Genomic DNA, 115,343 nt, shown 5'->3' with positions numbered 1-115,343 from the left:
GAATTCCGGAATACTCCGGTACGGCCAGCGCATTCTGCTGCCCACATCTGACCTTCCGCCGATGACCGACATAAGCTTGTCACAGGCTGCATTACAATAGCCTTGCTCCGTGATGAAAGGAGCGATATAATCCGCCATGAACCCTCGAATCCTCATCTCAATCTCAAGTGCGCGAGGAAGGTCAGAGGTCATTAGGTCGTACCAGCGCTGTGCCCCGAGCGGGTTGAGACAACCAACATTTGAGTAGGCTCCATGAGCACCCTGTGAATAGCCGGTGGCGAGGTAATGGCCCGGAACGAAGATAGAAATACCTTGTGCATACAGCTTCATGGCTTCATACCACGCCGAGTCGCCTCCGGCCAGCTTGATGCCGACTAGACTCGGTACCGCCTGCTTCAGCTTGCCGTATACCTCTGGGACTAATACCCGCTTGGCGTGTGGCGGATTGTACAGCACAAGTCCGATGCCGTCAGCCGCCTCCGCCATCCGCTTCAAACAGTCGATTACTTCGTCGTCTTTAAGTGGAAACCAGTCGGACAGGATCACCTGAATGGCGCCCGGCCGGTACGTCACCGCACGCTTAATCCGTTCCAGGGAGAGCTGCGGGCTCATATGGCTCGCACCGATTTGAAACGGCAAGCCATTACGCTCACATCGGTCTGCCACAAGCTCGCTGATACGGATGTACTCCTCCTCGCTTTGAGTGTAAAACTCTCCAGCCGTTCCGTTTGTGTAAATCCCATTCAGCCCGAGTCCCGCCAAGTAATCGACGACTTGCTCCAATCGGATAAAGTCAATTCGATCATCCTCGTTTACGGGAAGCATCAGAGTTCCCCAGTTTCCTACAATTTCATGTCCAGCCATTGGTTTCATAGGTTTACGCTCCTTCTCTTTGAGAAAAGGCCAACAGCCCATTATGGATGGGCATATTGGCCTTTCCTATTATTCCGCTGCCAGTAAAAAGTCGTCTTCTCGGAGGCTGTACCCCCGGATTTGCCCCTTCGGCGCGTCGTCAACAATGTACTGCACAACGTAGATTTCCCCATCCTCAAACTGCACCCATCCGGAGTAGCCGAGATCGGCCACCGGACTGCGGTCAAAATCGACCGGCAAGATCCGTGTCCACTGATCGCGCCGGTCCTGCGCCTTGGCTGATTCCTGATCCGTCAAAGCAGCAAAGAAATTTTGCGTCCATGTGCCGAGCCATCCCTTACCGCCCTGCATGAACCGATATGTGATAAGCACGCGTCCGCTCTGCAACAAACCGGATATTGGTCGATGGCATCCTGGCAGCGGCATTCGAAACAGACCTATCCAGCTTTCTCCCTGGTCGTAGGATATCGATTTATAACAATCCCAGCCTTCACCGGAGTTTTCCCGCAAAAAGGCCACCAGCGTACCGTCCTCAAGCGGAAGGATACTTACCTCACAAAGCTTCAAACCTTCCTGATACGCAACGAGAACTGGTTCCGACCAATCCTTCCCTTGATTATCGGAATACCGGAGCCGTTGACCGTCGGAGGAGTGGGCCGACAGCAGCCATCAACCCGACGGGAGCTCACAGAGCTTTTCGGGGACTATCCCCTCAAGCGGAGTCTAGATCGGTCCCGTCCAGTTCGTTCCTTCGGCGTTACCGATCCATAAGTCAGGCGTGTAGCGGACCTATTCCCGTGGTGGGTGCATTGTGAGAATACACAAACGAGCTTTCCGCCAACCGTCAACGTCACATCTGGCCATGCCTCATACCAAACATCATCGCGGCTTACTGCAAATTTTAGTATCATTTCTTCTCCATCTTTTCTTGATAACATTAAGGCTTGACTCATTGCTCATTAATAGGATTGGTCATGTTTCACCGATACAACGGCAGTCTTGCTTGTCACATGTCCAGCTTGGTCCGTAACCGTATATTCAATCGTATAGATACGTCCTGTACCGTTCCCATTACGTTCGGCTCGCAGCAAGAAAGTTCGATCATCTGTTCCGTACTCCACATTCTGGATATCACTTTCTTGATCCAACTTTCCTTTCTTGTCGTCCGTTTCGTTACTTGTGATAGAGACAAGCTTAATTTCAGCTACGCCGGATCGTTCATCGATCGCTTGGATGTCCACCTGAATTGGAACCAATTCACCGTTTGGCGGCCATAACTCCGTTTTATCCAGCACCATGTTTAGTCTTGGAGCAATCTTGTCGATACGGAGCGTCATGCTCTTGGAATCTTCGATATTACCCGCCCGGTCCACACTGCGGTACTCCAACAGCTGCGTTCCTTCCTCCGAAACAGTAAACGCTCCCTCGTAAGCTTTCCAGTCCCCGCTGTTCAGCCGATATTCTGTTCGAGCAACTCCGGAAAAATCATCATACACGGAAAGCGTCACTGTTGCATCAGTGGTATACCAGCCGTTCGTACCGTTCGGTTCGCCGGGTTCTACAGCAGCCTGAGTTACCGGTTTCAACTTGTCGATATGCCAATAATGCTTTCGGACGTCCGCTTCATTCATGGCGTATTTGTAAATCTTCAACTCATCCATGTACCCTTTCCAATCACGGTTGGCAACCGTCCCTTTGTCATACCCAACCAACGGGGGAGCACTTGGGTTTGTAACATTCATCGTGGGACTGTCGTATTTGGCGGAAGTGGCAGCCCATTCGCCGTTGACGTAAATTTTATTCACGGATCCGTCTCGGACAACCGTAATGTTCGTCCATACGCCAGTCTTGACGAGTCCGGCTGCTGTGGCAATGCCCACTTCACGCCCGGATGGCAGACCCGCCATATTCATACGGACTGCTCCGGTATTATGCACAGCAAACCACCATTGCGGAACTTTACTGCCTGCCTTGCCATACCAATACAAAACGTGCATGGGCTGAAACAACGCCTCGGGGTTGACCCATACCGAGAATGTAAAGTCATCCGTTCCGGGATGCAAATCCTCCTCGTTCGTAATCTCTACATTGGCCCGGGTACCGTTCAAGTACAACGCATTTCCGTCCAAGCCGGGACGAAGTTCAGCACCGTTATGCATGACCCCGCTATGTCCCTTACCGGTCAAATCCACGATGCCGTTCGCATCCGTTTGATCGAAATCCCAATGCACCAGCGGGTCTGGCGTTGGTCTTGTTCGATCGAGGTGAAGGGTATACTGCCGGACTCTCTGACCGAGCTTCGCCTCGATCGAAATAGCTTGCAAATCACCTAAAAGGATTGATACCGGCTGTCCAGCCGCTACTGGATTACCGTTTACTGTAATGTCGATGTTGGTACCCGACGTTACTGGAGTTAAAGTCAATTGTTCGGTTCCACTGTACAAAGCTAGAGAATATTCCGAGATATCGCCTCGGAACACGGGAGTAAGGCTGCCGTCGGAAAACAGCAAGTTGTCGAGATCCGGTTCTTCCACTTGGAACCATTCGAGATTGAATGTTGCAAACATGATTTTGTCATAGGGTGTGTACTCGCCTCCCTCGAAGAGTAAGGAGACTTTTCCATCCGGCAAAATCGCCAGTGAGGAATAAGCCGAAGGCCCTTTGTAAGCCATCTTGGACGTCGACCACGTTTGCCCATCGTCATTGCTGATTCGAACAGTCATTTTATCCCTACTCACCGTATCTGCTGGGTTCGCGAAAAGTAACATGCGGTTACCCACCCCGTTATCAGCGGGCATATATCGGATGATGCTCGCCTCGCAGATCGGATCAATCAGTGAGTCATCGTAATATATCGGGGACCATGTAGCTCCTTGATCGGGACTGATCGATATTCCCCGCCTTCTTATCTCCTGGTGGCTGGACAATCGGTCGTTGCGCATCAGGGTCCCGTCCGTCAATTCCACGACGGTTGGTTCACCCAAGCCGGGCGGCAGCTTTCCGCTCTCGTACCATGTCACGCCATGATCATCGCTTTGAATGTTTCGATCAATGGCCGGAATCACTAGTCTTCCCTTAGCCGCACCTTGTTGAAGCTGGATACCGATCCCCGGTCCCGTTCCGTCCCATCGGGTGTTCGGAGCCTGCACTTCGCTAAAGCGATTGACCGGCTGCGTCCATGTCGCTCCATCGTCGTCACTGTAGGTGCTCCATATCGTGCGCACGCCACGACTCGTTCCATTCACGATTGTACCGTATGTATCCGGAGCGTAGTTTTGGGTAACGAACAACCATATTCGGCCCGTGCTCTCATCCTGCACCGGCGTTGGGTTGCCGCACGTATCAACCCCAGCGTCGCAAATGATCTGCAGCGGCAGCCACGTTCTGCCTTGATCGAAGCTGCGTTTCAGCACCAGGTCAATATTTCCATTATCAGCAGCGCTGTTTTTGCGTCCTTCGGCAAATGCCAACAGCGTCCCGGTCTGAGTTGTTAAGAGCGAAGGAATGCGAAACGTGTTGTACCCTTCCGTACCCGCTACGTACAAATCCATGTTTTGAAAATAAGGGTCCTTTGCTGGGGAAGCTTCCGCTACTTGACTTTCGCCGATCAATGAGAGCGGAATTTGGACAAGAGCAAACACGAGGATGAAAACGAATAAGTACGATTTTCTCAACATTATTACAAACCCCTTCCTTATAATGTTTAATGGTTGGAATTATCAATTTTTGGAAAAGCGGGCTATCGTGATACGCTCGTATGGTCTCTCTTCGCCACATTCATAGAAACACAACACCGTTCCGTCTTTAGCGATCGCCAAGTCAGAATAAGCAGCAGGTCCTTCGTGAAGCATCCTCTCAATCGTCCAAGAACGACCGCCATCCACACTAGTCTTAACCGTCATGTTGTTTCGCTTTAAGCTGGCCGGATTAGAGAAAAGGATGCCCCCTCGCCCATCTTCGACCACGCTGCCTTGGCATACTGACTCAATCAACGCTTCGTCGAGAGTGATCTCCGACCAAGTAAGGCCTCCGTCGAGACTCCAAGCTGAAGCGCGCCGGTTTTGGCCGTGATAGCTGCGCATGTTCATATATACCGACCCGTCTGGCAATTCCGCGAGTGTGCATTCATTCGTGTTTGGACCAACGATACCGCCAATTTGCCAATTAGCTCCGTGATCGTCACTGTAGATGACATGTGCGGTGTACGGAGCCGACGTACCTGTCTCTGGGTTCAATACAGCGTGATTGCACGGCACAATTAACCGACCGCTTTGCAGCTGCACCGCGTGACACGGACCAGTTGCGTACCATGTCCATTCCGCCCGTTTGACGTCCGCTGTAATATCCTTCGGCTGCGTCCATGTCGCTCCGTCATCGTCACTTTTCATCACAAGCACATCCCTAGCCCTTTTCCCCGCCAAAATATCTTTCTCATGACCATCTCCCGCATTCCGGCAAAGCAGCAGCCAGATCGTGCCCGACTCCCGATCCTGAACCGGGCAAGGATTGCCAATCGTACTCGTGCCGTCGCCCGCGATGACCTGAAACTTCTCCCAAGTATCCCCATTATCTAAACTTCTTCGAAGTGCTACATCGATTTCACCGGCATCGCCAGCCCCGTTTTTTCGTGCCTCGCAGAAGGCTAGCACCGTTCCCTCCCGTGTCACAAGTAAGGACGGAATGCGGAATGTGTGATAACCGTGCTCTCCCGATGTGAATAGGTTTTGTTTATCAAGCACCGAATGCTCTCCTCTCAAAATTAACCTTTAATGGAACCGACCATCATGCCTTTGACGAAATATTTTTGGATAAACGGATACACAAACAAGATGGGAAGTGTACTTATCATCACAACCGCCGATTTTAAAGATGCGGCAGGAGGCGGATCTCGAATGTATTCCACCTGCGTTTCATCTTGTAAGAGTCCAGTTAACAAAATATTGCGCATGATCACTTGAATCGGAAGCAAGCTTTGACTATTAATGTAAATGGAGGCACCGAACCAATCATTCCAATGATGTACGGTGTAAAAGAGTCCAATTGTGGCAATAGCCGGCATGGAGAGCGGAATAATGATTTTCCATAGAATCACCGCCGGAGTTGCGCCGTCTATGATCGCCGATTCCTCCAATTCTTCCGGTAAAGCTAAGAAGAAGTTCCGCATAATAAACAAATTCCACGCGCTGATTAATCCAGGAATAACTAGCACCCACAGTGTATCCTTCAAACCTATTTTATCGATCAGCATATAGGTCGGAATCAGGCCGCCATGAAAAATCATCGTGATAAAAATAATCAGCACAAAAGTGTTGCGGCCAGGAAGCGTTCTTCTCGACAATCCGTATGCCAAAGTCGCAGTAAAAAGCAAATTGAGGAACGTACCGACAGTAATCCGAAAAAACGTCACTTTATAAGCGTTGTAGATGATCATTCCACGGTTCAACAGCATGTCGTAGGCGCCGAAATCGATCTTTTCCGGAATGAGGACGAACGCTCCCCTTCTCATCGATTCTTCGGCACTTATGAACGAAGTCGAAAACACCGCCAAGAAAGGAATCAGAAACAGCAGAGATAATACAGCTAGGATTAAGATATTAAACACATCGAATGTGTGTTCGCCAACGGTAGGTTTGATTGCGCTCATCGACCCGTCACCCCCTACCAGATTCCTGTCTGGTTCATTTTTTTAGCGATATAGTTGGCTCCCAGAATGAGGAACATGGCCAGGACGTTTTTGAACAATCCGACCGCCGTCGCGAAGGAGTAGTCTAACTTCGACAACCCTTCCCGATACACATAGGTGTCGATAATATCCGCCACTTCGTAAACCGCTGGAGAATACAACAGCAGTACCTTCTCGAACCCGGCATTCAGCAAACCGCCGATCGACAGAATGAGTAAGAGAACCATCACTGGAGCAATTCCTGGCAGCGTAATATGCCACGCTTGCCGCGTACGGCCAGCGCCGTCCATCTTCGCCGCCTCATAAAGTCCGGGATCGATCCCTGTCATGGCTGCCAAATACAAAATGCTTCCCCATCCGATCGTCTGCCACACATGTGAAATAATCAAAACACTTCTGAAGTAAATGGGATCCCCTAGAAAATGAATCGGTTCACCGCCGAATTGAACGATGATGGCATTCACCATACCTCCGTCAGTGGACAACACCATCATCGCCAATCCAGCAACGACGACAGTGGAGATGAAGTGCGGCAAATAAGAAATCGTCTGCACGATTCTTTTGTACACCGCATGTCTCAATTCATTCAGAAGCAGTGCTAGAAGGACAGAAGCAGGAAAACCGAACAGCAGCTTATAACCGCTGATCAATAAAGTATTCCGCATCACATTCCAAAAATAATAGGAGTTCCAAAAACGGATGAAATGTTTAAACCCAACCCATTCACTTGTGAAAATTGCGCTTACACCCTCGAATGGGGATATATCCTTAAAAGCGACAATGATACCAAACATAGGGATATAGTCGAAAATCAAAAAATAAAGCATGCCGGGTATGATCAAATAATAATAAAATCGATGCATCTTGATAGCCGACCATAACCTCTTCTTGGCAGCCTGCGGGCGGCTAGAGGATTTTAAAATCGCCGCATTCGTTGATGTCAAAAGCGTTTCCTCCTTTCAGAACGTTCCACGGCAGCCTACACAGGAAACCAATTAGCCGCAAGCCGCCGTATAACGATCTCTTCAGCCGTCTTACTTCTTCTTTTCGTTAAACTGCCGCGTATATTCAGTGATCCACTTGTCAAGCCCTGCCTTATTCAGCTGGTCGATGAATTTATCAAACTCACCGAGTGGTCTTGCCCCCGTCACGAATTTTACCAACTCTTCGTTTCTCAACCGTTCAATATCCCCAAGCGTCGGAATATTTTCCTGCAGCTTTTTCTTGTCGTACATAATCGTGGCGTCTACCGCTATTTTTGCAACATCAAGCTTTAATGCTTCTTTCGTTAAATAATCGGCATGCATTTTCTTTACTGGATCCTGGAACGCATATTTCAACTCCGTCGCCGTGCCCAGAGATACGAAATATTCACCTGCATACTGAAGGTCTTTGCTTTTCAATTCGATATCAAACTTGCTGTCTCCGATATAGCTCCAGTTCGTGCCGAATGCGGCCGTAAGTGAATTAGTTGGAATATCTTGATATTGATGATTAATAAATTTCATGACTGCTTCTGGATTCTTTGCCTTTTTCGTAATCACCATGGAAGCGGTGTTACCCGAGGAAGCTGTCATCAGCTTGCCCTTAGGACCTTGAATTCCCCTGATCATTTCAAAGTTGGCGTCGGCCGGCAGATTCGGTTTAATTTGCGGGAACAACAGCGTAATCCGCGAATACCACATGGACGAAGTGCCTACTCGATTCGTTTTCAGCAATTCCATGGGATCGAACTTGGCGAACGCTTCTTTATAGATATAGCCCTTCTGATACCAATCAGCCAGCTTCGCGACAAAATCTTTGAAACCGGGAGCGAGCTCCACCGGCTTTAGCTTTTGATCCGCGGGATCAACCCAGTTGCTGTTTCCGTGCTCGACGAATCCACCCATGAGAGCGTTCCTAATACCGGCCAAATCCGTCATCATCGGAATCGTATCGTCTTTCCCGTTCCCATCAGGATCCTTTTCTTTAAACGCTTTCAAAACGGCTTCCAATTCATCGATCGTTTGCGGCATTTTCAGATCCAGCTTCTTCAACCAATCCGAACGGATCCAGATCGGATAGTGCACAGCTGGTTCTCCCCTCGGAATGCCCCATATTTTCCCGTCTTTGTCTTTCATATACTCCCAGGCTTTCTCGCCCCATGCCTTCTTGATGTCCTGTCCGTATTTATCCAATAAATCATTAAGCGGAATGATCGCACCTTTCGAGGCATAATCGTCCCAATTTGCTTGGAAAGTATCGACTTCATCGCTGGAACCGCCTAAGAGCAGGTTTAGCTTTTCCTTTGATGCATCCCCACCTTGGGGAGGAATGATGGCAATGGGCTCGATACCCAGCTTTTCCATATACATTTTTTTCATTTCTTCAAGCTTTTCCGGTACACTCCCTTCCGGCTTCTGGTTTAATGCCCCCGTGTTTTGGTAAATGTAGATTTTGGGTATTACCTTCGGTGTGTTCCCTTTTGGAGATTCATTTGCAGTACCCTTAGGGTCAGTGGTGGTGCCACTAGAGCATGCCGCTAGTGTGAATGCGGATAGCAGCACGATTGCGGTAGCGCTGACAACTTTTCTAACCATTCCTGTTCCTCCCTTGTTTTCCTACGATCCCCAGATCCATTCATCCGAACCTTGAGTCTGAGCCAACAATAGCAATGTATGTAAGCGTTTTAAATAGTAATGTTTCTACATTCATACAACAATTTATACATGTCAAAAATTTATAATGTGAATACCGTCCAGCCACCGCAGAACTTGCACAGTAACTGCGGTCGCTCAGGGGCCATATATTTTTTTGTACTCACCGGGCGTTAAACCCATCATATCTTTAAACACTTTGATAAAATAATACGAATTACTGTAGCCGACCTGTTTACTGATCTCGTTGATTTTCAAATCACTTTGGACTAAAAGCTCTTTGCTTCTTTCGATCCTCACTTTTTTTAGAACATCAACAAAAGGTTGACCGGTTATTTGTTTGAAAAGCCGGCTGATGTAGGCCGGGTTCAAATTCAATTCTTCCGCTACTGAATTCAAGGAAATGTCTTGGCTGTAATTCCGTTCGATGATATCAATCACTCTGGTAATATGATGGTTACCTTTTGAGCTCATTTCCCGTTCGATATAAACCGTTGTTAAAAGAATGAGCCTGTGAAACCACTCCCCAATTTTATCCATGGAATCTTGATCAAGAAGCTCCCGGTAAGGGTCCGTTTCGCCACCCAAAACAGCCCTCATATCTGCTCCCAACTGGTTGTATGCATGCATGATTCCCGTTAATAGCTGCATGAAAAGCGGCCTAATCTGATTGTAGTGCAGCTTATTTTTATGCTCATTGATTTTGGAGACAAAGTCGTCGAACGCTTGGAGAGCTTCTTCCGTGCGAGCCGTTTTAAGATGGCCTAGCAGAAGTTCTTCCTTTTGTTTCGGGTAATGAAACCCAGTTTTATTGTCGATACGGATATCGTCGATGGAAATGACATATCCATTCCCATACAAGATCCGATATTTCAATGCTTCTAGTGCATCCTCATAGCCTTGCGGTAAATCCAGAATAGAGCTGCAGACTCTGCCAATTCCGATTGTGCAATAACTCTGCAGCTCCAAATTCACTTCGTCAAGAAGCTGCTGCCCAAGCAGGAATACCTGCTGCTGGTCCATCCCTCCGCGACCCAGCACGATTACGATGATATCTTTTTCGGCATCAACGAGATAAAAGGGGGTTAGGATAACTGGGCTTTGTATGATTTTGTCCATGATCCGGAGCTTGAAGAGCTCATTTGTAATATTCGTAATCATCCCCCTCTCCATCTCTCTGTTACTGTGGCCGTCCAATGAAAGTGCCAGCACAACAAGATCGTCCACATCGATTTCCAAGTCCAAATAGGCTTTCTTACTCCTGATTTCTTCCAAATTCATGGAATGCCGGCGCAGAAGCGAATACTTGAATTGCTCCCGTTGAAAAGGCAGACTTTCTTCAAGCTTTTCCTTGTAGTAGTCTCGGTCATGGATGGCTGACTGCATGAAGATACCTATCGTGCCGATTTCGTCTGTTTGACCCGTTTTCCGCTCCGATTCACCGCCAATCATCGCCTTGAGCCGGGATATCGGTCTGTATAAGCTTCTCGAGGACAAGTAAGCCAATGTTAGTGTAAGAAGAACCAGAACCAAGGCGGATAGAACGATCGTTTGCTTGATCGAAGCTGTCCCTTTGGATAGTGCCTCCATATCCGAAATGTTCACGAAGGTCCACCCCAATAAAGGAGATGCGGAATGGCTGATCAGCTTTTTAGCACCCTTCAGATCTTTCACAAATGAACCTGATTTCCCAACAATATCTTTTTCCTCCAGTAAAATAAGGCTCAGTTTCTGATGCATGCTAGCTGGATTGCTGTGAAATAGAATTTTCCCAGATGATGAAACAACGTAAATATCATCCTGATGGTTCAGCTTGTTAATAATTTCATTATAAATAACAGAAGCATCCAGATTGATGATAAAGGCATTGTTGTCTTTATTCGTTTTATAGATAATGGATAGCAAGTTTTTTTCTTTTGAAGCATACGCTTTGGTGATTCGGGTATCCATAAACACGTAATATTCTTTCGATTCAATTAACGTGTTGTACCAGTCCCTATCATAGAAATCATCAAGATCAAATTGCCGGTTGGAGCCGCTATTGTCCGAAGTGATAACAAGGCTTTTACTGCTGTCATAGTAATAGACGGAATCCACAAATTCATTGGATATTCGGAAGGTATTAATCGTAGAGATGGAATTGGTTTTGGCTGCCAAATATCCGTACAGGGAAGGCAGGTCCTCTTTGCCAAGCTCTCCCTGCAGGTCTTCGTAATAGCTGCCGTTCGGAAACTTTTCAAACTCTACGAAGGATTGGTTCAGTGCAAGCAGATTGGAATTCTCCTTGATTCGTTTCAATACAATTTCGATGGCATTGCGTGTTTGGTTCAAATATTGCTGCTTCGTTTTCCCTGTTTCTTCTTCGAAGGTTTTGGAAACTTTGTAATACGCGACTACGTCGGAGAGCAGATTTGGAATGATGGCAATCAAAGCCGTAGTCATAATCAATTTGATGAAAAATGTGTTTCTCATCCTCTTGTTCAACCAAGCAAAACGGCTGTTAGTATAGAACATGTCGTTTCTGCCCCCTTTAACTATTTAACGTATGCAATCGCTTGCAATTTCGGATGTAGCACAACGATTGTGCTGTAACTGCCATATTCAAACACAACCTTGCGGTCAGCAGCGATCAAATGTCATTATCTTGGATAGGATCTCTTGACAATAATGGTCAACATTACGTAATTTTCTCATTCATGAATTTGAAATTCGAAAGAGCCAGACAATTGTCCAGCTCTTATTATTTCTATAAATGGAATTATTGATTATACAACCTCTGAATTTCCTTGGAGCTTAAAGCCCTGTCATACACACGTACTTCATCCAGCATACCATCCCAGTAACGTGTGGTTCCATTTTTGTCCTTACCGATGGCAAGACCATTTGATGTACTAGATACATCTGGTACGTTGCTGGTATATATACCCTTATTTTCTACGCCATTCACATAGATCCTAATGATCAGATCTTCACGGGTCACAGCAATGTGCGTCCAAGTTCCAACCGACAGTGCGGCAGTATCCGTTACCACATAATTTCCGGTAGGCGCTGATGTGCCATCAAGTTGGAAAGCAACTTTACCCGATTCCATGCGTACCCACCATGAAGGTACTGCAGTACCCACATCACCATACCAGAAAATGAACCTGTTTCCAGATATGGTATCGGTTTTCACCCACGCAGACGCAGTAAAATCACCTTTACCAAACTGCAGACTATTTTTGTTGCCTGCATCTACATAATCATTGGTTGCATCAAATGTTAGCCCGTTGTTTAGCTTACCCACAGTCCAAACCGAGCCATTGTACACGGTTCCCGTATTTCCATTACCTGATGAATCTGACGCCGAGGTGCCGCTTGTTTCATCGAATTTCCAGTATCCAACAGGACCTGATCCAGGCAATTCTGTGTAAAGCTTTGTGGATTCTATGTGAGCATTTACGGCATCCGTACTTGTGCCTAAAACCCAGTACTGCAGTGTATCACTATAGATGCCGGACTGCATAGCGAATTTGCTCTGGAATACACCGTCCATAAATACTTCGGCATAACCGTTATTCACCCTTACTTTCCATAAATGCCAATTACTATTCAATGTCACAGCTTTTACTCGCGTCCAAACACCGTAATTCGTTATTGCATAGATACCATCTGACCTGAAGTCCAGCATCAGCCTGTATTTCCCATCACCAATCTTAGTCCCTAAGGATGCAGGATACGGACTCCCCCCTATAGCTCCATTGCTGAAATCATCTACTTTCGCCTTGAATTCAAGCGTATACGACCCCGGAATACTGATATCCGTCCTGTTCACAGACGTATTGGTACTTGTATTGCTAGACAATTTCAGCTGTCCCGCAGGGCTGATTATAGCGCTGCCAGCTGTAGTCCAGCCGGACATGCTGTTCCACTGCTCATCGAGATTTACCGTGGCGACATCCCATGTAACAGGCACATCTGTATACAGTTTTGAGTATTCGACATGTGCATTTACTGCATCCGTGCTAGTACCTAGAACCCAGTGCTGCAAAACATCGCTATAGTTGCCAGACTGCATGGCGAATTTACCCTGAGATACTCCGTCCATGAATACTTCGGCGACACCATGATTCACAATTACTTTCCATGTATACCAGCTGTTATTTAGCGTCACTGCTTTTATTTGCGTCCAGACACCATAATTGGTTATTGCGTAGATTCCGTCCGTCCTGAAATCCAGCATCAGCCTATATTTCCCATCCCCTATCTTGGTCGCCAAGGATGCAGGAAATGGGCTGACCCCTATGGCTCCATTGCTGAAATCATCTACTTTAGCCTTGAATTCAAGCGTATAGGACCCCGGAATACTGATATCCGTCCTATTAACAGAAGAAGTGGTACTACTATTACTAGACAAGCTCAGCTGCCCCACTGGGCTGATTGCAGCGTTTCCAGCTGTTGTCCAGGCCGAAAGGCTGCTCCATTGCTCATCCACATTCACTGTAGGTATTGGAGGATACAGTGGAGAAGGTCCTGATAACGGATCAAGACTCTGTTCGCCGTCGGTTAGCCATTCCAAGTTAAACCTTGCTAAAACCATATAATGATATTTGAGAGTGCCATTCCATTTTTCATAATAGCAATAGATCGTCTGTTTATCATTGCTGACTGCAAGATCTGAATAGGCAGCACCTGTCGGGCTTATTACTTTGGAATAGGTCCAGTTATCTCCCTCATCCATGGACATCTTAACCGTCAAATTGGATCTATCGCTAGGGTTATTTGTATTGGTAAATAAAAGCCTGTTGTTATAGTATTCGTGTTGATCTGTAAAACGTAAAATGCTTCCATAATCATTCGGGTCATTCAATTCATTGTCCAAAACGGGAGTAGACCACCCGCTGTTCCCGTTTAGACTTGTTGCAACAGATCGCAACGGGGAGACCTTTGTACTATTTCTCATATTGAGCATAACTGAACCGTTATAAAGCTGTACGGATGTTGTCTCATTGGGACTAGGTATATCCGGAGTGTCCCAGATGATTTCACCTCTATTCCATGTAACCCCACCGTCATCGCTGTAAATAGTGGAAACAACTCCGGGTGCATGGGATGTGTTTAAAGTAAGCCAGACAGGTACAAGCAACCTTCCATTATTTAGTTGAATCCCATGTCCGGGACCCGTGGCGAATGCTGCCCAATTTAGCTCTGATTTAAACTGGTTGAATACAGAGGTTATTTCCACAGGACTCGACCATGTGGCACCGTTATCCGTACTCTTCCTGTAATAGGCCTGATTATATTCCTTGCAGTATAGGAAGTGCACCGTGCCGCTGTTCTTTTCTGCGATCATGACAGGATTGTTGATTGTATTAGCTGTAGACACACCATCCACCAGCTTGACTCTGGACTGCCAGGTATTTCCGCCATCAACACTTCTTCTCATGTAAATGTCAATATCTGCCCAGTCCGATGTCGTCTTCCTTGCTTCCGTGTAAGTGATAACGGTACCATTACCGGTAACAACTACACCTGGTATTCTGTACTGGGCATATCCATCAACTGTCGATTCAAATAGAATGGTTTCATCATAAAAGGGTGCTGCAGCCTTTGCCACATTTCCCGAATGGAAGGGGACAACGGATGCTAATAGGAAAAATGCACATAACAGTGTAAGAATTTTAACTGTTTTTCCTTTTAATATACGTATATGACGGTTCGTCATATCATCACTCTCCTGTTTAGGCTCAACTTCAAAATCAATTCTTAAAACCCACCCCCTTTCTTATTCAGCTTAATCGACCGGAAAATGTGATTATTCACCCTTCACAAATATCAATGTTTAACAACAGCAGTTGCTATAGCTGTGGATTGATTCCCAGCTGCATCGCTTATGGTATAAGTAATTGTATAGATTCTCCCATTCCCTTTGCCTGAACGTTCTGCGCGAAGCTCAAAATCGGTATCTAACGTACCAAAATCAGCTCCTAGGATATCGTGTGGAGTATCCCCATCACCTAATCCATTGTCTGGCTCATTACTAGTAATGGATTGAAGAATAATAAATAGCGTTCCCGGATTATTATCTTCAGATGTTAGTGCGGCATGGATCGGCACCAATTTATGATTAGGTAGATTTAGCTCATTTTGATCCAGTGTAATCTTTAAAGTTGGAGCAATACGATCAATGTTACTCACGGAAGTTGTAACTGAACCTGTGTTACCCGCTGCATCCATAAATTCAAATGTGAAGCTTCCGTTCTCGCTAAACACATAGCTGTCAGATCCACCGTTGTTTATAATGGTTACCGGCTCGCTAGGGGTAATGGTTGCCACAACGTCTTGGTTTGTTGGATTGACATTGCTATAGCTTACAGAAGCCGTTGGAGCAACGATATCAATCAGGACCAACGCCGTAATTGCAGCCTGCAGATCCAATTGAGCCTGATCCATCCCTCCTTGTGTAATTCCATCGCTGTCCAATTGAGCTTCTGCTGCTGTCAGGGCAGCTTGCAAGTTTGCCCAGCTTTGAGAGGTATAAATGGCTTCATTTAAAGCTTTTGCTTCCGTTATTTTTGCATCTAAAGCGATCGAATCTACAGACAACTGTGATGCAAGCGCCTGTATTTCGGCTGCACTCAGTCCGTAGTTGTACATACGGATTTCATCCATTTTACCGTGCCATCCGCGATCACCGGACTTTGCTCTGCCAATATACAAGTTAGTCTCGGGCCCTCTTGAAATATTAAGCGGAGTTGAGCCTTTTCTGGTTTTCCTAACCCCATCTACATAAATCTCCATTACTCCATTTTTCCTTTGGGTTACTATATGCTGCCACACGCCAGCTTTTATGGGAGCATCAGATGTTGCTGCGTTAATTTCACTACCGATGCCATTAGGTTTATTGCCGGTTGAAAACTCTAGATTTGCTGTTCCTGTAGCAGCATTTAACTTTGTGCGGACCCACCATTGGCTGATATCGCTTGCGCTGCGCCCATACCAAAAAAGTACATGCTGCCCATTCCCACTGTTTACATCATCTGCATGTATCCAAGTGGATACAGAAAAATCTCCTGTACCAAACTTGGTAGCATCTATACCTGCAATATCAAGAAGCTCTTTATTCTGAATGGTTGTTCCCGTTGGCGAGTCATCAAATTTAAGAGCTTTGCCTATATACCCTTGTTCGTATTCAACACCCCTGAATGTAGTAGCAGTACTATTTCCAAATCCGGATGAATCATATATACCGTTGCTGACAGACTTCTCGAACTTCCAGTTGGTTACCAATCGTTTCTTAGCAACCCTTAGCGTATAGGTGTTCGATTGACCATTTGCAGTAACTGTAACCAAAATTTCTGCAGAATCCCCTGGGAGGGGAACTTCAAAAGCTTCACCGCTGTTAGCAGGTTGACCGTTAATGGTGATCGTCGAGCTGCTGTTCGGGAAAGCAATAGGATTAATCAGGATACTAGAAAGGCTCGCATCCACCCTGACATCATAGGCGTATATTTCACTTATAAAAGAGGGTGCAAAATCAGCTCCAGATATCGCTATATGATTCAGCTGCGCCATTGGCGGTGGGGATGTAAGCCAATCCAATCCGAACTTTTTGACAGTCAAATACTTGTACGGTTCTCTCTCATAAAAAACATAGATGGATTTATCAGGTCCCACAGCAATATCCGAATATGCCGCTCCTCCCAGTTGAAGAAGCCTTGAGTATTTCCATGTCTGCCCTTCATCTTCACTCATGCGAAGGGTGAGATGCTCTCTGGCTGTTTCACTGTTATCATTTACAAACAGGATACGATTCTTATCACCGGCCTCGCCTGCTTCACCAGCCTTAGAGTAACGAACAATGCTGCCAAAGCATAACGGGTCAACTAACTCATCATCAAAGACCGGCGTAGACCAATTGCTGATTCCATCCGGACTTATCGAAACCGCTCTCCGATTACCGGAATCGTTATTTCGCATGTTGATCATCACGCTTCCGTCAGCAAGCTGAACGAGCGCTGATTCATTCGGATTCGATAATTCAGGGCTATTCGCAGCCACTATTTCACCTATATGCCATGAAACACCATAATCGTCACTATAAATGGTAGAAACCACGGAAGGGCTATGAGTTGTAGGGTTTGCCGCCCCTCCGTTTGCCATCCAAACTGAAGCCAGCAGCCGTCCATTATCAAGTTGTATGCCATGTCCGGGACCGACTGCAATGACCCGCCAATCATAGGTTGATTCATGAAAAGCACCGGTGATCTCAACCGGAGCAGATGATCCTGGATCCAATGGATTGGTCCAGGTTAAGCCGCCATCGGTACTTTTCAGATGGTACGTCTGTGCATATTCTTTGCTGAATAGGAAATGCACCGTATTACTATTTCTTTCTGCAATCATGACTGGATTATTCATTGTGTTCTGGGTAGATATACCATCAACAAGCTTGGATGGTGCACTCCAGGTTTGGCCATTATCCGTACTTCTGACCATAAGGATGTCAATATCCGCCCAGTCAGAAGTCGTCTTTCTTGCCTCGCAGTAAGCAATTAGCGTTCCGTCTTGTGTGACAACAATTCCCGGAATTCTAAAAATTTCATAATACTGTCCGCCAATCGTCGTTTTCTGAGTAAACAAATCTGCCATGGTTGCCTCATTTTCAGTGTTCACCGAAGCATCAACCTTTGTTGGAACAACAAACATGATTTGCGTAAAAAGCATACACATCATTACAATCATGCAGACACTCTTATTCAAAGTAATTTTACGCATTTTTTCCTCCTTTTACTTTCCTATTATTCCGCTGCCAGCAAAAAGTCGTCCTCACGGAGGCTGTATCCCCGGATTTGCCCCTTAGGCGCATCATCCACAATATATTGCACGATATAGATTTCCCCATCCTCAAACTGTACCCATCCGGAGTAGCCGAGATCAGCCACCGGACTGCGGTCAAAATCAACCGGCAAGATCCGTGTCCATTGATCGCGCCGTTCCTGTGCCTTGGCCGATTCCTGATCCGACAAAGCAGCAAAGAAATTTTGCGTCCATGTACCAAGCCACCCCTTCCCGCCCTGCATGAACCGGTAGGTGATTAGGACGCGTCCGCTCTGCAATAGACCGGATACAGGGCGATGGCATCCCGGCAGCGGCATCCGAAATAGCCCGCTCCAACTTTCTCCCTGATCGTAGGATATCGATTTATAACAATCCCAGCCTTCACCGGAGTTTTCCCGTAAAAAGGCTACTAATGTACCGTCTTCTAGTGGAAGGATACTCACTTCACACAACTTCAGTCCATCCTGTGCAGCAACCAGCACTGGCTCCGACCAATCCTTCCCTTGATTATCGGAATACCGGAGCCATTGTCCGTCAGAGGAGTGGGCCGACAATAGCCATCGACCCGACGGGAGCTCACAGAGCTTGTCGGGAACGATGCCCTCGAGCGGGGTTTCGATTGGTCCCGTCCAATTCATCCCTTCAGCGTCGCCGATCCATAAGTAATTACGGCCGCCTCCTTCCCGTTCCTTCGTTATTTGGTCCGCGACAATGATAAGCCGTCCATCACGGAGCCGTGATATGCGGGCACAGTTCCAATACGGCCGGCCGTTTGTCAGTTCGGTGAATGGCCTCTTGTTCCCCCAGGTTCTTCCCCGATCCGTGCTCTCTGTGATCATCAAGCGTGTGGCCGACCGGTTCCCATGGTGGGTGCATTGCGAGAATACGCAAACAAGCTTTCCGCCAACTGTCAATGTCACATCCGGCCATGCCTCATACCACTCATCATCGCGGCTTACTGCAAATTTTTGTATCACCGTTTCTCCATCCTCTCTTTGTTAAAGAAGAAGCCAGACCTGCATCTGGCTTCTTCTATTAAGAATTTGAGTTATGTTATTTGTTTTTCTTATAAAATTCCTGTCCATTGGTGATAACCTCTTGACCGCCTGCTGCCAGCCACTTTTTCTGAAGTTCTGTCCAAGCGCCGTCAAAGTCGTCGCCCATGATAGCCTTCAGCCAACCTTCTCCAAAGGTTGATCTTAGTTTGGTTTGGTCACCAAGAATTTTGTCATCAAAAACGTTCATTAACGGTGGAGCCATTGTATACTTAGCGTTCGTAGCAAACCAGTCTGTGAAAGCGCCTTCTGCCATTTCGGTAGGAATCCATGGCTGCAGCTTCTTAAACGCCTCGTCATAATTAAAATTGTTCTCTTTGATCGGGATGTAAGCATATTCAAAGTAATTCATTGCACCCCATGCTAATGGATACAGATAGCCATTCTTTTTGGTGTCCCAGTCTTTATCGGCTTCAGCCTTGTTTACTGTAAAAACTCTTCGGCCGCTTTCTTCTTTAACATCTGTAAAGTGGGTTCCCTTAATTCCGAACAGAGTTAGTTCTCTGCCTTCCTTTGTTAAGGTATATTCGATTAATTCCAAAGCCTTTTCAGGGTTTTTAGAAGTCTTTGGAATAATATTCCCTCTCCAGAAACCGCCTGAATGTCCTAAGTTAGCAGGTACGCCATTCACACCTTTAAGTGGTGGAAGATAGGCAATTTTAGCATTAGGATTTACAGACTTGGCCTTTTGCAAGAATAAATCAGGCTTCGTTGTAGAAGCTATACCATATTTCCCTGCTCCAAAATCATCGGACTCAGGACCTTGGGCACCATCGGGTTTTAAGCTAAGCCAATCCTTGTTAATCAAATCTTCTTTTAATAGCTTTCTATAGAAAGCAGCCGAATCTTTTGCATTTTGTGATACTTCATATCTTGTAATGCTACCATCTGGCTGGGTCACCCAGTTGTCTGTCCTGCCTGCTATGGCATGTGCTCTTGATATAAACTGTCCAAGCTGGGTAATGGATGGATCAGACATACCGCTTGCCCTCGTATAAACGCCATAGGTGTCAGGTTTGCCATTCTTATCCGGATCTTTTTCTTTGAAAGCTTTTGCAACGTTATAAAATTCCTCGAGCGTAGTAGGCATACTTAAGCCTAAATTCTCCAGCCAATCTGTACGGATAACCCAGCCCCACTGCATAGGAGCAAGTCCCAGCGGCTTGTAATAAGACTTTCCATTAATCTTAAAGCCTTTGTAAACTTCAGCGTTAACAACAGCATTGATGTGTGGGTACTTACCGCTTTTTAAATAGTCATCATACGACAAAATCAAGTCATTCTTAGCCCATTCGTTTAATGTTTTGCCGGAGTCAACCGTAGCGATGTCAAAACTTTCTCCCGAAGCCATCATGAGGTTAATTTTGTTAGCAAATTGATCACTTGGAATGCTTACAATTTCAATCTTCGTATTCGTTCTTTTTTGCAGTTCCAGAAGGATACGATCCTTTTGAGGGTCCTGCTCATTTGCTGCACGCACCCAGCGGATTGGAACTGGTTCACTCGCTTTTTGCTCTTTTGCCTGGCTGCTTCCTGTTGCTGTTGCTGCTGGCTGCTCTTGCTTTGCACAACCGCTTAATACGGTAGCTGCAAGCAGCACGGACATAGACAAAGGCATGATCATGTTAAGCTTTTTCATCTTTTTACCTCTCCCTTTTTAATTTTTCCGTTTGCAAAATGTCTTATTTATGTCATCCACCAAGTGGGGGATTGCCATTATTCCTTAACTGCACCCATCATGATTCCTTTTGTAAAATATCTCTGTATGAATGGATAAACGATGAGTACAGGAATCATCCCAACGATTATGGCGGCCATTTTAAATTGCTCCATATTAGATCCCGACGTCATGACACCTACCTCCGCCGTAACCATATCCTGAATAATCATCTGCCGCAATAAAACCTGCAGCGGAAACATATCATTGGAATTTATAAATAATGTAGCCAAAAAGTAATCATTCCATAAAGCTACACCGTAAAATAAACTAATAGCAGCAAATACAGGCTTAGATATTGGAATAATAATTTTAAACAATATTTGTATATCATTATATCCATCGATTTTTGCGGCTTCTTCTAGACTTGGCGGAATACTGGCAAAATAATTTTTCATAATAATCAAATTATAGGTTGAGATCGCCGTTGGTAAAACCAATGCCCAAATGGTATCGATGAGGTTTAGATTTTTAACTAGCACATAAAATGGAACCAATCCACCGCTGAAAAACATGGTAAATACGATTAGACGAAATAAAATCCCTCTACCTGGAAGATCCTTCTTGGATAGTGCATACGCACCACAACTGGTGAGGATCATACTTATTGTTGTTCCAAGCGCCGTTATTTCTACGGATCGTAATAAGGCTTTTACTATTCCTCCAATGCTGCCTAGCGCTCTCTTATACTCTGTAAGACTGAAGCTCTTGGGAATTAGGTGATAGGGGTCTGTTAAATATACTTCCTGCGTGGATAACGAAATAATCAAGATTCTCCACAGTGGCAGTATGATGATAAGGGCTGATAGACCGAGCATTAAATATATGATTATATCAGTCAAGGAAAATCTTTTTTGTACATACATGATTTAAACTCCTCCTGTTGTTAGTAGACACCCTCTTGACCGAATGCCTTTACAATCCGATTTGAAACGATAAGTAATACTGCGCATATCACAGACTTCAGTATACCTGCTGCTGCTGCGAAGCTAAATTTGTTATCTCCTAAAGCGGTTCTGAAAATGTAGGTATCCAGAATATCACCCGTTGAATAAACCATTGGATTGTAGAAGTTATATACTTGGTCAAAGCCCCAAGTCAAAACCCTTCCGATAATTAAAATAAACATGATTAGAATAACATTACGTATGCCAGGTATTGTCACATTCCACATAAGGGACCATCTTCCGGCACCATCCATGACACCGGCTTCATAATGTTCGGTATTAATGCTTGCCATAGCCGCAACATAGATGACAGTGGCAAATCCAGCTTCTTTCCAGATATCTGTTAAAATCAAGACAGGCCTAAAGGCAGCTGGATTTGTCAGCAGATCTGTAGCTCCGTCTTTAAAAAAGGCTGCTAAAATCCCTGTCTCTGGACTGAAAAAAGTGATAAAAATGGAAGCAACGATAACCCACGAAATAAAATGTGGTAAATAGATAATCGTTTGAACGGCCTTACGGAATTTATGATGCCTCACTTCGTTTAGAAGCAATGCAATAACGATAGGAATGGGAAACTGTGTAAGAATACGGTATACCGCAATAATACAGGTATTCCAAAATGCCCTCCAGAAATCTTCTTCACCAAATAATTCTTTGAAATGCTTCAATCCAACAAACGGGCTGTTAAAAAATCCTTTACTCATGGTATAGTCCTGAAAAGCCATGGTGATCCCATACATGGGAACATAACAGAAGATCACATACCATATGAGCAGAGGGATAAGCATCATATACATATACTTATATTTCAATATAAGTTTCAAATTTTTTTTATAACGATGCTCCTTTGAGTCTTTCTTAATATACAGTTTGGAGGTTTGTATTACGTCAGTATCCATGTCTCTTCTCCTTAACGTTTTCGTATTGGACATCCAGTAGCGGTACTCCTTGTGTTAATTATAAAGCGTTTACAGAGATGAATAGTATGACTCTAACTAAACATTTGTTACGTTTTTTTAACCTGATTCTAGCTTTGTTAAGAAAAATAAGCAGCATGGCTACTTAAAAAAGTAACCCTGCTGCTCTAACTTAGGAAAATAGATGATGACCGTGGTGCCTTTTCCTAAAGTACTTTCTACCTCAATCCCATATTCATCTCCAAAATATAATTTGATTCGTTCATGAACATTAATGATCCCAATACTTTCTCCTTTTGTTTTCCCCTCAAGCCTCTCCTTGATTTCCTTCAGCTTATCCTCTGTCATCCCTGCACCATTGTCACAGATGGATATCTTCAGCTTATCCGTCATTTTTTGAACCTCTATGACGATGGTTCCTCCATGTTCCGTTACCTCCAGACCATGATAAATAGCATTTTCCACGATCGGCTGGAGCGTCAGCTTCAGAACCGGAATTTCTAACATATCGTTACTTACATCATAGATGACCTTAATTTTGTCCCCAAACCGCATTTGCTGTATATCGATGTAGGTTTTCACATGATCGATTTCCTCACTAACCTTCACCACTTTTTCTCCCCGGGTGATGCTGGTTTTAAACAAGGCAATAAGCAGTTTGATCATTTTCTCTGTTCTGGGATCCTTAGCAAAAGCCATATATTGTGCTGTTTTTAAGGTGTTGTAAAGAAAATGAGGGTTAATTTGTGACTGCAGCAGATTTAATTCATATTCCTTGGCCTTAAGTTCAGCGTCTTTTACCTTAACCTCGGATATATATTTTTCTTCAATTAGTAGACTTATACGCTCAAGCATCTCATTGAAGCTATTCCCTAATTCAAATATTTCATCCTCAGTGGTGCTCTTAAACCGAGTTTGCAGGTTTCCTCTTTTCACGTTTCTTACTGTTTTCATTAATGTTGATATGTTCAATGAAAGGATAGAAGAGAATCCATAGGAGAAACCAAAGCTTAGTATGATCAGCCCTAATAGAACCACTATGCTGTAAAAAAGGATGTATTCATTCTCATTAAAGTCCTTTAAAAGGAATACTAAACTCCACCCATTTTCAGCAAAGTACTTAGAAATCATCAGGTAATTATTTCCCCCTTCCCGGAAGGATACCCTTTCATTCTGTTCCAAGGAAGGTTTATTGTTCTGTAATACCTCTAACAAGCTTTTCTTTTGACTTCGGCCGTTATCACTGAAGATATCTTTACCTGAACGGTCCACAAGGTATAAATCCAGATAGCTGATCTTAGAAAACACATTTAGCATCTTCTCAATATCTTCCCCATTGAAATCAACTAAAATAAACCCTAGTAGTTTCCCAGCTTCAATACCATCTGCAACACCTCTTATTTGCATGCCTATACGTATGCCTTTCTTATTAAAGGGTGAATCCGTATAGCTTCGCCATAATAAAGTACTAAAATGATCTTTTACATAATCTAAATCAGTTTTGGCATCGGGACGCATCATGAATGGCCTTCCGTAGGTAGAGGAATATACCAGACGCTTATCTGCGTCATAAATGGTTATATTCGATATTCCTTTATCAAATAAATTTCTGGAAAGAATGATATTATTCATCTCATCCCGAATCTCTTTATCCACATTATTAGAAGGTTTACTGACATCCAGAAGCTTTTGAACCTTCTCATTGAACGAGGAAGTCTCAATTGTCATCCTCCGATAATTATTATAAACAAACTCCATCTGTTGATAGAGAATTTGAGCACTGTATTCAAAGACAGACCCTACCTTGCTTTCAACCGTGTGCTTGGCGGATACATAAGCGCTGCCTGTTATTAATACAACGGGAACAGTTACTACAGTCGAATACAAAATTAGCAAAGTCAATTTGAAACTGATTCTTCGCTTCGACAATACTATTGGCTTATTTTCAATGTAGCTGTGATTGAGTGAACTTATCTGAACTTCCATATTTTTAATTGGCTTAACAATTTTCTTGCTTGTAATAGCTAGTACAATGATGGATAACACCAGACATAATAACCCAATCTGAATATTGGAAGTAAGATTTTTATTAATGGATTTTTGAAGCTTGTCAAAAGTGAACGTATTTGTTATCGTCCATCCTTCATAGTTTAAATAATTTTTAAATGAAAATTTTTGTTCAGCCAATTCGCCTGCCTGTTGATTGTTGGAAACTTCAGCCGTGTTCCCTGCATGATCCGTAATAAAAATGCCATTCCCTGCAAATTGCATCTCCTCAATAAGTTTTGTACTCAACACCACAACCATATAGGCCTTTATTTCATTGGTATACGGCTCAGATATAGGACTTATGATAGCTAACCTTTCATAGATTCCTTCTCTATATCTATCAAGGAAAAACTGACTTTCAGAGTTTTGCAGCAAGGGTTTCTTTAATTGGTTATAAAATTCTGAAGATCCGTATTTGTCATAGCTTTTTCCCACTGAATTACTGGCCTTAATAAAAATATTTCTATTATAATCAACAACAAGAACAGAATCTACCTTATCATTACTTAGAATAAGATTATTTAGAAACTCCTCATAGTCCTTTTGTGCTTTTATGAGTACATAAGGATCTGATTCATTGGAACTGGTAATCCTGTCAAAGTACTCATTTTTCATAGACAAACTAACGATATTGGCAATTTCGCCCAAATAGGTGTTGGCCTTTTCAACTGCAGCATCTGTAGCTATTTCATTTACGCGTTCGAACTGAAACAAAATAAATCGATTCGTGACCATATAGCACGTTAAGGTCGTTAATGCGATAGACATCACGGAGAAAACAATACCGAATATAATTATTTTCTTTTCCAGAGACTTTTTGAAGTTAAATTTAATCATGCGAACTCCCCATAAGTTTTATGGTTACCCTTTGTATTTTTCTCTGTATTCCAATGGCGTAAGTCCTGTGACGTTTCTGAAAAGCTCACTAAAATAACGGGGCTTCTCATAACCAACCATACATGATATCTCATAGACTCTATAGTTGATATCCTTTAGAAGCCTTTTTGCTTCTTCAATTCGCACTTCCGTGAGTAGATACTTAAATGTTTTTCCTACATCCTTACTGAAAAGCCTAGAAAGATGAACAGGATGAACATTGACATACCTGGCTAATTCCTCAAGGCTGATTTGACCGGAATAATTTCCCCTTATATAGTCCAGCGCTTCATCAACAATTCTTCTATTTTTCAACTTGTTCTCTTCATGAAGTAAATCAAATGCCTCTACGATAAACGCTTCCAACTTTTTGAAAATCATCACAATCGTCTCACAATATCCGATTTCCTTAATGATATAGTTTGATTTGTCCAAGAAAACATCTGTTTTTTTTCCCATTTCGCCCAATTCGCCCACCATAGCTAAAACTAGTTTAACAGCAAAACCTGAAATCATATCGATATCGGTTACTTTAGAATCTATGAATTGATTTTTCAGCGTATCGAGATATTCCATTAATTTTTCATAAGCCTTGCTGCTAACAAGAAACATGATTTCTTTCATCCATCGTTCTTCTTCCGTGAAGGTATATATGCGCTTGCTGTTCTGATTTAGTTCCCTATTATCATTAATCATGCAATTGCCAATATAAGCTTTGTGCAGGAAGGCCTCTTTTAAACGTGTATACGAATTACAAAGCTCTTGTATATTAGCTGCCCTATTTCCAATAACACAAGAAATATCAAGACATTCTTCTTCATTTTTTTTATACATGCCTAGCTCTACCTTCAAATTCTCATATACTTCAGATACAGTTCGCATAAAATCTTCATCAGGAAGAGTCCATAAGACACAGAATAACTCACTTAACGAAATAACCGTCCCTTTATTTTGAATTTCGATATGTTCAAATAAATACCCCCGGATTAATTCATGGATACTACGTACTCTGTCTGCCCCGGAATAAAAGGTCATATGCTTATATTCATCAATTCGAAACAAAGTCACCCGGTAATCTTTATTTTTAGTGAAAATACTTGCTTTTTGAATCATTGCAACCGCTTTCTCATCCATATCTGAATGACTTTCCAACATTTCTTTAAAGAGTATTTCCCGCTTTCTCCAAATATCTTCACTATCCATACTGATTTGATTTTCTTTATGTAAAACTCCTTTAAGCTTTGTAAAATGATTAACAATCTCATCTTCCCCATCAGATTTTAAAATATATCCGTAAACCCCACACTCAATACCTTTCTTTGCATAGTCAAATTCGTTGAAAGCACTAAATAACGTTACCTTCGTTTTTGGAAACCTGCTCTTCACTTCCATAGCCAATTCAAGACCATTTAATACGGGCATCCGTATATCTGTCAGAATTGCATCTACTTCTGTTTTATCTAAAAACTCCAGAGCCTTGTTTCCATTTTCACATACCCCTGCTACTTCAAAACCAATGGTATTCCAATCAATAATTGTTGGCAGAACTCTTCTAAAAATCTCTTCATCTTCAACAATAAGCAGCTTGTACAATCCCATTCACCTCCTGAATTTTTTCCCCTTTACACCTTAAAACTCATGTAACCGTTTGCAATTCCACCCCACAATGCCCAACAAGATTCTCCTTGCCATTATGGAGCTGGAACTGCTTCTTGAAGTTCAAACTTCAAACTATAAGGAACTTTCTCTGATGATTAATTCCGGCTGTAAAACAACGATAGTACGATCACTTACAGCTCCGTTCAGAAGCAGCCTAGCCGCTTGAGTGCCTATCTCAAAGGTTTGAAATTTAACGGATGTCAGCTTAGTGGGGAGAGTTTCACAGATATTGGTGTTGTCGCAGCCTACGATTCCAATATCAATCCCAACCGTTAATCCCAATTTGGCAGCTGCTTCATAGGTCCCTTTGGCGATCCGGTCGTTAAAGCAAAAGATACCATCAGGCCTCTCATCATGCTGCATCATCCTAAGGGCACTATCATAACCCTCTCCATCGGACTCAAAGGCCGATTCGAACACAACCCACTCTTGTCTTACTGGAATGTTCGCTTCCGTCAGAGCGCTAACAAAGCCCTGGTATCTATCGGACGATGCTGAATAGACCGGTCTAGATATGAAAGCAATCCTCGTGCGCCCAGTAGTAATCAAATGTTTAGCAGCTATGTAACCCGCATGAAAATTGTTGGAAATGACCCTAGGTGCTTGTATACCCTCAAGCATTCGATGGCAAAGAACAAAAGGGATACTAGCTTCCTTAAGCTTAAAAAAGGGGGTTAAATCCGCTATGCCGTCTATCGCCGGGACGATCATGACCCCATGCACCCTGCTATCTATTAACTTTTGTATGTGTCTTGTTTGCTTTTCATAACTATTATCTGTATTACAGATCATTAAATTGATATCATTCTCACTTGCCACATCACTAGCTCCCCGTACAATATCGGGGTAATTGTAATGAAGGATATCGGGAATCAGCAGTCCCCAGTTTTTGATTTCCCTGCCATCATGGCTATTTCGGCCATTTATAGGTTCAGAGACATATGTTCCGCTCCCATCCCGTGCATAAAGCAGCCCTTCTCCAATTAATTCCGAAATGGCTCTTTCGATGGTTGTGCGCGCAGCTTGATAGGTTTCAGATAAAACGGTTCTTGAGGGCAAACGATCGTGTGGTTTCAAGGATGAAATATTCCGGATCAGTTGATCCTTTATTTGCATATATCGAAGTGAATTGAAACTCATTAGACCAGCCTCCGCCTATAATCTGTATGACTGATTAATCCATGCATACTGATTATACGTTAGCTTGATAGCGTTTTCCATACTTTCTTACAAGCAGTGCAACTAGTTAAAAAAAGGCCACTGATCTACCGGCAGCCTTGTTCAGGTCGATTATTGAGCTAAGGTTTTCTGTTAGTTTAAAGTCCAAATCGTCTTTATGCACCGAAAGCGATGCAGTAACCGTTATTATCACGGATGGCCATTTCAATCCCACTGGACTCGTATAGTCCGCCTTCAACGGACGAATTTGGTCGAACATCGCTTATCTGTTTTGCCTCGTGCATGAATCCTTAATCCTTATACCTTATAACAGTCCCCGCGATAGAGTCGTAAACAGTTTGTTTATTTTTGCTCCATAATGGACTTATCAAGTAAATAAGTGCCAGACCGTAGACCGTCCCCAATAATGAATAAATTAAATAATTGGGGTACTCAGAAGGGATCACCATGTGCCAAATGGTGAAATGGGCTAGCTCCCAAGGGATGAATTTAAGGGCAGAACGAATAAGCGAGGATCCGAATCCGATTGGTTGACCGTAAACGCCAGCCACCACAATCCCCATTTTTCGTTTACCCCATGTTGCATGCGATTTCGACCCCTCACACACGGCAAAATAAAGATATACAGGAAGTGTGATGAATAGAAACCCAGTGATCTCCGCCAACAAGGGATTTGTCGTAAACAGCGGAATCACCTGCGGCCGTGCAAGAAAAGATACTCCGATTAACAGGATGATGTAGCCCAAAATAATAAGATAATCCCAAAAAAAGGCGATAATGCGGATACCAAACGATACGCACTTTAGATTTTCAAGTATCCGTTCATCCACTGATTTTCAGCTCCCTCGTTTAGATATCATAAAAATATATCAGAACCTATGCATCCAAAAGCGATTATAAACGTATACGATGAAGAAAGGAGTTGTGAATTGCATGAATAACCCTGGACAAGATCACCTTCCGGAAACAAGAACTGAGCTGCTTCAAGAACTTCATGAGATAGAATCATGGGAAGCTGAACAGAAAGATCTTTGGTTTTGGGAAAAAATCGGAAGGCTTCCTTTTCAAGTATTGGACCGATTAACGCCGAAGTTTTTGAATAAGAAAATAGGTGAAGCATTGGACGAGCTTGGGAATTATTTGCAGGCAGGGGGCCGCTATCTGATTTCTGAAAAAGGAACATTACGGTACATTGAAGATATGCATCTTCGCAATAGAGTCGAGGGAAACTTAACAGATCATACAGAGGGTCTTACGATAGAAAAAGTGGGAACATTACCTCTTCAAGTGATGGATCAAACGGCAAATGAAATTGTCCAAAATCGATCAAATCTGGCTACTATTCAAGGTGCAACAACTGGTATAGGCGGGATTCTGACACTCGCCATCGATATTCCGGCCATTCTTGGCCTGTCTTTGAAAACTATTCAAGAAATTGCGATCTGCTATGGATATGATCCCAAAGACAAACAGGAGCGGATATTCACGATCAAATGCCTGCAATTCTCGTCCTCCGACATTGTCGGTAAAAAGGCCATTCTCGAAGAGCTGGCGGAATACACTTCCCCGGATAAGAAGAATGTACAAATCATCTCTCAGCTTCAGGGGTGGCGCGAGGTATTCGCCACTTACCGCGATAATTGGGGTTGGAAAAAGCTGTTCCAACTCATTCCTATTGCCGGAATCCTCTTTGGCGCTTGGATCAATCGCGGAACGCTGAAGGATGTTGGCGAAGCTGCGAGAATGCTGTATCGCAAACGACGTATTCTTGAACGTTTACACGCCCAAATGGATGACTAGCTGAAACCATTGGAATACCTTTTCGTATTAATAAGAAAAAGCCAAAGGAGGAATGAAAGTTGCTCAAATATTTGTTTCGCAAACTACTAGGATCTTTTTTTCATTCCAAACGACGCAGACATTATCGACATAGTAGCTCTAATTACAAAACCTATAATAATCGCCGATACTCCTCTAGTGACCATGCGGGGTATGGACACAACTCTCAAGGACATCGTTACTATAAAAATAGTCATCGAAGTTCCAGCTAATCCAAAGCCGCGAAAGTGGCTTTTTTGTTTTTTTAATCCTTTAATAGCGCGTCCAGATCCTCGATACATAACTGCGCGTTAACGTACGGCGGATCGATTTGCAGTAATTTACGAATCACTTGCTTCGTCTGCCTCGTTACCGACAGCTCCTCCTCCCATCCAATTGTGGAGTCCTCCTGACCATCGATCGATTCATATGTCGAATAGAGCATAAATAGTAAAAAGTGACCGATTGCATATAGATCTGAAGTGACAGCTACGGTTCTTCTCCGTATGAGCTCTTCATCAGGTCCAATTTCTAACAGAGCTGGCTCTCCTAAGCGAGCGGCTAAACCAAAATCAATCAGGGTCATACGTTCCCCGTATAAAAGGACATTAGGAATTCGTATATCCAAATGAACGATGCCTTTCTCGTGGATGAAGCGCACGATATCCAGTAAACTGCGTATTAGGCAAATCGCATCCCTTTCTCCAAATCGAGCTCCCCGTTCAAATATTAAATCCTCCACTGTCCGACCTTTTATATATTCGGTTATCATGTACAATCGATTAGATTCTTTAAAAGATGTGTAGCACCTTGGAATAGAGGGATGTTCTAACTGACTCATGATCTCTATTTCCCGGCGCAAAAGGCTTTGACCCAAGCGCCCTTTACTCGGTTTAGCTTGCTTAGCAACGACTTCCTGACCGGACTTCCTATCCTGACATAAGTATGTTAATCCATAGCTTCCCATCCCCAGGAAACGTTCAATCTGATATTGATCTCGAATCACCTTACCTAAGCTCAAAGGATAGTCGATCCATGCTTCATATACTCGTTTCAAATATGCCAACATGGTTAAGAACCCTCCTTCCTGCTACCTTAAAAAATACCATAGGAGGGCCCGGTTTAGCTAATCAATCATTCGGTTGAAAAATTTGTTTTTTTTCATCTATCGTTTACCATATGGTAAAACAAGATGATGACAACATCGACGCAACGGTTGCCGAGCGGGCGCTTATCTGCTCCCTTGATCGGCAAGTGCTCACCGCGGCAAGCAAATGGTTGAACGCGAGCTGGCAAAGAAAACCAGTTTATTCTCTTAACAAATTCTTGGATGAACTGCAATGGAAAATCACCAGGCATCGTGGATTAAAACAACTGTGTACAACATCCGTAAGTTCTTCTGCATCGTTCTTCCTCTGAATACACTGGGTATCAAAAGGTGTTTAAGAGGAGGTCTTCTTCGTGCAGACGTTCTATACCGTGAAACCCGGCGATTCGGTGTCAGCGATCGCTAAGAGGTGGGAAGTGCCCATCGCTGCTTTAATCGCCGCAAACAACCTCGAGTCTCCCAATACTATCTATCCCGGGCAGCAACTTTCGGTGCCGTCCGGCGTTGTAACCGTTCAGGTCAAACCCGGGAACTCCGTCTACTCCCTTGCCCAAATGTATGGCATCCCTATGGCAGCTATTATTCAAGTCAATCGATTGCTACCGCCATACACGATATATGTCGATCAATGGCTGATGGTCCCGCCAGGTGTCCCGTACTATGTGGTACAACCCGGGGACACATTATACGCAATCGCCAGCAGATATAATGTAATGACGGGCGGAGTTCGAAGACCTGGGCTGATCCGCCAAGTGAATCAACTGCCTTCTGACTTGATCACCGTGGGCATGCGCCTCATCGTCCCTTATGCTCCTCCAGGCGGAATTGGTCAGCTTGCCTACGTTTCTAACTTTGGCGGCGCATATGATCTATGGCTGTACGATCCGTTAAGCGGTCAATCCACAGCTGTTGGCAAAAAGCAGGCCGATGCTCATTCCGTTCCCTATTGGTCACCGGATAATCGCCGGATCGCGTATATCGGAATGCAGGGCGTTCTCTTTGTCTTAGACGTTCGGCTGGGAACCTTGACGCAGATTGATCAACTAGAGCCCTATACCACTCTCACTTGGTCCCCTGACAGCACGCGGATCGGCTATACGAAGCAGAACCGGATCGTGCTCTATGAGCTGACCACCTTCTCCGCCAGAACGTTACCCTTATCCGGCGCTAAGCATGTGCAGTGGTTTCCCTCCGGCGATAAACTATTATTTGCGGCCCAGGACACCTCGGGGAACGATCAGCTTTATGAAATTCGAGTCGACGGTACCGGCCAGCGCCAAATAACGCGCAATACAATCGGTCCTATGAACGAGGTAAAACTCTCCCCGAACGGTGCCTATGCCCTCTTCACCTCTCCAGGCGCAAGCATCTCCATCATCTATGTTGTCGAAATCACAACAGGAAACGTGTCCGAACTCAAAGGTGGGCCATTAGCGAAAAATTATAACCCGGCTTGGGCTCCAAATAGTGCCGCCATCGCATACAGCACAACCGAATTTGTCGAACGTAAAGGCTACTTCTCCACGATACGGACTGAACATTCCCAAGGCGGCGTCCAACAAATCCATGCCGTCTCCGATTGCTTTGCGACTCCTGTCGCGTGGTCCCCTGATGGTGAAGCCATCGCATACCTGTCAGGCTGTAGAGGACAGGGGCTTTCTAGCGAGCTATGGGTCATCAATATCCATCATCCGGCACCGATCCGCGTTGTTACAGAGGCAGGGTCCATCACAGCCGTTCAATGGTCACACGGAGCCGTTCCAACGGAAGTTTACACCCAGTTCAGCAGCTCGACGTACGAGGTCAGCTTCCCCTACCCCGTGGACTGGCGACCGGTGAGTGAGACCAGGTTCGAAGGTGCGAGCGGTTTCGTCGGAATCTCAGCCCTGGCCAGCGACCTGCCGTTTCATGAGCTTTGCCGCTCGGAAGCTCATCATCAGCTGATGCCGTATGGCTCTTCACCGCGAATTGTTCCAGGACGAGTACAGGGTCAGGAAGCCTGCTATATTTTCCCCTCCGCGGACCAAGCGCCTGAGTTTCGTCGGCAGTCCGCACTCATCGCTATATATCCAAAGCCTGTAGTTATTAACGGCAATACGTATCCTTACTTCATCCTTTGGGCGGATCTAGATCATATTCACGTGATAGTAAACGGATTGCGTTTTCTTTAATAGTCAGCATTTCACAAACTGAAGGAGCCTTCCCTATAAAACAGCGGCAGGCTCCATCTGATTCATCTAGACTCCTACTTGACCAAATAACTGACGATCTGAACATTATTCTCATGCTTCTGTCGAAAGACAAGGTATACTCGGCAAACCGTATATCCAACCAACGAATGATCCGGTTCTCGTTACCCAAAATTGCATGTATGTAGTTTTAATGCCAAAACGGCGAAATATGACAGACATTTCGGGACTGTTAGTTTATGATTGATACGTTGTGTATCACGTAAACTACCAAGGAGGAAACTATGTTTAAATCTACAGTAAAATTGGCTTTATCTTTTGTATTATGTTTTGTGATTATGGTACCGACAGCGTTTGCACAAGAACAAAAATCTCTTGTTGCTCTCGGAGATTCCATCACTTTTGGGTATAACTTAGACACAAAAAACAATCACCCGTCAAAAGACGCATTTCCAGAGTTAGTAGTGGAAGGCGAAAAGTACCGTGTACGAAATCTTGGAGTTCCGGGAGATACGTCATCTGACCTCCTAACTCTTCTTAAAACTGAAAAGTATCGTCAAGCAGTTCGTCATGCCGATGTGATCACACTTAATATCGGAAGTGCCGACTTTTTAAAGGGTGCAAGTCCGATTATTGCCAAGATAATAACGATTCCCAATTATCAACCTACACTCGAGGATGTATCTTTAATGCAAAATATCACGACAAATCTTGTTACAAATCTACAGCAACTTGTTTTTGAAATTCGCACTTTGACAGATAAACCGATTATATTATATACGATTTATAATCCTTTTTACGGTAAAGATGCACAAGCCGGTGCATTGTTATATGGAGCAAACCTAGCGATCCGTTCTTTTGGGGCAGATTCAAGCATCGAAATTGCTGATGCATTCACAGCGTTTATCGGGAAACAAAATCTCCTTATTCTTCATGAAGATGTTCATCCTAATTTGGAAGGGCAACAACTGCTCGCCGACTTAGCTGGTAATGCAATCCAAGAAGTCAACTAACAAGCAAAATGGATGAATAAATGTTATAAAAAGCTGGTAGATGTTCAGGCATGCAAATGTGCTCATGAAATGTACCAGCTTTTTTAACGTTCATGTTTATACGCATAGCCGAGTAAAGAAAGTAATCAACTATTTATTTTGATTTAGTTCACTTTCAAGTATCTTTAGAAACTGATCAATTTTAGTGAAAACAAAATCTGGCTCAATTTCAAAATGGGTGCTTTGATAGGTAGATAGCCACTGTACTCCAAAAGTCCGCAAGCCTGCTGCTTTGCCCGCCTTTATATCAGCATTGCTGTCTCCAATAAAAACAGCTTCATCTTTTGAAACTCCAAGAAACTCCAATACTGTAAAAATACCTTCTGGATTAGGTTTGGGTTTCTGTACATCATCTCCAGTAATCACAATATCAAAGAAATGTGATAAGTTCAGTGAGTCTGAGGATATTTGAAATGCCGCTCTACTTTTCCCTGTGATTACTCCCATTTTTATGTTATTCGATTTTATATACATTAAAAGCTTTTGTATTTCGTCAATCATATGTACTTGAGAGGCATGGTCCTTTTTATAAATTTGATAATACTCAGAGATTGCTTCTGCAACATATTCTTTTCTTAAAAGGTTAATAGAAATTATATCGTCTTCAGTTGGCCCAAACATAGAGATTAGTTCTTCTGTAGTTACATCCCTATTATCGTACTTTTTAAAGATAAATTTAAAAGCATAAAAAGACAGCGGCAACGTATCGGCCAGAGTCCCATCAAAGTCGAATAATACTGCTTTAATAGTCACATGTTCACTCCCTTAGGTATATTTCTATTTAATTGTTCCTACTGGTGTCTATCAATAATAGACCGCAGTGCATTCGTTAAATCATGGTCCAGTTCCATCAGTAATCACACGATAACCTAACCAATTTTTCTTCACCCAAATAAATGCTTCCTTACAGCTAATTCAGCCGTTGGATAGGGAAAGATAAACAAATAAATCAACAACAATGACGTGATGGATATAATCCAAATCTGCTTTCTCTTCGACATTTTATCATCCTCACGCACATTAGAAAGCTAATTTAGAGTTAAAACACCCATACTCAGATGGAGCTCCGTCAGAGAATGAATACCTCGCTCCTTTAAAGTGGGTTTCCCCCTTAACTTCATCACCATCTGGAGCAATTGAGCCTAATAAAATACGAGCTCTATCTGCGATTTTTAGTTCCGATGCAACGCGGTCTGCAATTATCAAATGCATTAAACGCGAACCCATTCAACCACTCTTCCCCTCTTGAATATTACCAAAATAATACACAATTCGTTGAATTATGAACAAATCCTTTTTCAGCATTAGATTTTTAACTAATCGTTTCTCATTAGTGGAAAGACCCATGAAAACTTTCCTACTAATATTTCAAAAATGTGTGCCTTACTCATTTCATTGAAGTCGGATTCTACATATTGTAGAAATAGATGGACAGCCTGGTTTTGGGAGGGGATCCAGTGTTAAGCCCGGAAGATGCCAATAAAATCATCGAGACCTTTTTAAGCCCGATGTGGTATTTCGTCACCTCGCAAGAGGACAAGGATGAAATTCACCGGCTTGCCAATGAGTTAAGGAAAGCTTCGGGTCAGTCCCAGGATTAAACTTATTGTTAAGGGGGAGGTAGCGGTTGCTTAGTGTGAAAGATACTGTCAAAATTATAGAATCTTTTCTTCGGCCGCGCTGGAATCTCGTCAGATCCCAAAAGGAAAAAGATGAGATCAACCGTCTAGCTGACGAGCTGAGAAAAGCTTCAGGCCAATCTCCTCATTTAAGCTTTTCCGTCGTCAGCGATATTCATGTTCAGTACTGGGATACGCAAGCTCAGGGTAAATTCAGCGCAGCGTTAGAAGATTTATATCGGTTGAACCCTAATCTGGACGCCTTAGTGATTAACGGTGACCTTGGGGACGGGCGTCCTGATGATTATGCTATGTTAAACTCTATTCTACAGAAGTATCCGCTACCGAAGGCAGTCTACTATACGTTAGGCAACCACGAATTTTACAAAGCTTATTACAAATCTAATGCGGACTGGTCGCCAAGTACTTTTCCCAACGGTGAATCGGATCGAGCGTCCATAGCACGGTTTCTGTCACACACAGGAATCTCTAACGTTTATTACAACAGTTGGATTCAAGGATATCATTTCATTTTTCTAGGTTCCGAACAGTATAGACAATCCGATCCGTCTAACTACGAAGATGCCTGGTTATCCTCTGCTCAGTTAAGCTGGCTGCAGAAGAAGCTTCAAGAAAACTATTCCCCGCACAGGCCTATGTTCGTGTTTCTTCATCAGCCGCTTCAAGGCACAGTATCAGGCAGCGTAGAGCGTGGCGTTGTGCAGCAAATAGAATTGAAACAGCTATTATCCGTATATCCGGAAGTAATTTTCCTTTCAGGGCATACTCATTGGGAACTGCGTCTACCCACCACGATTGTCAGGGATGTGTTCACGATGGTAAACAGTTCTTCCGTTAGTTATCCCTACGATAGCAACGACCGGCCGATTCAAGAAACCCGTTCGGAGGGCTTGGTTATCGATGTATACGAGGATCGTGTTCATATACGTGGAAGAGATTTTCATACTCAAACCTGGATCCCGGAAGCTGATTATACCGTAAGCCTGTGAGTAATCTGGAACCCAATAGATCAGCCACCTAACGCGACTGGTCTATTTGGGTTTGTCCACAATACTCCGACTTTGGCAGCGTTTTTTAGTAGTCTCTAAAGCAGTTATGTCATAATTTAAAAAGATTACGAGATAACATTACTTACGCGCTCTAATATGATTATCATACCATTCCCTCCCAGAAGCCCACTTTTTAAAAGCAGGATTCTCTTTTAATATTTCAGAACAGGCGATTGCCATAATATATTCTTCTAATCCATTATTATCACTATTAGCAAATTTATTGAGCATATAATTTAAAGACTTTTCTCCTTGCAAAACAATGTATTGGTAATCCTTATTACTATCTAAACCTTTCATATAGTCATACGGATTAGAGGATAGTGATACTGTATAATCTTTTGGTTTAGTAATATTGTTAAGTTTTCCATCGATTGTTTGCTCAAAGGTTACATCCGTTGAAACTTTCTTTACAGTATTACTGCAACCAATCAAACTAAATACAAATAAAAAAGTAAGACATATAACCATCACGTTCATTAATCTTTTTCTCATAAATTTCTCCTTTCTTCATTCGTCGTAACATCTACAAGTGTTTACCTGTTAGCAGAGAAGGCTGCCGATCCATTGTTGTCGGCAGCCTTCTCTTGATGTCTATTCAGCTATTTAGCTTATTTATTGATTAACATAAAATCATCATAATGAAACCCCGGCGCTACAACACAGGAGACAAAAACAGGCTCGTTTCCAAGCGGTTTTGCCGTCTGCCAAACGTTGGCCGGAACTAAGGCTTGTGGACACTGTCCATTGATGACATCTGGTCCGAGAATGATCTCTTGTGTTTCCTCAGGCTTGTCCTTTGTACCTCCAAGTGTAAGCAACAGCGGACTACCTGAATGCCAGAGCCAAAGTTCATCCGATAATACCTTATGCCACTCTGAAAACTCTTCTGGATGAAGCACGAAATAAATGGAAGTAGCCGCGTATCGGGAACCTGAGTACGCTTCACTAAGCACCTCTTTTGGAATTTCGAAGGAAGCTTTCCAAATCTCCTTGTACCAGCCGCCTTCACGATGTGGCTTTAAGTCTAGTGCTGCAACTAAGGGGGATAAGGATTTTGTAATCATATGGTTTCTCACTCTCTCTCTATTTCTTTCTCTATAAAATTTCTATTATATTATACACTTATAACAGGTGGGTAGCGCCAGCAAAAAAGTGGAACCGAAAGTTCATTTGAACTCAGTTCTTTATCCTACAATCAAATGGAAGCGATGATTTTATGGCATTTGATGGAATCAACCAAGCGGTTCAACGATCTGGAAAAGCTAATACCTAATGTCTCTCAAAAAATGCTGACACAGCATCTTCGAGACTTGGAACAAGAAGGCGTGATCGAAAGAACGGTATACCCTACCATCCCTCCAAAAGTAGAATATTCGCTTAGTGAATATGGCAAAATATTGATTCCTGTAGCAGAAGTCATGTGTGCATGGGGAGAAATTCACAATGAGCGAAAACAAGAAGAACCAGCGTCTTAAATCCGGGTTTTTTTCTACCTTTTTTACGTAACAAAAAAAGCGCCACCGGATCTATCCAGTGACACTTCGGTATAATTCAGTGCATGTATAAAGGAGGCGGTCACCCGCCTCCTTTCCTTAGGTCAATCTGTTTTTTATCCGCTCAAGAATGTTGCTGTTTCTTGCCCTGTAAACGCCATAAATAACCGATCCCATGACTGCTGCCGCGGTTGCTGTTGATGCAACGATCATTGTTTTGTTTACCTGACGCATTACGAACACCTCCACATTTTTTTGAGCGAACAATGCTTAGTTTGCCTTAGAATATGGATAAAAATTCATGGTCTGACTTTTTTAAATCTACCTATTCAAATCAATAAGAATGCTTCTACTTTGACTGAATGTACCCTTCCGCTTTAAGCAGTTCGGCGATCAGCACAGCACCGCCCGCTGCTCCGCGTAAAGTATTATGTGATAGTCCTACAAATTTAAAATCGTATATGGAATCCTCGCGCAATCTCCCCGCCGAAACACCCATTCCGCGCTCAATTTCACGATCAAGTTTAGTCTGTGGCCTGTTCTCTTCTTCAAAATAAGTAATGAACTGTTTTGGTGCGCTTGGCAGACCAAGCTCCTGTGGTCGTCCTTTGAATTGCAGCCAGCGTTCTAGAATTTCTTCCTTCGAAGGTTTTTTCTCAAATGATACAAATACGGTTGCCAAATGTCCATCCGTTACTGGAACGCGAATACACTGCGTTGTAATCAAAGGGGCACTTGCTTTAATAATTTCATCATTTACAATGCTGCCCCATATACGCAATGGCTCCTGCTCGCTTTTTTCTTCCTCGCCGCCAATATAAGGAATGACATTATCTAACATGTCAGGCCAATCGGTAAAGTTTTTACCGGCTCCGGAAATCGCCTGATACGTCGATGCAACCACTATATTAGGTTTATAATCTAGCAGTGCATGAAGGGCCGGCACATAGCTCTGGATTGAACAATTGGGCTTAACGGCAATAAAGCCGGTGGAGGTTCTAAGCCGCTTTCTCTGAGCAGCAATCACTTCAATATGCCCTGGATTAACTTCCGGAATGACCATCGGGATGTCAGGCGTCCAGCGGTGAGCTGAATTGTTGGAAATAACGGGTGTGCCCGTTTTTGCGTATGCCTCTTCCAACGCTTGAATTTCATTCTTTTTCATATCCACTGCACAAAAAATAAAATCGACCTGAGCGGCAACCTCCTCCACTTTCGATGCATCCTGAATGACGATATTTTTCACTTCCTCAGGAATTGGGGTAGACAACTTCCATCTTCCTTGCACAGATTCTTCATATGTTTTACCTGCCGAACTGCTACTAGCGGCGATGGCCGTTACTTTAAACCAAGGATGCTGATCCAGCAACTGAACAAACCGCTGACCAACCATACCTGTTCCTCCGACAATACCAACCTTTAGTTTTTCTGACATAAGATATTCAAATCCTTTCAATTTAGCATGATGAAGGGGAACCCCTAAATATATATTCAAACAGTCTGATTCGGTGTACCGCATATTGCACGTAAGCTTTACTTCCTATGCACCAATAAAAAAAATCCCACCCCCAAGACTATAATCAGTCTTAGGGACGAGATTGTATATACTCGTGGTACCACCCCAAATTTGCTAATATGTCGCCATATCAGCCTCTTCAAGTACGGCATTACCATGTAATGCGTATACTTTAGCTCTGTAACAGGAGCTCCTGACACACCATCACCCTTTTCAAAAGGATCCGATGTGCTGCTCTGAGGCTTTTTTCAATAACGTACCCTTTACTCCTTTTCAGCAATCCGGAGCTCTCTGTGAAAGAATTCATTTATTTACTCTTCTCTTCATCGCATTTGATTATTGCGATTATATTATCAAATATTCCTTGTAAGGTAAACATAATTTTTGAAAATTCGAAAACATAGAAAAATCATGGCCTTTTCAGTGCCCTCAAACCAAATAAATGGAATTACTTATTGCCTGATCGGTCATGCGGCACGGTGACCGTTACAGAGGTCAACTTTTTATTGCCTGCATGGTCTGTTGCCATGTAAGTTATGGTATAGACACGTCCCGTTCCACTGCCTAGTCTTTCAGCACGTAGACTAAACTCGCCGTAATCGGTATAAAAATTTCATATGGTGGAAAACTATTCCTTGTTGTTATTTTAATAAAAGGAGGTGTCATATGCCCAATCAAGATAATCAAGCAACAAAGGCAGAAGTACAGTCTACGGAGTTAAACAAAATGCCTGTCCCAGGTAAAGATGATACAGAATTTTCCGCAGAGGAAGCAGCAGAGGCATTTAAAGAAAATCAATCCTCCAGCAGCAATTCACAAAATCAATAATCATCTTATGATGCGAAAAAGCCCGGCTCCATTTGGACCGGGCTTTTCGTTTTTCTATTAGATTAATGACCAACCATAATTGGAATTTCTGCACCGTCCGTGGACTCGCCTTCCGCCCTCTTGGGCTTTTGAAGCATAAGACCAAGCAATCCGCCGACAACCGCGATACCCAGCAGAATCAAGAAAGTGTACCCAAAGGAAGATGCATACAAGTCTAAATCCGGCTTTTGCTTACCTGATTCAACCATTAGATTTTTCATCTTTGTTGTAAAGATCGTCATCAAAATAGCGATAGCAAAGGACATCATAACTTGCTGTGCAGCGTTCGTGAGCGACGTTACACGTCCAACCAAATTCTGTGGAGCGGATTGGATCAAGTGATTATTGAGAGGCATCATAAACAGTCCCATTCCCGCGCCAAGCAGTGCAAGCGGAAGCATCACAGTACCTACCCCTGAATCGCCAGACATATTGGACAATAACAAGGCTGAAATCGTTGTAAGTGCCATACCCGCCAAGACGAGCGGACGCGCTCCGAAGCGATCTGACAGTTTACCGCCAATTGGCATAAATAAACCGGAAGCCAGAGCTTGCGGAAGCATGATGAGCCCTGTTTTCAATGGACTATAGCCATGGGCCTGTTGTAAATAAAGGGGTACCAGGAACATGGTTCCGAACATCGCAATCTGTGAAATCCATTGTACAATGATCCCTTTTGTAAAATTACCAGAGCGGAAAACGCGAAGCTCAAGCAGCGGATTCTCACGTCTTAATTCCACAATAACGAATAAAATAAGCGCCACAATACCGATACCTGAGCCTATCAGCGTATCCGCATCCGTCCACGTGGATTTCCCGGTGACCGGGTCAATACCACCATTAGAAACGCCATACACTAGCGCTGCAAAGGCAATTGGCCCTAACAGCATGCCAAGTAAATCCAAGGATGCAACTGACTGCCGTTGTATATTCGGTAATGTACGGATTCCGAGGAGAATACCGATTACACCGATAGGAAGGTTAATCAGGAATATCCATTGCCAGCTGTGATATTCAACTAACCAGCCTGCAACGACAGGTCCTAGCGCCGGACCCAGCAAGATCGGAATCCCCATCATGCCCATGACTGCCCCTACTTTTCCCGGGGGCGACAGACGATAGATGAACGCCATGGCAATCGGTACAACAACACCGCCACCCAGGCCTTGGATGATACGGAAAGTAATCAGCATTTCAACCGTATTAGCCAACGCACATAGACCAGAACCAATAGTGAATAGACCTACCGAGATCAAGAATATTTTCTTGGCGCCAAATCTGTCCGATAGCCAGCCCGCTAAAGGAATGACCGCTGCTTGTGCCAGCGCATATCCAATCACGGTCCATTGTACTAAGGACAAGTTCAATAGTTTGAATTCTTCCTGCAGCTTGGGGAGAGCAACGTTTACCGCCGTTCCATCCAAAATTACCATGAAAATCCCGACAACAATTGCAACCAACGGCCCTAATATACTCCGCATTGAAAACGGAGCTTCTGTTTCTGCACTAGCTTTATTTGAAGACATGTCTTCCCTCCATCCGATTCGAGCCTTCTACTGGCTCTCTCTTGTCTAATGCCAAAATTAACGGACAATTGTCCGATTCACAATGATGCTAACGAAATATTGTTTATTTGTCAATAGGCTGGAAGATGTTCATGATTCATGCAGTTAGATTATTTGTTTCATTCCGTTATTGTCTTTAAATCACTTACTTGTAATAGGGCTTCTCTATTCGTATCATGATATACAACCCTAACTTCTAGTTCATAATCCTTATTTAACTCGAAAGAAAGGATTGTGCATTTCCTACCACGATTCTTCGTCTTTCTTGGATTGTCTGGAGCAAAAACATAGGAGCCTCCAATAGTAAGATTAACCGTATCATTCATTACATCTGCAATCCTCTCATGTTGTATTTACGTACTAAAGCGTCACTTCTCTTATCTCATAAAATAACTTGTTGTGTTAGAATTTTAGTTCTGCAATCGCCTTCTTGTACTTATCAATCCTTGCATAGTCTTTATCAGTTGGGTTAGGAATACGACCAATATCACTATTATCCTCTAGATCCAGAAGCTTTACTTTCGTCGCTAGGGGGTTTAATTTGATCCTCTTGATAAAGCTTTCATATGATTCATCTGCTCTTTTAGTAAGGCAATCAAGAGCTTCTATAATATCTTCGTTAAAACCTGCATTCTTTAAATCAAACAGAGTAATATCTGAATCTTCTACAACATCATGTAAAATTGCTACAATTGATTCTTCTTCGCTGTTGGCTTTTGTTGCTAATCTCGCAGGATGCAATATGTATGGATTTCCACCTTTATCTGTTTGACCATCATGAGCTTTCGCGGCTATTAGTATTGCTTTCGTTAAAGTACTCATTTTCACAACTCCTTAATTAGTTCTGCTATATTCTAGAATCCAGACATCTACTTAATTCGTTTGAAAATTGGATGATCTTCTCTCAGCTCTAGCAAATCCCATAGGTTCCCATATAAATCCTTAAATACTGCGACCGTTCCATACGATTGATCTGTTGGTTCTCTCACAAATTCTATTCCTCTTGAGATCATTTCATTATAATCTCTCCAAAATTCATCCGTGTTTAAAAACAGGAAAACTCTACCGCCTGATTGGTTACCTATAAACGGCTCTTGTTCAGGTTTAGATGCTCTTGCAAGTAATATCGTGGTGCCAACTGAACCAGGTGGAGAGATGACTACCCACCGTTTATCTTGTTCTGGCTGATAAGTATCTTCAACTAAAGTGAAATTTAGCTTTTTAGTATAAAACTCTATGGCCTCGTCGTAATCTTTTACAACTAGAGCGATATGTACGATTGATTGAACCATTTTCATAACCCCCCAGATTTTGGACTTTCTGAATCATTTAACCTATATTTTATCATAAATTTCTGTATTCAACAGCAATCATCCTCCGTCAAGCAATGCAAGTTTCTATTTAATTATCCTGAATATCAGCAATAACCTTACCATGTTCGATTGGTGAAGACAGAATAATCAACGTCGTCGAGTCTCCGTGCTTACCCATTTCATTAATAACGGTTTGGATGGATTGCAGCGATTCGCTAACCACCTTTACCAAGAAATTGTACTGACCGCTTATACGGTGAAGTTCGAGAACATCAGGCGAATTTTTGCAATGATCAACAAAATTCTCGCAGCCCTTCGTGTGAAATAATAAGTAGGCAACAATCGATTTGTTCAATTTCTCAAGAGAGACAACCGCACGGTAATGATCAATAATCCCTTTTTCCTCCATCCTCCGTACTCTTTCTGTCACTGCTGGCTGTGATAGCGCAACGGCTTTCCCTAACTCCGTCATAGAAATTCTGGCCTAATCTTGAAGAATCATAATAATATTTTCATGAAAGAGCTTCTAACTGCAGTCGTGACAGAAATAGGCGCAGAGAGGACGGTCGTTCGTTTTTCAGAAATGAAGGATGACATTCCAGACTTTACGTGGGATAATCCTGAACAAACACTAGCCGCCTATATTCATATTTTTAAAGATATAGGTCTTACGATCCTTCACCCATCAACCAATCAGTTCACAAAGGTCTTCACCAACGGAATGACATTCCATCAAACTGTGCGGAAATATTGGAGTGGAATAATAATTGGAGTAGGGAATTTAGATACTGGTTCTGCTTCCGCCCAGTAACTGAGGGAACGATTGACTTAGCTGCAATCGGGCGTCCGCTCCTCGCAAACCCGGATTTTATTCAACGTTTACAATCCGGAATTAGCATGACTCCCTATGAGCCTGCACTTCATCTAAAGCATTTGATTTGATTCGTTTCTAAAATATCGTTAGATTCAGAGTTTTACGGAAAATGGGAGCTTCAGGTCGTGTAACTTTTCTCATTTTAATACGTATGAATGTTAGATTTATAGATTTCGCCTAAAAGTACGACGAACGCGATAATCGCCATTAAAAACTACGGAGGAATCAGAATGACATTTACAATTAGTAATTTAACGGATAACAGCAACGTCGAGATAAAAGAGAAATTGGGGCCGTTTAGTGTGCTTGAGTATAAGCAGGATTTGAGCAGTACAACGATTGCTGACGCACAGTCCAACTTCTACATGAGCAAAAGCAATATGAAAAAAAGGCAAGTCATGATTGAGTTGAACGGTGAGATCATGATGAGCGCCGGTGCAATGCAATATTATGTTGGCAGTATCGAAATGACGACAGGGGTTAAAGGAGCGGGAGGCTTATTCCGAAATCTTGTTTCAGGCGCTGTAACCGGGGAGAGCGCAGTCAAGCCCGTTTATAAAGGGAAAGGCACCATCATGATGGAGCCGACCTTCAAATATTTGTGGCTGATCGATGTCGACAACGATCATATTGTCCTGGATGATGGGCTGTTTTTAGCCTGCGAGACGACGCTGCAAACACAAGTGGTATCCCGCAAGAACTTGTCGTCAGCCGCTTTGGGGGGAGAAGGATTATTTAATCTTAGCGCTAAAGGCAAGGGAGTGCTCGTATTGGAAGCGCCGATCCCGTCGGAAGAAGCGGTAATTGTGGAGCTGACGAATGATGTCTTGAAAGTGGACGGAAATTTTGCGATGATGTGGTCGCATTCGTTGGACTTTACGGTTGAAAGGTCTGGCAAAACACTGCTCGGATCAGCCGCATCTGGTGAGGGGCTTGTCAACGTGTACCGGGGGACGGGTCTCGTTTGGCTAGCGCCGTTGTCTACCTACAAATAAGTCCGACCATCTTTCACTGCAGCCGTCCGTAGAATGCTGCCCGATAGCGAAGAAGGCTGCCGATTCATTGCTGTCGGCAGCCTTCTTATGATGTCATTGTGCTCGTTACGATCGATATTTCTGTACTTGCTTTTTCAACAGCATCATCTGCCCAATATGGTATGCGTTATGGATACATAAATTTGATATCACGCCCCACCACTGAGCATTGAAATAGGTCGGTATTGTTTTAATTCCAGTTTAGAATCGTCACAGTTCTTAATAACTTCTCGCCAGTGTACAAATCCATCACTTAATCTCCGAATGGTCTCATTCCAACTTGCTTCATTCTGCTTCAGGTGATCCAATTCAAAAGTTTCATCGTTCAATGTATTACTTTCAAGCACATCATCGTTAATAAACCGATTTAACCACATTTCATTCCAGAAAATGAGATGGTTCGCAATCTCCCAGATGGAATGCGGATGGTCATCTGCTTTCCAGACTGCATCATTTACAGATAAATCATTTAGAATCGTTACAGATGGTTTAAACCAACTTTCATCATCATGACAAGCGGCTAATTGATCTAGTAATACTTCCTTCACACTAGTGAGCACTACCACACCTCCAAAGTTATAATGTACTGCAGTTTACGCTATAGTTTTTTTCGTTAGTTTAGGCGATTCAGTTTGGTTATTTCCTGGCGGCAATTACGAACTAACATTAGAGTTCAATGATCTTTGTTGCAACATTTTCGCAAAATTCCCTGTCGTGCTCCACAAAAAGAATGGTTGGTGAGTATTCAAGCAGTAACTCCTCAATTTGCATGCGGGAAATAATATCAATAAAATTAAGCGGTTCATCCCAAATATGCAAATGAACTTTCTCACTAAGACTTTTTGCTATCAGCACTTTCTTCTTTTGCCCTCCGCTAAAAGCTGAAATATCCTTTTCAAATTGAACTCTGGAAAAATCGAGCTTTCTTAAAATCGATTTAAAAAGGCTTTCATCAATCCCGTTATTTGCAGCATAGTCTGATAAATTACCTTGAAGATGGGATGTATCCTGCGAAACGTAGGATATTTTCAACTGACTATCCTTCCTGAAGGTGCCTGTATAGTTTATATCCTCACCGCAAATAAGTTTCATGATACTTGATTTGCCGGAGCCGTTTTTACCCGAAAGAGCGATTCGTTCGCCTTGCTCAATAGTAAAACTGATATCTGCACAAACCATCTTCTCACCGTAAGAAATCGAAACATGATCAAGTTCAGCAAGTTGGTTTTTATGAAAAGCAAGTTGCGAAATCTCTAAGCTGTCAGAGTTTTCGATATTTTTAAGGAGTTTAGACTTTTCATCAATAGCAGATTGCTGTCTGTTCTCAATGGCTTTAGAGCGTTTCATCATTTTAGCTGCCTTATGGCCAATATATCCTTTATCTACCTTGGAACCGGAATTTCTTGTTCCGTTTTTTGTGCTTTCCACTTCGTGTGACCAGTTGCCCGTCCGTTTAGCAGAATCCGACAAGCGCTTAATGTCTTTTCTAAGTTTTTCGTTCTCTGCAAGCTCAAAATTATCTTGTCTTTTTTTATTTTCCCACCAACCGGAGAAATTGCCTCTTTGAATTTCTATGTTGGTCTTATTGATGGAAAGTATGTGGTCTATACAGTTATCAAGAAATGATCTGTCGTGAGATACCAAAATAAATCCACTTTTTGTTTTGAGATAATCACTGACAAGTTTTCTTCCTTTCATGTCAAGATGATTGGTGGGTTCATCAATTAACAGAAAACTATTTTCCTTAATAAATAGTGTAGCCAGTAACACTTTCGTTTGCTCTCCGTTAGACAAAGAATCAAATGGCCGATATAAAACATCTTCAGAAACCTTTAGCAATGAAAGTTCACGCAATAATTTCCAGTGAAGATAATCTGGATAAATGTCGCTGATGATATCAAGCGTATTATTTTCCTTATTTTCGACATGAAAAGGGAAATATTCAAAACTGACATTAGCAGAAATATTTCCGCTGTATTCATATTTACCAAGCAAAAGGTTCAGAAATGTTGTCTTACCTCTACCGTTTCTTCCCGTAAATCCTAATTTCCAATCGGAATCGATTTGAAAACTTACGTTTTCAAATATATTATCGTAACTGCCATCGTAGGCATACGTCAGGTTTGTAACATTTATTAATGACATGAAAGCATCCTCCTGTATAAAAAATATAAAAAGCTACAAGAAAGTTACTTTTCTTGTAGCTCAAATAAATACAGTTAATCCAACCCCATTATGGTGTTAGATAAGGATATATTGATTGAGTGAAAAGATATAGTAACTTTCTTGCATATAAATAATAAAAACATGCGAAAAATACCGCTTTTATTGTTTTATTATTTTATATTGTTAGCAAGAAATATTACATTATGCTTTTCAACTCCATTCGTTTAATTAAGTATATCATAGCATGCCTATTTTTTAATTTCAACAAATCAGCTAAATCAAACAATGCTTCCCTATGAGTCCGAGGGAGAATTAGGATTTGTTTTTATGTTCCACACTAATGACGACTTTCCCCTTGGGGTGTCCTTCACCAAAATACCGGAGAGCTTCAGCAACCTCACTTAACGGGTAACATCTATCTATAACTGGAGCTACTTTGCCAGCCTCAAAAAGCTCCTTCATGAAATTTTGATCATTTTTGTTTGGCTTGTGCATGAGGATACCCATTTTCTTATTTCCGGTCATTGAAATCCATGGTCCTAGGAACATGACTTGGAAGATTCGAGACATGGAACCCCCTACCATGACATAAGTGCCCTTGGGAGTTAATGCACGCTTATAATCAAAAATCGATCGATATCCCGCAACATCAAGAATCAGGTCATAACGCTGCCCATTTTGGGTGAAATCAACTTGCGTGTAATCAATAACCTGGTCTGCACCAATCGATTTCAGCATATCCAATTTCTTCGTGCTGTCCACTCCAATTACTTCAGCCCCGAATGATTTGGCTATCTGCACCGCAAAGGTACCCACTCCTCCACCCGCACCATTAATTAAAACCTTTTGTCCTTTCTGAATCTGTCCTTTATCTCGAAGTCCCTGCAAGGCGAGGACTGCTGCTTGTGGTATGGCCGCTGCTTTCTCGAATGTCATACTGGTTGATTTCAGCGTTAATGCATTCTCACGAGCACACACATACTCCGCAAACCCGCCCCAACTACACCCGGAAATGTCCCCGAATACCTCATCACCTGGAAGATACTGCTTTACGTCTTTACCAACCGCTTCCACCCGCCCCGCTATGTCAGCTCCGAGTATTTTGTATTTTGGTTTAAGAAGCCCCTCGAGACGGACCATAAACGGTACACCTCTCAGGAGATCCCAGTCCCATGAATTTACGGATGCAGCATGAACTTTTATCAGCACTTCATTGTCCTTAGGAGTAGGTTTTTCTACTTCTTTGAGTTTAAGAACGTCAGCAGTTCCGTATTTTGTGTATACAATCGCCTTCATGAAGATTGCTCCTTATCACCTATTTGTGTTCTGGTTTTCTTTATTGATTGGACTTGATTGCAAATGAGTTAAATCCTTTAACTATCAGCCATATCGGTAGTATGATTTCAAAGAAGGCTCCTGGAAGAAATAAAAAGATTCCTGGACTATAGCCGAAAATCTCTAATAAGGCACTTGTTAACAACGATGCATAGCCAATAAGCCCAAAGATTGATATTAAACGTGGAATGAGTTTTGATTGGTATAATAAATAACAAAACAACAGGCTATATAGACTAAGAACGATCATGGCTACCTGAAAGGCCAAATATTTCCCTTTTATTGCTAACGCGCCTATCGTTTGAAAATAGGAAGCGTCTGGAGCTCCTGCTTCTATATATTCCTGACTTAATGTTATTAGTAATAATGGGCTGATAGCGCCAACAATAAGGATTATGGCCTCAATAACCCTGAAAGCTACGTAACCAAGAGCTATAGTTTCATTATGCTTTTTCAAGATTGGAAACAGCATGATTGCAATACCAACAACGGCAGCGGAATTTATGAACTCAAGGAGCATTCCTATGATCACTTGGGTTTTATTTGGATAAACATGAATAAGATAATCCGGAACATTTACAATAGAAGCAATAAGTCCATTACCTAGTATATACGCAGCCGTTGCAACTAGAAATAATACGCCCACATTTCTTGCGATTTTTTTGTTTGAAATCACTTTTTCCCTCCAACTATAATTTAATGTTTTCGTGCTTCACAAATATCGCCAATTTGGATTAAACTTGAACAGCTTTGCAGGTCTATGCCCTGCATCCTTGGTAAATTGATTGGTTTCCATAACCATATCCGCTATCTTTCTTCTAAACGCAGCAGAAAGCAGCTCTTTTCCCAAAGTAACCTCATAGACCTGTTGGAGCTCTGATAATGTAAAAAGTTCCGGCATCAGATTGAAAGCTATATCTGTGTACTCAATCTTATTCCTAAGTCTCTCAACGGCATATTGGATCATTTCCGCATGATCAAAGGCAATTCCATTCGAAACAATAACCTCTCTTTCTACCATTGCTGTTTTTCCAGAATACTTTTCAATAACTTTAATAATAGCTTCCAGGATGTCCTTATCGTTTGAAAGAGTAATCTTTACGACTTTTTCAAATACAAAGTCCTTCTCCAGTATGGTCTTCTTCTCTTCAAGCACACTGTACCTAACGTCGAACCACCTTGCATCATCCGCATCATCCCCAGCCTTCACCTCGAGTGATCTGCAATCAACAAGTGCCATATACGAACAGCTGATAACTCGTGTACGAGGGTCCCTATTTACATCTCCCCATGTATAAAGCTGTTCCATATAAACATCATCAATATTAGTTTCGGTTTTTAGCTCTCGCAAAGCAGCTTCATCGATACTCTCGTCCTCTGTTACAAAGCCTCCGGGTAAAGCCCATTGACCTATATAAGGATGAACCCCCCTTTTAACCATCAGCAGTTTCAGTGACTTTTCCGGCAGCTTTCTATAGTTTTCTTTTTCTTCATCAACTACAGTGAAGATTAACATATCTACTGTAACAGATGGTCTTTCGTAAATACTGGCATCATACTTCTGTAAAAACTCGACTTCAGTAAGCCCCTGCTTATCTCTTAGTTGCTCATTATCCATGTAGATCACCCATTCTTTGATTTAAACATTGTGTTATAAACAAAATGTTATTATCATTTCGTTGATATCATTTAATCTTTAATTCCAATCATTGTCAATACCTTTTTTACCTTTTCTGGAAATTAGTTCTGAATTCGTGACGGCCAGTTCCGCTTTGCATGTCATTTGAAGATCGTTCGCGTTAAGGAGCATGCAAAAAGAAGCCGCTGTAACACGGCTTCTCATAGTTCTTGAAATCCAAAATGTTGTTTTGCTAGCTCTTTGAATTTATCGTTGTCAATCTGTTCCTTTTTCGAATTACCATTCATCCATTGTGTGAAAGAAGCATCGGTTAACGTTATATTTCCATCGCTTGTAAGTTGGGTAATGAGTGGGGTTTTGTTGAATCGTGACTCTTTATGCTGGACGATGATTCCTTGAACTTCGTTCAATTCAGATAATTTCTCTAATGGTCTTTTTGTATCAAAAGCATACCCTATTTTCCAATCGGTATCTTTATATTTTAGTTTCATTTCAAGTATATAGTCGCCATAATCACTTTCCATTGCCTTGACTCGAAATTCTCCATTCACAGAGGTGGTAGTTTCTCCATTTAGCGGCACAGGTTTTAGTGGTAGGTTTCCACCAAAACCGGTATCAACCAAGTACGTTTGATTTTTGTGCTTCAAAAGTATAGCAACATGAGTTCTACCAAGTCTGGACCAGTCCTTCGTTGCATAATTGTATACTTCTCCGCGAACTAACACGGCATTAAACCCATTTTCAACTAAGAAAAAATATAGCAAAGGATTCAATTGATAGCATAGACCACCTTCATTTTTCACGAGCATTTTGGTAATCAAACTCTCTTTTGTTATAGCACTTGTTTTATTTGAAATGATGCTTAAATTTTCAAAAGGAAGAGATATTGCTGTTTTCCTAAGAATGTTATCTAATGTTTCAAATGTAAGTTTTTGATTTTCTGGAATACCCATTCTTTTACGAAATAATCCATTCAACTCATCCAAAAAATTTCCCTCCATGTTTTTATTCAAAGATTAATGATCTTAGCGAATGTAGGTCAACAATTGCTTGGCGTGGCGCTTCATATCCTCTGGACGTTGCCTGAAGGCGCTGTAGGCGATATGGTCGAGGCTGATGTGGATGAGACAGCTGAGAAGACGCTCCTCTAGTTGTGTGGGCCGTCCTCCATGTTTGTCCCAATGATTATCTAGAATTTCCTGCAAGTCAATCTCTTGCCATTTCGGAAACCAAGACCACCAATAAAGAAACAAAGCGTTATCGTAAAGAGGATCACCATAGAACGCATTTCCCCAGTCGATTACTCCTGTTAACCTCCCTCCGTCCACCAGCACGTTTCGGTTCAAAAGGTCGTTATGGACGATTCCACGGAAATCTGAAAGCTGTGTTACGATCTGACGTAGTCTTTCTACTCCAGCATCGAAGACCCGTGCCTCCTGAGGAGAAGCGTCAAGTCGCTCGCGCCAGCCCGCTAGTCGATCCCGAGGCTCATCAACAGAGAGAAGCTCCTCCCCCCAACTCGGAGCAGCCCCATCTGGACGCCAAAGGCCAACCTCTTTTGTGTCAGTAAGGTCAAGTTTCTGAAGTTCGTAGAGCGCGTCGAACAATTGCGGCAGGACAAGTCGTATCTCAGGCCCGTTCAGCTCATCGAGATGCTTTCCAGAAACTCGCTTGGATACGGCGTAGAAGCCGCTCTCCGTCTCGCCAACCTCAAGAACCTTCGGAATCGGAAGTATGTCCGAGGAAAGTTTACCCATCACACGATCCTTTTTAAAGTCGTCCAGATAGGTGCCGAAGCGGATAACCATTGCATGCCCGTCGAGCATGAAGGAATAGGCCTTCGACCAATCACCAGCAGCGAGGGGCACAAGATTTTGGGCACGGTCACCGAAATGCGCCTTCACAAAACGATTCGCCATTTGATTGAAATCCTCCATAGGTTCCTCCTTGGTCAGTTAAGTTGATTTGGAAATGTAACGTTAATAAGATCAAGGTCTTCTTTCTGTAACTCCCATCCTAAAGCATCTATATTATCAATAATATGTTTCGTATTCATTGCTTTAGGATTGGTCATACTTGAAATTAAAAAAACCGCAATATACGCGGCTTGTAATATTAATTTAATTCAAATAAGGTGTTGCAAGCTTCCTTACACGCTCAATGCCTTCCCACATATCGCCAGGTCCGTCATAAACAAGAGTTATAGGACCTTCATACCCAGCTTGCTTGGCAATTTCCATACAGCGATTAAACTCAGCTTCATCCGGATATCCATCCGCATTCGTTTGTGCTTTGGCATGGATCGACTCACTGTGCGGAATCGTTTTGACAAGTTCACCATATTTCTCGCTACCTTTAAAATTGCCAAAATCCGAGGTTAGCCCAAGGAGCTCCCCGCATCCTTCCAATAAGGCAAGGCAATTATCCGCGATTGATGTTAGTGAGTGAAAGTTTTCTGTAACAACGCGTACTCCTTGCTCAGCAGCATAACAACTTAGTTCTCGAAATGCATCAACTGATCTCTTCAAAGCTTCTAGATCCATAGGTTCCGCATCACCGGCTATCACGCGTACCCTCTCAGCTCCTGCTCGTGCAGCAATATCGATCCATCCTTTGATCCACGCGATGTCCGATTGTCTGCGCAATTCATCCGAACTGGAAATATCACCGTATTCAATTAGCAGCGTGTAAAACTGGAGATCTGCTTCCGTGAATGCCTGTTTCAATCCTTGTAGATATTCTTCACTTGTATTCGGAAAATGGAAATGACATACTTCCAGTGATCTAAAACCTTTCTTCGAGAGAACTGCCGGTAATTCAAGCAGAGAGTTGAGTTCAGGTTGGTCTTGGATATCCGTTATTTGAGTACGCGTGTTTTCATCCCAGCGGGTCCACCGCAAAGGTCCAAGATTCCGATGTAAACTCCAACTCGTTAATGATAAAAATGGCATACCATCCACCCTTTCGGCGCTACTGTTGGTAGTATCTTATCAGAGCATTGCGGAGATCACAATATACGAAATCACAGATATATCTCTTATTATGCTGCTTTTGTACAGACTGAAACTTTATATTCTAAAGATGCAAAAAACCATCTTATCAAAGATATGATGGTTTGGATCAATTATTTTACCATAAAATCTCACTTGATCTGATATATAAAGAAGGCTATTACAACATATGGGGAAACAAATAATAACAACCTGGTTATTAATCTGTTTCTCTCATTTCTGTCATTGGCATTTTCTGTATGATAATTTGCTCTTATTCTATCCCCACTAAGTAAAGCCCCAGATAATATTGCAGATAAGATTAACGCGCCCAATACGATATACATTAATAATGTAAATAGCTTATCTAGGTCAAGTATTCTCCAAGTTATTAAACTGATTATTGTGGCGGAGATACCACCCCATAGAAGTGCATTTTTCATTATTACCCTCCAAAATTTATCTTGGAATACGGTCAATAAACAATTCGAGCGATCCATCGAAGGGAAACGTTTTTGTTCTAATAAGTTCCTTTAAGCCCAGTAACTCTTGCCTAGCTTTATGAATGAGAGCTACTGGATAAGCAAATTTAATTGCATTGCTCTCAAACTCATCTTCGTCAACAACCTTCCATTCACCATTTCTTTGTAAATAATCCAGGTCTAAATCTACAAAAGAGACAATGTTTCCTTCCATCTTCGCAGGTTGATTTATATTGCAATAGAATTGTTGAATTTTACCGCCCACTACATCAGCACTAACCGTAAACCATGAATGAAATGAGAAATATTCAATAGTCCAAGCTTCAATAGTAAATACCTTTTGCTTCGTGTAATGATTTAATTTTCTTCCGTACTCGCCTAAGACAAAAATGTGTGAATCTGTCTTATCTAATAAAGTTGTCTTCCACTCGTAATGAAGTAAATCTCCATATTTTAATGCCTGAATTGTTATGTGATTATCCATTGTATCATCCTTATGGTTCGAATATTCATAACTCTTTTGTCATAAATACACTATTTGGGTCCTCTATGTAATCCGAAAACGGCTCGCAATTTTGAAAACCAAAACTTGCATACAATCGTCTAGCTGGCTCGAAAGCATCCATTGAGCCCGTTTCCAAACTTAACCGTTGATAGCCACGTCGCTTGGCTTCTTCAATGATGTGTTCAAGGATTCGTCTTGCAACGCCTTTTCTAAGGTGTGATGAAGAAGTTCGCATTGATTTTATCTCTCCATGTTGACTATCAAGTTCCTTAATTGCCCCGCAACCAACTAATTCATCTTGTTCCCATCCGCTCCAGAAGGTAATTTCTGGTTTTTTCAAATTATCAAGATTTAGGGCATGTGTACTTTCTGGCGGAGATAAAAGTGCCATATTCTGAAGATGTTCCCCGATTAATGCAATCACTTTAGAACCAGTTAAATCATCTACTTTAATATCCAAAAAAATCACTCCATTATCTCTATTTTTTATCATTATAATAGATGATCATTGTTAGATAATCAACACGTTTTGATTGCTCTACAAATATCTCACCCGTTTAATAGAAAAGAGGAGCTGCTGAAGCAAGCTCCTTCACTATCGGTGCATGTTAGCTTAATTTAGAACACTTAAAATTTGCTTTTTGTGATGATCATCGTGCTCAGTAAACTCTTGAATTATGTATAGAAGTGAGTATGGCATACCTGTTTTAGGGCAATTTGATACACCGTTTGCTGTTACTTCTAGCAGTAAATCCTCGGATTTCATGCTCTTTAATAGATCAATCAGTTTCATTCTATCGCTTGAGAATTCTTGAAGGAGTTGATCTTTCGATATACCCGAATGTGCGTATTGATAAGCTCTGCTATTGAAAAAGTTGAAATCGGGAAACTCCATTCCTTTGCCCTCCCTGATCGAAGGAATGACTACGTTTATTAGATGAAGATCCCAATTTCTAAGATGCGCAATGATTTCGGCTATCGACGCCTTTCCTACTTGAATTGGGCTATGCCAATCCTTATCACTTAGTTGGTACAAAATATTTGTCCAACTGCAAAATTGTTCGTATTCGCTGATTGTGCTGCGTAAATTCATGAGATCACCTCCTAGTTATAATGGATAGATCATAGCACAAATCTACTTACAAGAACATATATTCTCATTATTAAGCAAGCTTGATGTCCTCATACAGTTGGTATTTGTTGGGTTTTACTTCTTTATAAACTCTGACATAAGAGACTGTGAATGTTGGAAAAGGAGCAAGGACATCTCCCGCCTCAGATTTCATTTCCAATATTTCAGATTCTTTCATCCCCCAATACGTTTGCCCCAAAGTCAAATGAGGAGTAAAAAGATCCAATTCAGCATAGCGTTGCATAAGTTCTTTTGATGGTGTTACTACATTCACTAACTTTTTGTGAAGCTCTAATAGTTCATTTGATTGAACACTGAGGAAGATAACTTGATTTCCGAACAAAGCAGGCTCGGAGAGCGCCAACTGAAACTTTGAAAACGATGAGCATACAACCTTTACCTTTTCGAGCCAAGCCATATCTAGGGTAAGCCCGCTTTGTGCTTTAACAGTCACGTGAGGCTCAACGACATTCGGAAGACCATTACTCAACCAACGTTTTTGAAACGCAACTACTCGTTCTAGATATTCGTCGGGAGGAACGATGCCTATGAAATACTGCATTTATGACACCAACCTTTCAATCCTGAGGGAACAGCTATTGGAAAGAATCATACCATGGATTGGAAATTTGATGAACATCTACTCTACATTCAATAGATTGTGTTGTTTGCCCCAGCGTTCTGCCTTTTCTGGATAGCGTGCATGCCCATGATCACCGCAACAAGTTCGTAAGTATCCAAATATTCGCTTTGATTGTTCAGAAGAAAAGCCCCTGAAGAAAACCAGCCGTTTACTTATTCGAAACGAGCAACAAGTGCGCCGGAATCATCGGATATCTCATATTCCTTTGAAAATACTGGGGAAATAATCTCGTAGCTGCCTTGCCCTTTGGTTTCATATGTGAATTTCTTGGTGAACAAAGCAATTCTGCTTCTCAACACGCCTAATTGCCCACCATCGGCACCCGTAACCTCCCATTTGCTTGAGAATATCGGAAAACTTCCTTTGCACAACAGCTGGCCATTATGCCCAAACACCTCGATCGTAGAACCAAAAGAGCTCTTCAAATCTATATGACCGACATCTTTTCCCTGTTCGTCCCGAATCTCCGTAACACCGGTATTAAAAAAATTATCCCTGAAATATAGATTCAATACAATCGCCTCCCTCTGGTATATATACGATGCAGAGATCAAAAATGTTAGTCATTCCCAACAATGCCTTATTATTAAAAACCGAAAAAACCAGCAAACAAAAGGTTGCTGGTTTATCTAGATATATTCTGCTAATATATGTTGCTGTATTAGTTACTAATGAATTCTTGTACCCATTCGCCGTTATAAAAAGCAACACCGATTTGTGTGAAGTTGGGGCTTAGAATGTTTTGACGATGACCCGGGCTGTTCATCCAAGCTTTCATGACAGCTTCAGGCGTTTGTTGACCTTTTGCAATGTTTTCACCTGCGTAGGAATAGCGAATGCCGTATTTGCTCATCATATCAAAAGGAGACCCATAGGTCGGAGAAGTATGATCGAAATAACCATTGTTATACATATCCTTCGCTTTGTCCAAAGCCATGGCGGTAAGTGCGCTGTTGCCGGTTAATGGACGCAGTCCTGCTTTAGATCGTTCCTGGTTAACTAAGTTAACGACTTGGCTAGCAAAAGTTGATTGGGATGGCGCACTTGTAACTGGCGTTTTGGTACCTGCATTTATGCTCTTGCTGCCAGGAATGTTGAGGCTCATACCAGACCAAATCACGTTCGGATTGGCAACCTGAGGATTTGCCTTAATAAGCGAAGATAGGCTGATGCCATACTTCTTGGATATTAGCCACATGGTATCATTGCCTGATACTGAATGGGTTGCTGGTGCGGCCATTGCCGCGCTCGAACCTACGAGGACGCTCAATCCTATTGCGCCGGTAACCACAAGCTTTTTGTAACGTTTCAAAATAAACCTCTCCTTTTTGCGGCCTGCGAGGTTAGCTGTCGGATTCGGATCAAAGAGTAATCACCCGGCCGCTGACGCGGCTTCACCCCAAATAATGGGTCCCCCGTGCTTCACATGAAGCTTCGGCCTTCTGAGTTATTTGATCCACATAGATCTCACAAATTGTAACATGTGAAATCATAGAGAACATGACTCAAAATTTTCCAAGAACATTTTGTAAGCGGTATCAGCCGTTTCTTCTTGTCCAAAACAGTGAATTCCAATCACCAGCAACCTCATTCAATCCCATATTTGAGGCCGATCGATTCCAGCCGTTCGCATATAATCTAGCAGTTGCCCGGTGTGAACGGATTCGTGGTATGCGATCCTCATTAACATATCTCCTAAAGTTCGAACATACCCTACGTCACTTCGATTAATTTTAATATTTGACAAATCCTCAGGAGTGAAGAATTTAACGGTATTCAAGAATTGTTCTCTGTACACTTGTGCGAATATCAGTTCATCCTCCACCGAAGAAAATTCCCGATTGTCATAAGGAGAATCGTAAGAAGGCAAACTTCCACAGTTAAGTAACGCAAGATGATAATAATGCTCGCCATCCAATACGTGTCGGATCATTTCTTTCATGCTTAAGGCGTGTGCATCAGGCCTCCAATCCAGCATAGTTAGAGGAATAACGCTCCACACTTTTATACTTCTACGTCGGACTTCTTCCAAGTTCAATATAACAAGATCTATCCCGTTAATGATTAACACTCCTTTTAATTTCTCAATAATCCATGCCTATTTGTTTTATAAATATGCAGTTTACTCATACGAACAAATATACAGTACATTTGTTCGCATGTAAATAATCCCCTATTCAATTTAGCCTGCCAGCTTTATTATAGTGGCGTTCCTAAGCTTAAAGATCTCTGTAATACCCTGACATCGCTGAAGCGGATGGCGTAACAACGATATCGCTTTCTTCTAGTGATTGCCATGGCAGCACGTCTGATGATAGTGATTTATGACCGATCCAAACTTCGTGTAGCAATTCCTACTATTTCCGCTCCGGCTTCGATGGCTGAAGAGAAAATATTCGTAGATGCATGAAAACCCGCACCTAAAAAACAAAGTCTGGATTTGTTCATATAAATCGCTTCCTTTTATCCAAAGTTTATGTAAAATCTTCATTAACATAAAAAAAGAAGGATGAAACCCGTTAAGGCTCCTCCTCCTTTTTCATTTAGTCCTGCTTCCTATTTTAGAAACAATTCCATTATCTTGCCGCCTGCATAAATACCTACAATTCCTAGAATACCCGACAGTACAGGCGGTGCGGGCAAAGGCAGCTTCAACACCTTGAATAAAACACCAATAATTAAACCTGCTCCTAATGACAACAGAAGCTCCTTCATACTTTAGACACCTCGATTGTTAGACTGCATTCTTAAATTCGATAGCTTAATAGCTTTAGCATTTAACAGGCTACTTTAGCTCGATATTTACGTAATTGGGAGGCCGAATGCAATAATCCTCGGCCGCACATTCCATATCCGATAATAACAAACCGTCGGGTAGGTAAAATCAAATTCGTCGTATGCACAAAACCTTCGACAATCGTCTGTCCTACACCGTGCTCGTTCTCAATAATTTGCTTCAAATAGCAGTCATTTATTACAATAATCGGAATAGAGATTGTTAAATCAGCATCATTATCAATTAATAGCTACGGCTTATACTGTAATACACTGTGAATGTTGCGCCCATGCTCTTCGCGGCCATCGGATCTTTGACCATATACCGTAATCCCTTCTGACCTGCTTGGCTTATGTTCCAATTCCGCCGATTCCAATACTTTGTTAGGAATCAGCCAGTTAGAAACCGTAGATTTCTTTTGACGCATAAAGGCACGCACCCTCATGCGGGTCCATTCGTCTAACCGTTGAAACTTCTTCTTTATGCTCCAATACTGACAACAACCAATAGAAAAGTAAATCGAACAGTAGACTTATTCAATACTAAGGTGATAGATCACCAGAAAAATGAAGAACAAGGAATACTTGATAGGAAAAAGTTTATACAAGTTTTAACCGAGACTAATAAAGGTCTTGTTAGGCAAACACCCGAGTTTGATCTCATTCAAGAGAACTTGTATTTGTTCATGGAACTGTACAGGAAGGCTGATCTTGAGGCCTATGAGATTGCTTCCGCTCAGATCGCGGCTAATCCAAGGATGCTGAGGATCGTTGAGCAGCAGATTAAGGGGTGGGGAATTAGAATAGGCCGCCCAATTGGACGGCCATTCAGGCACAGAACTAATGCGATAGATATACGGCTAGTACTCCGACTATTGTGCTAATTGCCGAAGCAATTGCAATAACGAAGCGAGCTGAGATTTCTACTGTTTTTTCCTTTGTTCTGTACTTTAACATAAGCATCTCCTCCTTAACAAAAGCTAAGAAATGTCGATAGGAACCTCCGTCATGGGCAAGCCATGGAATCGGTCCTACGAAATAGCAATTGGGTTAAGGGTAGTGCTTACTTCTTATTATTTCCCACTCATTTTTAACTTATACATTGAAACGGAGGGACGGCCGATGTGCTCGCTAAAATCCATGAGTCTTTGACGAAGCACATTCCCTTTACCTCTATCTTCCCTCTTTCGAATTGGGAGCAGGTTATGCGGCTCGCGTTTTTTTCCTCCAGACTGTTACCTGCTTTCATCGGCTCGGACTTACTCACTACTACGGAACGATCCTCCATCTCGCAGCCCATCGATTCGGCTTTCCCTTTAAGTTTTTACCTCCCCTACCTTATCCACGTTTGCGTCAAGGAAACTACGAGACTTCCCTCAGTTATCTGTACATTCTATTCCATCCATCCTGACCCTACTCACGTCGATGAGTTCTGTAGGTCATATCCCTTTATTTGTTTTCCTACAAGATATACTTAGTCGTATAGGTTTCCCCGTTTGTTGGCGGGTTACCCAGCAACGCCGCCACCTCTGGTTCATCACATTCCGGGCTGGACTTTGCCTGCAGGCCCTTCGGATTCCCTCTCAAGAGAGACACCCTGCCAATCCTACTCATATTCGAGTAGGACCTCTACTTCGGCTACGGCACTTTAAAGGGTAACGTTACCGAGTGGATTTGAACCACTTAGATTGTACGACTGTGAGGCGCACAACAAAAAAAAGGACATGTGTCCTTTTCGAATCATATTTTCTATTAGGTTGGCTAACTAAATGATCAAGCTTTTATCGTGGATAGCTCCCGTTCCATTAACTGTCGATTTTGTTCGGTGAATGTAATGCGATGTTTTGTTCCGAAAGGACATAAACGTATTCTCCTTGTTCACAAACTACATCATTAGAATAGTAGTAACGAACTGTACAATATTGAAATAGATCCTGCCCGTCCTAATGATTACCTGCCTTTCGATATTTCTCCCCCTCTATTCGTCTTATCCGCTGATCTGGATGAGAAGGAAGCTGTGAATCCAGCAGCTTTCTAGAAGCAGCATGTTGTAATTGCTCTAAGTGTTTTGGACTATCTGCCCAATCAACAATCTCCCCACGATCCATGACCGCCACACGATCAGACAAGTAGCGAGTCGCCTTGATATCATGAGAAATAAAGAGGTATGATAGTCTATACTTCATCTTGAAGTGTTGCAATAGCTCAAGAATTTGTGCCTGTAGGATCCTGTCGAGACTACTAACCGCTTCGTCTAACACGATTAATTTTGGGTGTAGAGCCAACGCGCGAGCAATGCATAATCGCTGCTGCTGTCCCCCGCTAAACTGATGCGGTAGTTTGTCTGCATCTGATGCAACCAAACCTACTGCATCCAGCCATTCCAAGCAAACGAGATCCAGCTTCCGAGCCGAATATCGCTCATAGTTGAGCAAAGGTTCAGCAATGATTTGACGTGCTGTCATCCGGGGATTCAAAGCATCCGAGCAGTTCTGAAACACGGCCTGCAAATTCCGGCGAAGCTTATGGGCATCCCTATCAGATTCATTCAGCCAATCCCTCTTTTGAAATAGGATTCGCCCTTTGTCAGGTCGTACCAAGCCGAGCACAAGCTTGCCTAACGTGCTCTTGCCCGATCCGCTTTCCCCGACGATACCGAGACATTCGCCTTCCAACATATCGAAAGAAATATCGTGCAGGACCATTGAGTGGGTTGTTTTCCCCCATAAGGTGCGCTCAGACTGGTAAGATTTTGATACGCCAGACACCTCTAGCAAGTTCATTCGGATCCCCTCCCCAATCTTTGACGTTATTACTGCGAATTAACAGATTCTAGTATTTACGAGTAAATGAGGATATGGATGTACAGGATTGTTAAATAACTGATGGACCGATGCTGTTTCCACAATCTCGCCTTGATACATGACCGCAACATCATCGGCAATTTCTGCGATAACATCTAAGTCGTGTGTCACGATGATCAAAGCAGTACCGGCATTCCGGCACAACTCTCCGAGTTCGCGCAATACGAGCAGTTGACTCCCCGTATCCAAAGCAGTGGTGGGTTCGTCTGCGATTAGAACATCAGGGCGAGCAGCCATCGCAATAGCAATCATGACTCGTTGAAGCATGCCTCCGCTCAATTGGAAGGGGTACTGGTTCATCAGTAGTGCAGGTCTAGGCAGATTCAACTGCTCTAATGAGGTTATTGCCAGCTCCCAGGCTTCCTCCCGACTAATCTTCCCTTGCCCCCTTAACGTTTCGACAAAGTGGTCGCTTATTCGGCGTATGGGATTAAACGCGGCCATCGGATTCTGCATGATCATGGATAGACGTGATCTTCGCAGCGAACGCCACTCTTCCTGTGCGAGCATTGCCAACTCCCGTCCAAGAAGTGCGATACTTCCTCTGCTTATCATCGCATTTGGTGGCAATAAACCCATACAAGCAAGACATGTTATCGATTTGCCACTTCCGCTCTCTCCGACGATTCCTAGCACAGATCCTGGTTGCAACTCCAGACTTACCCCATTGATTAAACGTGTAATGCCTTCCGGTTTTCTGAGATCTATTGTTAAATCACGGACTGTTAACACAGATCGATTCGCCTTCATACGTTCACCTTCCCTTAGGATCGTAGTAGTCTCGAAGCGATTCGCCAAACACATTGCAAACGATCACGACGAACATGACAGCCAGACCGGGGATCCACATCATTTCGGGATGCCCACGAAGCTGCTGACGCGCTTCGTTCATCATCATCCCCCATTCCGGCGTTGGAGCCTGAACGCCTAAACCGAGAAATGAAAATCCGGTTACTTCTAGGATAACCGTACCGATTTCAAGCGCGGCCAATACTAGAATCTGTGTAGAAATGTTAGGAAGAATATGACGCCATACAAGCATCCAGCGACGTGTTCCATTTACGATTGCCGCCTGAATAAAACTTCGTGTATAGACAGAGAGCACCATCCCCCGTACCATGCGAGAGTAATACACCCACTGTGACAAAACAAGAGCCATGATCAAACTCTTAACCCCCGTTCCAAAAATGCCAATCAGCGCAAACGCAAGCACAAGTGTAGGAAAAGCAAGCAGCAAATCACACAGCCTCATGAATGTCGCATCAACCAAGCCACCTTTGAGCGCTGAGAAGGTTCCCACTACCATTCCGATCAAGAGGGTAAATACCATCACAGCAATGGAAATGCCTAGCGAGGTCCTGATCCCCATAAGAAGTCTTGACAGCACACAACGACCAAGGTGATCCGTTCCAAATGGATATTCATGGGATGGCGAGGCAAACTTATGCAGCAGTTCTACGTGGTTCGGATCGTGCGGGGCGAGCCACGGAGCGGCGATACCTACTAAAGCAATTCCTGCTAACAAGACTCCGCAGCCAATTTGGAGTCCCTTATATCGAATTCTTGGGAGAACGCTATTGTTTCGAAGCGCACCAATCATCGGTTACACTCCTTCCTTAATGTTCAAACGTGGATCCAGAATCCTGTACAAGATATCAACAATAAGATTAATTGTAACAATCACAACGGCCATCAGCAGCACATAACATTGAATGACCGGATAATCCCGGTTCAAGATGGACTCTATCAGAAACCGACCAAGCCCCGGCAAACTAAATATTTGCTCGACAATGACCGTTCCGCCCAGCAAATGGCCAAACATGACGCCAGTCGCTGTGATAATGGGAAGCAGCGAATTGGGAAGAATATGACGAAATAAAATGACTGACTCACGTATTCCCCGTATTCGTGCGTATTGTACGTATGACTCTTTCATGTTCTCAAGCATACTGGCGCGAAGCAGACGGGAGAGGAAAGCTACCTGCGAAAAAGCAAGTGTGAGTGTAGGTAAAATGAGATGCTTCCAGCTATGATTCCCCTGTGTTGGCAGCCAGTCTAATTTCAGAGCAAACCAATATACTAGCAAAAAGCCTAACCAATAGCGCGGTATGGATATCCCAATAAAAGACAGAAGTCTGCAGAGCTGATCGAACCATCCTCCTTTGTACAAAGCGGAAAAAGCTCCGAGCGGAATACTAATGAGCAGTGACAGTCCAATGACTGTCACTGCAAGCCTCAATGTGGCTGGAAATTTACCGATAACATCGCTCCAAACCGGTGTTTTGCTGACAAACGAATTTCCAAAATCAAATTGACAAGCCTTCCATAACCAATTGGCAAATTGCATCGGAAGAGAACGGTCCATTCCCAGTTCATTGCGCATGGAGGCGACTGCTTCTTCGGTAGGTGTCAAATTCGACATTCGAAGTATCACCTCGGCTGGTTCAACTGGAACGAGCCGGACCAGGATGAAGGCAAGCAGTGAAATACAGAACAGCTGAACAGGCAATCCCACCACACGTCTTAGCACATATCTTAGTACTGAACCACTCATTTAGTTGTAATATCCAACGTACCAAATGGGAAATCATATTTGGTCGCGTTGAATTTAAGGCCTGTTAAGTTTTTATGATAAACAGTTATCATGGATTCGTAAGCAGTTGGATAGAACACGGCTCCCTCGTGAATCTGAGTCAAAATGGAGCGGTATAGCTCTACTCGCTTTTTCTCATCGGTACTTGCCAACACTTCCTTGCTCTGGGCATCGATTTGCGGTTTCGTCGACAATCCAAGAAGCGCTTCGTATATGCCTGTTTTCGCTTGTGTACTCGTTGTAACAAAATTATGCGGATCATTAGGTACCCCGTAGGTGCTCCAGAAGTTCAAGTGGTAATCACCCGACTTCAATCTTCCATTGCCTACCATCAGTTCTTCGCCCTTGACCTGCACTTGAACACCAATCTTTGCCAATTCAGCTTGAAGGATTTCAGCCATCGGCTTTTGGATCGCATCGGTACTTACATACACAAGGTCAAGCAATAGTGGTTTGCCATCCTTCTCTCGCACTGACTTACCTGAAGGAAGTTTCCATCCTGCTTCATCTAGCAGCTGCTCTGATTTCTTCGGATCATAGGCATATGGCTTTAGATCAATATTCGAGTAAGGGAAATTACTAGCCATGATCGTATCTGCCTTCTTTTCTAAACCTAAGGTGACGCTTTGGATCATCTTCGCTTTATCAATGCCGTGCTGAATCGCCAGTCGTACATTCATCTCCGAAGTTGGCGCTTTGGCACTATTCAGGATAACTGACCTTGTGGTCAGCGGTTCTGAAGCGCCTGTGTTGTATTTACCAGAATCCCTCAAGTATTTAAAGTTGTCCATGCTAATAATGCCAGCACCAACTATCAAATCAATTTCATGCTTCTCGAAAGCTGTTACTATCGTTTCGGAGTCCGGAATGATGAGTACTTTTACTGTACCCAGCTGGGGCTTTATTCCCCAATAGTTCTCATTGCGACTAAATACGGCATACCCATCTTTCTTATATTCAGTTAGCACCCAGGGTCCGGTACCAATCGGCTTCACGATCGCCTCCGAAGTCTTGCCATCCGAAGGAAATCCAGCATCCGCCAAAAATCGGAATGGGCGAGCAAATGCTAGTTCCTGAAGCAAAGGATAGTAAGGCTTCGTTAGAATCAGACGAATCGTATCATCATTGATTTTTTCCGTTCTATCGAGCACAGTGACAATTCCCATCCAGCTGTGCCGCTGTTTGTTAGCTATAATGGCATCTATATTTTTCTTTGCATTATCCGCGTTAAATACAGAGCCATCGGAATATTTTACATCTTTCCGAAGGTGGAACGTATATACGAGTCCGTCATCTGAAATCTCCCACTTTTCGGCTAAACGCGGAACGATTTTGCCACCTTCCACATAGTCAACAAGTGGCTCATACACCATAGCTTGGGCAAACACTTGACTCGGACCGTATAAATGGGGATTAAGAGGTCCAACATCTGCATTCCAAGCCATCGTAATCATCTTCGGAGTCGTCTCTGATTGTTTCTGGGTGTCAATATCTCCTGCTTTCTTGTCAACACTTGTTGAACAAGCTGCTAGACTTATGGCTAAGATCAGCATAAGAATAGAGGGTAACTTCGTTTTTATGTATGAAAACATGGGATAATATCTCCTTTTTTAATTTTGGTTACTTGGAGCAACGAAACGGAATATGTAGGCTTGCTCGTATTCGAACAACATGCGATCTTCAATGCGACCGAACCAACGATCATTTGTAGACAGTTCGATATAATTAGTTGGAATCATACGTCGGATACCCACATCGAATCCTTCGCTCCAGAACGCTCCAGCAATATCATCCAGCGAATGCAAATTCATCGGGATAGCTCCACTGCTGTTAATTTTATCCTTAATATCCGGTAAACTTGGATTCCCTCTATAATCTGTGTACGTAGCGTAATAGATGCCCTCAGACTTCAGTGCTTTTTTTATTTTCCTGGCGTGCTCTTTCAAATTGGAGATCAGATAGATGACAGAAATGCTGAAGGCAAGATCAAAGCGATGTTCGAACTTCTCCGGAGTGGATGTTGCTTCATAATGTAGCGGTAAGCTTCCTTTGCGTGAATTAGCCACCTCAATCGACTGACGTGCAAGATCAATACCTACTCCTTCCCTGAACGGCCGCTGCTCGTAGAGAAAACGAAGGAAGCCCCCTTGATTACATCCAAAATCGAGCACATCGCTTCGTTGCAAATCTTCCTCTTCCACAAATCCTAGCACTTTCTTCCAATGGCGAAGATGCTCTTCCTCCATTCTTTGTTCGCCTTCCGTCTTTTCCTGCCACCATATGTCGTACAATTGATCCTTGCTCATTTCAATCTCTTCTCCTTTACACTATTTATATGTAATATTTACGATTATTAGGTGCGTCACACCTATCTAACTCACATCTTTTGCTTCTCTTCTCCTTTAGGAGCATTCGGCGAACGTACAAAGCTGCCTTTATCGTTTATGTCGTAGGTATGTGTATGTTGTTCCTCAATTGGCTTCCCATCGAGTAGATGTTGGTTAACAAGAAGCCGTCCTATCTCAGGTGTAACGTCCTTGTACCAAACCCCTTCGGGGTATACAATGACTACGCAGGCATCTTGACACCGTCCGTTGCAGTGAGTCCTGCTCGTGTGGATGAGCCCATTCGCCCTTCTTCGGGTAATTTCATCTCGAATTGCCTGTGTGACCTCTTCCCCTTGCCTGCGCATACAGCTGGCACCGTTGCATATTAGTACATGATGGCGCGTTTCTGATAAGTCCCACGTTGACAATAGTGTTCAACCTCCCTGAATTTATTGTAAAAATTACGATTAAAGTTAACATAAAACCAAACGCCCCCATTAAGAACGACAATTATCTCGTTTCAAATTGAGGATTGCGCTTTATAGCTTGGAATGGTTATATTTAATAGTAATATTTACTAATAACAAATTTGATTTTACTTATACAAACGTATATTGTCAATACCACTTTCCCCCCCCTTCTCGAGAACACCAGTGATCAGAGGTGGATTTGAATGTAAATACCATGATATTTTCATTTTAGGAAACCGACTTTTATTTGCCTATCTTTGAATATCCTATAAGGATTGCTATAATAGGTCTGGTTTAACGGGTTTCTCTATCATCAGTATAAAGAGGAGTATGTCGAAATGACTAGTTTCAAGTTATATTTCAAATTTGTCAAACCGTATTGGAAACTTGTTCTTATCACCATTTTAATTGGTATGGTGAAATTCGGAATTCCTTTAACCTTACCTTTAATAATGAAATATATCATCGATGATTTGTTGTTGAGTACTATTTCAATAGCAGAAAAAACGCAAAAGCTGATTGAGGTGATGATAGTTGCTTTTGTACTTTTTGTTATTATTAGAGCTCCAATTGAATACCTTCGGCAGTATTTCGCACAATTAACAACGAGCCGCATTCTTTACGATTTACGCAATCAACTTTATGCTCATATACAAAAGCTGTCCTTACGTTACTATCAGAATCATAGAACAGGCGAAATAATTTCTCGAATGATAAATGATGCTGAGCAAACGAAAAGTATAGTTGAAACAGGATTAATGAATGTGTGGCTCGATTTATTCACCCTTACAATCGCTATCGCATTTATGATTCATATGGATTTTGGGCTAACCATGGTTGCTATAGCCGTATTTCCCTTTTACGCCTTTTCTGTCAAAACGTTATATAAAAAACTAAGAAACTTAACCAAATCTCGATCTCAAGCCCTTGCGGAAATGCAAGGCTATTTACACGAGAAGGTAAGTGGAATTCCGGTTATTAAAAGCTTCACTTTAGAAGATTATGAGAGTGAAAATTTCGGTCTAAAAAATAATAAATTTTTAAATCGTGCATTGGCACTGACGAAATGGAATGCTATAACCAATTCCATCATCAATACAATTACGGATACTGCCCCCTTGTTAGTTTTAGCCTATGGAGGATATCAAGTTATTCAAGGGAACCTTACGATAGGAGCATTTGTAGCCTTTTTTGCCTATTTAGATCGCTTGTATAGTCCGCTCCGCCGTTTAGTTAATTCCTCAACCGAATTAACTCAAGCAAGTGCTTCTTTAGATCGTGTAATTGAACTCATGAAAGAGCCCTACGACATCATTGATTCTTCACAAGCAAAAATAGTGCAAAAAATAAAAGGGAAAATTGATTTTCAAGATGTTAGTTTTCGTTATGATAACTCATCGGATTGGGTGTTGAAGAACATTCAACTTACCATTCAACCTGGTGAAACGATTGCGTTTGTAGGAATGAGCGGCGGAGGGAAATCTTCTCTAATTAGTTTGCTCCCTCGGTTTTACGATATTCAGCAAGGGAACATTTTATTGGATGATAGGAATGTTAAAGACATCACCATAAAGAGTCTGCGTTCTCATATAGGAATGGTTTTACAAGATAATATTCTGTTTAGCGGAACTGTTCGTGAAAATATACTTTTGGGTCATACAAGAGCTGCCGAAGAAGAGATTATATATGCAGCTAAAGCAGCAAATGCACATGATTTTATTTTGAATCTACCCAATGGATATGATACAGAAATTGGCGAACGGGGAATGAAGTTATCTGGTGGACAAAAGCAAAGGGTTGCCATAGCCAGAGTCTTTCTTAAAAATCCGAGCATTTTGGTATTGGATGAAGCTACTTCAGCACTTGATTTAGAGTCAGAACATTCAATTCAAGAATCCCTCGGTAAATTAGCGAAAGATAGAACAACTTTGATTGTTGCGCACCGACTATCTACAATTACCCACGCTGATCAGATTGTTCTCATTGAAAATGGTGAAATTAGAGAAATTGGAACTCATGAACAATTGATGAAGGAAGGTGGAGCTTATTTCCGGTTGTTTAATGTACAAAATTTAAATGGTGTCGAGTAACTATGTACGATTTCGATTTTTACATTCGTATCTGCTTTATCTGGTCAATTGATGGCTGTGACATTCCTCCAATTGTTCCTATCATAGCGTGCCAAACGAGGTTAAATTTCTTATATTTTAAGAATTTCTTATAAGATCTTTAACTGTAGTAAAATGAGGAGTCTATGAATCATTCATCGCATACAAAAAAGACCACTGCATGGAAATGCAGCAGTCTTCTCAAGCAAATAAAAAGAAGAGCCATTAAAGTGAACTCGAAGCTTGAGTGACCAATGACACCAGCTGCCCGGAATCAAAAGAATCCCCTTTACGCAGCTTTAGTGTTTTTCTTTCCGGTGGGCCATCGAACATGCCTTCTGGAAGCTCCAGTGCGACCGCATTAAAGATCGTAAAGCTGACCGCGTCTTTCGACGTCGAGATGACAGCAGCGTATTTTCCGTTTTTCAAAAAATGGGGCTTCTTATACTGAATACGTTCTTGCACATCCGGTATGGCCTGGTGGACAACTTCACGCAGATTATTGGACTGTTCCCCCTGCCACATGTCTTTTAACCCTTCAATAAAATCGGTTACTTCCTGATTCATTCTGATTTTCTCCTTTATGTGCGTAATGGTATATTATAATTTTTTTAACATGTTGATTTGGTCCTCTAAATCGGCTTCCATAGCGAATATTCTAGGGTCTCGTGTAGAATTCGTATTCTCTTTGAGCTCCCGCATTTCGATTACAAATGCCTCGCATCCTCTTGGAAACGGCATCCGGAGTGCCCAATCTGCAGCCTCATCTTCTGAATTCACATCGATAAGTATATATCCGGCAATGAGCTCTTGATCTACCGGAAAAGGGCCGGCCTTCACCTCTGGCTCTCCGCCTTGGAATGGATACAATATCCTGATCCCGCTTGAGCTAGGCTGAAGCTCTTCTGCAGCCAGGAGAGCACCGACTCTGGCCAAAGACTTCTTGTACGCAACCATTGCATCGTTGTGCTCCCGACCGATATTTACACCCGCCTCCGAGTACCCTGTCGCCTTGAAAATCAACATAAATCGCACTATCGTTCCCTCCTTGTAGGAAAGATGACTTGATTCAACAGCTAGCTGCCGTAAACCCTTCCCTTACTAAGACGACGAACGGGAAATCCTGTAATCGACAAGGCGGCTCAAATAAATTATTTCGATGCTTTAGACGTACAATCAGCAGCCCGGCTCATTAAAAGCTCCTGCTCACGAGCATTCTGGGTCATCGACACAGCCCTTTCAAATTCTGTACGTGCTTCATCGAACCTCCCCAGCTTCACTAGGAGATCACCGCGAACGCTTGGCAGCAGATGGTATCCCTTCAAAGAAGGTTCGGCACGCAGCTCATCGACAATCTGCAGCCCGAAGGCAGGACCAAACGCCATGGATATGGCAACTGCCCGATTTAATTCGACGATCGGCGATGGCGTTACCCTAGAGAGCGCTTCGTAAAGTGCTGCAATGCGGATCCAATCGGTCTCAGCTGCGGTAGGCGCCTGTGCATGGCAAGCAGAAATCGCAGCCTGCAGCGAGTATGGACCGAGCGTGCGTCCAAGTTTCTGGCTGCGCTCAAGTGCAGTCAATCCCCGGCGGATCAGCAAACGATCCCACTGCGCCCGGTTTTGGTCCATCAAAAGTACGGGTTCGCCTGTGGAGCTAACCCGGGTTTTAAAACGCGAGGATTGAATCTCCATTAAGGCTACTAGTCCGTGAACTTCCGGTTCGTGAGGTGCGATCTCGGCAAGTACACGTCCCAGTCTGAGCGCCTCCTGACATAGCAGCGGACGAATCCAGTGATCCCCGGAGGTTGCCGAATACCCTTCATTGAACATAAGGTAAATTACCTCGAGCACAGCAGACAGACGTTCTTTGAGTTCCTCTCCTACAGGCACTTCAAAAGGAACCTTTTCGGTGCTGAGCGTCCGCTTGGCCCGGACTATCCGCTGGGCAACCGTTGATTCGGCGGCAAGGAACGAACGCGCGATTTCGTCAGTGGTAAGCCCGCATAACAGACGCAGCGTTAGGGCAACTCTAGCATCTTGAGATAACACGGGATGGCAGGTCAAAAAGATCAGACGAAGGAGATCGTCACCGATCTCCCCGTCCAAAGTACCATCCATGTCTTCCTCTGTATACAAATCAATACCATGGGCAATCTCTACGTATTTCTGGTCGCGCAGTTTGGTCCTGCGCATATAATCGATCGCACGCCGCTTGGCCGTTGTCATCAGCCAAGCACCCGGATTGTCTGGAATGCCAATTTCCTGCCATCTTTCAAGGGCAATCACCAATGCATCCTGAGCAAAATCCTCTGCAAGACCCACATCCCGTACCATTCGCGTTAATCCCGCGATAAGTTTTGCTGATTCAATTCGCCATATCGCATCAATGGTCCGCTGTGTATTGGACAATGTCACGCCTTCTTCTGCTCCAAAGCCTGTTTGCGAAGAATTGCTTCTTTCTTCTGCGATTCGGTATTGTCCGTTAACTCCTCAAACTCGAATACTTGTCTGAGCTCAATCTCGCCTTGTCCATATCCGTGAGGATCCGGCATGCGTAGTGCCCATTCTATAGCTTCTTCCCTGGATTTGACTTCGATCAGCGTATATCCCGCAATCATTTCTTTCGCTTCCGTGAATGGACCATCTATAACCTTCGGTTTGCCTCCGGGCTCCGGATAAGAAATCCGGATTCCGCTTGAGCTGGGCTGCAGTCCATCGGCAGCGAGTAAAACACCGGCTTTCACCAATTCCTCGTTATACCTTTGCATGGCATCAATAAGCTCCTGGCTTGGCATAGTCCCCGCCTCTGAATCTGTTGTAGCTTTAACAATCATCATAAATCTCATATATGTTTACCTCCAATTTGTAATGAAGCATCATGTATCGGAGTAGTACCGTCCGAGTAAATCCGCTTCTATGTATACGACGAATCAATCCTTTCTGGATCGACAAACCATATAAATTATTTTTAGGGTCACTCTATTATCTTTTATGCACCCTATTTTTTCGGCGGTAGGTAGTATAATTCCTGCCGCCCATTGTTGACGCTCTGACTAGTGTTGGCATTGGTAGGCAGATAGCTTAGACCACACACCTGGCATAATGCGCCGCATCAAGCTGACAACGAATGAAGAGGCCCCCATACCCTTGGTCATAAAATACTTGATGGCCTCGGCCCGGCGATTAGCTGTAATAAGTTCAGTAACGTGCATTACGAAATTTTTCGGCGGCTTGCGATCGGCAGCATCGACCACGAAAGGTGGTTCATGCAGAGCCAGTTTCGTAATGCTTACCCCTTTCGCTGCTGCTTGTAGCCCATTCTCATAAAATTGCCCAATAACTCAATAGGCTGCCGATAATGCCGGCAGCCTGATGTTATGATGCTATCGTTTTCCGTCGTTGTAGTTAATTTTTGACCGCAGCGATCAAGAGGAAAATAGGACGACGGGTTTCGTCTCTCATTTCTGGATACTTGTCCAATGTTTCTTGCGTTGGTTGAGGTTCGGAAAGTTTCATAAGACTAAATCCTGAGTCAATTAACGCATTAACATAGGTAGCGATAGTTCGATGATATTTGACGACATCATTGTCCAGAAATCTCGCCTGCCGCAGACCTTCTTTCTGGTAATCATCGACAGGCCAGTGCAATCGCTCACCCTCCGAACCATAGTACCAGTCTTGTGCAGCGAGTGCGGTAAAGACCGGATGTTCAACCGAAAGTATGAAAGTTCCTCCTGATACTAGACAATGATGTATTTTACAACATACGATTTCAAAGTGCTCCACATAATGAAGGGCAAGCGAGCTTATCACAACGTCAAATTCCCCTGCCGCAAAATGGATATCTTCAATCGCGAGCCTACGATACTCGATCGCGGAATCATTGTTATTTTCTCTGGCATACGCTAACATTTTCTCAGAGATATCTACACCAACCACTGATCGGGCTTGCTGATCTCGTGCATATTTACAATGCCAACCAAAGCCGCATCCAAGGTCAAGAACTCTTTTATCACGAAGCGAGGGAAACATCGAACGGAGTACAGGCCATTCCCCAGCAGCATTTAGTCCACTAATCGAGCGAGGCATCTCACTGTATTTTCCGAAGAATCCGAGATCATCATATTTATTCTGTTTCATAATAAGCCAAAACTCCCAACTTGAACTTATTTTCTCACTTTACTCAAATCTTAAATATATTGTTTTTTGGTTAACGGTATCTAGAGTTTATCATCAAACTGTGAAAATCTTTATTGAAAATTTTATTAAAATGAAACAATCCTGCCGTTACCCACTTCAACTAGGTAAAAAATGATTATACTTATTCTTAGAGCTGCACTGAAGCTCTTCATTGTGATACTCTTAAAGTACTTTAACGAAACGGAGGGGTTACGTGTGGTACATTTTATCCGAGTTAGATCTTTGCGCGGCTAATTGAATAGCGCTCAAGATTCTGTCTGTGTACAGAGGACTCAGGATAAGTTTGTCCATTTATAACCCTGAATTGATACTTCTATCGGTGATCAAACAACGCGGCTTGAAGTAAGGTGTAACATCCTTATTGACCAAATCGCGGATTGTTTTCTTTCGTCCGATACGATAGTCATTGTCCTCAACTACAGACAACACAAGCAGCTTGCTTGTGTTGTTTCTTTTTATTTCTTAACTTGAAAGGATGATGAACGATGGAACAACTGAAAGAGAAAGCGATTATCGTCGGGGTCCATATTTTGAACCACCCTGATTTTTCATATTCGATGGAAGAACTAAACAACTTGGCTTCAGCATGTCACATTGAGGTGGTTGGTGAGCTAAGCCAGAAGGTCACCCGTGTGATTCCCTCCCATTACATCGGAACGGGTAAAATCCAAGAACTATCGCAGCTAATTACGGAACGGAACGCATCCGTCGTCATTTGCAACGATGAGCTGTCCCCTTCTCAGATTCGAAACCTGGAATCAGCTCTTGCATGCAAAGTCATTGACAGGACGATCCTAATTTTAGACATTTTTGCGGAACGCGCTCAAACTAGAGAAGCACAGCTCCAAGTTGAGGTTGCTCGACTCCAATACATGCTTCCCAGACTTGTAGGACTTCGTGAATCACTTGGTCGTCAAGGAGGTGGGGCTGGTCTTAAAAACCGAGGATCTGGTGAGACTAAGCTTGAACTCGACCGCCGTAAAATCGAAGATCGAATCACGGCTCTGCACTCTGAACTTGAGAAACTCGTAGCCCGTCGTCAAACTCAACGAAAGCAGCGCCGTAAGAACGAGGTCCCTGTTATTTGTCTGGTCGGCTATACGAACGCGGGCAAATCAAGCTTAATGAACGCTATGATCGATTTGTATAATCCGCAGGCCCATAAGCAGGTCTTTGTCAAAGACATGTTGTTCGCCACATTGGAGACTTCCGTTCGAAGCGTCAACTTGCCAGACCGTAAATCATTCTTGTTGACTGACACGGTAGGATTCGTAAGCCAGCTTCCCCACCATTTGGTTAAAGCTTTCCGATCTACGTTGGAAGAAGTCACAGAAGCCGATCTGCTGATTCACGTCGTAGACATCGCCAACCCGAAATATGCACAGCACATTGATGTTACAAATAACACGTTGAAGGATCTGGGAGCGGATCATATCCCGATGATTTTTGCTTATAACAAATCCGACTTGACTGAGCATGCTTACCCCCTTTTAAAAGATGATTTCGTCTACCTATCTGCTCAGCAGAAGCGCGGAATCGAGGAGCTCACTCAACTGATTCGCGAGCGCGTTTTCCAGAATTACATGCAATGTGAAATTGTGATTCCTTATGAACAAGGCCGATTAGTAGCCTATTTCAATGAACATGCCCATGTGCATTCAACGAACTATGAGCCGAATGGTACCCGCCTTACGATGGAGTGCCGAGTATCCGATTTTGAACAGTTTCGAAATGACTTCCTCCAGCTTTGATTTATGAGAGTAACAAAAAGAACAATGGAACAGGAACTTTATTCTCCTGGTTCATTGTTCTTCTTTTTTGTAACTATTTCCGATTGTAGCCCCTCTTTAATGTGAGGGAATCCAACCTATGATTTGTAATACCGTTAAAAGCACCTCAATAACAATAAGAATCACAACGATCCATTCAACGAATAGCCCTCGTATGGAATGACTGATATTTGAAAAACCTTCCAAAATATGATACAAAATATCCGTTTTGCTTTTCAATATTTTAAAGCGATCGTTCAATTCAAAAAATCCCATCATCCCATCGTAAAATTGACTAGCTGTACTGTTAGTCCAAGTCAAATCTGGTTTATCCAAGATCATGATATACGCAAGGGTGTTATACTCGTGACGCACGATTTTTGCGGTCGTTCTTGCCAATTCTTTGTTGCCTACACGAAGCTTTCCTTTTTCAAGTCGGTCTATCATAATTTCGAGGTCATCATGAATTTTCCCAAGCTGTTCTTCAATCTTCTCAAGAGCTACCGATTTGGCGAGGACTGTGGAGATTAATTCAGGGTAAAAGAATTCATACTCAGATACCACCACATACTTGTCAGTCAACTCCATACTTTCGATTTCTTCGATGTGAAGGCTGTAATCGTCCGTGTATCTGTCAGCAGGCTGGAGCTCAATATCTGGCTCGAAGGATTGGATGAATTTCAAAAAGCCAGTGATCTCATCCTTATGTGTGTGATTAACAAAGACAACACTGCCGAAAGAAAACACCAGCACTTGTTGCAAGGTATCCATATCTTTTCTAAGGATTGATTTAAGTATATCGCCTCTTAGGATTAAAGGCTGTTCCCATGTGTATTTTTTGGGAATGCCGCAGTGGATGGCGATTTTGTTCAGGTCAATTTCATTTGTGATGGCCAAAGCCTTAAAAGTAATATCTTTCATTTTCACCACTCATCTGCTTTATAAAAGTCATGCTAACTAGTCTTGACAGAAAAAGTGGGCTTCAATCCTCATGAATTTTAAAAGACGGGTAGCCGTCACATTATTCATTTCTGCTCTTCTATGTTTATTATTTCAAAATTCACTTTAGCATACTTAGAAAAATCACCAACCTCACCAGCTGCAACATATTTTATTTCCCCATTACTTATGGTTCGTTTTTCAGCTGAAGTTCCATATTTTGTTGAACCTAAAGCAGACCCAATTAAATTCATTATTTTTGTCATAAAAATTTAGTTTGAAATTTTTTAGATACTCTTTTTTAAAGGTGACTATTTAATCTTTTAAAGCAAAATCAACTGCATATTCAGCATGAATTTTCGTTGTATCGAATATAGGAACCCTGCAATCCAGTTGAGATATTAATAAGGTAATTTCAGTACAGCCAAGGATAACGGCTTCTACCCCGTCTTGGACGAGACTATTAATTATATCTATGTAGGATTGTTTAGAATTTTCTTTAATAATTCCAAGACAAAGTTCCTGATAGATGATATCGTGTACAATCTTCCTTGCTGCTTCATTTGGAACGATAACATCAAGTCCAAATTTTTCAATAAGTCTTCCTTTGTAAAAATCTTGTTCCATCGTAAAAGCAGTACCGAGTAACGCAACTTTTTTAATTCCACACTTAACAATTTCATCTGCCGTTGCATCAGCTATATGCAGTAATGGAATTGAGACTGATTCTTCTACTTCTTTTGCCATCTTGTGCATTGTGTTCGTACAAATGACAATGAGATCTGAACCACCCAATTCGAGTTTTTGTGCTGAATCAATCATGATTTTTGTGGCTTCATCCCATTTCCCTTCATGTTGAAGAGTCTTGATCTCATGAAAATCCACCGAATACATAAGACTTTTTGCGGAATGGTGCCCGCCTAATTTTTCTTTAATACGTTGATTAATGATCTGGTAATAAAGTAAGGACGACTCCCAACTCATTCCACCTATTAGCCCAATCGTTTTCATAGATAAACACCTCAGAAATAACTTTTTACTACATAATAACAGAAAGCGATTGATTACCCTTATTTACTCCAAAGAATTTGTCCGGCCTCTACCTTGGATAGATGACTTAATTCATAACTTTTTCCGGTTCTTTGGATTTTTAACGGATTTCCGCAATCTGAGTCTCTGCAGCTGATTGGTTACGAATAATGGCGTCAAGGTTATCATGATTGCTATATCCTTTTTAATAAAAAAGAGCATTGATCTGCATTGTGTAATATATCAAATATAGTTTATTCGCTCCCATTATGCAGACTCCTTCAAGCGCAAGATATGTCATAATTGCGCTTTTATTCGTGTAGAATTAGACGATTTTTTGTAGGTCTATAGGAGTGTTTATCGAAACACTTGAATTATCATATAAGACATGTTAAATATATTCATGCAGATATGTCATGACATTACAATGTACACTACTCTTCAAAGAAGGAGGTTAAGTCGAAACAAAGACAGCTTCGCTGTCATAAATTTTAAAAAGAGGTGAGCAGATTGATTGGGAAATTAAGAATTTTATGCATGATATTACTATGTGTGACAATGCTGCCTTTCGGAATTTCTGCGGCTCAGGCCGATGGTGTGACTGCTGATGGGATGAAATGGCCGACAAATCAAGCGCTTCCAACATTTAAACAATCCAAATATTTGGACGTTGTCAATGTCTCTAATGCACCTGGAGACGTCAAACTGCTGATGGCTACTCTTCAGGGCATTGTGAATCGAGATAGCCCGCGAATCTATCTGATTCAGAACAAGGTGGACCCCTGGTATAACGAAATGACCATACCTCATAAGCTCCACGAAAACAGTATGGATGTCTTCGATTTGTATAAAAATGAAGTAAAAGGAATCATCATCTATGATCCGAAAACTCCGGATTCCATAAACGTTGCGACCACGTTGGCAGGACTGAAGAATGCCGTTGTCGTAAGCCCTGAATTGGCAGGCAAGCTAACTGCAGCTCCCTACAAATTGAAAGTGATCGAAGATTTTCGGGGCAAATTTAAAGATAAAATTGATGCGTACACATGGCAATACGAACACTTATGGAACCAGACGACCCACCGGATGTTGATTGGGCTAAGTCCAGACACATCGATCTCGATTCCCCCGGGTCTACCTGAATCCTTCGTCACGATCGCTGAAGAGAAAAGGCAAATACGGGATGCCAGTAACCGTGGAACGTATGATTACGACCTTTCATCGTTTTTAGGGAAAGAGGCGGTATACGTTCGTTTCGACGACTCTTTCACGCAGGACGGTTGGGGACCGGCCGTTCATGCCATCACCGTAAAAGCAGACGGGAAGGTCATCGCTCAATTTGATGCCGGTACACCTGATGAAGAATTGTACTTATATGATAGGCAAAATTCCAAGTATTTACCGGGTGCAGACCACCGCTTCGCAGATAATGGAAGTTACTTCATGTATGAATTCAAACCTTCTGCAAGCACGAAACAGTTGACGATCTCTGTAGAGATGTGGAATCAATACAAAGTTTCGGTCGGCAACATTCGCCCTCTCTCATCCGAGCAGAAAGAGCCTTACGGATATTTACGAGACTATGCGGTCGCTAACAAAGCGATGGTTTTCTGGCTTTCGACGGATGTGCCGGATCAGCGAGCACTCTTAGAGAAGATTCTGTCCGATGTCGAACCGGGGACACCTTATCTGGGCTGGTTCAGCAATGACTTCGAAGGCGAAGCCGCCTCCGTCGACCTACTTTCCAGACATAGCGTCTTTGTATTGGCAGCTGATTGGTTCCACAACATGACCGTCTTCTCGGGAACAAAGGTGGAAGCGGCCCCTAAGATCAAACCCAATCCGCTCAAGTTGGAAAACAAAATCTATGTGACGTTTACTTTTGGTGAAGGAGACAATTTGCAATACAATTTGAACCATATGCGCGAGATACTATGGGAAGATCCTGCGCGCGGCAAAGTACCCATTAACTGGACCTCCAGTCCATTACTCTACGATGCCGCTCCAATGGTTCTTAATTATTACCGGAAAACGGCAACAGAGAATGACTTGCTGGTCGCCGGACCGTCCGGTGCTGGTTATTTCAACCCACATCCATGGCCGGAAGAGACACTCCCGGATTTCCTGAAGGGTACCTACCGATATCTCAAACAAACCGGTATGACCATTCCGATGGTGATAAACCGGGATGTCACCAAAGACATACCCATAGGCACATCCGAAGCAGCCGCATATGAGCAAAATTATAAAGTTCCCGGCATCCTTCTTGTAGGAGATAAATTCGGCATTGAAATCATGAACGGTACGCTTCCGGTATCGATGATGCGAGGTATTGGAACAGTTCAAGATGGAATCAATATTCTAGCCGAGGCCAAGAAAGGCTGGGACGGCAAAGCGCCATTGTTCCTTTCTGTCGGGGTTAACGCGTGGGGGATGAAACCCAGCGATATTCTCGCCATCTCCGAATCACTCGAAAAGGAATATAAGATCGTAAACGCCGAACAGTATTTCACACTTATTCGTGAAGCTTATGGGTTGTCCAAAGAAGAATAAATCCATGTCAAAAGGATCGGATAGCGAGCAGTTTGAAACTGCCGCAGTCCGATCCTTTTTTGCTCCTTTTTAGCGATTATTGATTATAGGTTCTTGGGCATGCTTCGCACGGGCGATCTGCGTAGCTTCAACCATGTTACGCAAGGAATTGACTGTTTCTTCGAATCCACGAGTTTTAAGTCCGCAGTCCGGATTGATCCAGAATAGCTTCGGATCCAGCACACGCAAGGCGCGTTCGATCATATTGGTCATTTCCTCCACACACGGAATACGAGGACTGTGGATATCGTATACGCCTAAACCTATGCCCAGTTTGTATGTGTTCAATTCAAAGCTATGAATCAGTTCACCATGACTGCGAGATGTCTCGATCGAAATCACATCGGCATCCATTGCTTCGATCGAATGAATCATGTCATGGAACTCGCAATAGCACATATGGGTGTGAATTTGCGTTGTATCCTGTACCGTGCAGGTGGCCATACGGAATGCTCTGACCGCCCACGCCAGATACTTCGCTTGGTCATCCCCCTTGAGCGGCAGCCCTTCGCGCACCGCAGGCTCGTCGACTTGTATCATGCCAATACCCGCCTGCTCAAGCGCTTCCACCTCTTGTCTAAGCGCATAGGCCAGTTGGTACGCAATTTGTTCGCGCGTGATGTCCTCGCGAACGAAGGACCAATTCATTATTGTAATCGGGCCAGTCAGCATCCCTTTAACGGGACGTTTGGTTTGTGTCTGTGCATACTTGGTTTCTTCGACAGTCATCGGCCCCTTGAACGCTACGTCCCCAAATATAATTGGCGGTTTAACACAGCGAGAACCGTAAGACTGCACCCATCCGTTCTGCGTGAACGCGAAGCCCGCGAGCTTCTCACCAAAGAACTCGACCATGTCAGTTCGCTCAAATTCGCCATGCACGAGAACATCCAATCCGATTTCCTCCTGAAGCTTGATCCAGATATCGATCTGTTCTCGGATGAAGTTAGCATACTGTTCATTGTTCCATTCACCCTTGCGCCACTGTTGACGGGCCTTGCGCACCTCTGGGGATTGCGGAAAGCTGCCAATTGTCGTTGTCGGAAAAATCGGCAATTGCCATTTCTTCTGTTGTGCAATATGACGCTCAGAAAAAGGTCGATTGCGCTCTGGACGTTGAGCACTAATGGCTGCGACAGCATGCTGAATGTCGCTACGGTTGCGCTCACCTGACAGCTTGAGAGCCTGTAAAGCACGATCGCATTCTTCCAGTTCGTCTATGATTCCGGCGGCGCCTCGAGAGACTGCTTTTGCCAGAAGTACAAGCTCGTCTAGCTTCTCATCTGCAAATGCGAGAGCATCCTTCAGTTCAACTCCGAGCTTTGTCTCATGATTTACCGATATCGGAACATGAAGCAAACTGCACGACGTCTGCACGATGAGTCGCTCAGCCGTTACAATTTCAGCGAGTTCTTCTACGAGTGCCAATTTCTCGCGCAGAGGCGCCTTCCAGATGCCACGACCGTTAATAACTCCTGCACCTAAAACCTTATCCGCCGGAAAACCTAGCGCTTTAATCGACGTCATATTGCCAGAGTAACCCTGCACGAAATCCAACCCTATTCCTTTGACGGGCAGCGCTACGATATCACTATAGTGCTCTACCGATTCAAAGTAGGTTTGCAGCATGATGTTTAGGTTCGGCACTGAGGCGGTAAACGTCTCATAAATTGTCTTTAATCGCTGCAAATCAGCTGCGCTTAACTTCGTTACGAGAATCGGTTCGTCTATCTGTACCCATTGAACCCCTTCTCTCGCAAGCTCCTGAAGTATCTGCACATAGAGCGGAAGCAATCGTCCCAGCCAGTCGTCGGTCTCCGATGTACGAAATCCTTTTGACAGCTTCAAGAATGTCAGCGGTCCGACGATAACCGGCTTGCCCTCGATTCCTAGCTTCTCCTTGGCCTCCCGATAAGCCATGAGAGGTCTATTTTCAGTAAGCACCGGCGATACCTCGCCCAGTTCCGGTACTATATAATGATAGTTGGTATTAAACCATTTGGTCATTTCGCCAGCCGTTGCATCCTTCGTCCCACGGGCAATCCCGTAATAAACAGATAATGGAACCCTGCCGCCCTCATAAGGAAAACGTTTTGGAATAATGCCGAACATCGTGGATGTATCAAGAATATGATCGTAATAACTGAAATCATTGACCGCGATGAAGTCGATGCCCTTCTCCTGCTGCTTACGCAAATGATTCAAACGGATCCCCTGAAGCTGACGGTGAAACTCCGATTCTTCGAGCTTGCCTGACCAGAAAGCTTCGAGCGCTTTCTTCCATTCTCGCTCCGCACCAATACGTGGATATCCCAACACACTGCTTTTCATCATCTTGTAAAACTCCTCTACAAATTGTTACAAGAAAGATATCACGGATTGGTGGATATAGTGTAACTGGAAAAAACTATACCTAGTCATAGTTAATAGCTATAGCAAAGTTTTAATGGGATATCGCCTGCATGAGTGCTTGTATATATGCCGCTCCTAGCTTGGATAGCGAAACATTTTTATGGGAAATCCAACCAACATTGATGGTTTCCTCACAATCCAAAGGCACGGGAATAATTTCATTTCCATTCAAATCGGCGCTTAACACCCCTGTCGATATGGTATATCCATTCAAACCGATCAATAAATTAAAAAGCGTCGCCCTGTCATTAACACGAATGCTTTTCTTATGTGACATCGTGCTGAGAATCTCTTCTGAAAAATGAAAGGAATTATACTCCCCTTGATCAAATGACAGATACGGATAATTCTGCAGCTGGTCAATAGTCACGATCGATTGCTTTGCCAGCGGGTTCTTACTACTGATGAAAATATGAGGCTTAGCCGTTAATAAGCTGTTGAATTGCAAATTCGCGGTTTTGAGCAACTTATTGATGACTTTCCCATTAAACTCATTCAGATATAGAATGCCGATTTCGCTGCGTAAATTTTTGACATCTTCAATAATTTCATAGGTTTTGGTCTCTCTCAAAGCTAACTCATATTCATCATGGCCATACTCCCGGACCAGACTCACAAAAGCATTCACCGCGAAAGCATAATGCTGAGTGGAAACCGAGAAATGCTGCGGGGAAGGCTTAGCATTGAGGTAGCGGCTTTCCAACAATTCCGCCTGTTCGACTACCTGTCGCGCATAGCTTAAGAATTCAGTACCTTCCTTAGAAAGTGAGATCCCTTTATTAGATCTTTCGAAAATCGCAAGCTGCATTTCTTCTTCCAGATCCTTAATCGCATTTGAAAGACTAGGCTGAGAAATAAACAACCGCTTGGCGGCCTCATTAATGGAGCCCCGATTTGCTACCTCAATAACGTACTTTAATTGTTGTAGAGTCATCGAAATACTCCCCTCTATAATCTTGATCCAACATTAACATAACTTTAGAATATCATTTACTAGTACTTCTGTTGTCATGTCACGGTTTTCTTCATTCATGGGATAAAGTTTGATCCCAGTTAATTCTTTTATCTTGTCAATCTCAGGATGTCTATCTACGCAAATTGTACCCAGAATGATATGTTGAGAACTCGAAACAATTTCATGGATCATTTCTCTAAAGGGAACGGATAACATTTGCATGAAACCAATTTCATCAATAACTGTAATTCTCTTTGTATCTAATGATTGCCTCACTGCCTTTAAAGCGATATCCTCAAATGTATCTATTTCAACCCCATATCTCCCTACTCTTACCGAGCTTTTACTATCAACACTTGCAATTGGTCCACTATCACCAGTAAGTGTTACACAATTAAATCCAATACGATCCATTGAGTTACGTACTTCTTCTGTGTAAAAACCACCAAAATATTCAGGACCAATTCGGTGAATAATTCGTTTTATTGCTGTAGATTTCCCCACGCGAGGTTTCCCAGTTAACAAAAAACATGTATCCATTTCATCAACCCTTCCGTTAGTTGCAGAGACAATATAGGATGATAGCTTGTTGTACATATACTAAATTCTTTTTGAATGAATGACCAACGAAATAATCCGAAGATATAACATCTTCGCTTACTTCTTCATTTCGAAAAAAAGGAGGACAGGGATTCAATATTGAGTTTTCCCTTGTTAACTTCATTCTTTCTAAAGTTATTTGATACTTACTAATATAGTCAACTGTTCGAAATTGAATCGGTAAAGAATCTGTCAAAATCACATCACTTTTTTTTAGTATTTCTTCAAGTTGTGTATGGAACTTATAGTTATGTGACTGCTCAGTAAGTTCATTACCAACTAAACAGACGTGGTTAAAATCTAGATTCATGACTTTCGCAATGTTTGTCCATGATCTAGAAACATTTCCTGCAGGACCAACAAATGTATATCCAAGTTCCTGGTAATTTGCTTTCATCTCACTAATTGTGTATAAATCTGCTAATATCTCACACGGATGATTATCGGAAGTCATGGCATTGATAATGGGGATAACAGAATTCTTTGCCATTTCCTCAACTTTCGAAAAATCTACATGTCTAACAACTATACCATCAGCCCAATTCTCGATGTATTTGATTGTATCCATTAGTTGCTCTCTTCGATCCAGCGTTTCTGGAGGAAATAATATACATTCCCCGCCTAAATCTTTTATTCCTTTTTCGAAAGTAATTCTCGTTCTTAGGCTGGTCTCAGGGAAGAATAGAATAAAGACCCTCCCATTTAATAACAATCCTTCATTTTTTAGTTTTAATCTTTTGGTAAGATTGAAAATCTCAGTGATTTGACTAAATGATAATTGATTAACGTCTAATAGGTTCATCTGAACACCCCATCAAATATGAATTAAAATACATTTCATTCGTATGATAATACAATTATATGAATATTTATACAATTAATTATTTAATTTAATTGATATAAAATTCATCACCAATTCCTACCTTTTACACAAATAGATTTTAAAAACAAAAAAAAAGCCCCGTCCTCCAAAAGGACGAAAGCTTCTCTCACGTGTTTCCACCTAAATTTACCGATCCCTCACGGTAACTGGCCTCTATAGGTTCAAAGAAAAAAGACCCCTTTCAGGGTCCTTTTCGACGGTGATAGGATGGATGGTACTTTTGCCTTGAACCTTACTTAGCTGGGTCTCTACCTCATCACATTCCTGTAGTACACGACTACATTAATGAATCTGCGGCACATCTCCTCGCTTCTATATAGATTCAATAACAACTTCCCTGGTAGTTCGCTGCATGATATGCGACACAACACCTCGCTGAATCACCGTCGTAAAGTAATATGTCCGATCTCGAAAAAGTTATACATCTAGGAACGCATTTGGTTGACGAATTTATTTGCTAGAAATATAATTGCTATAGCAACTAACTACGTGGGGTGAATGATTTTGGGATTAGATAACTCATTTGGATTTATTTTGAACCATGCCGGTAGACGTTTGACACAGTTATTGAACAGCCATTTTCAGCCCTATGATATGACAACAGAGCAATGGGTTGTACTCAATCGTTTAGCTGATGAAGATGGCATTACGCAGAAGTTGCTGGCGGTCCGAGCTGAAAAGGATCAGACGAATATCACGCGAATCCTCGATCAATTGGAGCGCAAAGGATTTGTGGAACGACGGGCCAATGAGACGGATCGAAGATCGTTTCTTACTTTTATCACAGAGCAAGGCAAAGCTTTGAATGATATCCTGACGCCAATTGAGCAGAAAGTAATCGCCTCGGTTCTTAGCGGTTTCACGGAGGAACAAACATCGATTTTGCGAGGAATGCTCATCCAATTGACCAACCAAGCCAATGCATGCATCAAGGAATTGGAGGAGTCACAGTGAATAAGGATCAAAAATTGTGGAATCGTGATTTTGTTGCTGTCTGTGTCAGCAGCTTTTTTTTATTTATGACCTTTTATATCCTCGCCGTCACGCTGCCAATCTTCGTCACTGATACGCTGCACGGCGGACAACAGCAAATTGGTCTGGTCATGACCGTTTTTATTATTTCAACCGTCATTTTACGGCCTTTAACTGGTAAGTGGATGGATGAATGGAACCGGAAAAAGATCGTTCTTTTCTCGCTGGCGCTTTTTATGATTTGTACGGCGTTGTATCCACTCGTTCATCAATATACTTTTTTGTTAGGGTTAAGGTTTGTTCATGGCATAGGTTTCGGGATGGCAACAACGGCTGCAGGTGCAGTTGCCATCGAGCTTGTTCCTGATCACCGCAAAGGTGAAGGAATTGGGTATTTCAGCCTTTTCATGAGCTTGGCTATGGTTGTTGGTCCCTTTCTGGGGCTAACCATTATGCAGGCTCACAATAATAGTCTTTTATTTGGTGTGTGCATTGTGTTCGCGCTTCTCGCTTTCTTGTTTGGGGTGACCATTCAAATTCCTCAAGCTATTTCTAGAGTGGCGGTGAAATCAGAGTCTGGTTGGAGAAAGTTCATTGAGCCGCGGGCTTTGCCAATTTCTTTGGCCGGTAGTGTGTTGGCCTTTTCTTATGGAGCTATTACTACGTTTCTTTCCGTGTATGCCAAAACCATCGGGTTGGATTCGTATGCGAGTTACTTCTTCATGGTGTTCGCTTTAATGATTGTTATATCCAGACCCTTTACAGGCAAATGGTTTGATCGTTCAGGTCCTCATTTATTAGTATATCCTGGAGTCATCCTTTTCACATTAGGGATGATAACCCTAAGCATAGCATCTTCCCCTATCCTATTTTTAGTCGCTGGAGGTATGCTGGGCCTTGGATTCGGGGCAATGCTACCCAGCTTCCAGACGATCGCTATTCAAGCCGCGCCAACTCATCGCAGAGGGCTTGCGACAGGCACGTATTTCTTACTTTTTGACTCTGGATATGGGATTGGCTCCTATGTACTTGGTGCTGTCGCCTCGAGATCGAATTATCATACGATGTACTTCATAGCTGGTATGGTTGTCGCATGCTCTGCCATTCTGTATTACGGGCTTTATCATCGAAAAATAGCTTCTTCCCTCAAGCCAAGCCCCAACCACAATTAGATAATGGATAAAAACATGCACCCAGCCTTCAAAATGGCCGGATGCTTAGTTTTTCAGATACTTCAGGAAATCCAGCATTGTTTAGACACTTTGTCATTGTCTACATTGAGCAGCATCCCGAACAAAGAAGAATATATGGATGATTCTTTATTGTTAACCGCCAATTATGGTGGTTTTTTTCTATTTTCTCAGAGAAAACTAACTTGGCCCTTTCCATTCCTTACCATATATTCAGTCTAATACTTTAGCCTGTCTAACGGGAATTGAGTCTGTTCTCCCCTTATGGATCAATTGCTTCAAGCTGTCCAGGTTGGCACAAACAGTTCCAGCAATAATTGTAATCACTCCTATCGCGGATATCCAAGTGATCGTTTCGCCATAAAATAGCACTCCAAATGTGAGGGCAATCGTCGGAGAAACATAGAGCCATGTCGTCGGAAAAACGGGATTCGTTTTGGCGACGAGCCAATAGAAAAGACTATGTCCTACCATCGAGCCGATAACGATTAAGTATAAAAGAGACCCGATCGCCTTTGTTGTCAACATGCTCTTGATATCCACATGTTCCGTGAATAAAGACAGAATAAGAAGCAGCAGACCTCCATAAATCATCTGAGCCGCGTTAAGCGCAATAGGCGATGCTTGTGGGAATCGCTGAATGACCCGCTTGGAATATAAGGCACCTGAGGAATAAAAGATTTGTCCGACCAAAATAGCGACGCACCCAATTATCCACCTTATATTAGCGGTTATTGTAAGCTGTGGAAGCAATAACAATACGATTCCAACGAATCCGATGATGCAGCCGAATACAGATCGTAACGTTGTCTTCTGCCGCAGGACAAGGGTTTGCAGCACAAGCATCATAACTGGAGCCGTAGCTGATAAAACGGCAGCAAAACCAGAGGAGACATATTGCTCAGCCCAGTACAACGTAGAGAATGTACCGAAAGTCAAACCTATTCCCGTTAGCAGCATTTCTTTGTGAATTAACAACGCTAAGTTGGCTTTTTTCCTCCATACCATCCACAAGAACAATATCAGACCTGCAATGAAGAACCTAATTCCCGCGGAGAAGAAAGGCGGCGTTGAAGCATCGACACCTACCTTTATCGCTAAAAAAGTTGTGCCAAAAATGAGACATACGAGCAAATAATTGATAATAATCATGGATGTTCCCCCTCTTGATATGTATTATACAAGGAAGGTAATAGAACAGATGAAAGATAGCAGAACAGATTGCGGGGACTTGATATATAATAAGTGAATAAGGGAGTGAACTAGGTATGAAGAATACACACTCATTGACGAATGATACCAAACTACTTTTTAGACAAACATATGATTATATCATCACCAGAATCGAGCGTGGAGAGTTGAAAGCACATGATAAGCTCCCTTCGATTAGGATGCTTGCCCAAGAGCTCCGGGTACACCGGCTAACGGTGTTTCGAGCGTATCAGTTGCTTAAACAAAATGATAAGGTCTATGTAAAAGAGAAATCAGGTTATTATGTAAGTCCTGAGTTCACGGAACATATTATTTCCGAGTATACGGAGAGAAGCCCCATCGCCTCTTCCGGCCACTTGAAAAACTCCTTATCTGAAATTCAACAGGTACCCGTTATTTATCAATTTTCCCAATCCTTGATCGATCCGAATTTACTGCCGAATCTTTACCTATCTGAATATGTAAAGAAAGTTTTCGACATCTATCCGAAATTAATGGGAACCTACTCCAGTGTTCAAGGGGATGAAGAACTGCGTGAATTCCTTTGCCAGTACATGAAGCGCCAGCACAGTATTCAACTGACAGTAAGCGATCTATTGATTACGACTGGGGGTCAGCAGGCGATTGACTTAATTTCTCGGGTATACATCAGACCGATGGATTTCATCTTGGTAGAAAGGCCGACATATAGTGCCGCGCTTGATATATTCCGCCAACAGGGGGCACGGTTTATTCCAGTCGACATTTACCCTGAAGGCTATGATTTGGAGAAGGTCGAGATGCTAATGAAACAGTACCGACCTCGAATTTTTTATATGAATCCTACCTTTCACAATCCGACAGGGTATACGATTCCCCCAGACCAACGCAAGCAGCTTGTTGAACTGGCTGAACGATATCGCTGTTTACTAATCGAAGATGATGCTATACATGAGATGTATTTTGAACAGCCGCCTCCTCAGCCCATTTTTTCTTACGATACAGATGGTTGGGTTGTATATCTCCGCAGCTTCAGTAAATTTGTGGCACCAGGACTGCGTATTTGCGCCGTCATCGGTCGGCCGTCCGTGATAAAACCACTCATTACCGCAAAATCATTGGCTGATAACGGAACTCCTCTGGTCAACCAGAAAATTTTTCTACACTACTTCGAGTCTGAGCGGATTAGGCAACACTTGGAGAAGCTGCGCATCGCCCTTCAAATAAGAAAAGAAATTGTGGAGGAAGAATTGTCCACTACCGGATGGAGTTGGGTCAGTCCAAAAGGAGGCTTCAATTTGTGGCTTAAGCTTCCCGAAGCACTTCCTGTAGAAGAGCTTTTGAAAGAAAGCGTCCGGCAATCGGTCTCTTTTGTTCCGGGTATCATCTTTGATCCGCTCAGAGAGATGCGGTCCTGGATTCGCTTAAGCTATTCATTCGTCAATGAAGGGCAATTGCGGGATGGAGTTAGGCTTCTCACAGATATCGCTCGACGATTTTGAACCCAGAACGACGATGAATCCCACTCCCAAGACTAAGCTTGAGGGTGGGATTCATTGTTGTGTGTATATTTTAATCTCATCATATAAACGGCTTACTTGAGCTCACTCCTAAAATAAATTCCTGGCCTCTGTGCTATATTTATGAATATTTACTTGCTAATAAGTAATGGAGATTTTCTTTTACATTTGGCCATTCTGTATCAATAATGCTATAAAAAACATTGTCATGAATGGAACCGTCCGATTTTATTCGTGATTGCGAAAAACAACTTCCGGTTGTGAGCCTTTGCTTTTATTTTCTAAAGCATTAGCTAACACAAGATCCATTTCTTCGGATTGCTACATGCTTGCTGATCGATCCCGCGTTCTTAAATCCTACCTGCCCCCTGAAAATACGTTTGCATCTCGTATACATTAGTATCAGCTGCAGCTAGAATACATTCATAAGGTGGTAATAATCATGATACTTAAGTTAACAAAAGAGCCCAAAAGGTACAACCTTCTCGCCAAGAGCGCCATGTTCAGCGTACTCGTTTTTAGCATGGGCACCGGTACTGTATTGGGTTCGGAGATTACAACAACACAGTCGTCTACTCCCACATCCGTGAGCGTCACCCAGAATACGACTACCTCCTCGCAAACAGGCACGACTTTGAACGAATCCGAAACGAAGACTCCAGATCTTTTACCAGGAGATTTCTTCTACTTTGTAAAAGAAATGTACGAAAATATTCGATTTGCCCTAACTGTCAATGACGTTAAGGAGGCAAGACTGCTTACCGCATTTGCACAAGAGCGACTGGAAGAAGCTAACGCCTTATTGGCTCAAGGAAAAACGAAAGAGGCTACTCTATCTCTTCAGAAGTCGTTGGAAACTCAGGAAAGTGCTGTTCATAAAACAGATCAGGCATCTGGTATTTCGACAACCGTAAAGACTACGTTAGCAGAGACTAAGACACTAGCGGCGGCTACTAATGTAGAGGCTTCAACACAAAAAGAAACTGCAACAACTACCGCAGCTAAGCCGGGCAGTGAGCAGACAGCAGATCCTGAGCAAACTGAAGCCGAAGATGTGATCAATCCTGTAAAGGAAGTGAAAAATCCGGAGAAGGTATTGAAGGTAAAGGCCGATTTGCAGCACAACATTCTTGCCTTGGCCTCGGCATTAGAAAAGGTGGGAAATCCGAAAGCCCAGCTAGCTTTAATGAAAAATATAGAAAAATCGTTTAATCATCTAGATAAAAAACTGTCCAAAATCGAAATTAAAGAGATACTGGGGCAGACGAATGAGAGCGTAACAACTAAGGAAGAGCAGCCCATTGCTTCCCTAGCTCCAACACCAGTTACAACACCAGTTACAAACGAGCCTATCTCGGATCAAGAGAAACAGGAACGCTTGGTAGTGGCAAAAGCAAATCAAACGAAGATGGGCGAAGACAACCAGGATATGAGTAAATCCGATAAAGCAAAAGAGAAAAAGAACAATAGCCAACACAGCAGAGGCGAAAAAGGGAACGGCTCCGGACACGATAAAAATAAAGGTAGCAAACAAGAATAATACCAGTACTCGCCGCGCGGATTCAAAAGATAAATGTTCTTGTCCTCTTACAATTTACTACAAAATTCTTTCTTCGTAACAGTCCTTTAGCTTAATAAAAACAAGGAGCAGCTGCATGCAGACTGCTCCTTGTTTTATTCAACTATCATTATGGCATGAAGTCAGCGTCCTTGGTATTAGTTCTAGACATAGCAAGTCGAAAGCTCCGTTTAATGTCATTGTTCGCCAGTTTCAATTTGGCCAGAAGCTCTTTGCCGAAGAAGTTATATTACGCAAAGCCATGGCTTTCACATCGTGGGGTACGCAGGAAATGATGGTTTTACTCAATAGAATTTGATATACCTTCATCGTAATAACCTGCTTGGGAACTGAGTTCAGCGACTCAAACCCGCCCTCCCAAACCGGCTGCTATTGCAGGCTTCACCCAACAAGACACCCCTCTTCCTCATTCTCCCCCTCACAACGAAGCGTTATTTCTAACGTGGTTGCGCCCTAGGCACGGCTCATTTCCGTCAATTCGCTGGCTTATCGATCTCTACGAGCTATACGAATTTCGTATTGCCTCTACAATCATCCTTCGGCCAGTAGTGGAACGAGAAGCCAGAGATAATGATCTTGTTCTGATAGGTTCCGTTAACTTCGATTTCTTTATTTTCGAATTCAACAATGGCGGACATGAGCTCTCCGTTCTCCTCTCGGTACCTCGTCGTCCTTCTGGTATCCTTCTACGGACTTCGCCGTCTTTCCTTATGGAGCTATTAATCTAAACATATTGCTCCGGTAAAGCCTTAATAATCTCTTCATATTTTAGAGCGATAGCGATTTCCAAGATATGAACCGGATTTTGATGAGCATAGGCTACCAGCAGTTCTTTATTGAACTCGTCATCGTTCATTTTCAAGCTTTTTCGGACTAACTCCATCATTGCTTTTTGAGTTCTCGTATTCAGTTGCTGAATTTTCTCCACTGCCAATTCAATTTCACTCTCCATAACTACACTCCTATGTCAGATTCGTTTTAGTTCTAACATAGTTATTCGGCGTTAATCCGCAATTTGTGGCATGCAGCGATGTGTAATATTACTGCCCATCGGAACAAGACTGCTGAGCGATTCACCGGCAGCCTAGAGAGTACAATATTATGAAACTATAGTTTTCTATTACTCATCATTCGATTGCAGTCAATTGGTAGTAAGCAGATAGGGCTTGCTGGCAATCCGTCATGACTCGATTCAGGTAGCAGCCCGATATAGTCAATATTGCCGAGGTTGGCAGCTTTTGGTCTATAGCCTCGAAGGTCGAGTGTGAAAACGTGGGCGAGCCCTATTATATAATAAACGGATTTGAGGGATGAAAGGAACCTTCATGTCAATGTTTCAACAACGACTGGTTTATTTTTCCCACTATTTCATGGGATATAGTCGGGATGAAAAAAAGGGGCTGTCTCAAAAGTAGATAAATCTACTTGTGAACAGCCCCTGAGGTCCTACAGACCTTCTGGGACATTCGAATCGGTATTCAGAACGAAATTCATACTTCCATTGGATTTTTCCAATGGAATAGACTTTCAGGCTTCGAAATTCTTTCTTCTATTGGAATAAATCCAATGGAATTGACTTTTGGGACAGCCCCGAATGAACCCGAACTGAAGTGTCCTTTATTTATCGTATTTATAGAGATTAATTTCGTGCTTCACGTAATAAAGATCTCCGTACTTATCCGTTGTCAGCTGCGTCACACCTGCCCCGATTAAAGAAACTGCATCTTTGTTGGCAGAATTGGCGTCAACTCCGTACAATTTCGCACCGATGCTCACATAGACGTTACCGTCATTGCCGACAACCATCTTGCCACCTTGCCAAGACACGGGTATTGAGCTGAATTTGTCGGGATATACTGTCGTATGAGCAGCATCTGGATTATTCGGATCGATAATAAACAAATCTGCGGTCGTATCATGGGACGAATTGCCTGACGAGTTCCCTTCCGCAAGTCCCCATATTTTCCCATCCGGACCCACGATGAGATCAGAGATGACTTTTCTTCCCGGGGCTGGGACAAATTGAGGAACAGGTGTCGAGTTGGCGCCCGTTGTATTCCAAACGAACACTTTTCCTTCCGTCGCATCAACCGTGCTGCTGATTCCCCCGTAAACAGATGTGCCGCCAAAAACTTTATTGTTCTTGTATGCAAGTGAAATAACACTTTGATGGTAAACAATATCGTTAATGGTCGTGACTTGTTGGGAAGTAGACAAGTCATAGACGGTGAAGGAGCCTTTATTATTCCCTGAACTCGCTACTGAACCGACATAAAGCCGATTCATTGAGGGTTCTGCTAACATGCCAAACGGACGATCCTGTTTGTAAGGGGTGTCGTCAATATCCTGGAACAGGAGCGAAGGATTCGTAGTAACATTCCACGTCGACGTTGTATCGTATTTTTTGATCCACGCGCCAGGATATATGCCTAGATACAGATTGTTGCCCATTGTTGTCATGTTTTCCGCTTGGCCTGCGCCTTTATAGCGCTTTTCTTCGGATGTGTCCGGATTATAGATGCCCATCCCTCCAAGCAAATAGCCGCTTGTGTAAATATTGTCGGCTGGTCCCTTGACCAGTGATCGGATTTTGGTCACAGATTCTGGAATTACGAACGATGTCGTCGTATCAATTGTAGGCGTTGCTGCGAGCTTATATTTCAAAATTTTTCCTGATTTAAGCGCAGCATACAGATAAGTGTTGCCTGCATCGGTCAAAAAAGTATAACCAGCTGCGCTTCCTCCTACATCGCCCAGAGTTAATTCTGCTGCCGTTGAAATATCGTAGCTGTAAAGATTATTCCCTTTCGTGTAGAACACTTTGTCATCCGAAGGGTGTTTCATCGATACGCCACGTGAGTCGATATCGCTTAAGGAAGAGGCAATCGCACCCGTTGTGCTATCCAAAACCAGCGTTGGACCCGCCGATAGCTGGGCGAACACCCTCGACGCCGATCCGTTCGAAATATAATCGAGTCCAAGCACAAACTTGCTGCCATAATTTGCCGGGGAAATGGTGGTTTTAGTTCCATTCGTCGGATTAAAGCGTATGATTGTCGCATTCGAGGTCGGTCCCATACCCATATAAACCTCAGTATCGCTCGCATAAGCGATCGACCTCACGAAATCAAGGCCACTGACGATGGGTAGGCCACTATTTAAGACGACAGTCCCTCCGTCCGGATCGTACTGGTACGCTTTGCCGCCGGTGGAAGTTCCGCCGTAGACTTTTCCGTTGCTTCCCGCCGTTACATCCCAAATAACGTCCATTCCGGTTGGTAGGGTGATTGGCACTAACGAGCTGCCAGTAATTACTTTTTGCCCATTAACCGTGCTAACTGTGCCGGGGAGATACCGAAACATCGTTTTCTTGTTAGCCGTTCCCAAATAGACGGACTTATCAGTAGCCACCGTCATTCCCCAGACTGCTTCTATCTTAGTGTTATTCGGATCAACCATGAGATCTCGATCATCCAACAGCTCACCCGTTCGGGCATCGTAAACCACCAACTTGGACGGAAACCCGCTGGAACCAACATACATTAGATCCGTGTTACCGCTTGCATCTTTGCCGAATACAGCGACGTCGAGGGGATTGTTCATAATTTGAACACCGAGATTGTATTCAATCGGACGATCCAGCGTCACATCATCGACGTAAGCGACCATCGACGTTGTGATCCCCGTTGTTAGATATACGGAGACAGTTGTTGTGCCTGAAGGGGCGGTAGCGGATACAGAAACCGGGGTCCATTGTGAAGCAATGCCCGTGAAATCGTTTGCTGCATCTTTAAGGACAATTCCAGCGTCATTCTTGAAAAGAAGGTGGATGCTCAGCCCGGAGCCGCTGGACGCGTATATTTTGGCCGTAGCTCCGACTCTTGTGCCATTATAAACCGTTACCTTCGAGCTTTCCGCAGTGCTAACAGTGGTTGGGCTGGAATCGTCCAGTTTAAGACTGAAGGTTCCCCCCGCCTTCTGCACCGTCGAAACGGCTGCACCAGAGGACACTGTCCAAGTATTGCTTAACAAGTCTTCGAAGCCTGCATTTCTAACGGTTTGACCAATTGAAACATCGTCAACATAGGCTTTCGTAACAGCCGCTAATGAGCTGTAAACCATGACCGCTACTTGTGTCGTACCAGCTGGAGCTTTTGCTGTAATAGTTCTCTTCGTCCATTGATTGAGTGTTGGCGTAACGCCAGTGGAAGCAATAATCGTTTCCGTGGTGCCGTTATAGAAGATGAGCCAAACATCAATCGATCCTTGCTCAATATAAGCAAAAGTAGAAGCGGTATACTCTTCATTCTCTGTAATACTAACCTTTTCGCTAACCCGAGCTAGTGAAGCCGTAGAACTGGTATCCACCATTTTCATACTTTTCAAGCCAGTGTAGGCTCGCTCACTCGAGACGGTTGCTGTGTTTTGGCCGTACGTGGGGTGTGTGGTCCAATGCGGTATGCCGGTTCCGGCATCCTCGAAAGAAGAGTTGGGGATAGCTATCGTGATGCCAGATGCGCGAGCATCGAGGTTCTGGAAACAGCTGATGATAAGCAAACAACTAAACACCATACAAACGAGGCGAATCCACATGGGGCGAAACGTAATTGCTTTCATAATTACCACTCCTCACACAAAGTTTGGCTGCGGTCAATCGTGAATCTGTCGATACCGAATTGCGTTTACGAACTCCTTTCCTACCCAATGAGGCCTATTTTACATTTCTCGTCAAGTCCCCCCCCCTTCTACTCTCATTTTAAGCCCACACGTGCGTTTAAAATATGTCATCATTTCTAGAAAGTGTCGACAATTTCAAGATACAGTGTATAAAATTTCAAGATATATTTTACTGGCCGGTCAAGAATCATGCAAAAAAAATATTTTTTATTAGAAAGGTTCTCTTCGTCCTTAAGCCAACAGTCTCATCATTTGTTCAGTTTGATCTGTTACCCATTCACTCGTCATTTGGATCGAGGTTTCTAAGGATGCAGGTCCAGGTACGATTGAGAAAGCAGCCTTAACGCCTAATTCCGCCAGTTCATTACCCGAAAGCAATCGCTCACCGCAAAGGGCAACGACGGGAACTTTATATTCACGTGCAGCTTTGCAAACACCTGAGATTACTTTGCCAGAAAGAGTTTGCTGATCTAATCTTCCTTCACCCGTAATGATCAAATCAGCATTTTAACATCTCTAAGCTTTTGTTGATAGATGACCTCAGCATATTGCTTTAAAGCCTCATCTAATGTGAGTATCATCTGCGATGTTGCCCCTTTTTGGGGACCATACACGACAGATGCTCCATTTGGGCCGTATAAAGGATTGGTTTCGTCTGTCGCAGCTATGAAAGAAGAGGCAAGTAACCGATGATCCGCGTTGGTTTCATCGATCCGATGTAACTCCCTCAAAGCCGCTCCTCCCTCCGGCAGTTTGTGATTATGAACATCATAAAATTCATAACCAAGTGATCGCAATAGTCCCATTCAACCATCATTCGTTGCACTTCCACCAAGACCAATGATGAATTTACGATATCCGGCAGATAAAGCTGCAGCTATCAATTCCCCTGTGCCTCGGCTGGTTGCGTGTAAGGGATTTAAAGCTTCTTTTGGAAGCAAAGCTAACCCAGATGCAGCAGCCGTTTCTATTATGACGGTTTCTCCATCTCCCAGTTCACCATAGCTTGCTTTAATCTTTTGCCCATGCGGATCCGTTACGATGACGGAATGAAGGGTTCCAACTATGATTTGTCACTTATACAGGTAACACAAAAAAACCGATATACAATCCATGTAGGATTATTCATCGGTTTAAGGTCTCCAACTGCCTTTTGTTAAACTTCACTTTTAGTATCATCTGCTCATTCGTTAACAAAGCTCTATCTCTGGAATTCCTTCCGAGGTTTCCTGAATGTCTTCAAACAGTCCGTCTGCCCGTACCTTCGTGTAGTACTCATATTGTCCGATAACCCCATAATCTCCTTGCATAACACCTGGATAGGCTCGGTTTACGGAATAGATTTGACTTCGATGAGCGTGAAGCGCACGCCCTTTTGTTTCACGCTGATTCACTATGTTCACTTTTCCAGTTATGGGGACTGCACCGATTGGTGCTGAATCTGCGCAATAATCATAGTAGTGAGGAATCGATGCGAAAAACAAGGTAGAATAATGAGTGGTCATCAATTTCTGCTCGGATTGAAGAACCGCTTGTTCTGTAGCCCGGGATATGGCGATATGGTCTCGATGTCCAGTAACTCCGTTTGGAGGAAACGTAACGATGACGTGCGGCTGCAGCTGCATAATCGTAGATTCAATTTTTGCGGCCATTTCGTTGATATCCTGGTTAATTAAACTGCCATCCGCGTAATGAAGCAAATACAAGTTAGTTACGCCTATGACTTCGCAAGCCTTCGACAATTCCTGCTCTCTTAGCGTGGCAAGTTCCTGCTTGCAGGTTACTAAGTACTCGCCAGACTTTCCCCCGCAACCAGAGGTTGCGCAAATCAAATTGACGTCGTGACCGGCTTCCCTATATTTTGCCATGGTGCCGGCGCAAGCGAATGACTCATCATCAGGATGGGCAAAAACGAACAACAGCCTTTTTTTCATAGGATCCCTCCATTGGACTAATCATCCATCACGAAATTTCTGATAGTGATCTAGAGCCAGAGCCATCATTCCGTATATAGGCTCCTTATTCTTGTTTTCGATTTGTCCGGATGGCGCAAAGGTGTTGAATTGGTTCGTTACATAATCCCTCACAAACACATTATTTTGTAATACGCCGCCTTGCAAAATGATTTGAAAAGGTTGTCTATATAAATTTATTCGCTCAATGACAGCCTTAGCACAAGTAAATAATTGTTCGGCTGCCTGAATCATGATGGATTGAGCCACTTGATCGCCCTGCGTATGAGCTTGTGAAACGAGACTAGACAATTCAGCTACTTTCTCCACAGTATAGCTCGAATTGTATGTCCAATTAAATAAATCCTCCGGATCTTTCAGATCCAAATAAGGTAAAACATGCTCAGCCAGTTTGTTCGGGGCCACCCGTCCATCCATTGTTTTCAAAATGTGAATGATCGCTTGTTTACCGATCCAATACCCGCTTCCCTCATCCCCAACTCGGTGTCCCCACCCTCCTGCTCTGGCAACCACGCCTTGATCATTAACGCCATAAACGATGGATCCCGTTCCAGCAATCATAAGAATGCCTGGCTGACCATTGGTTGCCCCTAGTAATGCTGCGAAGCCGTCATTTTCAATAATTAAACGTTTGGCGCGTATACGTAAATGCTGCAGAGCCTCTTCGACCAACGCTAGGATGATCCTGCGGTCATATTCGGTGTCCAAACCGGCGATCCCCAATGCGGCACAATCTGTTTCTAATTCTGTTTCGCCAACCTCCCCATTTCCTACTAATTTGCCGTCCTCCAAAGCATTTCGAATCGCATGGATAAGCTCCCTCACGGCTGCTTCTTTCCCGACCCCCTGATAATTACAAGACCCTGACCTACCCTGTCCTCGAATCTGACCCTGCTCATCGAAGAAGTAGCACAGGCTTTTTGTTCCTCCTCCGTCCACAGCAAGAAATGGCAACTTTTTTGCTGACATTACGGGTTCCCCCACTCCCTCATGACTTCATCCAAAGTCTGCAGCGCGGTTCGGCTTTTATGATCCGATTTTGTTAACCATTGATCCAGAGCTAGTTGTTCCTTACAACGTATCTGAATCATTCTAATCATCTCTTGGGGGCTTGGTCCTCCTGGCAAGGAGCGAATTTGAATAAAGTTCTCAGGGTCTAAGGCTTGTGCCAAGGTGTCTATATCCATCATCAAATTACGACCGATGATCTCGCGAGCTGCTTCATTGACGAGTTCCCATGTTACTTCATTCGCAGCTAACCCTTCCGACATCGCTCTCTTTACGACTGAACTAACAATATGGTGAGAAGTTCGGAAGGAGAGTTTGTCCGTTCTTACCAACGTATCCGCCAGTTCGGTAACGGTAGCGAAGCTGCTTTCTGTCCGTTTACGAAGTACCTCTTTATTAACATCCATCGTCCCCACTACGACGGTAAGTAGTCGATAGATCTTGTCCATGAGTTCAAGAGATTTCCATGCGTAAGGCTGCATATCGTCTTCGGTATCTACAATATCGCCGAAAGGCGTATTATGCATCATCGCAAGCACGGAATCCGCGTTGCCTACGCAGCTAGAAAGAAGGGCGCGCATGTGTTCTAGAGAAACAGGGTTTCTCTTTTGCGGCATGATGGAACTGATCTGTACATAAGGACTGGCTACCTTGATAGCGGCGAACTCTTGTGTACACCAGAGCAATAAATCTTGAACGACTCGCCCTAGGTTGATGGCTGCAAGTTTAATGGAAGTAGCAACCTCTCCCAAATAATCCGCTCCACCAATCGCATCATAGGAATTCTCTACAAGCTCGTCGAAGGCTAGAAGCTCTTTCACTCGGTTCCGATTGATAGGAAAACCCGACGTTGTAAGCGCAGCAGCTCCCATACTGCTGCGGTTACAATTATTGTAAGCGGCCGTCATCCGGCGGATGTCTCTTGTAAGCGAGTCAACAACAGCCATAATGTAGTGAGCCATGGTCGTTGGCTGCGCCTGCTGGGTATGTGTGTAGCCAATCATCAACGTATGAATATGCTCCTCTGCGAATTGCAGAAGCTGCTTACGTAACTGTAAACCGGATTGCATCGTGACCAGAAGCTTCTCCCTAAGTACCATACGATAAATAGTGACACCCATATCGTTACGGCTCTTCGCTAGATGCAAATTCCCCGCAACATCACCTGCATGCTGCTGCAGCTGGCTCTCCACCTGAAAGAATAAATCCTCAAACTCACCCGTATAGTTAGAGTGACGGAGAAGATCAAGGTTAAGATGTACAATGGCTTTCGCAATCTGGCTAGCCTCATAGTGTGAAATCAATTGCTGCTCCTTCAACATGATCAAATGTGCCTTATTGATGGCCATCATGGCATCCAATAAATGCTGTTTGGCTTCATTGTAAGCAGGTTCTAGAACAGCTTCTGTATATGTTTTACCAGGAAATGCTTTACCTTCAACTTCCATAATAGACTCACGATTTACCATCCAATTGGTCACCTCCGTTTTTCATTTCTGGTTTCTTTAACCAGTTTTCAAGTAATTGATGTAAGTTGGTGACTGCTTCCGCAATAATCCATTCTCCTGCTTCTAAAGACGTCTGTTGGACATGCCCCGTGTAGCCATTCCATCCTGCTGGACTGCCTTCCACCAATACATAAGGCAGATTCGAAAGTGAATGATTGGCTGATAGGTCTACATCACTGTCAATTACATGAACCAAATCTGGTCGAAATGCTTTGACCACCGACATTTCATAGGGGCCTCCATGGCCTCTGCCAGTTGTTCCTATAAAGATTCCTGCTTCTTCGGCACTTTGTGTTATTACCATTTGCCACCAGTTCACTAATAGAACACTAGCGTCCTTATAGGTTGCTGTAATGGCTTCAGCTACTGTTCTGGAAACACCCATATTCCCATCATGCGCGTTTAACAACAGCACATTTCGGATGCCCAACTGACAGATCCCGTTAACAATTTCATATAAATAATCGGTGATGATAGACGGACTTACGGAGATTGTTCCTGGATAATGACGGGTTTTTCCAGGACAAGCCGTATACGGGATGACGGGATAAATGAGCGGCTTCAATCCAGGATGGAGACGCTCAGCGAAACCATTCGCAAGAATGACATCCGTACCGAGTGGTGAATGCGGCCCGTGATACTCGATTGATCCTAGCGGCACCACTGCAAAACGGACTTCTTCTAATACAGTTTGTAGATCACGACCATGTACTTCCCTAATATCCATGGGCTTGATTCCCCCGTTTGGTAAATCGGGAGGCCCGTTCAGGCCTCCCAATGTAGTTATGACTATTGCTTTAAGCTGATCATGTTCACGAAGAGGCGAATAGAACCAGGGACTAGGCTAGGAATTTCACGGTACCAAACTAGCGAACTGTAGGTGTAGGTTCCCTTACCGTATTTTGCGCTTAAGAACGTTCCGGTAAATTCCTTTTCTCCTGCATCGCCGTTAGAGATAAGCTGCGTGTACTCTTTGCCCCATTCAGACGGGTTGTAAGCCGAGCGATCTTGAATCCAATCGTTCCAATCTGCTTCTGTGATCTGATTTGGTGTCGTAAAGATCGGATGATCAGGCGCCAGCATCGTTACTTTGGAATTCTCATCCGTGACACGCCATTGAATTAAAGGCGTACCAATTTTGATCGGATAAGGGGCAAGTTCAGGCTTCCATTTATCTTCTGGCTTATGATATTGAACGACCAGATTACCGCCGTTTTCTACATAGGAGAGAAGTCTCTGATTACTCGAAAGCAGTTCTGGACGGAAACCATATGCCCGAATGCCCAATACAATCGTGTCATACTGAGATAAGTCAGCTGATTGGATCGCTTTCTCGTCGAGTTTCGTAACGTTTACGCCAAATTGGGTTAAGTACTGGTCAATATTGTCGAATCCACTGGATACATATCCTACTTTCAAACCCGTAGGCACCTTCAAATCAAATGCCTGAATCTTTAATTCTGCTGGCTGAATCAAATAGGTTTTGCCGATATGTGGATAGTCGATAATTTGTACGTTTTCTTTACTGGTTACATCACCGCTTGTTGCTACCGCTGTTACCGTGTATTTGCCAACTGCTGTTCCAGCAGGAGCTTTTACCTGGAACGAAACTGGCTTCGTCTCACCCTTAGCTGCGAAACTTACTTCTTGAGATGCAGGTGTTACTTGCCAGTCTTTGGGCACATTTAAGGAAACAGAGGTTTTGGTTGCGCCTGGCGAATAGTTGCGAACTGTAACCTTGACTGGAAGAGGCTCTTCCGTCTTCAATGTATTAAGCACTGTTGCATCAGGACTTAACGACATCGCGAAGGCCGGGAGCACAGCCACTTGATTCGATGGGGTAACACGTATTTTTCCTGAAACATTATTTAACTGATACAAGACATCCGCACTTACTACAGATGGTTGATATACTTGGAACTCTGCTGCTTTCTTAGGGACTTGAACCTCGAAGGTGGCAGAAACTGTTTGATTGTAGCTTAGCTGGTCAAACTTGGTATTTCCGACTGCTTTCGCCGTCCAGCCTTCAGGCACATTCAGTTGTAGCCCAATGTGCTTGAGGTTGTTCTTGCCGCCACTGTACGCGGTGACTACCATCTTGACCGTTTGACCTGCAACGATTTCGCCGGTTTCCGATTTCACCTTCACAACTAATGACGCAGCTTCCATTCCTGCTTTGTTCAATTGAGCTTCCTTCACTTGGAGGCGATACAGCAGATCGGACTTGATGCCTGCATCTAGTGTGGATGCCTTCACATCGCTCACAGCCGTTTCTACATCCGCCTTCATTTCTTGCACCTCTCGTGCCACTTCAGAGAACACAGGGTATGCGTTAACGACTTCTTCCGCATCTTTATGGAGGGCTCGCAAATCTTTGATCACTTTGTTATCTTTGCCCTTCGCTTCTATCTCTTTCGCCAAATCGTCGAAGGAGAAAGCGATGCCGTCAAAGAAATCGTTCTCCTTTTCGGATTTAACGGATGAATTTAATTTGTAGTAGTTGAAGCTCGACCCTTCATCAACATGCCTTCCCATCCCTTGACTCTTATGCATAAAACGGGATTCTTCTCCCAATTGAACATAAGAAGCGCCGTAAATTTCGTCGTAATCTCCTACAGGTACAGCCACGTTATAATCCTTATCATTCGCAGGAAGATACAGCTTCTTTATTTGCCAAGGCTGCAGGCCGTTTTTCAAATGTTCTGGAAACACCTCAGGGTTAGCTGCATCCTTGAACGCACGAACGGTGATAACGTTAATGGCACGATGATGACCATGTGTCGATTCTTCGTTGAGGAAAGAAGGAATGACTATGTCAGGCCGCAACTCTCGGATTTTCCGAATAAGTCTTTCATAAACCACCGAATCTCCCCACTTTTGCAGTGTTTCATCAGGACTTTTTGAAAAACCGAAGTCAAATATCGGATCATTAATTTGCTCGCTTAACATACCCAACGTGACATTCGTAATTTTGGAAGCTTCCTGCAGTTCGCGTGAACGAATAATGCCTAAAGCATTACCTAGTTCACTGCCGATCTCATTCTGGCCCCCTTCCCCACGGTTTGCAATGATACTTAACGTATTGACCCCTCTTCCTAATGAAAGATAAGCAAGCATAGCACTATGTTCATCATCAGGGTGAGCTCCTGTGTTCATAGCACTCGCGATGGTCGTGAGTGGTTTAATCGATTTCCAGAGATCAATAACGCCTCTGTCGGCGCTAACCGGCTGCGCCATGCTAGGAAGCAGCAAGGTACCTAATACGGCAACGCTAGTGACACTAGTAAAAACTTTCATCCATGTACCTTTCTTCACTTTAACTCCTCCTTATTCACCTTTTATCATCAAGCAGCGGTCATGAACCCTAGGAGTTCCCGCGGAATGATCAACCTTTACACAGCTGTACCCGCTTTGTCACCGGTCAATTTTTTAGAGATAAAGAGAACAATGATAATGAGGATGATCTGAAGAACGCCATAGGCGCAAGCGGTTCCGAATTCAAACGCATACATTCTTTGAAAAATTTCCACCGAAATCGGAGCTGTTCTAGATGTAAACAACAGAATTGACGATACGAATTCACCGATGCCTGTTACGAAGGCTAATAAAGTTCCCGCTAAGATTCCGCTAAGCGACAAGGGGAATACGATTCGACGAAAGCAATACCACCAGGAAGCTCCCAGATTACGGGCTGCCTCTTCGATCGAAGGATCCATCTGCATAAGCGTAGCCGACGTTGAGCGGAACACAAGCGGTAAATGACGCACAAAGTAGGCTAGTGGCAAAATCCAGAACGTCCCTACAAGAACTTGCCCAAAACTGTAGGCAGAGGGTGTACTGAAAGCAGTAATTAAATTAATCCCTACAACCGTTCCTGGTAATGCCCAAGGGAGCATAATAAACACATCAAGCAATGTCTTCCCTTTAAATTTGAGGCGAACGATCGCATAGGCAGCAGCAACACCGAATATCACATTGCCAACCGTTGCAACAAAGCTCATTTTGAAGCTATTCGCAATAGGTCGCCACGTTTTGCTGTCCGTGAACAATTCCACATAATGACTAAACGTATATTCTGGCGGTAGTATTTGTGTCGTCCATGTACCATCAGTGGAAAAGGATATGAGAATCAATACCAGAATAGGCAGGAGCAGAATGACGACGCCTAGCGTAGAGAGGAACATAGCCGTATATTTCCCCCATGCACTCTTAACCTCGGTCCGATGTACACTAACTCCTTTGCTCAAGTTCTGGTAATTTCGCAAGCCTTGATACCAGCGCATAATAATGAGAAACAGGATGGAAACAATGGATAATAAGGTGGATTGCGTGGCCGCCATATCCAAATTTCCATTGGTTCGGGACAAATAGATTTGCATCGTCATCGTTCTGTCGATTCCGAAGATAAGAGGAGCCGTATAAGAAGCCATGGCAATCATGAAGACAAGCAAGGACGAAGCCACGATAGCTGGAGTGAGCATGGGTAATATGATTCTCCGCCAGATATAAAGACGTCCGGCTCCAAGACTTGCTGCTGCTTCCTCCAGTGAAGGGTCGAGCCCCTTGATCGCAGCGGAAGCGGTCATATAGAAATAGGTGTACATCGTAAAGGTGTGAACCATAAGAACGCCCCATACACCTTTTAGCGAGAACGGTACGTGGTCCATCTCCAACCAAAGCTTGAGCGTCCGCGGAATAATACCGCTTTCTCCATATAGAAAAGTGAATGAAAGTACGCCTACCAGCGGTGGCAGCGCCATCGGCACCATGGCAAGCACGGTCAGAGCCTTGCGGCCTGGAAACTCATAGCGTTCCAATAGAAAAGCCATGGTAACTCCGACTATCGCGCATGTCACTACACTAAGAACGGATATATATACACTGGTCCAGAGGGCTTCCAAATTGGCGGTATGCTCCAAGCTAAAAAACCGTGCATAGTTTTTAAAAGTAAACTTACCTTCCATTTGAATGCTCTGAATAAAGGTCTGATACAGCGGAAATAGTACATAGGCCAGCAGTACCAGAAACAAGGGAGCAATTAATACATATACGAAATGAGGCGAAGATGTGATGGATGGCCGTTTGATCACAGGTTGAGGAGATTCTGGTTTCTTAAAGGTCATGTTCTCATCCTCCGCCTATTCTAAAAAGTAAATGCTTTCCTTTGGTATATGCATCGCAAGTGTATCGTCTCGCTGACGTACTTGATGTCCCTGATTGACGAACATCGCTTTCAAGGGCCTACTGGATACGTCCGTCAAATAATTGACATTCACCCCAGTGAATTCTGCGATGACAACTTTAGCTAAGAACGTATTCTCCGATGGTGAAGATTCGGATGGTGCCTCGCGTACCGCCTCAGGACGAATAGACAGAGTGGTTTGTGCGCCCTCTAACAGGTGACAATTAGGTGCCGTATGATTCACCAACCCGCATAGAACTAGATCAGGTGAAACTCTAACATAGACCTGATCTCCTTCTATACGCTCCACGGTTCCACTCCACAAATTAGACTCGCCTATAAAGGAAGCGACAAAACGATTAATAGGTCGGTTGTAGATTTCTTCCGGTCTTCCAACCTGCTGTACGATACCGCCTTGCATGACCATGATCCGATCCGACATCGCCATCGCCTCGGCTTGATCATGCGTCACGTAAATCGTTGTAATGCCAGATTCAAGCTGCAGCCTTTTAATCTCCAAGCGTGTTTCTTCTCTCAGTTTGGCATCTAAGTTGGATAATGGCTCATCTAGCAGTAAAATATTCGGCTCAATAACGAGTGCTCTGGCAAGCGCAACACGCTGCTGCTGACCGCCTGATAATTGGTCAATACGCCGATTTCCGTAACCCTGTAAGTGTACTTGCTGTAAGGCGCGTTCTACCCTTTGAAGCCGTTCTTCTTTCGGCCGTTTTCTAACTTGGAGACCAAAGGCCACATTCTCAAATACCGTCAGATGAGGAAATAAGGCATAGTTCTGAAACACCATTCCCGTATTGCGCTTATGGGGCGGCACTGTCGTTACGTCTTGATTGCCAAATACGATACGTCCAGAGGTTGGATAGTAAAAGCCGGCAATCATTCTCAAAGTTGTTGTTTTTCCACATCCGCTGGGACCAAGGAAAGTAAAGAATTCACCGGGCTTAATCCGGATATGCACATCCTGAACGCCCGATACTTTCCCAAATTGCTTGGTTACATGTTCTAGAGCGACTTCGATCACGTACAGTACCTCCCTTACTTTAAGCTCGGGTAGAGGAGCTATCTCTACCCGAACGGATGTTACGCTTATTTCGCGCCCTTACCTTTAATGCTCTCATCCCAATACTGCATCCAATCCTTCTCTTTTTCAGCCATAACCGTCCAATCGATATTCATCGGCTTGAGTTCAATGCCTTTCAACCAAGCTGGAAGTGAGTCTTTACTAATATCCGAACGCGTAGGGATCTGAAATAATTTCTCTGCCAGCTCTACACGAAGCTTCGAGTCGAAAAGAAATTCATAAAATTTCTTCGCCGCTTCTTTGTTCTTGGCATTTTTCACCATACCTACACCGTCCACCAGGATAGGAGCCCCGCTTGTTGGATAAATAAAATCAAACGGCTGATTTTTCAAATGCTTCTGAATCATAATGTCCTGCAAATTCCAGAGCGAAAGTGTTCCTTCTTCACGAGCTAATTTTAAGTATAAGTTGGTAGGATCTTGTGCATATTCCTTCGTATTTGCATCCAACTTCTTTAGCCAGTCATACCCTTTTGTAGGATCGGCGGCACCTTCCTTGAAAATCATAGCGGAATAAATCGTTCTCATCGTTCCTGATGCAAGCACGCCCCGAATGATGATTTTCCCTTTGTATTTCGGATCAAGAAGTGCGTCCCAATCTTTAGGAGCGTCCTCCTGCTTAAGTGCTTTGGAGTTGTACATGATCACTTCGGGCAGCAGCATTTCACCATACCAACGATCCTTAGCATCTTTGTACAAAGCGGGTATGCTGTCTGCGAAACTTGGCTTGAAGCTTTCCAAGAGATCTTCATTCGCCGCAGTCATCAGACCGGATTGGGTACCACCCCACCAGAAATCTGCTTGAGGGTTAGCCTTTTCACCCCGTACACGCTCCAGAATCTGCTGCGCTCCCATCGTTAATACCTCGACCTCAACTTCCGGATGCTTCGCATTGAATTTTGGTATAATTTCATCGACAACACTTTTATCTCTAGCTGTATAAATAACAAGCTTTTGCTTCTCTGCAGGTTTTGTCGCCTCCGTAGCTGCCGGTTTGTCCGAAGGCTTCTCCGTAGGTGCTGGACTAGCATTTCCTGAGCTCGGCGTGGAGCCTCCGCAAGCTGTAATCACAACCATCAAGATGCTGACTAGAATGCCTACGAGCATTCTGGACACATTCCCCTTACTTGCTTTCATTCACATAACCTCCCGAAAGGTATATTTTGTTGGAATTTACTACGGGGAAAGCTTCTAGGACACTGTGAATCGCCCCGATGATGCCCGCTTTGTAGCCTAGTGCCGCCAGCTTGATTTGGGGTACGTACGGAACCCATTCCGTCAACATACCTTGGATCTTCTCAACACCGCTTTCTTCGATGTCAATCATCTCACCGCTTAAAATCAACAAATCTGGATCGAGTATACTGACCATATTCGCGATTCCGTAGGCCCAATGTCTATAGATGTCATTCAATAATCGCCCTGCCTCTACGTGGCCATCCTCCGTATGGAGGATTAGTTGTTTAATCACACCCAGCTCTTCCACCAAGGAAGGCAGCACTTTCCTGGCTTTTTCTTGGATGACTGGAACGGAATAATTCCTTTCAAAGACGCCATATTCACCCCGGTTAAGCTTCTTTGCCTGACCCACCATCATATATCCGATCTCCCCAGATGCTTCACGCGAACCTCTATAAAATTGGCCATCTAGAATAATTCCCGCACCGATTCCCGTTCCTACATACATATAAACCTGATTCTTAACACCGTTGCCGACACCCTTATGAAACTCCCCTAATGTCATCAAATTAACATCATTATCAATTACAACAGGTAGACCTAATCGCGCTTCAATCTCCTGTTTCACCGGTAACCCCATCCAACCTGTGCTTGGCGCATAACTCACGGTTCCATCGCGACGCTGTGTAATTCCGGGTAAACCTAAACCAACACCTAGCAATCGAGATTTCTCGAACCCACTCTTGCTAAGCAAAGTTTGCAGACCCAATTCCAGACAACGAATGGCCATATCTCCATTAGTTGGTTGTTGCAGGCGAAAGTTGTAATCAACTAACAAATCTCCACTTAGATCCGCGATAGACATATACAGCGTACTACCCTCAAAAATCGCCCCAACGACTCCATAAGCTTGAAAATTATATTCAAGCAGGATCGGCTTCCTTCCGCCTTTGGACTCCCCTACACCAACTTCATGGATTAGCCCTTCCTTCATCATTTCATCGACCAGCGCAGATACACATGGACGGCTTAGCTCCGTTAGCTTCGCCAAATCTGCTCTCGAAATCCGCTTATTTTCCCGCAGCTTACGCAGAATCTCCTGTCTGTTCAATTGCTTTACGAGCCTGCTATTTCCAGTTTGGTTGCGACCAAGCACCTTGTTCACCCCCTTTGATAGTTAGAATGACTAACAAAGTTTTCTAATACGATTCTTATTATTGATTTACCGATTTAAGTACAACTTCAATAAAAAAGTGAGCTCGTTTTCATCCATCCGGGCATGAATAAAAAAAGACTGCCAAATGGCAGCCCTTGTGAATTTGAAACCCTATGACGAGATAAACGTAATAAAACAATATCAAAAATTATTTTCTGCCAGCAAAATAACAGTTAAAGGAGAGATAATAACATGAAAAAATGGATGTTCCTATTATTAATTCTTTCAACCATGATGTTGAACGCGTGTTCACTATTAGAAGGAGCAAATAACTCGATAGACTATGTAAATCAAGCTACGCAACACATCAACAAATTAAGTAATTTTGCCGAACAAGCTCCACAAATGATGAAAGATGCCGCTTTGAATCCCGAAACAAAACAGGAACTTGAAAATCAGTTAAACGGATTAAAAAAGGAAATAGAACAATTTAATCTGAAAAGTGTTCCTTCATTTGCTAAGGATATTCATCAACAATTGGTAGAAAAAAATGAAGTATTGTTAAAAGAGATAAATAATGTGGTAGAGAATGGTCATTTGGCACTTGATAAACTTCAAAACTCACAAATCTTAACTACAATCAATGATATAACAGGTTTAATCAATCGAATTACAAATTTAGGCTCGTAAGAACTTCACCGATAGGTGAAGTTCTTTTTTTGTTTGGCTTTCGAAGAAAATGTTGCATCATCGAGCTTTTAAAATATCTTATAATTGACGCATCATGTGTACTTGTTCCACAAATGTAGTAAATCCTAAACGCTCTAATAGCCCAATAAGCTCTTTGTTGGAATCTCTTATGTTCATGGTTATACGCTTACAAGAGGAAGAAACAGGTGCGTATACTTCACTTACTACTGCTTTGAGGATATCTTCGGTGTCTTCTCGACCCGGAATTGATTCACATTGGTAAAGAGCGATGGTAGCCAGGTTACCGTCTTCTCTGAAAACACGCTTAAAAAGTGCGTAGCCAATCACCTTATCTCCTTCATCGGAGATGATGATAGATTCCCCATCTTTCAAACTGGCCCATTGTGTTTGCCACGCTGACAAATGTCTGTAGAAAGACATTCCTTTGACTTCCACAGGCAGTCCTCGTTTCGTAACATACCGGCTATTAGCGTTTGGCTGCAGAAGACTTGCGTCCAAAGCCTCTGTATGTTGTAAACTGATTAGCTGCTCGGTAATACCATAGCCGACACTTTGATAGAGCTTTATCGCAGCTTTGTTTTGAATGAGTGCCTCCAGTAAGGCAATATCCGCACCTTGTTCACGATACAACTGGAGGTTTCTTTCCATAAGTATTTTTCCGATCCCTTTCCCCCGATGTTCCTCCGCAATGCCAGTACCCCCGTTCCATGCCACTCTCTTTCCTTCTATGACACGGAACCCATTCATCACGAAGCCAATTGGGTCACTATTTTCATACACGACTAAGGAATGCTCTAGTGAGAGCCCTTCGTTGACAGTTCTTGAAAAAAATTTGTCCAAATTCATTGTACTATTTAAGAAATATCCTTCGAACCCCTTATTCCATAACGACACCATGTCTTCAGCCGACAATTCGCTCATTCTTTTGAAAATCATATGCCTCTACCTCCATAGTGAATTATCCTATGATATAGCGAAATACCTTCTTTTCCATCTCATTAATCATGGATTTATAGTCGGTTTCCTCACCGCTAAGCATAAATTGTAGAGCAAGACCATCTCTAACTGACCAGAATAAACGGGAAGCTGCCGCAATATCAAGATCAGAACGGAACTCGCCAGTCTTTATGCCGCCTTCCATAATTTCCTGCATGAACAATAAAGCTTTACTCGCATACTGGTTCCATCGTTCCGATAATTCCGGTTGGCGTGCTGCATACAGCATAAACTCCAAATGAAAAGCTAACCATTTACGCAGTTCGTCAAGCGATTGTCGACGGAATCGGTCAAACATATAGCGGATTTGATCCGCCGCGCTTGGCATATTTTTGAAATGTTCACTGGAGTTCTCCACCATCGCATTCATTTTATCGTCAGCCATTTGGATATACATCTCTTCTTTGCTTGAAAAGTAACTGTATATAGCGCCTTTGCTCATCCCCAAATGACGTACGATATCATCAATAGTCGTAGCTTGAAATCCTTTTTCTATAAAGCAATGGAGCGCACCCTCAAGAATAACCGCCCTTTTTTCTTCTTTATAAGCTTGCGTAACTTTAGGTGACATTCAGCACCTCCTTTTTTCAATTTTTACGTCAAAACGCCCAATCACCGTTCCGGAACAACGGCTCTTTCTCGCCATTCCCCAAGATCCCATCAATATTCATGTCTGCTGAGCCCATCATAAAATCAACATGCGTCAAGCTTTCGTTTAGCCCATGATTCAGAAGATCTTGTTGGCTCATCTCTTTTCCGCCATTCAGGCAGAACGGAAAAGCTCTGCCGATGGCAAAATGGCATGAAGCATTCTCGTCGTAAAGCGTGTTGTAGAAAATAAGATTTGTGTTAGAAATAGGCGAGCGATGCGGAACCAAAGCAACTTCTCCTAAATAATGAGAACCCTCATCAATCTCAATGAGACTTCTCAAATTTTCTTCACCCTTCTCCGCTTTAAAATCAATTATTTCCCCTTGTTTGAATGTTAATGAAAAGTTTTCAATGAGATTGCCGTTGTAACTAAGAGGCTTCGTACTTTTCACCGTTCCGTTTACGCCATTTTTTAAAGGAGATGTAAATACTTCTTCAGTAGGCAGGTTTGCTATAAAAGAGATGCCATTGCTGTTTGTATTACCGGCCGAAACCCAAATATGCTCAGGCGGCAGACTTACTGTAATATCTGTACCGTCGGCGCGGTAATGAAGTGCCTTATACTGGCGTTCATTAAGCCATTTTGCTTTAGTGTCTAAAGCGCTTGAATGTTCTTTCCAATCCTCCACCGGATCATCCCGGTCTACTCTTGTTGCTTTGAAGATGGCACTCCATAGGGCGTCAACCCGTTCTTCTTCGGGTAGTGATGGGAACACCTTATCCGCCCATGAAGGTGAAGGAACGGCGATAATCGACCAACTGACTTTATTGGTTAACCTAGCCGCAGATAGTTCCCGCAAAGCTGTGTTGGATGTTTTACTCGCTGTTTGAATACGTTTAGGATCGATACCATTCATAAGATCGGGGTTATTGGCCACAACATATAGAAATGCAGCATCATTTTCTGCTAATTCCTCATACCCTTTTGCCCGCCACATCGGGTACTCAAGCAATGCTTCATGGGGCGCTAGTTCATACTTTAACCGAGTAATTTCATCGTCGAACCACTCGACATGAACGTGCTTTGCGCCGATCGCATAGGATTGTTTTACCAATCTTCGTACGAAATCCACCGATATTAAAGGAGCGAAGATGACCAATGTTTGTCCCGGTTGAACATTGACCCCTAATTGTATGGCTAGAGATGCATATTTATCTAAATTGCTTTGGATTGAATTCATTGAAATCCTCCTTCTTGGTAAAATACGAAATAATAAAGACTGACCAGTCGTTTTATTACATTTATTATTATTCCATATCGTGCCAACTGTCAAGAAATAAAAAAGGAGCCTTGCGGCTCCGATAGGTTTACATTTGTTTTAGTACGTATTATAAATATTTTCGCATTCTTTTGCTGATGGTAATATCTCAATCTTATGAATAAGAAGAAAATCTTATGGTGTTTCCCTTGAAAAATTAGACGACAAAAAACCTTATGTCTTTGTAAAAAGAACATAAGGCTCCTTTTTCCTTCCCGACTCTTTATTGACAAAGCCCTCTACAATTTCCCTACGATCTCGCGTAAAAAAGCGATCGACCGCTGCACGTCCTCGGTCATCGTGCGCGCAGGGTTCGTTTCCGGCGGATGCCATAGCTCGAGCGCTATCCAACCGCCATAATTGACATGGGCTGCCGCTTCCATTAAGGCACGCATGTTAATTTCCCCTTCGGTCAAGTCCTCGACCGGAACGCGACCACGTTGGTTGCGCAGGTGAAATGCTTTGATGCGTTCAGGATATGAGCGCACCCAAGCAACCGGATCACAGCCTGCAACATGCGCCCAGCCCGTATCAACGCAAAGGCCAACAGCTTTGTCAGCGAACTGCACGACAGAGCGCAAATCAGCCTCGGCATTATGCCGATCCGCCGCATGATTGTGCAGTGAGAGCTGCAGTCCAAATGGACTTAGCTTGTCGGCAAGACGAGACAAGTTGTCTCCTTGCCGCTGGAAAAGTTCCTCCGGCTTTGGCAGCGGATTCTTCCAGCCGCCGTAAGGGTCAGCGTTGACGAGCAGATCGTTGCCGCCCGCAGCGGCGAGCCGTTCCGCGTATGGAAGAACTTCCGCTTCAAGCTCTGCATACTCACCATGTAGCGGAAGACCGATATAAGAAGCGGAAACAGTTAGTCCGTAAGCACGGACAAGCGCCAGCTTCTCAGGCGTTGCGTCTGTCTCAACAGCGTCAAGACCCGCTTCAGCGCAGGCACGGTATATATCGTCCCATACTGGCTCCTTACCATCTGACTTCCATCGTTCAAACCAACCGTACATGTTACTCGAAAAGCCTCGAATATTCATTCAGAAGCCTCCCTTGAATCTGTTGCCGGCGCTACAGTAACAAACTGCTTTTCTCCGGAATCAGCACATTTATATAAGGCGCCAATACATAGGAAATGATCGACGGCTCTCCGACCTACGTTCGCATATGACGGCAAGGCGTTCACTTGGTTATAGAAATGTACAAGCGGGTGATCCATGACGGTGTAAGGTCCGCGAGGTCCCGGATCTACAATCTCTTCCACAACAACCCCATCACGGTCTTTCCTTAAAAAAACCGGTTGACGCGAATCGAATGGTGTCCAGCGCAAGGCACCGAGTGTGCCCGCGATTTCGCCAATAAACTGCTCGCTTCCGTGCGTACACGTGCCTCTTTCGTAATTAACGGCGATTGGAAGGGCATTCGATCGAGAGCGAAACGTCAACTGCGCGCCCACGTGGTGCTCAACATCGTACACGACATCTTGAGGATCCGCGGCTGTTTGAGGCTTCGCCGTCCAAGCGCTGCTGACCTCAATTTCTGCAGGATCCAGCACATCGATTAGGGTGGTGAAATCATAGGGTCCCCAGTCCATGAGAATGCCGCCGCCACTCTTGCTTTTGTCTAGAAACCACCGACTTGCTGGTTGGTACTCGATTCCTGCACGACTGCGCGTCCATTTGTTAACGAATGTTACGTGATAGATATCGCCAAGCGCGCCAGATCGTATGACATTCTTGACCGATTCGTTATGCAGCATCCCTTTATAACGTACGCTGCAGCAGCCAAGCAGCTTTCCTTCTGCTTCTGCCAGATGAAGCATCTCTTCCGCCTCTTCATCGTTCATGGCGAACGGCTTTTCGCATAGCGTATGCCGACCTGATTTCAATGCTAGACGCGTCCCTTCTAAATGGGCAAATGGAGGCGTAGCCACGATCACGATATCATCATCAAGCGGCGGTTCGGAGGATAGCATTTGCTTGGCATCCGCAAACGTAATGCTTTCTGGAAAGCTGCTGAGAAATGACTTCAGCGCTTCCGCATTCGGGTCGGCTGCTCGAAGCTGGACAGCTTGTGGAAGCTTGGCTGCTGCCTCCGCATGCGTACGTGCTATGACACCGGCTCCAATTAAGTACAATCGCATAAAGGTTACCT

At 43.4% G+C, this 115,343-nt stretch carries 103 protein-coding genes, 2 pseudogenes, 1 riboswitch and 1 other annotated feature (1 of these 107 only partly in view); of the genes and pseudogenes, 18 read left to right on the top strand and 87 right to left on the bottom strand.

The genetic code is table 11. The annotated features are described in order from the left end of the window. From QFZ80_RS13495 to QFZ80_RS13405, 19 genes are all read right to left on the bottom strand, one after another. On the bottom strand, positions 1–873 hold the 5' portion of the coding sequence (locus tag QFZ80_RS13495; RefSeq protein ID WP_307559342.1) for a dihydrodipicolinate synthase family protein. Its footprint begins 60 nt before the window's first position; only the first 873 of its 933 coding nucleotides appear in the window; its start codon is at positions 871–873; the stop codon falls past the left edge of the window. Between the two features lie 69 nt (positions 874–942). Beyond that, a complete protein-coding gene (locus QFZ80_RS13490) occupies positions 943–1,440 on the bottom strand; it encodes a sialidase family protein (protein WP_307559340.1) in 498 nt (165 codons plus the stop codon). Positions 1,441–1,832: 392 nt separating this feature from the next. After that, complete coding sequence (locus QFZ80_RS13485) at positions 1,833–4,550, bottom strand: exo-alpha-sialidase (protein WP_307559338.1); 2,718 nt, start codon at positions 4,548–4,550, stop codon at positions 1,833–1,835. A gap of 42 nt (positions 4,551–4,592) precedes the next feature. Next, positions 4,593–5,612: a sialidase family protein gene (locus QFZ80_RS13480; protein WP_307559336.1), complete on the bottom strand. Its 1,020-nt coding sequence runs from the start codon at positions 5,610–5,612 to the stop codon at positions 4,593–4,595. Between the two features lie 20 nt (positions 5,613–5,632). Beyond that, positions 5,633–6,517, bottom strand: coding sequence for a carbohydrate ABC transporter permease (locus tag QFZ80_RS13475; protein WP_307546168.1), 885 nt, complete (start codon positions 6,515–6,517; stop codon positions 5,633–5,635). 14 nt (positions 6,518–6,531) lie between these two features. After that, positions 6,532–7,500 carry an ABC transporter permease gene (locus tag QFZ80_RS13470; protein ID WP_307546169.1) on the bottom strand — a complete coding sequence of 323 codons (969 nt, stop codon included), beginning with the start codon at positions 7,498–7,500 and terminating at the stop codon, positions 6,532–6,534. A 90-nt stretch (positions 7,501–7,590) separates the two neighbouring features. Next, the gene (locus tag QFZ80_RS13465) at positions 7,591–9,135 is read right to left on the bottom strand and encodes an extracellular solute-binding protein (protein ID WP_307559334.1); all 1,545 of its coding nucleotides are present in this window, start codon (positions 9,133–9,135) and stop codon (positions 7,591–7,593) included. 195 nt (positions 9,136–9,330) lie between these two features. Beyond that, positions 9,331–11,706 (bottom strand): helix-turn-helix domain-containing protein, encoded by a 2,376-nt coding sequence (locus tag QFZ80_RS13460; protein ID WP_307559332.1) that lies wholly within the window; start codon positions 11,704–11,706, stop codon positions 9,331–9,333. Positions 11,707–11,950: 244 nt separating this feature from the next. Beyond that, a complete protein-coding gene (locus QFZ80_RS13455; protein WP_307559330.1) occupies positions 11,951–14,896 on the bottom strand; it encodes a sialidase family protein in 2,946 nt (981 codons plus the stop codon). Positions 14,897–15,006: 110 nt separating this feature from the next. Beyond that, the gene (locus tag QFZ80_RS13450; RefSeq protein ID WP_307559328.1) at positions 15,007–17,949 is read right to left on the bottom strand and encodes an exo-alpha-sialidase; all 2,943 of its coding nucleotides are present in this window, start codon (positions 17,947–17,949) and stop codon (positions 15,007–15,009) included. A 23-nt stretch (positions 17,950–17,972) separates the two neighbouring features. After that, positions 17,973–18,989: a sialidase family protein gene (locus tag QFZ80_RS13445; RefSeq protein WP_307559326.1), complete on the bottom strand. Its 1,017-nt coding sequence runs from the start codon at positions 18,987–18,989 to the stop codon at positions 17,973–17,975. A 76-nt stretch (positions 18,990–19,065) separates the two neighbouring features. Further along, complete coding sequence (locus QFZ80_RS13440; protein ID WP_307546176.1) at positions 19,066–20,706, bottom strand: extracellular solute-binding protein; 1,641 nt, start codon at positions 20,704–20,706, stop codon at positions 19,066–19,068. Positions 20,707–20,783: 77 nt separating this feature from the next. Beyond that, the gene (locus QFZ80_RS13435; protein WP_307546177.1) at positions 20,784–21,650 is read right to left on the bottom strand and encodes a carbohydrate ABC transporter permease; all 867 of its coding nucleotides are present in this window, start codon (positions 21,648–21,650) and stop codon (positions 20,784–20,786) included. A gap of 20 nt (positions 21,651–21,670) precedes the next feature. After that, positions 21,671–22,630, bottom strand: coding sequence for an ABC transporter permease (locus QFZ80_RS13430; protein WP_307546178.1), 960 nt, complete (start codon positions 22,628–22,630; stop codon positions 21,671–21,673). Positions 22,631–22,789: 159 nt separating this feature from the next. Then, entirely contained in the window at positions 22,790–25,534 is a 2,745-nt protein-coding gene (locus QFZ80_RS13425; protein WP_307559323.1) for a sensor histidine kinase, read from the bottom strand. Positions 25,535–25,558: 24 nt separating this feature from the next. After that, complete coding sequence (locus tag QFZ80_RS13420; RefSeq protein WP_307546180.1) at positions 25,559–27,166, bottom strand: response regulator transcription factor; 1,608 nt, start codon at positions 27,164–27,166, stop codon at positions 25,559–25,561. Positions 27,167–27,304: 138 nt separating this feature from the next. Further along, the gene (locus tag QFZ80_RS13415) at positions 27,305–28,372 is read right to left on the bottom strand and encodes a substrate-binding domain-containing protein (protein ID WP_307559321.1); all 1,068 of its coding nucleotides are present in this window, start codon (positions 28,370–28,372) and stop codon (positions 27,305–27,307) included. A gap of 194 nt (positions 28,373–28,566) precedes the next feature. After that, positions 28,567–28,695, bottom strand: a complete 129-nt coding sequence (locus QFZ80_RS13410) for a hypothetical protein (RefSeq protein WP_307546182.1) — start codon at positions 28,693–28,695, stop codon at positions 28,567–28,569. Between the two features lie 6 nt (positions 28,696–28,701). Further along, entirely contained in the window at positions 28,702–29,241 is a 540-nt protein-coding gene (locus QFZ80_RS13405; protein ID WP_307559318.1) for an RDD family protein, read from the bottom strand. A gap of 103 nt (positions 29,242–29,344) precedes the next feature. On the opposite strand from QFZ80_RS13405, the gene QFZ80_RS13400 reads away from it, so the two are divergent. Further along, entirely contained in the window at positions 29,345–30,211 is an 867-nt protein-coding gene (locus QFZ80_RS13400) for an EcsC family protein (RefSeq protein ID WP_307546184.1), read from the top strand. A 283-nt stretch (positions 30,212–30,494) separates the two neighbouring features. Here the strand turns inward: QFZ80_RS13400 and QFZ80_RS13395 are convergent, their stop codons facing one another. Then, positions 30,495–31,298: a serine/threonine protein kinase gene (locus QFZ80_RS13395; protein WP_307546185.1), complete on the bottom strand. Its 804-nt coding sequence runs from the start codon at positions 31,296–31,298 to the stop codon at positions 30,495–30,497. 392 nt (positions 31,299–31,690) lie between these two features. Here QFZ80_RS13395 and QFZ80_RS13390 point away from each other — a divergent pair, with 392 nt between their 5' ends. Continuing rightward, a complete protein-coding gene (locus tag QFZ80_RS13390) occupies positions 31,691–33,508 on the top strand; it encodes a LysM peptidoglycan-binding domain-containing protein (protein WP_307546186.1) in 1,818 nt (605 codons plus the stop codon). A 302-nt stretch (positions 33,509–33,810) separates the two neighbouring features. After that, complete coding sequence (locus tag QFZ80_RS13385; protein WP_307559315.1) at positions 33,811–34,539, top strand: GDSL-type esterase/lipase family protein; 729 nt, start codon at positions 33,811–33,813, stop codon at positions 34,537–34,539. A 129-nt stretch (positions 34,540–34,668) separates the two neighbouring features. On the opposite strand, the gene QFZ80_RS13380 is transcribed toward QFZ80_RS13385, so the two are convergent. Then, a complete protein-coding gene (locus tag QFZ80_RS13380) occupies positions 34,669–35,331 on the bottom strand; it encodes an HAD family hydrolase (protein WP_307546188.1) in 663 nt (220 codons plus the stop codon). Positions 35,332–35,598: 267 nt separating this feature from the next. Further along, positions 35,599–35,805: a hypothetical protein gene (locus QFZ80_RS13375; protein ID WP_307546189.1), complete on the bottom strand. Its 207-nt coding sequence runs from the start codon at positions 35,803–35,805 to the stop codon at positions 35,599–35,601. 230 nt (positions 35,806–36,035) lie between these two features. On the opposite strand from QFZ80_RS13375, the gene QFZ80_RS13370 reads away from it, so the two are divergent. Further along, entirely contained in the window at positions 36,036–36,179 is a 144-nt protein-coding gene (locus QFZ80_RS13370; RefSeq protein ID WP_307546190.1) for an N-acetylmuramoyl-L-alanine amidase, read from the top strand. A 35-nt stretch (positions 36,180–36,214) separates the two neighbouring features. Beyond that, positions 36,215–37,207: a metallophosphoesterase family protein gene (locus QFZ80_RS13365; protein ID WP_307555517.1), complete on the top strand. Its 993-nt coding sequence runs from the start codon at positions 36,215–36,217 to the stop codon at positions 37,205–37,207. Positions 37,208–37,345: 138 nt separating this feature from the next. On the opposite strand, the gene QFZ80_RS13360 is transcribed toward QFZ80_RS13365, so the two are convergent. Then, complete coding sequence (locus QFZ80_RS13360; protein WP_307546191.1) at positions 37,346–37,762, bottom strand: hypothetical protein; 417 nt, start codon at positions 37,760–37,762, stop codon at positions 37,346–37,348. A 116-nt stretch (positions 37,763–37,878) separates the two neighbouring features. Further along, positions 37,879–38,331, bottom strand: a complete 453-nt coding sequence (locus QFZ80_RS13355; protein ID WP_307555519.1) for a cupin domain-containing protein — start codon at positions 38,329–38,331, stop codon at positions 37,879–37,881. Between the two features lie 147 nt (positions 38,332–38,478). Here QFZ80_RS13355 and QFZ80_RS13350 point away from each other — a divergent pair, with 147 nt between their 5' ends. Next, positions 38,479–38,745, top strand: a complete 267-nt coding sequence (locus QFZ80_RS13350; RefSeq protein ID WP_307546192.1) for a winged helix-turn-helix transcriptional regulator — start codon at positions 38,479–38,481, stop codon at positions 38,743–38,745. Positions 38,746–38,862: 117 nt separating this feature from the next. On the opposite strand, the gene QFZ80_RS13345 is transcribed toward QFZ80_RS13350, so the two are convergent. Next, positions 38,863–38,997, bottom strand: a complete 135-nt coding sequence (locus QFZ80_RS13345; RefSeq protein WP_307546193.1) for a hypothetical protein — start codon at positions 38,995–38,997, stop codon at positions 38,863–38,865. A 115-nt stretch (positions 38,998–39,112) separates the two neighbouring features. Further along, positions 39,113–40,198, bottom strand: coding sequence for an aspartate-semialdehyde dehydrogenase (asd, locus tag QFZ80_RS13340; protein ID WP_307546194.1), 1,086 nt, complete (start codon positions 40,196–40,198; stop codon positions 39,113–39,115). 150 nt (positions 40,199–40,348) lie between these two features. After that, positions 40,349–40,615, bottom strand: a binding site (T-box leader). A 330-nt stretch (positions 40,616–40,945) separates the two neighbouring features. On the opposite strand from asd, the gene QFZ80_RS13335 reads away from it, so the two are divergent. After that, positions 40,946–41,107 carry a hypothetical protein gene (locus tag QFZ80_RS13335; RefSeq protein WP_307546195.1) on the top strand — a complete coding sequence of 54 codons (162 nt, stop codon included), beginning with the start codon at positions 40,946–40,948 and terminating at the stop codon, positions 41,105–41,107. A gap of 62 nt (positions 41,108–41,169) precedes the next feature. On the opposite strand, the gene QFZ80_RS13330 is transcribed toward QFZ80_RS13335, so the two are convergent. The 4 genes from QFZ80_RS13330 to QFZ80_RS13315 all read right to left on the bottom strand — a co-directional run bounded on the left by QFZ80_RS13330 (position 41,170) and on the right by QFZ80_RS13315 (position 44,496). Further along, entirely contained in the window at positions 41,170–42,672 is a 1,503-nt protein-coding gene (locus QFZ80_RS13330) for an MDR family MFS transporter (protein WP_307546196.1), read from the bottom strand. Positions 42,673–43,113: 441 nt separating this feature from the next. Continuing rightward, positions 43,114–43,533, bottom strand: a complete 420-nt coding sequence (locus QFZ80_RS13325; protein ID WP_307546197.1) for a GTP pyrophosphokinase — start codon at positions 43,531–43,533, stop codon at positions 43,114–43,116. A gap of 47 nt (positions 43,534–43,580) precedes the next feature. After that, positions 43,581–44,003, bottom strand: a complete 423-nt coding sequence (locus tag QFZ80_RS13320; RefSeq protein ID WP_307559312.1) for a VOC family protein — start codon at positions 44,001–44,003, stop codon at positions 43,581–43,583. Between the two features lie 109 nt (positions 44,004–44,112). Then, a complete protein-coding gene (locus tag QFZ80_RS13315; protein ID WP_307559310.1) occupies positions 44,113–44,496 on the bottom strand; it encodes an Lrp/AsnC family transcriptional regulator in 384 nt (127 codons plus the stop codon). Between the two features lie 18 nt (positions 44,497–44,514). Here QFZ80_RS13315 and QFZ80_RS13310 point away from each other — a divergent pair, with 18 nt between their 5' ends. Together QFZ80_RS13310 and QFZ80_RS13305 are read left to right on the top strand one after the other, a co-directional pair. After that, positions 44,515–44,835 (top strand): beta/alpha barrel domain-containing protein, encoded by a 321-nt coding sequence (locus QFZ80_RS13310; protein WP_307559308.1) that lies wholly within the window; start codon positions 44,515–44,517, stop codon positions 44,833–44,835. 293 nt (positions 44,836–45,128) lie between these two features. Beyond that, on the top strand, positions 45,129–45,893 hold the full coding sequence (locus QFZ80_RS13305) for an AIM24 family protein (RefSeq protein WP_307546201.1): 765 nt from the start codon (positions 45,129–45,131) through the stop codon (positions 45,891–45,893). Between the two features lie 188 nt (positions 45,894–46,081). On the opposite strand, the gene QFZ80_RS13300 is transcribed toward QFZ80_RS13305, so the two are convergent. The 26 genes and pseudogenes from QFZ80_RS13300 to QFZ80_RS13175 form a co-directional block, all read right to left on the bottom strand. Continuing rightward, positions 46,082–46,492 (bottom strand): DinB family protein, encoded by a 411-nt coding sequence (locus tag QFZ80_RS13300; RefSeq protein ID WP_307559306.1) that lies wholly within the window; start codon positions 46,490–46,492, stop codon positions 46,082–46,084. A 106-nt stretch (positions 46,493–46,598) separates the two neighbouring features. Beyond that, positions 46,599–48,077 carry an Lsa family ABC-F type ribosomal protection protein gene (locus QFZ80_RS13295; RefSeq protein WP_307559305.1) on the bottom strand — a complete coding sequence of 493 codons (1,479 nt, stop codon included), beginning with the start codon at positions 48,075–48,077 and terminating at the stop codon, positions 46,599–46,601. A 333-nt stretch (positions 48,078–48,410) separates the two neighbouring features. Further along, positions 48,411–49,394: an NAD(P)-dependent alcohol dehydrogenase gene (locus tag QFZ80_RS13290; protein ID WP_307559303.1), complete on the bottom strand. Its 984-nt coding sequence runs from the start codon at positions 49,392–49,394 to the stop codon at positions 48,411–48,413. A 40-nt stretch (positions 49,395–49,434) separates the two neighbouring features. Continuing rightward, on the bottom strand, positions 49,435–50,109 hold the full coding sequence (locus tag QFZ80_RS13285) for a DUF4386 domain-containing protein (RefSeq protein ID WP_307559301.1): 675 nt from the start codon (positions 50,107–50,109) through the stop codon (positions 49,435–49,437). Positions 50,110–50,145: 36 nt separating this feature from the next. After that, a complete protein-coding gene (locus QFZ80_RS13280) occupies positions 50,146–51,051 on the bottom strand; it encodes an NUDIX hydrolase (RefSeq protein ID WP_307559299.1) in 906 nt (301 codons plus the stop codon). A gap of 221 nt (positions 51,052–51,272) precedes the next feature. Further along, on the bottom strand, positions 51,273–52,058 hold the full coding sequence (locus tag QFZ80_RS13275) for an arylamine N-acetyltransferase family protein (RefSeq protein ID WP_307546207.1): 786 nt from the start codon (positions 52,056–52,058) through the stop codon (positions 51,273–51,275). 39 nt (positions 52,059–52,097) lie between these two features. Continuing rightward, entirely contained in the window at positions 52,098–53,009 is a 912-nt protein-coding gene (locus QFZ80_RS13270) for a phosphotransferase family protein (RefSeq protein ID WP_307546208.1), read from the bottom strand. Positions 53,010–53,192: 183 nt separating this feature from the next. After that, positions 53,193–54,023 (bottom strand): sugar phosphate isomerase/epimerase family protein, encoded by an 831-nt coding sequence (locus QFZ80_RS13265; protein ID WP_307546209.1) that lies wholly within the window; start codon positions 54,021–54,023, stop codon positions 53,193–53,195. Positions 54,024–54,214: 191 nt separating this feature from the next. Further along, on the bottom strand, positions 54,215–54,505 hold the full coding sequence (locus tag QFZ80_RS13260; protein ID WP_307546210.1) for a DUF5316 domain-containing protein: 291 nt from the start codon (positions 54,503–54,505) through the stop codon (positions 54,215–54,217). 16 nt (positions 54,506–54,521) lie between these two features. Beyond that, the gene (locus QFZ80_RS13255) at positions 54,522–55,028 is read right to left on the bottom strand and encodes a DUF402 domain-containing protein (RefSeq protein WP_307546211.1); all 507 of its coding nucleotides are present in this window, start codon (positions 55,026–55,028) and stop codon (positions 54,522–54,524) included. A gap of 25 nt (positions 55,029–55,053) precedes the next feature. After that, the gene (locus QFZ80_RS13250; protein WP_307546212.1) at positions 55,054–55,509 is read right to left on the bottom strand and encodes a GNAT family N-acetyltransferase; all 456 of its coding nucleotides are present in this window, start codon (positions 55,507–55,509) and stop codon (positions 55,054–55,056) included. Between the two features lie 153 nt (positions 55,510–55,662). Then, complete coding sequence (locus tag QFZ80_RS13245) at positions 55,663–56,142, bottom strand: DinB family protein (RefSeq protein WP_307546213.1); 480 nt, start codon at positions 56,140–56,142, stop codon at positions 55,663–55,665. 70 nt (positions 56,143–56,212) lie between these two features. After that, positions 56,213–56,743: a 2'-5' RNA ligase family protein gene (locus tag QFZ80_RS13240; RefSeq protein WP_307559297.1), complete on the bottom strand. Its 531-nt coding sequence runs from the start codon at positions 56,741–56,743 to the stop codon at positions 56,213–56,215. Positions 56,744–56,976: 233 nt separating this feature from the next. Then, positions 56,977–57,336, bottom strand: coding sequence for an LURP-one-related family protein (locus QFZ80_RS13235; RefSeq protein ID WP_307546215.1), 360 nt, complete (start codon positions 57,334–57,336; stop codon positions 56,977–56,979). Positions 57,337–57,485: 149 nt separating this feature from the next. Then, positions 57,486–58,136 carry a CAP domain-containing protein gene (locus QFZ80_RS13230; RefSeq protein WP_307559295.1) on the bottom strand — a complete coding sequence of 217 codons (651 nt, stop codon included), beginning with the start codon at positions 58,134–58,136 and terminating at the stop codon, positions 57,486–57,488. 5 nt (positions 58,137–58,141) lie between these two features. Beyond that, positions 58,142–58,274: riboswitch (cyclic di-AMP (ydaO/yuaA leader) on the bottom strand. Between the two features lie 141 nt (positions 58,275–58,415). After that, on the bottom strand, positions 58,416–58,886 hold the full coding sequence (locus QFZ80_RS13225) for a DinB family protein (RefSeq protein WP_307564106.1): 471 nt from the start codon (positions 58,884–58,886) through the stop codon (positions 58,416–58,418). A gap of 263 nt (positions 58,887–59,149) precedes the next feature. Continuing rightward, positions 59,150–59,272, bottom strand: a pseudogene (locus QFZ80_RS13220) (Gfo/Idh/MocA family protein); the annotation flags it as partial. 108 nt (positions 59,273–59,380) lie between these two features. Continuing rightward, entirely contained in the window at positions 59,381–59,539 is a 159-nt protein-coding gene (locus QFZ80_RS13215; RefSeq protein WP_057302270.1) for a XapX domain-containing protein, read from the bottom strand. A 311-nt stretch (positions 59,540–59,850) separates the two neighbouring features. Further along, a complete protein-coding gene (locus QFZ80_RS13210; RefSeq protein ID WP_307559290.1) occupies positions 59,851–60,027 on the bottom strand; it encodes a hypothetical protein in 177 nt (58 codons plus the stop codon). Positions 60,028–61,542: 1,515 nt separating this feature from the next. Beyond that, entirely contained in the window at positions 61,543–62,382 is an 840-nt protein-coding gene (locus QFZ80_RS13205) for an ABC transporter ATP-binding protein (RefSeq protein ID WP_307546219.1), read from the bottom strand. A gap of 39 nt (positions 62,383–62,421) precedes the next feature. Then, positions 62,422–63,213 (bottom strand): ABC transporter ATP-binding protein, encoded by a 792-nt coding sequence (locus QFZ80_RS13200; protein ID WP_307559288.1) that lies wholly within the window; start codon positions 63,211–63,213, stop codon positions 62,422–62,424. 4 nt (positions 63,214–63,217) lie between these two features. Then, entirely contained in the window at positions 63,218–64,063 is an 846-nt protein-coding gene (locus QFZ80_RS13195) for an ABC transporter permease (RefSeq protein ID WP_307559286.1), read from the bottom strand. Positions 64,064–64,066: 3 nt separating this feature from the next. Next, the gene (nikB, locus tag QFZ80_RS13190; protein ID WP_307559284.1) at positions 64,067–65,017 is read right to left on the bottom strand and encodes a nickel ABC transporter permease; all 951 of its coding nucleotides are present in this window, start codon (positions 65,015–65,017) and stop codon (positions 64,067–64,069) included. Beyond that, positions 65,014–66,648 carry a nickel ABC transporter substrate-binding protein gene (nikA, locus tag QFZ80_RS13185; RefSeq protein ID WP_307559281.1) on the bottom strand — a complete coding sequence of 545 codons (1,635 nt, stop codon included), beginning with the start codon at positions 66,646–66,648 and terminating at the stop codon, positions 65,014–65,016. The genes nikB and nikA overlap by 4 nt, the downstream gene beginning before the upstream one ends. Before the next feature lie 18 nt (positions 66,649–66,666). Then, a complete protein-coding gene (locus tag QFZ80_RS13180; RefSeq protein WP_307559279.1) occupies positions 66,667–67,362 on the bottom strand; it encodes a class I SAM-dependent methyltransferase in 696 nt (231 codons plus the stop codon). A gap of 71 nt (positions 67,363–67,433) precedes the next feature. Continuing rightward, a complete protein-coding gene (locus QFZ80_RS13175) occupies positions 67,434–67,811 on the bottom strand; it encodes a (2Fe-2S) ferredoxin domain-containing protein (protein ID WP_307546225.1) in 378 nt (125 codons plus the stop codon). A gap of 380 nt (positions 67,812–68,191) precedes the next feature. Between QFZ80_RS13175 and QFZ80_RS13170 the strand changes: the two genes are divergently transcribed. Then, on the top strand, positions 68,192–69,943 hold the full coding sequence (locus QFZ80_RS13170; RefSeq protein WP_307559277.1) for an ABC transporter ATP-binding protein: 1,752 nt from the start codon (positions 68,192–68,194) through the stop codon (positions 69,941–69,943). A 243-nt stretch (positions 69,944–70,186) separates the two neighbouring features. Here QFZ80_RS13170 and QFZ80_RS13165 read toward each other — a convergent pair whose 3' ends face one another. The 5 genes from QFZ80_RS13165 to QFZ80_RS13145 all read right to left on the bottom strand — a co-directional run bounded on the left by QFZ80_RS13165 (position 70,187) and on the right by QFZ80_RS13145 (position 74,103). Beyond that, positions 70,187–70,528: a DUF1801 domain-containing protein gene (locus tag QFZ80_RS13165; RefSeq protein WP_307559274.1), complete on the bottom strand. Its 342-nt coding sequence runs from the start codon at positions 70,526–70,528 to the stop codon at positions 70,187–70,189. Between the two features lie 33 nt (positions 70,529–70,561). Beyond that, positions 70,562–70,987, bottom strand: coding sequence for a YciI family protein (locus QFZ80_RS13160; RefSeq protein ID WP_373460398.1), 426 nt, complete (start codon positions 70,985–70,987; stop codon positions 70,562–70,564). Between the two features lie 125 nt (positions 70,988–71,112). Further along, complete coding sequence (locus QFZ80_RS13155) at positions 71,113–72,378, bottom strand: RNA polymerase sigma factor (protein WP_307559272.1); 1,266 nt, start codon at positions 72,376–72,378, stop codon at positions 71,113–71,115. Further along, the gene (locus tag QFZ80_RS13150; protein WP_307559270.1) at positions 72,375–72,809 is read right to left on the bottom strand and encodes a YciI family protein; all 435 of its coding nucleotides are present in this window, start codon (positions 72,807–72,809) and stop codon (positions 72,375–72,377) included. The genes QFZ80_RS13155 and QFZ80_RS13150 overlap by 4 nt, the downstream gene beginning before the upstream one ends. A gap of 559 nt (positions 72,810–73,368) precedes the next feature. Further along, positions 73,369–74,103 carry a class I SAM-dependent methyltransferase gene (locus QFZ80_RS13145; RefSeq protein ID WP_307559268.1) on the bottom strand — a complete coding sequence of 245 codons (735 nt, stop codon included), beginning with the start codon at positions 74,101–74,103 and terminating at the stop codon, positions 73,369–73,371. A gap of 545 nt (positions 74,104–74,648) precedes the next feature. Here QFZ80_RS13145 and hflX point away from each other — a divergent pair. Further along, positions 74,649–75,914 carry a GTPase HflX gene (gene hflX / locus QFZ80_RS13140; protein ID WP_307546232.1) on the top strand — a complete coding sequence of 422 codons (1,266 nt, stop codon included), beginning with the start codon at positions 74,649–74,651 and terminating at the stop codon, positions 75,912–75,914. 96 nt (positions 75,915–76,010) lie between these two features. Here hflX and QFZ80_RS13135 read toward each other — a convergent pair whose 3' ends face one another. The 3 genes from QFZ80_RS13135 to QFZ80_RS13125 form a co-directional block, all read right to left on the bottom strand. Beyond that, positions 76,011–76,853 (bottom strand): RMD1 family protein, encoded by an 843-nt coding sequence (locus QFZ80_RS13135; RefSeq protein ID WP_307546233.1) that lies wholly within the window; start codon positions 76,851–76,853, stop codon positions 76,011–76,013. 104 nt (positions 76,854–76,957) lie between these two features. Further along, positions 76,958–77,125 (bottom strand): hypothetical protein, encoded by a 168-nt coding sequence (locus QFZ80_RS13130; RefSeq protein WP_307546234.1) that lies wholly within the window; start codon positions 77,123–77,125, stop codon positions 76,958–76,960. Positions 77,126–77,186: 61 nt separating this feature from the next. Next, on the bottom strand, positions 77,187–77,882 hold the full coding sequence (locus QFZ80_RS13125; RefSeq protein WP_307546235.1) for an aspartate/glutamate racemase family protein: 696 nt from the start codon (positions 77,880–77,882) through the stop codon (positions 77,187–77,189). A 528-nt stretch (positions 77,883–78,410) separates the two neighbouring features. Between QFZ80_RS13125 and QFZ80_RS13120 the strand changes: the two genes are divergently transcribed. Then, positions 78,411–80,453 carry a GxGYxYP domain-containing protein gene (locus QFZ80_RS13120; RefSeq protein WP_307559266.1) on the top strand — a complete coding sequence of 681 codons (2,043 nt, stop codon included), beginning with the start codon at positions 78,411–78,413 and terminating at the stop codon, positions 80,451–80,453. Between the two features lie 69 nt (positions 80,454–80,522). On the opposite strand, the gene metE is transcribed toward QFZ80_RS13120, so the two are convergent. The 4 genes from metE to QFZ80_RS13100 form a co-directional block, all read right to left on the bottom strand. Next, positions 80,523–82,826, bottom strand: coding sequence for a 5-methyltetrahydropteroyltriglutamate--homocysteine S-methyltransferase (gene metE / locus QFZ80_RS13115; RefSeq protein ID WP_307559264.1), 2,304 nt, complete (start codon positions 82,824–82,826; stop codon positions 80,523–80,525). A 109-nt stretch (positions 82,827–82,935) separates the two neighbouring features. Further along, entirely contained in the window at positions 82,936–83,838 is a 903-nt protein-coding gene (locus QFZ80_RS13110) for a LysR family transcriptional regulator (RefSeq protein ID WP_307546238.1), read from the bottom strand. 33 nt (positions 83,839–83,871) lie between these two features. Beyond that, complete coding sequence (locus QFZ80_RS13105) at positions 83,872–84,399, bottom strand: nucleoside-triphosphatase (RefSeq protein WP_307559262.1); 528 nt, start codon at positions 84,397–84,399, stop codon at positions 83,872–83,874. A 16-nt stretch (positions 84,400–84,415) separates the two neighbouring features. Beyond that, positions 84,416–85,261, bottom strand: a complete 846-nt coding sequence (locus QFZ80_RS13100; RefSeq protein ID WP_307559261.1) for an ornithine carbamoyltransferase — start codon at positions 85,259–85,261, stop codon at positions 84,416–84,418. A 585-nt stretch (positions 85,262–85,846) separates the two neighbouring features. On the opposite strand from QFZ80_RS13100, the gene QFZ80_RS13095 reads away from it, so the two are divergent. Together QFZ80_RS13095 and QFZ80_RS13090 are read left to right on the top strand one after the other, a co-directional pair. Then, entirely contained in the window at positions 85,847–86,296 is a 450-nt protein-coding gene (locus tag QFZ80_RS13095) for a MarR family winged helix-turn-helix transcriptional regulator (protein WP_307442561.1), read from the top strand. Continuing rightward, positions 86,293–87,486 (top strand): MFS transporter, encoded by a 1,194-nt coding sequence (locus QFZ80_RS13090; RefSeq protein ID WP_307559260.1) that lies wholly within the window; start codon positions 86,293–86,295, stop codon positions 87,484–87,486. The genes QFZ80_RS13095 and QFZ80_RS13090 overlap by 4 nt, the downstream gene beginning before the upstream one ends. 231 nt (positions 87,487–87,717) lie before the next feature. Here the strand turns inward: QFZ80_RS13090 and QFZ80_RS13085 are convergent, their stop codons facing one another. Continuing rightward, the gene (locus QFZ80_RS13085; RefSeq protein ID WP_307546242.1) at positions 87,718–88,656 is read right to left on the bottom strand and encodes a DMT family transporter; all 939 of its coding nucleotides are present in this window, start codon (positions 88,654–88,656) and stop codon (positions 87,718–87,720) included. Between the two features lie 116 nt (positions 88,657–88,772). Here QFZ80_RS13085 and QFZ80_RS13080 point away from each other — a divergent pair, with 116 nt between their 5' ends. From QFZ80_RS13080 to QFZ80_RS13070, 3 genes are all read left to right on the top strand, one after another. Then, the gene (locus tag QFZ80_RS13080) at positions 88,773–90,197 is read left to right on the top strand and encodes an aminotransferase-like domain-containing protein (RefSeq protein WP_307559259.1); all 1,425 of its coding nucleotides are present in this window, start codon (positions 88,773–88,775) and stop codon (positions 90,195–90,197) included. 460 nt (positions 90,198–90,657) lie between these two features. Then, on the top strand, positions 90,658–91,755 hold the full coding sequence (locus tag QFZ80_RS13075; RefSeq protein ID WP_307559258.1) for a DUF5667 domain-containing protein: 1,098 nt from the start codon (positions 90,658–90,660) through the stop codon (positions 91,753–91,755). Between the two features lie 115 nt (positions 91,756–91,870). Next, positions 91,871–92,092: a hypothetical protein gene (locus QFZ80_RS13070; RefSeq protein ID WP_307559256.1), complete on the top strand. Its 222-nt coding sequence runs from the start codon at positions 91,871–91,873 to the stop codon at positions 92,090–92,092. A gap of 205 nt (positions 92,093–92,297) precedes the next feature. Here the strand turns inward: QFZ80_RS13070 and QFZ80_RS13065 are convergent, their stop codons facing one another. The 13 genes and pseudogenes from QFZ80_RS13065 to QFZ80_RS13000 form a co-directional block, all read right to left on the bottom strand. Next, positions 92,298–92,432, bottom strand: coding sequence for a hypothetical protein (locus QFZ80_RS13065; RefSeq protein WP_307546246.1), 135 nt, complete (start codon positions 92,430–92,432; stop codon positions 92,298–92,300). An 86-nt stretch (positions 92,433–92,518) separates the two neighbouring features. Beyond that, complete coding sequence (locus QFZ80_RS13060) at positions 92,519–92,746, bottom strand: hypothetical protein (RefSeq protein ID WP_307546247.1); 228 nt, start codon at positions 92,744–92,746, stop codon at positions 92,519–92,521. Positions 92,747–93,411: 665 nt separating this feature from the next. Beyond that, the gene (locus tag QFZ80_RS13055) at positions 93,412–96,411 is read right to left on the bottom strand and encodes a carbohydrate binding domain-containing protein (RefSeq protein WP_307559254.1); all 3,000 of its coding nucleotides are present in this window, start codon (positions 96,409–96,411) and stop codon (positions 93,412–93,414) included. A gap of 291 nt (positions 96,412–96,702) precedes the next feature. After that, positions 96,703–97,487, bottom strand: a pseudogene (locus QFZ80_RS39315) (glycerate kinase). 174 nt (positions 97,488–97,661) lie between these two features. Then, complete coding sequence (locus QFZ80_RS13040; RefSeq protein WP_307559250.1) at positions 97,662–98,405, bottom strand: PIG-L deacetylase family protein; 744 nt, start codon at positions 98,403–98,405, stop codon at positions 97,662–97,664. A gap of 21 nt (positions 98,406–98,426) precedes the next feature. After that, positions 98,427–99,413 (bottom strand): N-acetylglucosamine kinase, encoded by a 987-nt coding sequence (locus QFZ80_RS13035; RefSeq protein WP_307559248.1) that lies wholly within the window; start codon positions 99,411–99,413, stop codon positions 98,427–98,429. Next, positions 99,413–100,921: an argininosuccinate lyase gene (argH, locus tag QFZ80_RS13030; protein WP_307559246.1), complete on the bottom strand. Its 1,509-nt coding sequence runs from the start codon at positions 100,919–100,921 to the stop codon at positions 99,413–99,415. The genes QFZ80_RS13035 and argH overlap by 1 nt, the downstream gene beginning before the upstream one ends. Next, on the bottom strand, positions 100,908–101,687 hold the full coding sequence (locus QFZ80_RS13025) for a creatininase family protein (protein WP_307559244.1): 780 nt from the start codon (positions 101,685–101,687) through the stop codon (positions 100,908–100,910). The genes argH and QFZ80_RS13025 overlap by 14 nt, the downstream gene beginning before the upstream one ends. A gap of 62 nt (positions 101,688–101,749) precedes the next feature. Beyond that, positions 101,750–104,275, bottom strand: coding sequence for an NEW3 domain-containing protein (locus QFZ80_RS13020; protein ID WP_373460071.1), 2,526 nt, complete (start codon positions 104,273–104,275; stop codon positions 101,750–101,752). A 77-nt stretch (positions 104,276–104,352) separates the two neighbouring features. Beyond that, on the bottom strand, positions 104,353–106,083 hold the full coding sequence (locus tag QFZ80_RS13015; protein ID WP_307559242.1) for an ABC transporter permease: 1,731 nt from the start codon (positions 106,081–106,083) through the stop codon (positions 104,353–104,355). Positions 106,084–106,098: 15 nt separating this feature from the next. Further along, on the bottom strand, positions 106,099–107,181 hold the full coding sequence (locus tag QFZ80_RS13010) for an ABC transporter ATP-binding protein (RefSeq protein ID WP_307546253.1): 1,083 nt from the start codon (positions 107,179–107,181) through the stop codon (positions 106,099–106,101). 65 nt (positions 107,182–107,246) lie between these two features. Further along, positions 107,247–108,377: an extracellular solute-binding protein gene (locus tag QFZ80_RS13005; RefSeq protein WP_307559240.1), complete on the bottom strand. Its 1,131-nt coding sequence runs from the start codon at positions 108,375–108,377 to the stop codon at positions 107,247–107,249. Then, positions 108,364–109,575: an ROK family transcriptional regulator gene (locus tag QFZ80_RS13000; RefSeq protein WP_307559237.1), complete on the bottom strand. Its 1,212-nt coding sequence runs from the start codon at positions 109,573–109,575 to the stop codon at positions 108,364–108,366. The genes QFZ80_RS13005 and QFZ80_RS13000 overlap by 14 nt, the downstream gene beginning before the upstream one ends. A 252-nt stretch (positions 109,576–109,827) precedes the next feature. On the opposite strand from QFZ80_RS13000, the gene QFZ80_RS12995 reads away from it, so the two are divergent. Next, complete coding sequence (locus QFZ80_RS12995) at positions 109,828–110,265, top strand: DUF6376 family protein (protein ID WP_307559235.1); 438 nt, start codon at positions 109,828–109,830, stop codon at positions 110,263–110,265. A 78-nt stretch (positions 110,266–110,343) separates the two neighbouring features. On the opposite strand, the gene QFZ80_RS12990 is transcribed toward QFZ80_RS12995, so the two are convergent. From QFZ80_RS12990 to QFZ80_RS12970, 5 genes are all read right to left on the bottom strand, one after another. Further along, positions 110,344–111,222, bottom strand: coding sequence for a GNAT family N-acetyltransferase (locus tag QFZ80_RS12990; RefSeq protein ID WP_307559233.1), 879 nt, complete (start codon positions 111,220–111,222; stop codon positions 110,344–110,346). A gap of 22 nt (positions 111,223–111,244) precedes the next feature. Continuing rightward, positions 111,245–111,853 (bottom strand): TetR/AcrR family transcriptional regulator, encoded by a 609-nt coding sequence (locus tag QFZ80_RS12985; RefSeq protein WP_307559231.1) that lies wholly within the window; start codon positions 111,851–111,853, stop codon positions 111,245–111,247. A gap of 28 nt (positions 111,854–111,881) precedes the next feature. After that, positions 111,882–113,114, bottom strand: a complete 1,233-nt coding sequence (locus QFZ80_RS12980) for an aminopeptidase (protein WP_307546259.1) — start codon at positions 113,112–113,114, stop codon at positions 111,882–111,884. A gap of 317 nt (positions 113,115–113,431) precedes the next feature. Next, positions 113,432–114,229, bottom strand: coding sequence for a sugar phosphate isomerase/epimerase family protein (locus QFZ80_RS12975; RefSeq protein ID WP_307559229.1), 798 nt, complete (start codon positions 114,227–114,229; stop codon positions 113,432–113,434). Further along, positions 114,226–115,332, bottom strand: a complete 1,107-nt coding sequence (locus QFZ80_RS12970) for a Gfo/Idh/MocA family protein (RefSeq protein WP_307559227.1) — start codon at positions 115,330–115,332, stop codon at positions 114,226–114,228. Before QFZ80_RS12970 ends, QFZ80_RS12975 begins: the two co-directional genes overlap by 4 nt. Positions 115,333–115,343: the final 11 nt, after the last annotated feature.

The organism is Paenibacillus sp. V4I7 (assembly GCF_030817275.1).
In the GTDB taxonomy this organism is placed as follows: domain Bacteria; phylum Bacillota; class Bacilli; order Paenibacillales; family NBRC-103111; genus Paenibacillus_E.
This window is presented reverse-complemented; position numbering and strand designations above follow the sequence as displayed.

Bases quoted from the DNA above. Each gene is read 5' to 3' on its own strand.
- QFZ80_RS13135 (WP_307546233.1), bottom strand. From the start codon at position 76,853: ATGAAAGATATTACTTTTAAGGCTTTGGCCATCACAAATGAAATTGAC.
- QFZ80_RS13255 (WP_307546211.1), bottom strand. From the start codon at position 55,028: ATGGATAATCACATAACAATTCAGGCATTAAAATATGGAGATTTACTT.
- QFZ80_RS13215 (WP_057302270.1), bottom strand. From the start codon at position 59,539: ATGAAGGAGCTTCTGTTGTCATTAGGAGCAGGTTTAATTATTGGTGTT.
- QFZ80_RS13180 (WP_307559279.1), bottom strand. From the start codon at position 67,362: ATGAGCAAGGATCAATTGTACGACATATGGTGGCAGGAAAAGACGGAA.
- QFZ80_RS13245 (WP_307546213.1), bottom strand. From the start codon at position 56,142: ATGAATTTACGCAGCACAATCAGCGAATACGAACAATTTTGCAGTTGG.
- QFZ80_RS13290 (WP_307559303.1), bottom strand. From the start codon at position 49,394: ATGAAGGCGATTGTATACACAAAATACGGAACTGCTGACGTTCTTAAA.
- QFZ80_RS13430 (WP_307546178.1), bottom strand. From the start codon at position 22,630: ATGGATACTGACGTAATACAAACCTCCAAACTGTATATTAAGAAAGAC.
- QFZ80_RS13350 (WP_307546192.1), top strand. From the start codon at position 38,479: ATGATTTTATGGCATTTGATGGAATCAACCAAGCGGTTCAACGATCTG.
- QFZ80_RS13360 (WP_307546191.1), bottom strand. From the start codon at position 37,762: ATGAGAAAAAGATTAATGAACGTGATGGTTATATGTCTTACTTTTTTA.
- QFZ80_RS13485 (WP_307559338.1), bottom strand. From the start codon at position 4,550: ATGTTGAGAAAATCGTACTTATTCGTTTTCATCCTCGTGTTTGCTCTT.
- QFZ80_RS13160 (WP_373460398.1), bottom strand. From the start codon at position 70,987: ATGTTGATTTTCAAGGCGACAGGGTACTCGGAGGCGGGTGTAAATATC.
- QFZ80_RS13315 (WP_307559310.1), bottom strand. From the start codon at position 44,496: ATGACGGAGTTAGGGAAAGCCGTTGCGCTATCACAGCCAGCAGTGACA.
- QFZ80_RS13035 (WP_307559248.1), bottom strand. From the start codon at position 99,413: ATGTCAGCAAAAAAGTTGCCATTTCTTGCTGTGGACGGAGGAGGAACA.
- QFZ80_RS13075 (WP_307559258.1), top strand. From the start codon at position 90,658: ATGATACTTAAGTTAACAAAAGAGCCCAAAAGGTACAACCTTCTCGCC.
- QFZ80_RS13385 (WP_307559315.1), top strand. From the start codon at position 33,811: ATGTTTAAATCTACAGTAAAATTGGCTTTATCTTTTGTATTATGTTTT.
- QFZ80_RS13240 (WP_307559297.1), bottom strand. From the start codon at position 56,743: ATGCAGTATTTCATAGGCATCGTTCCTCCCGACGAATATCTAGAACGA.
- nikB (WP_307559284.1), bottom strand. From the start codon at position 65,017: ATGAGTGGTTCAGTACTAAGATATGTGCTAAGACGTGTGGTGGGATTG.
- QFZ80_RS13025 (WP_307559244.1), bottom strand. From the start codon at position 101,687: ATGGATATTAGGGAAGTACATGGTCGTGATCTACAAACTGTATTAGAA.
- QFZ80_RS13305 (WP_307546201.1), top strand. From the start codon at position 45,129: ATGACATTTACAATTAGTAATTTAACGGATAACAGCAACGTCGAGATA.
- QFZ80_RS13345 (WP_307546193.1), bottom strand. From the start codon at position 38,997: ATGCGTCAGGTAAACAAAACAATGATCGTTGCATCAACAGCAACCGCG.
- QFZ80_RS13330 (WP_307546196.1), bottom strand. From the start codon at position 42,672: ATGTCTTCAAATAAAGCTAGTGCAGAAACAGAAGCTCCGTTTTCAATG.
- QFZ80_RS13170 (WP_307559277.1), top strand. From the start codon at position 68,192: ATGACTAGTTTCAAGTTATATTTCAAATTTGTCAAACCGTATTGGAAA.
- QFZ80_RS13400 (WP_307546184.1), top strand. From the start codon at position 29,345: ATGAATAACCCTGGACAAGATCACCTTCCGGAAACAAGAACTGAGCTG.
- metE (WP_307559264.1), bottom strand. From the start codon at position 82,826: ATGATGAAAAGCAGTGTGTTGGGATATCCACGTATTGGTGCGGAGCGA.
- QFZ80_RS13410 (WP_307546182.1), bottom strand. From the start codon at position 28,695: ATGCACGAGGCAAAACAGATAAGCGATGTTCGACCAAATTCGTCCGTT.
- argH (WP_307559246.1), bottom strand. From the start codon at position 100,921: ATGGTAAATCGTGAGTCTATTATGGAAGTTGAAGGTAAAGCATTTCCT.
- QFZ80_RS13040 (WP_307559250.1), bottom strand. From the start codon at position 98,405: ATGAAAAAAAGGCTGTTGTTCGTTTTTGCCCATCCTGATGATGAGTCA.
- QFZ80_RS13270 (WP_307546208.1), bottom strand. From the start codon at position 53,009: ATGGAGGATTTCAATCAAATGGCGAATCGTTTTGTGAAGGCGCATTTC.
- QFZ80_RS13200 (WP_307559288.1), bottom strand. From the start codon at position 63,213: ATGAAGGCGAATCGATCTGTGTTAACAGTCCGTGATTTAACAATAGAT.
- QFZ80_RS13080 (WP_307559259.1), top strand. From the start codon at position 88,773: ATGAAGAATACACACTCATTGACGAATGATACCAAACTACTTTTTAGA.
- QFZ80_RS13070 (WP_307559256.1), top strand. From the start codon at position 91,871: ATGCAGACTGCTCCTTGTTTTATTCAACTATCATTATGGCATGAAGTC.
- QFZ80_RS13435 (WP_307546177.1), bottom strand. From the start codon at position 21,650: ATGTATGTACAAAAAAGATTTTCCTTGACTGATATAATCATATATTTA.
- QFZ80_RS13455 (WP_307559330.1), bottom strand. From the start codon at position 14,896: ATGACGAACCGTCATATACGTATATTAAAAGGAAAAACAGTTAAAATT.
- QFZ80_RS13015 (WP_307559242.1), bottom strand. From the start codon at position 106,083: ATGACCTTTAAGAAACCAGAATCTCCTCAACCTGTGATCAAACGGCCA.
- QFZ80_RS13195 (WP_307559286.1), bottom strand. From the start codon at position 64,063: ATGATTGGTGCGCTTCGAAACAATAGCGTTCTCCCAAGAATTCGATAT.
- QFZ80_RS13465 (WP_307559334.1), bottom strand. From the start codon at position 9,135: ATGGTTAGAAAAGTTGTCAGCGCTACCGCAATCGTGCTGCTATCCGCA.
- QFZ80_RS13005 (WP_307559240.1), bottom strand. From the start codon at position 108,377: ATGAAAGCAAGTAAGGGGAATGTGTCCAGAATGCTCGTAGGCATTCTA.
- QFZ80_RS13460 (WP_307559332.1), bottom strand. From the start codon at position 11,706: ATGTTCTATACTAACAGCCGTTTTGCTTGGTTGAACAAGAGGATGAGA.
- QFZ80_RS13375 (WP_307546189.1), bottom strand. From the start codon at position 35,805: ATGGGTTCGCGTTTAATGCATTTGATAATTGCAGACCGCGTTGCATCG.
- QFZ80_RS13395 (WP_307546185.1), bottom strand. From the start codon at position 31,298: ATGTTGGCATATTTGAAACGAGTATATGAAGCATGGATCGACTATCCT.
- QFZ80_RS12985 (WP_307559231.1), bottom strand. From the start codon at position 111,853: ATGTCACCTAAAGTTACGCAAGCTTATAAAGAAGAAAAAAGGGCGGTT.
- QFZ80_RS13325 (WP_307546197.1), bottom strand. From the start codon at position 43,533: ATGAGTACTTTAACGAAAGCAATACTAATAGCCGCGAAAGCTCATGAT.
- QFZ80_RS13055 (WP_307559254.1), bottom strand. From the start codon at position 96,411: ATGAAAGCAATTACGTTTCGCCCCATGTGGATTCGCCTCGTTTGTATG.
- QFZ80_RS13150 (WP_307559270.1), bottom strand. From the start codon at position 72,809: ATGAGATTTATGATGATTGTTAAAGCTACAACAGATTCAGAGGCGGGG.
- QFZ80_RS13125 (WP_307546235.1), bottom strand. From the start codon at position 77,882: ATGAAAACGATTGGGCTAATAGGTGGAATGAGTTGGGAGTCGTCCTTA.
- QFZ80_RS13085 (WP_307546242.1), bottom strand. From the start codon at position 88,656: ATGATTATTATCAATTATTTGCTCGTATGTCTCATTTTTGGCACAACT.
- QFZ80_RS13110 (WP_307546238.1), bottom strand. From the start codon at position 83,838: ATGACTCTACAACAATTAAAGTACGTTATTGAGGTAGCAAATCGGGGC.
- QFZ80_RS13145 (WP_307559268.1), bottom strand. From the start codon at position 74,103: ATGAAACAGAATAAATATGATGATCTCGGATTCTTCGGAAAATACAGT.
- QFZ80_RS12980 (WP_307546259.1), bottom strand. From the start codon at position 113,114: ATGAATTCAATCCAAAGCAATTTAGATAAATATGCATCTCTAGCCATA.
- QFZ80_RS13425 (WP_307559323.1), bottom strand. From the start codon at position 25,534: ATGATTAAATTTAACTTCAAAAAGTCTCTGGAAAAGAAAATAATTATA.
- QFZ80_RS13105 (WP_307559262.1), bottom strand. From the start codon at position 84,399: ATGGATACATGTTTTTTGTTAACTGGGAAACCTCGCGTGGGGAAATCT.
- QFZ80_RS13440 (WP_307546176.1), bottom strand. From the start codon at position 20,706: ATGAAAAAGCTTAACATGATCATGCCTTTGTCTATGTCCGTGCTGCTT.
- QFZ80_RS13130 (WP_307546234.1), bottom strand. From the start codon at position 77,125: ATGAATTTAATTGGGTCTGCTTTAGGTTCAACAAAATATGGAACTTCA.
- QFZ80_RS12970 (WP_307559227.1), bottom strand. From the start codon at position 115,332: ATGCGATTGTACTTAATTGGAGCCGGTGTCATAGCACGTACGCATGCG.
- QFZ80_RS13335 (WP_307546195.1), top strand. From the start codon at position 40,946: ATGCCCAATCAAGATAATCAAGCAACAAAGGCAGAAGTACAGTCTACG.
- QFZ80_RS13265 (WP_307546209.1), bottom strand. From the start codon at position 54,023: ATGCCATTTTTATCATTAACGAGTTGGAGTTTACATCGGAATCTTGGA.
- QFZ80_RS13475 (WP_307546168.1), bottom strand. From the start codon at position 6,517: ATGAGCGCAATCAAACCTACCGTTGGCGAACACACATTCGATGTGTTT.
- QFZ80_RS13205 (WP_307546219.1), bottom strand. From the start codon at position 62,382: ATGAACTTGCTAGAGGTGTCTGGCGTATCAAAATCTTACCAGTCTGAG.
- QFZ80_RS13260 (WP_307546210.1), bottom strand. From the start codon at position 54,505: ATGAAAAATGCACTTCTATGGGGTGGTATCTCCGCCACAATAATCAGT.
- QFZ80_RS13060 (WP_307546247.1), bottom strand. From the start codon at position 92,746: ATGGAGAGTGAAATTGAATTGGCAGTGGAGAAAATTCAGCAACTGAAT.
- QFZ80_RS13100 (WP_307559261.1), bottom strand. From the start codon at position 85,261: ATGAACCTATTAGACGTTAATCAATTATCATTTAGTCAAATCACTGAG.
- QFZ80_RS13065 (WP_307546246.1), bottom strand. From the start codon at position 92,432: ATGTCCGCCATTGTTGAATTCGAAAATAAAGAAATCGAAGTTAACGGA.
- asd (WP_307546194.1), bottom strand. From the start codon at position 40,198: ATGTCAGAAAAACTAAAGGTTGGTATTGTCGGAGGAACAGGTATGGTT.
- QFZ80_RS12995 (WP_307559235.1), top strand. From the start codon at position 109,828: ATGAAAAAATGGATGTTCCTATTATTAATTCTTTCAACCATGATGTTG.
- QFZ80_RS13210 (WP_307559290.1), bottom strand. From the start codon at position 60,027: ATGCGTCAAAAGAAATCTACGGTTTCTAACTGGCTGATTCCTAACAAA.
- nikA (WP_307559281.1), bottom strand. From the start codon at position 66,648: ATGTTTTCATACATAAAAACGAAGTTACCCTCTATTCTTATGCTGATC.
- hflX (WP_307546232.1), top strand. From the start codon at position 74,649: ATGGAACAACTGAAAGAGAAAGCGATTATCGTCGGGGTCCATATTTTG.
- QFZ80_RS12990 (WP_307559233.1), bottom strand. From the start codon at position 111,222: ATGATTTTCAAAAGAATGAGCGAATTGTCGGCTGAAGACATGGTGTCG.
- QFZ80_RS12975 (WP_307559229.1), bottom strand. From the start codon at position 114,229: ATGAATATTCGAGGCTTTTCGAGTAACATGTACGGTTGGTTTGAACGA.
- QFZ80_RS13415 (WP_307559321.1), bottom strand. From the start codon at position 28,372: ATGAGTTTCAATTCACTTCGATATATGCAAATAAAGGATCAACTGATC.
- QFZ80_RS13450 (WP_307559328.1), bottom strand. From the start codon at position 17,949: ATGCGTAAAATTACTTTGAATAAGAGTGTCTGCATGATTGTAATGATG.
- QFZ80_RS13320 (WP_307559312.1), bottom strand. From the start codon at position 44,003: ATGGTTCAATCAATCGTACATATCGCTCTAGTTGTAAAAGATTACGAC.
- QFZ80_RS13280 (WP_307559299.1), bottom strand. From the start codon at position 51,051: ATGGATAATGAGCAACTAAGAGATAAGCAGGGGCTTACTGAAGTCGAG.
- QFZ80_RS13295 (WP_307559305.1), bottom strand. From the start codon at position 48,077: ATGTCATTAATAAATGTTACAAACCTGACGTATGCCTACGATGGCAGT.
- QFZ80_RS13165 (WP_307559274.1), bottom strand. From the start codon at position 70,528: ATGAATCAGGAAGTAACCGATTTTATTGAAGGGTTAAAAGACATGTGG.